This window comes from Streptomyces lincolnensis, assembly GCF_021173675.1.
Lineage (GTDB): Bacteria > Actinomycetota > Actinomycetes > Streptomycetales > Streptomycetaceae > Streptomyces > Streptomyces lincolnensis_B.
This window is the reverse complement of the sequence record NZ_JAIHON010000018.1, coordinates 1-113,877: the sequence shown is the minus strand read 5'-3', so window position 1 is coordinate 113,877 and position 113,877 is coordinate 1. Positions and strand designations below refer to the sequence as shown.

Annotated in this window: 102 protein-coding genes, 1 tRNA gene and 2 pseudogenes (1 of these 105 only partly in view); 62 read left to right on the top strand and 43 right to left on the bottom strand. The window is 70.6% G+C overall.

The features are described 5' to 3' along the window. Positions 1-603 carry the 3' portion of a TetR/AcrR family transcriptional regulator gene (locus K4B79_RS40495; protein WP_232032431.1) on the top strand. Its footprint begins 72 nt before the window's first position, so the window shows 603 of its 675 coding nt (coding positions 73-675); the start codon falls outside the window, past its left edge; the stop codon is at positions 601-603. Here the strand turns inward: K4B79_RS40495 and K4B79_RS40490 are convergent. Beyond that, positions 585-1,508: a MaoC family dehydratase gene (locus K4B79_RS40490; protein ID WP_374208576.1), complete on the bottom strand. Its 924-nt coding sequence runs from the start codon at positions 1,506-1,508 to the stop codon at positions 585-587. The genes K4B79_RS40495 and K4B79_RS40490 overlap by 19 nt on opposite strands. Positions 1,509-2,074: 566 nt before the next feature. Then, on the bottom strand, positions 2,075-3,370 hold the full coding sequence (locus K4B79_RS40485) for a 3-oxoacyl-ACP reductase (protein WP_232032429.1): 1,296 nt from the start codon (positions 3,368-3,370) through the stop codon (positions 2,075-2,077). Positions 3,371-3,642: 272 nt separating this feature from the next. Between K4B79_RS40485 and K4B79_RS40480 the strand changes: the two genes are divergently transcribed. The 3 genes from K4B79_RS40480 (at position 3,643) to K4B79_RS40470 (ending at position 10,173) form a co-directional block, all read left to right on the top strand. After that, positions 3,643-5,553 carry an AMP-dependent synthetase/ligase gene (locus tag K4B79_RS40480; RefSeq protein WP_232032428.1) on the top strand — a complete coding sequence of 637 codons (1,911 nt, stop codon included), beginning with the start codon at positions 3,643-3,645 and terminating at the stop codon, positions 5,551-5,553. A 245-nt stretch (positions 5,554-5,798) separates the two neighbouring features. Next, entirely contained in the window at positions 5,799-7,715 is a 1,917-nt protein-coding gene (locus K4B79_RS40475; RefSeq protein ID WP_232032427.1) for an AMP-dependent synthetase/ligase, read from the top strand. Positions 7,716-7,839: 124 nt separating this feature from the next. Next, positions 7,840-10,173, top strand: coding sequence for an MFS transporter (locus tag K4B79_RS40470; RefSeq protein ID WP_374208575.1), 2,334 nt, complete (start codon positions 7,840-7,842; stop codon positions 10,171-10,173). Between the two features lie 40 nt (positions 10,174-10,213). On the opposite strand, the pseudogene K4B79_RS48865 reads toward K4B79_RS40470, so the two are convergent. The 3 genes and pseudogenes from K4B79_RS48865 to K4B79_RS40455 all read right to left on the bottom strand — a co-directional run. Next, positions 10,214-10,411: pseudogene (locus K4B79_RS48865) on the bottom strand (peptide-N4-asparagine amidase); the annotation flags it as partial. Positions 10,412-10,604: 193 nt separating this feature from the next. Beyond that, complete coding sequence (locus tag K4B79_RS40460; protein WP_232032426.1) at positions 10,605-10,799, bottom strand: DUF397 domain-containing protein; 195 nt, start codon at positions 10,797-10,799, stop codon at positions 10,605-10,607. Further along, positions 10,796-11,650 (bottom strand): helix-turn-helix domain-containing protein, encoded by an 855-nt coding sequence (locus K4B79_RS40455; protein WP_232032425.1) that lies wholly within the window; start codon positions 11,648-11,650, stop codon positions 10,796-10,798. Before K4B79_RS40455 ends, K4B79_RS40460 begins: the two co-directional genes overlap by 4 nt. A gap of 117 nt (positions 11,651-11,767) precedes the next feature. On the opposite strand from K4B79_RS40455, the gene K4B79_RS40450 reads away from it, so the two are divergent. Together K4B79_RS40450 and K4B79_RS40445 are read left to right on the top strand one after the other, a co-directional pair. Then, complete coding sequence (locus tag K4B79_RS40450; RefSeq protein WP_232032424.1) at positions 11,768-12,187, top strand: ATP-binding protein; 420 nt, start codon at positions 11,768-11,770, stop codon at positions 12,185-12,187. Positions 12,188-12,316: 129 nt separating this feature from the next. Next, positions 12,317-15,598, top strand: coding sequence for a S8 family peptidase (locus K4B79_RS40445; protein ID WP_232032423.1), 3,282 nt, complete (start codon positions 12,317-12,319; stop codon positions 15,596-15,598). Here the strand turns inward: K4B79_RS40445 and K4B79_RS40440 are convergent. Then, complete coding sequence (locus K4B79_RS40440; protein ID WP_232032422.1) at positions 15,583-16,497, bottom strand: LysR family transcriptional regulator; 915 nt, start codon at positions 16,495-16,497, stop codon at positions 15,583-15,585. The genes K4B79_RS40445 and K4B79_RS40440 overlap by 16 nt on opposite strands. A gap of 224 nt (positions 16,498-16,721) precedes the next feature. Here K4B79_RS40440 and kstD point away from each other — a divergent pair, with 224 nt between their 5' ends. Next, positions 16,722-18,455, top strand: a complete 1,734-nt coding sequence (gene kstD, locus K4B79_RS40435; protein ID WP_232032421.1) for a 3-oxosteroid 1-dehydrogenase — start codon at positions 16,722-16,724, stop codon at positions 18,453-18,455. Here the strand turns inward: kstD and K4B79_RS40430 are convergent. The 3 genes from K4B79_RS40430 to K4B79_RS40420 all read right to left on the bottom strand — a co-directional run bounded on the left by K4B79_RS40430 (position 18,452) and on the right by K4B79_RS40420 (position 20,181). Further along, positions 18,452-19,102, bottom strand: coding sequence for a class I SAM-dependent methyltransferase (locus K4B79_RS40430; RefSeq protein ID WP_232032420.1), 651 nt, complete (start codon positions 19,100-19,102; stop codon positions 18,452-18,454). The genes kstD and K4B79_RS40430 overlap by 4 nt on opposite strands. 72 nt (positions 19,103-19,174) lie before the next feature. Then, positions 19,175-19,489 carry an AzlD domain-containing protein gene (locus K4B79_RS40425; protein WP_232032419.1) on the bottom strand — a complete coding sequence of 105 codons (315 nt, stop codon included), beginning with the start codon at positions 19,487-19,489 and terminating at the stop codon, positions 19,175-19,177. Continuing rightward, positions 19,486-20,181, bottom strand: a complete 696-nt coding sequence (locus K4B79_RS40420; protein WP_232032418.1) for an AzlC family ABC transporter permease — start codon at positions 20,179-20,181, stop codon at positions 19,486-19,488. The genes K4B79_RS40425 and K4B79_RS40420 overlap by 4 nt, the downstream gene beginning before the upstream one ends. A 68-nt stretch (positions 20,182-20,249) precedes the next feature. On the opposite strand from K4B79_RS40420, the gene K4B79_RS40415 reads away from it, so the two are divergent. Further along, entirely contained in the window at positions 20,250-20,813 is a 564-nt protein-coding gene (locus tag K4B79_RS40415) for a helix-turn-helix domain-containing protein (RefSeq protein ID WP_232032417.1), read from the top strand. Between the two features lie 122 nt (positions 20,814-20,935). On the opposite strand, the gene K4B79_RS40410 is transcribed toward K4B79_RS40415, so the two are convergent. Further along, positions 20,936-21,139, bottom strand: coding sequence for a cold-shock protein (locus K4B79_RS40410; RefSeq protein ID WP_016645643.1), 204 nt, complete (start codon positions 21,137-21,139; stop codon positions 20,936-20,938). A 287-nt stretch (positions 21,140-21,426) separates the two neighbouring features. Between K4B79_RS40410 and K4B79_RS40405 the strand changes: the two genes are divergently transcribed. From K4B79_RS40405 to K4B79_RS40380, 6 genes are all read left to right on the top strand, one after another. Continuing rightward, the gene (locus K4B79_RS40405; RefSeq protein WP_232032416.1) at positions 21,427-22,275 is read left to right on the top strand and encodes a menaquinone biosynthetic enzyme MqnA/MqnD family protein; all 849 of its coding nucleotides are present in this window, start codon (positions 21,427-21,429) and stop codon (positions 22,273-22,275) included. Between the two features lie 91 nt (positions 22,276-22,366). Further along, positions 22,367-24,181: a serine/threonine-protein kinase gene (locus K4B79_RS40400; protein ID WP_232032415.1), complete on the top strand. Its 1,815-nt coding sequence runs from the start codon at positions 22,367-22,369 to the stop codon at positions 24,179-24,181. Next, positions 24,178-24,948, top strand: coding sequence for a prepilin peptidase (locus K4B79_RS40395; protein WP_232032414.1), 771 nt, complete (start codon positions 24,178-24,180; stop codon positions 24,946-24,948). The genes K4B79_RS40400 and K4B79_RS40395 overlap by 4 nt, the downstream gene beginning before the upstream one ends. A 73-nt stretch (positions 24,949-25,021) precedes the next feature. After that, positions 25,022-26,221 (top strand): cyclic dehypoxanthinyl futalosine synthase, encoded by a 1,200-nt coding sequence (mqnC, locus tag K4B79_RS40390; RefSeq protein WP_232032413.1) that lies wholly within the window; start codon positions 25,022-25,024, stop codon positions 26,219-26,221. A gap of 7 nt (positions 26,222-26,228) precedes the next feature. Beyond that, positions 26,229-26,882 (top strand): imidazolonepropionase-like domain-containing protein, encoded by a 654-nt coding sequence (locus tag K4B79_RS40385; protein ID WP_232032412.1) that lies wholly within the window; start codon positions 26,229-26,231, stop codon positions 26,880-26,882. Positions 26,883-26,998: 116 nt separating this feature from the next. Beyond that, positions 26,999-27,694, top strand: coding sequence for a demethylmenaquinone methyltransferase (locus tag K4B79_RS40380; protein ID WP_232032411.1), 696 nt, complete (start codon positions 26,999-27,001; stop codon positions 27,692-27,694). On the opposite strand, the gene K4B79_RS40375 is transcribed toward K4B79_RS40380, so the two are convergent. Continuing rightward, positions 27,681-28,037, bottom strand: coding sequence for a PASTA domain-containing protein (locus K4B79_RS40375; RefSeq protein WP_308280598.1), 357 nt, complete (start codon positions 28,035-28,037; stop codon positions 27,681-27,683). The genes K4B79_RS40380 and K4B79_RS40375 overlap by 14 nt on opposite strands. Before the next feature lie 114 nt (positions 28,038-28,151). After that, positions 28,152-28,709 carry a GNAT family N-acetyltransferase gene (locus K4B79_RS40370; RefSeq protein ID WP_232032409.1) on the bottom strand — a complete coding sequence of 186 codons (558 nt, stop codon included), beginning with the start codon at positions 28,707-28,709 and terminating at the stop codon, positions 28,152-28,154. Positions 28,710-28,779: 70 nt separating this feature from the next. Here K4B79_RS40370 and K4B79_RS40365 point away from each other — a divergent pair, with 70 nt between their 5' ends. Continuing rightward, positions 28,780-30,093 carry a geranylgeranyl reductase family protein gene (locus tag K4B79_RS40365; RefSeq protein ID WP_232032408.1) on the top strand — a complete coding sequence of 438 codons (1,314 nt, stop codon included), beginning with the start codon at positions 28,780-28,782 and terminating at the stop codon, positions 30,091-30,093. Positions 30,094-30,159: 66 nt separating this feature from the next. Here the strand turns inward: K4B79_RS40365 and def are convergent, their stop codons facing one another. Beyond that, positions 30,160-30,786, bottom strand: a complete 627-nt coding sequence (gene def / locus K4B79_RS40360; protein WP_232032407.1) for a peptide deformylase — start codon at positions 30,784-30,786, stop codon at positions 30,160-30,162. A 148-nt stretch (positions 30,787-30,934) separates the two neighbouring features. Then, positions 30,935-31,744 carry a C40 family peptidase gene (locus K4B79_RS40355; protein WP_232032406.1) on the bottom strand — a complete coding sequence of 270 codons (810 nt, stop codon included), beginning with the start codon at positions 31,742-31,744 and terminating at the stop codon, positions 30,935-30,937. A gap of 745 nt (positions 31,745-32,489) precedes the next feature. On the opposite strand from K4B79_RS40355, the gene K4B79_RS40350 reads away from it, so the two are divergent. The 14 genes from K4B79_RS40350 to nuoN are packed head-to-tail and all read left to right on the top strand — an operon-like array spanning position 32,490 to position 48,572. Continuing rightward, entirely contained in the window at positions 32,490-32,849 is a 360-nt protein-coding gene (locus K4B79_RS40350) for an NADH-quinone oxidoreductase subunit A (RefSeq protein WP_033319564.1), read from the top strand. Positions 32,850-32,863: 14 nt separating this feature from the next. Beyond that, the gene (locus K4B79_RS40345; protein ID WP_018528252.1) at positions 32,864-33,418 is read left to right on the top strand and encodes a NuoB/complex I 20 kDa subunit family protein; all 555 of its coding nucleotides are present in this window, start codon (positions 32,864-32,866) and stop codon (positions 33,416-33,418) included. Continuing rightward, positions 33,415-34,173: an NADH-quinone oxidoreductase subunit C gene (locus K4B79_RS40340; RefSeq protein ID WP_232032405.1), complete on the top strand. Its 759-nt coding sequence runs from the start codon at positions 33,415-33,417 to the stop codon at positions 34,171-34,173. Before K4B79_RS40345 ends, K4B79_RS40340 begins: the two co-directional genes overlap by 4 nt. Before the next feature lie 55 nt (positions 34,174-34,228). Then, a complete protein-coding gene (locus K4B79_RS40335; protein WP_232032404.1) occupies positions 34,229-35,551 on the top strand; it encodes an NADH-quinone oxidoreductase subunit D in 1,323 nt (440 codons plus the stop codon). Beyond that, positions 35,548-36,420: an NADH-quinone oxidoreductase subunit NuoE gene (gene nuoE, locus K4B79_RS40330; RefSeq protein WP_232032403.1), complete on the top strand. Its 873-nt coding sequence runs from the start codon at positions 35,548-35,550 to the stop codon at positions 36,418-36,420. The genes K4B79_RS40335 and nuoE overlap by 4 nt, the downstream gene beginning before the upstream one ends. Then, positions 36,420-37,769 (top strand): NADH-quinone oxidoreductase subunit NuoF, encoded by a 1,350-nt coding sequence (gene nuoF / locus K4B79_RS40325; protein ID WP_232032402.1) that lies wholly within the window; start codon positions 36,420-36,422, stop codon positions 37,767-37,769. Before nuoE ends, nuoF begins: the two co-directional genes overlap by 1 nt. Next, positions 37,766-40,270 carry an NADH-quinone oxidoreductase subunit G gene (locus K4B79_RS40320; RefSeq protein ID WP_232032401.1) on the top strand — a complete coding sequence of 835 codons (2,505 nt, stop codon included), beginning with the start codon at positions 37,766-37,768 and terminating at the stop codon, positions 40,268-40,270. Before nuoF ends, K4B79_RS40320 begins: the two co-directional genes overlap by 4 nt. Beyond that, entirely contained in the window at positions 40,267-41,631 is a 1,365-nt protein-coding gene (gene nuoH, locus K4B79_RS40315) for an NADH-quinone oxidoreductase subunit NuoH (protein WP_232032400.1), read from the top strand. The genes K4B79_RS40320 and nuoH overlap by 4 nt, the downstream gene beginning before the upstream one ends. Further along, the gene (gene nuoI, locus K4B79_RS40310) at positions 41,624-42,265 is read left to right on the top strand and encodes an NADH-quinone oxidoreductase subunit NuoI (RefSeq protein ID WP_232032399.1); all 642 of its coding nucleotides are present in this window, start codon (positions 41,624-41,626) and stop codon (positions 42,263-42,265) included. Before nuoH ends, nuoI begins: the two co-directional genes overlap by 8 nt. Continuing rightward, positions 42,262-43,125 (top strand): NADH-quinone oxidoreductase subunit J, encoded by an 864-nt coding sequence (locus K4B79_RS40305; RefSeq protein WP_232032398.1) that lies wholly within the window; start codon positions 42,262-42,264, stop codon positions 43,123-43,125. Before nuoI ends, K4B79_RS40305 begins: the two co-directional genes overlap by 4 nt. Further along, a complete protein-coding gene (gene nuoK, locus K4B79_RS40300) occupies positions 43,122-43,421 on the top strand; it encodes an NADH-quinone oxidoreductase subunit NuoK (RefSeq protein WP_004927567.1) in 300 nt (99 codons plus the stop codon). Before K4B79_RS40305 ends, nuoK (K4B79_RS40300) begins: the two co-directional genes overlap by 4 nt. A 14-nt stretch (positions 43,422-43,435) precedes the next feature. After that, positions 43,436-45,349 (top strand): NADH-quinone oxidoreductase subunit L, encoded by a 1,914-nt coding sequence (gene nuoL / locus K4B79_RS40295; protein ID WP_232032397.1) that lies wholly within the window; start codon positions 43,436-43,438, stop codon positions 45,347-45,349. Between the two features lie 5 nt (positions 45,350-45,354). Further along, the gene (locus tag K4B79_RS40290) at positions 45,355-46,926 is read left to right on the top strand and encodes an NADH-quinone oxidoreductase subunit M (RefSeq protein WP_232032396.1); all 1,572 of its coding nucleotides are present in this window, start codon (positions 45,355-45,357) and stop codon (positions 46,924-46,926) included. Continuing rightward, positions 46,923-48,572 carry an NADH-quinone oxidoreductase subunit NuoN gene (gene nuoN, locus K4B79_RS40285; protein ID WP_232032395.1) on the top strand — a complete coding sequence of 550 codons (1,650 nt, stop codon included), beginning with the start codon at positions 46,923-46,925 and terminating at the stop codon, positions 48,570-48,572. The genes K4B79_RS40290 and nuoN overlap by 4 nt, the downstream gene beginning before the upstream one ends. A 64-nt stretch (positions 48,573-48,636) precedes the next feature. On the opposite strand, the gene K4B79_RS40280 is transcribed toward nuoN, so the two are convergent. After that, a complete protein-coding gene (locus K4B79_RS40280) occupies positions 48,637-49,113 on the bottom strand; it encodes a hypothetical protein (protein WP_232032394.1) in 477 nt (158 codons plus the stop codon). Between the two features lie 270 nt (positions 49,114-49,383). On the opposite strand from K4B79_RS40280, the gene recQ reads away from it, so the two are divergent. Further along, the gene (recQ, locus tag K4B79_RS40275) at positions 49,384-51,420 is read left to right on the top strand and encodes a DNA helicase RecQ (RefSeq protein WP_232032393.1); all 2,037 of its coding nucleotides are present in this window, start codon (positions 49,384-49,386) and stop codon (positions 51,418-51,420) included. Positions 51,421-51,551: 131 nt separating this feature from the next. Here recQ and K4B79_RS40270 read toward each other — a convergent pair whose 3' ends face one another. Beyond that, a complete protein-coding gene (locus K4B79_RS40270) occupies positions 51,552-52,490 on the bottom strand; it encodes a M56 family metallopeptidase (RefSeq protein ID WP_232032519.1) in 939 nt (312 codons plus the stop codon). A gap of 325 nt (positions 52,491-52,815) precedes the next feature. Beyond that, positions 52,816-54,033 carry a fumarylacetoacetase gene (fahA, locus tag K4B79_RS40265; RefSeq protein WP_232032392.1) on the bottom strand — a complete coding sequence of 406 codons (1,218 nt, stop codon included), beginning with the start codon at positions 54,031-54,033 and terminating at the stop codon, positions 52,816-52,818. A 225-nt stretch (positions 54,034-54,258) separates the two neighbouring features. Between fahA and K4B79_RS40260 the strand changes: the two genes are divergently transcribed. Together K4B79_RS40260 and K4B79_RS40255 are read left to right on the top strand one after the other, a co-directional pair. Next, positions 54,259-55,497, top strand: coding sequence for a carboxylate--amine ligase (locus K4B79_RS40260; protein ID WP_232032391.1), 1,239 nt, complete (start codon positions 54,259-54,261; stop codon positions 55,495-55,497). Positions 55,498-55,532: 35 nt separating this feature from the next. Continuing rightward, on the top strand, positions 55,533-56,804 hold the full coding sequence (locus K4B79_RS40255; protein WP_232032390.1) for an FAD-dependent oxidoreductase: 1,272 nt from the start codon (positions 55,533-55,535) through the stop codon (positions 56,802-56,804). 21 nt (positions 56,805-56,825) lie between these two features. Here the strand turns inward: K4B79_RS40255 and K4B79_RS40250 are convergent, their stop codons facing one another. Both K4B79_RS40250 and K4B79_RS40245 read right to left on the bottom strand, forming a co-directional pair. After that, positions 56,826-57,041: a hypothetical protein gene (locus K4B79_RS40250; RefSeq protein ID WP_232032389.1), complete on the bottom strand. Its 216-nt coding sequence runs from the start codon at positions 57,039-57,041 to the stop codon at positions 56,826-56,828. Positions 57,042-57,346: 305 nt separating this feature from the next. Next, the gene (locus tag K4B79_RS40245; RefSeq protein WP_232032388.1) at positions 57,347-58,516 is read right to left on the bottom strand and encodes a glycoside hydrolase family 53 protein; all 1,170 of its coding nucleotides are present in this window, start codon (positions 58,514-58,516) and stop codon (positions 57,347-57,349) included. A 402-nt stretch (positions 58,517-58,918) separates the two neighbouring features. On the opposite strand from K4B79_RS40245, the gene K4B79_RS40240 reads away from it, so the two are divergent. The 5 genes from K4B79_RS40240 to K4B79_RS40220 all read left to right on the top strand — a co-directional run bounded on the left by K4B79_RS40240 (position 58,919) and on the right by K4B79_RS40220 (position 64,139). Next, positions 58,919-60,256, top strand: a complete 1,338-nt coding sequence (locus K4B79_RS40240; RefSeq protein WP_232032387.1) for an ABC transporter substrate-binding protein — start codon at positions 58,919-58,921, stop codon at positions 60,254-60,256. Beyond that, a complete protein-coding gene (locus K4B79_RS40235) occupies positions 60,253-61,248 on the top strand; it encodes a carbohydrate ABC transporter permease (RefSeq protein ID WP_232032386.1) in 996 nt (331 codons plus the stop codon). The genes K4B79_RS40240 and K4B79_RS40235 overlap by 4 nt, the downstream gene beginning before the upstream one ends. Continuing rightward, positions 61,245-62,120 (top strand): carbohydrate ABC transporter permease, encoded by an 876-nt coding sequence (locus tag K4B79_RS40230; RefSeq protein WP_232032385.1) that lies wholly within the window; start codon positions 61,245-61,247, stop codon positions 62,118-62,120. Before K4B79_RS40235 ends, K4B79_RS40230 begins: the two co-directional genes overlap by 4 nt. A gap of 78 nt (positions 62,121-62,198) precedes the next feature. Continuing rightward, a complete protein-coding gene (locus K4B79_RS40225; RefSeq protein WP_232032384.1) occupies positions 62,199-63,227 on the top strand; it encodes a LacI family DNA-binding transcriptional regulator in 1,029 nt (342 codons plus the stop codon). 93 nt (positions 63,228-63,320) lie between these two features. Further along, positions 63,321-64,139, top strand: coding sequence for an HAD family hydrolase (locus K4B79_RS40220; protein WP_232032383.1), 819 nt, complete (start codon positions 63,321-63,323; stop codon positions 64,137-64,139). Positions 64,140-64,155: 16 nt separating this feature from the next. Here the strand turns inward: K4B79_RS40220 and K4B79_RS40215 are convergent, their stop codons facing one another. The 3 genes from K4B79_RS40215 to K4B79_RS40205 form a co-directional block, all read right to left on the bottom strand. Continuing rightward, positions 64,156-64,635, bottom strand: a complete 480-nt coding sequence (locus K4B79_RS40215) for a transglycosylase SLT domain-containing protein (RefSeq protein ID WP_232032382.1) — start codon at positions 64,633-64,635, stop codon at positions 64,156-64,158. 473 nt (positions 64,636-65,108) lie between these two features. Next, a complete protein-coding gene (locus K4B79_RS40210; protein WP_232032518.1) occupies positions 65,109-67,103 on the bottom strand; it encodes a CocE/NonD family hydrolase in 1,995 nt (664 codons plus the stop codon). Positions 67,104-67,118: 15 nt separating this feature from the next. Beyond that, positions 67,119-68,621, bottom strand: coding sequence for a peptide MFS transporter (locus tag K4B79_RS40205; RefSeq protein ID WP_232032381.1), 1,503 nt, complete (start codon positions 68,619-68,621; stop codon positions 67,119-67,121). Positions 68,622-68,829: 208 nt separating this feature from the next. Here K4B79_RS40205 and K4B79_RS40200 point away from each other — a divergent pair, with 208 nt between their 5' ends. The 5 genes from K4B79_RS40200 to K4B79_RS40180 all read left to right on the top strand — a co-directional run bounded on the left by K4B79_RS40200 (position 68,830) and on the right by K4B79_RS40180 (position 74,321). Beyond that, complete coding sequence (locus K4B79_RS40200) at positions 68,830-69,840, top strand: polyprenyl synthetase family protein (RefSeq protein WP_232032380.1); 1,011 nt, start codon at positions 68,830-68,832, stop codon at positions 69,838-69,840. 106 nt (positions 69,841-69,946) lie between these two features. After that, positions 69,947-70,891 (top strand): CHRD domain-containing protein, encoded by a 945-nt coding sequence (locus tag K4B79_RS40195; RefSeq protein WP_232032379.1) that lies wholly within the window; start codon positions 69,947-69,949, stop codon positions 70,889-70,891. 245 nt (positions 70,892-71,136) lie between these two features. Continuing rightward, a complete protein-coding gene (locus K4B79_RS40190) occupies positions 71,137-72,372 on the top strand; it encodes a LolA family protein (RefSeq protein WP_232032378.1) in 1,236 nt (411 codons plus the stop codon). A 46-nt stretch (positions 72,373-72,418) separates the two neighbouring features. After that, entirely contained in the window at positions 72,419-73,420 is a 1,002-nt protein-coding gene (locus tag K4B79_RS40185) for an ABC transporter ATP-binding protein (RefSeq protein ID WP_232032377.1), read from the top strand. Further along, positions 73,407-74,321, top strand: a complete 915-nt coding sequence (locus K4B79_RS40180) for an ABC transporter permease (protein ID WP_232032376.1) — start codon at positions 73,407-73,409, stop codon at positions 74,319-74,321. The genes K4B79_RS40185 and K4B79_RS40180 overlap by 14 nt, the downstream gene beginning before the upstream one ends. Before the next feature lie 9 nt (positions 74,322-74,330). Here the strand turns inward: K4B79_RS40180 and K4B79_RS40175 are convergent, their stop codons facing one another. Together K4B79_RS40175 and K4B79_RS40170 are read right to left on the bottom strand one after the other, a co-directional pair. Further along, on the bottom strand, positions 74,331-74,933 hold the full coding sequence (locus tag K4B79_RS40175; RefSeq protein ID WP_232032375.1) for a flavodoxin family protein: 603 nt from the start codon (positions 74,931-74,933) through the stop codon (positions 74,331-74,333). Between the two features lie 74 nt (positions 74,934-75,007). Then, positions 75,008-75,535, bottom strand: coding sequence for a DUF6668 family protein (locus K4B79_RS40170; RefSeq protein ID WP_232032374.1), 528 nt, complete (start codon positions 75,533-75,535; stop codon positions 75,008-75,010). 271 nt (positions 75,536-75,806) lie between these two features. Here K4B79_RS40170 and K4B79_RS40165 point away from each other — a divergent pair, with 271 nt between their 5' ends. Continuing rightward, positions 75,807-77,240 carry a tetratricopeptide repeat protein gene (locus K4B79_RS40165; protein WP_232032373.1) on the top strand — a complete coding sequence of 478 codons (1,434 nt, stop codon included), beginning with the start codon at positions 75,807-75,809 and terminating at the stop codon, positions 77,238-77,240. A 125-nt stretch (positions 77,241-77,365) separates the two neighbouring features. Here the strand turns inward: K4B79_RS40165 and K4B79_RS40160 are convergent, their stop codons facing one another. From K4B79_RS40160 to K4B79_RS40150, 3 genes are all read right to left on the bottom strand, one after another. Further along, positions 77,366-78,322, bottom strand: a complete 957-nt coding sequence (locus K4B79_RS40160; RefSeq protein ID WP_232032372.1) for a M28 family metallopeptidase — start codon at positions 78,320-78,322, stop codon at positions 77,366-77,368. Between the two features lie 111 nt (positions 78,323-78,433). Continuing rightward, complete coding sequence (locus tag K4B79_RS40155; RefSeq protein WP_232032371.1) at positions 78,434-78,901, bottom strand: VOC family protein; 468 nt, start codon at positions 78,899-78,901, stop codon at positions 78,434-78,436. Between the two features lie 37 nt (positions 78,902-78,938). After that, positions 78,939-79,370 carry a winged helix-turn-helix transcriptional regulator gene (locus tag K4B79_RS40150; protein WP_232032370.1) on the bottom strand — a complete coding sequence of 144 codons (432 nt, stop codon included), beginning with the start codon at positions 79,368-79,370 and terminating at the stop codon, positions 78,939-78,941. A 90-nt stretch (positions 79,371-79,460) separates the two neighbouring features. Between K4B79_RS40150 and K4B79_RS40145 the strand changes: the two are divergent. After that, a pseudogene (locus K4B79_RS40145) lies at positions 79,461-80,627 on the top strand (MFS transporter); the annotation flags it as partial. 80 nt (positions 80,628-80,707) lie between these two features. On the opposite strand, the gene rarD reads toward K4B79_RS40145, so the two are convergent. Both rarD and K4B79_RS40135 read right to left on the bottom strand, forming a co-directional pair. Continuing rightward, on the bottom strand, positions 80,708-81,730 hold the full coding sequence (gene rarD, locus K4B79_RS40140; protein WP_232032517.1) for an EamA family transporter RarD: 1,023 nt from the start codon (positions 81,728-81,730) through the stop codon (positions 80,708-80,710). Positions 81,731-81,955: 225 nt separating this feature from the next. Then, positions 81,956-82,810: an SDR family oxidoreductase gene (locus K4B79_RS40135; RefSeq protein WP_232032369.1), complete on the bottom strand. Its 855-nt coding sequence runs from the start codon at positions 82,808-82,810 to the stop codon at positions 81,956-81,958. Between the two features lie 316 nt (positions 82,811-83,126). Between K4B79_RS40135 and K4B79_RS40130 the strand changes: the two genes are divergently transcribed. After that, complete coding sequence (locus tag K4B79_RS40130; protein WP_269464536.1) at positions 83,127-83,705, top strand: DUF6082 family protein; 579 nt, start codon at positions 83,127-83,129, stop codon at positions 83,703-83,705. Positions 83,706-83,863: 158 nt separating this feature from the next. Beyond that, the gene (locus K4B79_RS40125; protein ID WP_232032367.1) at positions 83,864-84,121 is read left to right on the top strand and encodes a hypothetical protein; all 258 of its coding nucleotides are present in this window, start codon (positions 83,864-83,866) and stop codon (positions 84,119-84,121) included. Positions 84,122-84,186: 65 nt separating this feature from the next. On the opposite strand, the gene K4B79_RS40120 is transcribed toward K4B79_RS40125, so the two are convergent. From K4B79_RS40120 to K4B79_RS40100, 5 genes are all read right to left on the bottom strand, one after another. Further along, positions 84,187-85,302 (bottom strand): 2-oxoacid:ferredoxin oxidoreductase subunit beta, encoded by a 1,116-nt coding sequence (locus K4B79_RS40120; RefSeq protein ID WP_232032366.1) that lies wholly within the window; start codon positions 85,300-85,302, stop codon positions 84,187-84,189. Next, positions 85,295-87,223 (bottom strand): 2-oxoacid:acceptor oxidoreductase subunit alpha, encoded by a 1,929-nt coding sequence (locus K4B79_RS40115; protein WP_232032365.1) that lies wholly within the window; start codon positions 87,221-87,223, stop codon positions 85,295-85,297. The genes K4B79_RS40120 and K4B79_RS40115 overlap by 8 nt, the downstream gene beginning before the upstream one ends. A 347-nt stretch (positions 87,224-87,570) precedes the next feature. Beyond that, the gene (locus tag K4B79_RS40110; protein WP_306504574.1) at positions 87,571-88,230 is read right to left on the bottom strand and encodes a response regulator transcription factor; all 660 of its coding nucleotides are present in this window, start codon (positions 88,228-88,230) and stop codon (positions 87,571-87,573) included. Between the two features lie 358 nt (positions 88,231-88,588). After that, complete coding sequence (locus K4B79_RS40105) at positions 88,589-89,950, bottom strand: sensor histidine kinase (protein ID WP_232032364.1); 1,362 nt, start codon at positions 89,948-89,950, stop codon at positions 88,589-88,591. 200 nt (positions 89,951-90,150) lie between these two features. Continuing rightward, complete coding sequence (locus K4B79_RS40100) at positions 90,151-91,347, bottom strand: sensor histidine kinase (RefSeq protein ID WP_232032363.1); 1,197 nt, start codon at positions 91,345-91,347, stop codon at positions 90,151-90,153. A gap of 196 nt (positions 91,348-91,543) precedes the next feature. Here K4B79_RS40100 and K4B79_RS40095 point away from each other — a divergent pair, with 196 nt between their 5' ends. The 14 genes from K4B79_RS40095 to K4B79_RS40030 all read left to right on the top strand — a co-directional run bounded on the left by K4B79_RS40095 (position 91,544) and on the right by K4B79_RS40030 (position 105,629). Next, entirely contained in the window at positions 91,544-91,996 is a 453-nt protein-coding gene (locus K4B79_RS40095; RefSeq protein ID WP_232032362.1) for an NADH-quinone oxidoreductase subunit A, read from the top strand. 125 nt (positions 91,997-92,121) lie between these two features. Then, positions 92,122-92,814: an NADH-quinone oxidoreductase subunit B gene (locus tag K4B79_RS40090; RefSeq protein WP_374208574.1), complete on the top strand. Its 693-nt coding sequence runs from the start codon at positions 92,122-92,124 to the stop codon at positions 92,812-92,814. Next, complete coding sequence (locus tag K4B79_RS40085; RefSeq protein ID WP_232032361.1) at positions 92,811-94,223, top strand: NADH-quinone oxidoreductase subunit C; 1,413 nt, start codon at positions 92,811-92,813, stop codon at positions 94,221-94,223. Before K4B79_RS40090 ends, K4B79_RS40085 begins: the two co-directional genes overlap by 4 nt. After that, positions 94,220-95,188: a complex I subunit 1/NuoH family protein gene (locus K4B79_RS40080; protein ID WP_232032360.1), complete on the top strand. Its 969-nt coding sequence runs from the start codon at positions 94,220-94,222 to the stop codon at positions 95,186-95,188. The genes K4B79_RS40085 and K4B79_RS40080 overlap by 4 nt, the downstream gene beginning before the upstream one ends. Positions 95,189-95,190: 2 nt before the next feature. Continuing rightward, positions 95,191-95,994: a NuoI/complex I 23 kDa subunit family protein gene (locus tag K4B79_RS40075; RefSeq protein WP_232032359.1), complete on the top strand. Its 804-nt coding sequence runs from the start codon at positions 95,191-95,193 to the stop codon at positions 95,992-95,994. Next, positions 95,991-96,791, top strand: a complete 801-nt coding sequence (locus tag K4B79_RS40070; protein WP_232032358.1) for an NADH-quinone oxidoreductase subunit J family protein — start codon at positions 95,991-95,993, stop codon at positions 96,789-96,791. The genes K4B79_RS40075 and K4B79_RS40070 overlap by 4 nt, the downstream gene beginning before the upstream one ends. Further along, complete coding sequence (gene nuoK / locus K4B79_RS40065) at positions 96,791-97,198, top strand: NADH-quinone oxidoreductase subunit NuoK (protein WP_232032357.1); 408 nt, start codon at positions 96,791-96,793, stop codon at positions 97,196-97,198. The genes K4B79_RS40070 and nuoK (K4B79_RS40065) overlap by 1 nt, the downstream gene beginning before the upstream one ends. Beyond that, positions 97,195-99,189 carry an NADH-quinone oxidoreductase subunit 5 family protein gene (locus K4B79_RS40060; RefSeq protein ID WP_232032356.1) on the top strand — a complete coding sequence of 665 codons (1,995 nt, stop codon included), beginning with the start codon at positions 97,195-97,197 and terminating at the stop codon, positions 99,187-99,189. The genes nuoK (K4B79_RS40065) and K4B79_RS40060 overlap by 4 nt, the downstream gene beginning before the upstream one ends. Before the next feature lie 6 nt (positions 99,190-99,195). Continuing rightward, positions 99,196-100,770 (top strand): NADH-quinone oxidoreductase subunit M, encoded by a 1,575-nt coding sequence (locus K4B79_RS40055; RefSeq protein ID WP_232032355.1) that lies wholly within the window; start codon positions 99,196-99,198, stop codon positions 100,768-100,770. Beyond that, positions 100,767-102,299: an NADH-quinone oxidoreductase subunit N gene (locus tag K4B79_RS40050; RefSeq protein ID WP_232032354.1), complete on the top strand. Its 1,533-nt coding sequence runs from the start codon at positions 100,767-100,769 to the stop codon at positions 102,297-102,299. Before K4B79_RS40055 ends, K4B79_RS40050 begins: the two co-directional genes overlap by 4 nt. 195 nt (positions 102,300-102,494) lie before the next feature. Next, the gene (gene htpX / locus K4B79_RS40045; protein WP_232032353.1) at positions 102,495-103,358 is read left to right on the top strand and encodes a zinc metalloprotease HtpX; all 864 of its coding nucleotides are present in this window, start codon (positions 102,495-102,497) and stop codon (positions 103,356-103,358) included. Next, the gene (locus tag K4B79_RS40040) at positions 103,355-103,747 is read left to right on the top strand and encodes a YccF domain-containing protein (RefSeq protein ID WP_232032352.1); all 393 of its coding nucleotides are present in this window, start codon (positions 103,355-103,357) and stop codon (positions 103,745-103,747) included. The genes htpX and K4B79_RS40040 overlap by 4 nt, the downstream gene beginning before the upstream one ends. A 16-nt stretch (positions 103,748-103,763) precedes the next feature. Next, positions 103,764-104,960: a barstar family protein gene (locus tag K4B79_RS40035; protein ID WP_232032351.1), complete on the top strand. Its 1,197-nt coding sequence runs from the start codon at positions 103,764-103,766 to the stop codon at positions 104,958-104,960. A 102-nt stretch (positions 104,961-105,062) separates the two neighbouring features. Continuing rightward, positions 105,063-105,629: an SMI1/KNR4 family protein gene (locus K4B79_RS40030; RefSeq protein WP_232032350.1), complete on the top strand. Its 567-nt coding sequence runs from the start codon at positions 105,063-105,065 to the stop codon at positions 105,627-105,629. Positions 105,630-105,706: 77 nt separating this feature from the next. Here the strand turns inward: K4B79_RS40030 and K4B79_RS40025 are convergent, their stop codons facing one another. Beyond that, on the bottom strand, positions 105,707-106,951 hold the full coding sequence (locus K4B79_RS40025) for an APC family permease (protein WP_232032349.1): 1,245 nt from the start codon (positions 106,949-106,951) through the stop codon (positions 105,707-105,709). Between the two features lie 168 nt (positions 106,952-107,119). Here K4B79_RS40025 and K4B79_RS40020 point away from each other — a divergent pair, with 168 nt between their 5' ends. Beyond that, positions 107,120-107,386 carry a GlsB/YeaQ/YmgE family stress response membrane protein gene (locus K4B79_RS40020; RefSeq protein ID WP_232032348.1) on the top strand — a complete coding sequence of 89 codons (267 nt, stop codon included), beginning with the start codon at positions 107,120-107,122 and terminating at the stop codon, positions 107,384-107,386. A 110-nt stretch (positions 107,387-107,496) separates the two neighbouring features. Here the strand turns inward: K4B79_RS40020 and K4B79_RS40015 are convergent, their stop codons facing one another. Continuing rightward, the gene (locus tag K4B79_RS40015; protein ID WP_067437880.1) at positions 107,497-107,985 is read right to left on the bottom strand and encodes a YajQ family cyclic di-GMP-binding protein; all 489 of its coding nucleotides are present in this window, start codon (positions 107,983-107,985) and stop codon (positions 107,497-107,499) included. Between the two features lie 235 nt (positions 107,986-108,220). Here K4B79_RS40015 and K4B79_RS40010 point away from each other — a divergent pair. Then, positions 108,221-108,302, top strand: a tRNA-Tyr gene (locus K4B79_RS40010). A 174-nt stretch (positions 108,303-108,476) separates the two neighbouring features. Here the strand turns inward: K4B79_RS40010 and K4B79_RS40005 are convergent. The 7 genes from K4B79_RS40005 to K4B79_RS39975 all read right to left on the bottom strand — a co-directional run bounded on the left by K4B79_RS40005 (position 108,477) and on the right by K4B79_RS39975 (position 113,712). Beyond that, positions 108,477-109,856 (bottom strand): tyrosine-type recombinase/integrase, encoded by a 1,380-nt coding sequence (locus K4B79_RS40005; protein WP_232032347.1) that lies wholly within the window; start codon positions 109,854-109,856, stop codon positions 108,477-108,479. A 64-nt stretch (positions 109,857-109,920) separates the two neighbouring features. Then, positions 109,921-110,106, bottom strand: coding sequence for a helix-turn-helix transcriptional regulator (locus tag K4B79_RS40000; protein ID WP_062232941.1), 186 nt, complete (start codon positions 110,104-110,106; stop codon positions 109,921-109,923). A 191-nt stretch (positions 110,107-110,297) separates the two neighbouring features. Then, positions 110,298-111,446: a DUF3631 domain-containing protein gene (locus K4B79_RS39995; RefSeq protein WP_232032346.1), complete on the bottom strand. Its 1,149-nt coding sequence runs from the start codon at positions 111,444-111,446 to the stop codon at positions 110,298-110,300. After that, the gene (locus K4B79_RS39990) at positions 111,443-111,799 is read right to left on the bottom strand and encodes a hypothetical protein (protein ID WP_232032345.1); all 357 of its coding nucleotides are present in this window, start codon (positions 111,797-111,799) and stop codon (positions 111,443-111,445) included. Before K4B79_RS39990 ends, K4B79_RS39995 begins: the two co-directional genes overlap by 4 nt. Further along, on the bottom strand, positions 111,796-112,704 hold the full coding sequence (locus K4B79_RS39985) for a bifunctional DNA primase/polymerase (RefSeq protein WP_232032344.1): 909 nt from the start codon (positions 112,702-112,704) through the stop codon (positions 111,796-111,798). Before K4B79_RS39985 ends, K4B79_RS39990 begins: the two co-directional genes overlap by 4 nt. 89 nt (positions 112,705-112,793) lie before the next feature. Then, positions 112,794-113,219: an NUDIX domain-containing protein gene (locus K4B79_RS39980; RefSeq protein WP_232032343.1), complete on the bottom strand. Its 426-nt coding sequence runs from the start codon at positions 113,217-113,219 to the stop codon at positions 112,794-112,796. Between the two features lie 28 nt (positions 113,220-113,247). Beyond that, a complete protein-coding gene (locus K4B79_RS39975; RefSeq protein WP_232032342.1) occupies positions 113,248-113,712 on the bottom strand; it encodes a hypothetical protein in 465 nt (154 codons plus the stop codon). Positions 113,713-113,877 lie beyond the last annotated feature (165 nt).

Genomic DNA, 113,877 nt, shown 5'->3' with positions numbered 1-113,877 from the left:
ACGTTCGGGCAGCGTGGGTACATGGCCGCGTCGATGGACGAGATCGCCGAACTCGCGGGTGTGTCCAAGCCGTTGGTGTACCTGTACCTGAACTCGAAGGAAGACCTTTTCACCGCCTGCATCCGCCGTGAGGCGCGGGCCCTGACCGAGGCGGTCCGGGCCGGGGTGCGTCCCGGGCTGCCGGCCGACCGCCAACTCTGGGACGGGCTGGGGGCGTTCTTCACGCACACCGCGCGGAACCCGGACGCCTGGTCGGTGCTGTACCTCCAGGCGCGGACGCACGGCGAGCGCTTCGCGGCCGAGGTCGCCGCGATGCGGGAGGAGATCGTCGCGTTCGTGACCGAGCTGATCGTCGTCGCGGCCCGCGAGGCCCACCGCGACCCCGATCTCGCCGAGGGCGAGGTCGCCGGTCTCGCCGTCGCCCTGGTCGGCGCCGCCGAGTCCCTGGCCACCTGGGCGAACACCACGCCCGGCGTCACCGCCCGGCAGGCGGCGGCCACCCTGATGAACTTCGCGTGGGCGGGCCTGGGCAACCTCATGGAGGGGCGGTCCTGGTCACCGCCGCCCGAGACGGTCGAACCCCTTCAGAGCACCAGCGGGTAGACACCCCCGCTCACATGCACCCGCCCGTCCCCGCCGCGCAGTTCGAAGAGCCCGGTGCCGTCCGCCGCGTAGGTGACCGTGCCCGGCAGCAGGACCGGGGCGCGGAAGTCGGCGCGGACCAGGACGGCGGTCGGGGTGCCGTGGGCGGCCAGGCCCCGGGCGAGGGTCCACATGCCGTGCGCGATGGCGCGGGGGAAGCCGAAGAGGCGGGCGGTGAGCGGGTGCAGGTGGATCGGGTTGCGGTCGCCGGAGGCTGCCGCGTACCTCCGGCCCACGTCCCCCGCGAGCCGCCACTCCGCCTCGGCCGGCAGCGTCTCCCGTTCCTCCCGTTCCCCCAGCCGCTCCGACGAGGGCGCGGGGCGTGAGCGAGCCCGGTGCCGGTGCCGGGCCAGGTACGTGCTCCGCGACTCCCACACCACCTCCCCGCCCGCCCGCATCTCGGTGACGACGGCGGCCTCGGTGCCCCGCCGGTGCGGCACCAACTCCTCGACGTACACCATGAGTTCGTACTCCCCGGTGGCCGCCAGCGGTGCGCGCCGGGTGATCTCCACCGACGTGTGGACGAGCCCGAGCAACGGCAACGGGAAGCGCAGCCCGCTCATCAGCCGCATGGCCAGCGGGAAGCCGAGCACGTGCGGATAGGTCGGGGGCAGCGCGTCGTCCCCGGTGGCGAACCCGCACACCCGTTCGTAGGCCGCGAGCCGCGCCAGATCGACCCGCAGGCCGGGCAGCACGAGCCGGGTACGGGGGAAGTACGCGTCCGGACGCGGCCGTTTGAACGGGGACAGCAGGGCGCCCCGGGCGAGCAGGGGAGCGAGACCGGGGGTGGCGGTCAGGGTGGTGGTCGGTGGGGGAGTCACCTGGTCCTGCCTTTCGTGTACGGGTGCGGCGGAGCGAGAGAACATCCGGGCCGAGCCGAGCCGGACCGAGCCGAGCTGGTCCGGGCCGGACCGAGCCGAGCCGGACCGAGTCGAGCCGAGTTGGTCCGGACCGAGCCGAGCCGAGCCGAGCCGGACCGAGTCGAGCCGAGTTGGTCCGGGCCGGACCGAGCCGAGCCGGACCGAGCCGAGCCGAGCTGGGCCGGTCCGAGTTGGCCCGGGCGGGGGCACGGGGCGACCGCACGGACGCCACGGTGGCCCGCCCCGGCAGCTGTCCCTCGCCGCGCGCGTGAACGCGACCAGATCCACAGGCTCGCCAGGGGCGCGGCAGCGGACCGTGCGGGGGCGGAGGCGGGGGTGCGTGGTCGCCGGCGGCGGCCGGCCTCCGGGTGGGGGCAGTCCCGACGGACCCCGCCGGGGCACAGGTGCCGACCGCGCAGCGGCGCGGGCTCGTCCCGGCGTGCGGTTCCAACTCGGGCGGGGCCAGTACCCCAACCCCGGGCGCGGCCAGTACCCCAGCCCCAGGCGGAGCCACCTCGACCTCGCCGGCCCGCACACGCACCTCGCCCCCGCCGCCCCCCTCAGCGGAGCGCTCACGCCCCCAGCAGGCTCTGCCCGCAGACCCGTACGACCTGTCCGTTGACCGCGCCGGAGGCGGGATGGGCGAGCCAGGCGGTGGTTTCGGCGACGTCGACGGGGAGGCCGCCCTGGGAGAGGGAGTTCATGCGGCGGCCCGCCTCGCGGATGAAGAGGGGGATCGAGGCCGTCATCCGGGTCTCGATGAACCCGGGGGCGACCGCGTTGACGGTCACCCCGTGTTCGGCGAGGGCGCGCGGCGCGAGGGAGCGGACCAGGCCGACCACGCCCGCCTTGCTCGCGCCGTAGTTCGTCTGCCCGGCGTTGCCCGCGAGCCCCGCGATGGAGGCGGTCGCCACGACCCGGCCCCCGGAGCGCAGCGTCCCGCTCGCCAGCAGCGCGTCCGTGGTGCGCAGCACGCTCGCCAGGTTCACCTGGAGCACCGAACTCCAGCGCTCGGCAGGCATGTTGACGAGCCGTCGGTCCCGTGTGATGCCCGCGTTGTGGACCAGGACGTCCAGACCGTCGGGCAGGGCGCGGGCGATCCGCTCGCCGGCGTCGTCGGCGGTGATGTCGAGCGCGAGGGCGGTCCCGCCGAGGCGTTCGGCGACCCGCTCGGCGTCGGCGAGAGCGGCGGGGACGTCCAGGACGACGACCCGCGCCCCGTCCCGCGCCAGCGTCTCGGCGACCGCCTCCCCGATCCCGCGCGCACCCCCGGTGACCAGCGCGGTACGGCCGGACAGGGGCCGGTCCCGGTCGAAGGAGGCGGTGACCGGGCCACCCCCCACCTCCACCACCTGCCCGCTGACATAAGCCGACTTCGGAGACAGCAGGAACCGCAGCGTCGACTCCGCCGCGACCGCGTCCGTCAGCCGGACCAGGTTCACCGTCCGCCCGCCCGCGATCTCCTTGCCGAGCGAGCGCGCGAAGCCCTCCAACGCCTGCTGGGCGGCGGCCTGGTGATGGTCGTCCGGGTCGAGCGGGGCGCCCAGCACCACCACCCGCCCGCTCGCCGCCACCGACCGCACGACCGGGTGCAGGGCCGCGTGCGCCTCCCCGAGCCCCTCGACGTCCCGGACACCGGTGGCGTCGAGGAGGACGCCGGCGGGGCGCTCCGAGGAGAGGCTGAGCGGGAGCCCCGTAGCGGCGAGATCCAGCTTCGACTTACCCGCCGTCAGATGGAGCGAGTCGCCGTCGAAAGAAGGCCTTTCGGGGGACCAGCGGACCAGTGGGGCGGGCCGCGGCAGCCCCAGGCGCCGAGTGAGGAAGCGGCCGGGCGCGGTGCCGGTGAAGCTCAGATAGCGGTCGGCCATGTCCAACTCCCCACACGGATACTCGGCTTACTCCGGAGTCAGGTTACCCGAGGTAAGTGGGGGCCAGAAGATGAAAAATGTTCACCATACCGTCGAGTAGGGCGCTTTCGGCAAGAAAAGCGGCGAGGATCCACATCTCCGACCCCGGACGACCTCGGAATCCTCACCGACCCCTCACGGGTGAGCCGTACGATCTCCTGCCTGACCTGCGGCTCTCCCCCACCCGCGGGCCAACGTTCCTGGAGACGCCCGTGTCCCTCTCGCCTGTTTCCATGGCGGTCCACTCCACCGAGTACGACGGCACACCGATCCTGGTGGAGCCCGAGATCCGGCATCTGGACGGGGCGGTGCGGGAGGTCTCCGTCCCCCCGTTCGTCCCGCCCTCCACCCACGGCTCGCTCGCCGACCTGCCCTTCGACAACGCGCGCCTCGCCCCCGACGACAAGGTCCTCAGCCGCAAGACCGAGGACGGCGGCTGGACGGACGTGACGGCGGAGCAGTTCGCCCGCGAGGTCCTGGCGGTGGCCAAAGGGCTGATCTCCGAAGGGCTCAGGCCCGGCGACCGGCTCGCCATCATGGCGCCCACCCGCTACGAGTGGACGCTGCTGGACTTCGCCGCCTGGGCCGCCGGCCTGGTCACCGTGCCGATCTACCCGACCTCCTCGGTCTTCCAGGCCCGGTGGATCCTGCAGAACTCCGGCGCGGTCGCCCTCGTCACCGAGACCGCCGCGCAGGCCGCCGCGCTGGGCCCGGAACTCTGCCGGATCCTGGACCTGCGGCACCTGTGGGTCATCGAGAAGCGGCACGTGGAGCGTCTGGCCGAGTGCGGCGCGCGGGTGCCGGACCAGGAGGTCGCCGTACGACGCGCGATGCTCGGCCCCGACACCCTGGCCACCGTCGTCTACACCTCGGGCACCACCGGCCGGCCCAAGGGCTGCGCGCTGACCCACGGCAACTTCTTCGCCGAGGTCGACAACGCCGTCGAGCTGCTCTACCCGGTCTTCCGGGCGCGGACCAGCGAGGAGGCGGCGGTCCTGCACTTCCTGCCGATGTCGCACGTCTTCGGCCGGATGGTCGCCATCGCCTGCATCCGCGCGCGGGTGCGCCTCGGGCACGCGGCGAGCCTGAAGGCGGACGAACTGCTGCCCGACCTGGCGAGTTTCCGCCCGACCTGTCTCATAGCCATCCCGTACATGCTGGAGAAGGTCTTCAACGTGGCCCGCGCCAAGGCCGAGACCGGCGGCCGGGTCTCCTCCTTCGACCGCGCCGCCCGCGTGGCCCGCCGCTACGGCGAGGCGATGGAGGCCCGCCACTCCGGCACCGGCGCGGGACCGACCACGGCCCTCAAGGCGGCCCGCGCCTTCTACGACCCGCTCGTCTACCGCCGGATCCGCAACGCCATGGGCGGCAGGGTCCGTTACATGATCAGCGGCGGCTCACCGCTGGGCCGCCGGCTGGCCGCGTTCTACGCGGGCGCCGGTATCGAGATCTACGAGGGCTACGGCCTGACCGAGACGACCGGCGCCGCCACGGTCACGCCCCCGCTCAAACCCCGGATGGGCTCGGTCGGCTGGCCCCTGCCCGGCACCAAGGTCCGCCTCGCCGCCGACGGCGAGATCCTGCTCTCCGGCGGCCATGTCCTGCGCGGCTACTGGGATCCGGACGCGGGCGGTGTCACCCCGGCCGCCCCCGACGAGTGGCTGCCCACCGGTGACCTCGGGTACCTGGACGAGGAGGGCTACCTCTACATCACCGGCCGCAAGAAGGAGATGCTGATCACGGCGGGCGGCAAGAGCGTCGCCCCGGCCCCGCTGGAGAACTGGCTGCGCGCCCACCCCCTGATCTCCCAGGTGATGGTCGTCGGCGACGCCCGTCCCTACATCTCGGCGCTGATCACCCTCGACCTCCAGGGCGTCGGCCACTGGCTGCGGATGAACGGCAGGCAGCCGGCCGACGCGGAACTCCTGGTCGACGACGAGGAGTTGAGGCAGGTCCTGCAGCGCGCGGTGGACGAGGCGAACAAGCTGGTCTCCCGGCCGGAGTCCATCCGCCGCTTCACCGTGCTCCCCGTCGACTTCACGGAGGAGGACGGGCATCTGACCCCGTCGATGAAACTGCGCCGGGAGGCGATCGCCGAGCGATTCGCTTCGCAGATCGAGGAGTTGTACGACCGTCAGCGGTGACCGGGACCGGTCCCGAGGCTGCACCGGCCTGGTCCCGAGGCGCCGTTGGCCCGGTTCCGAGGTTGCACACGCCCGACTCCGGAACCTCCCGAAATCCGCACATGCTCCCCACCCGGGCCCCTTAGGATCGCCATCCTAACCGCCGGTAACATCCGATTCGCGCACCGGCGGTGAACGCCCGAGCACGCATCGCGCGTACCACATGCAGCAGAGCTGTCTTCAGCTGCACGCCCGAGGAGCCGACCATGTCCCTCTCCCATACGTCCGGATCCGACTACGACGGCATGCCCGTACTCGTGGAGCCCGAGATCCGGCGGCTTGACGGAGAGGTGCGGGAGGTGGCCGTACCGCCGCTGGTCCCGCCGAGGGCCCACGGCTCGCTCGCCGACCTGCCCTTCGACAACGCCGAGACCGCCCCCGAGGCACGGGTCCTCAGCCGCCGTACCGAGGACGGCGGTTGGCGGGACGTGACGGCGGCCGAGTTCGCCGCCGAGGTGCTCGCGCTGGCGAAGGGCATGATCGCGGAGGGGCTCCAGCCGGGCGACCGGATCGCCGTCATGGCGCGGACGATCTACGAGTGGACGCTGCTGGACTTCGCGGCCTGGGCGGCCGGTCTGGTCACCGTGCCGATCTATCCCACCTCCTCGGTCTTCCAGACCCGGTGGATCCTGGAGGACTCCGGCGCGGTGGCCCTGGTGACCGAGCATGTGAGCCAGGCGGCCGCACTGGGTCCGGAACTGGGCCGGCTGCCCGATCTGCGGCACATGTGGATCATCGAGAAGGACCATCTGCCCCGCCTGGCGGAGCTCGGCGTCCAGGTCCCCGACCAGGAGGTCGCCGTACGGCGCGGGATGCTCGTCCCGGACACCCTGGCCACCGTCGTCTACACCTCGGGCACCACCGGCCGCCCCAAGGGCTGTGTGCTCTCGCACGGCAACTTCTTCGCCGAGGTCGACAACGCCATCGAACTCCTCCACCCCGTCTTCAAGTCCAAGACGGCCGCCGAGGACCTCGCCACGCTCCTCTTCCTCCCCATGTCCCACGTCTTCGGCCGGATGGTCGCCGTCGCCTGCATCCGCGCGCGGGTGCGGCTGGGGCACGCGCCGAGCCTGAAGGCGGAGGACCTGATGGCGGACCTCGGCACCTTCAGGCCGACCTTCCTGCTGGTCATCCCGTACATGCTGGAGAAGGTCTTCAACAACGCGCGCGCCAAGGCCGAGAGCGGCGGCCGGGCCGCCGCCTTCGACCGCGCGGTGGGCGTGGCCTGCCGCTACGCCGAGGCGGCCGAGGCCCGCCAGTCCGGCACCGGCTCCGGCCCGAACGCCGCGCTGAAGACCGCCCGCACCTTCTACGACTCCCTGGTCTACCGCCGGATCCGCAACGCGATGGGCGGCAGGGTCCGGCACATCATCTGCGGCGGCTCCCCGCTGGGCCGCCGGCTCGCCGCGTTCTACGCGGGCGCGGGCATGGAGGTCTACGAGGGCTACGGCCTGACCGAGTCCACCGGCGCGGCCACGGTCACACCCCCGCTCAAGCCCCGCCTGGGCACGGTCGGCTGGCCGCTGCCCGGGACCCGGGTGCGGATCGCGGCGGACGGCGAGATCCTGCTCGGCGGCGACCAGGTCTTCCGCGGCTACTGGGACCCGCACGGCGGTGGGGTGATCCCGGCCTCCACCGACGGCTGGTTCCCCACCGGTGACATCGGGCAGCTGGACGACGAGGGCTACCTCACGATCACCGGGCGCAAGAAGGAGATCCTCATCACCGCCGGCGGCAAGAACGTCGCCCCCGCGCCCCTGGAGAACTGGCTCCGCTCCCACCCCCTGATCTCCCAGGTGATGGTCCTGGGCGACCGCCGGCCGTTCATATCGGCGCTGATCACCCTCGACATGGACGGCGTATCCCACTGGCGCCGGATGAACGGCAAACACCCGGTGCCCGCGGAACTCCTGGTCGACGACGAGGAGTTGAGGCAGGTCCTGCAGCGGGCGGTGGACGACGCCAACAAGATGGTCTCCCGGCCGGAGTCCATCCGCCGCTTCACGGTCCTGACGAGGGACTTCTCCGAGGAGGCCGGCCATGTGACGCCGTCGATGAAGCTGCGGCGCGAGGTCGTGCTGCGGGACTTCGCGGAGCAGATCGAGGGCATGTACGAGCGGTGAACCAGATGCGAAACGTTTGAGTTTCGCTGCGGATTTGACCTACGTTAGGTGTACGAAACAGTTTCGGACTGATTGGGTGGTCCGAGTACTGCGAGTCCCATCACCCCCTGAGGGGAGCACCATCGTGGAAGCCATCCCGGCCGCCACCGCCCACGCCGTGCCGTCCGGCCACACCCATGCCGCGTCGAAACACCGATGGTGGGCACTCGCCGTGATCGGCCTCGCCCAGCTCATGGTCGTGCTCGACGCGACGATCGTGAATATCGCGTTGCCGTCCGCCCAGCAGGACCTGGGCTTCGACAACAACGGGCGGCAGTGGATCGTCACCGCCTACTCCCTGGCCTTCGGCAGCCTGCTGCTGCTCGGCGGCCGGCTCGCCGACCTCTTCGGCCGCAAGACGACCTTCATCGTCGGCCTCGTCGGCTTCGCCGTCGCCTCCGCGGTCGGCGGCGCGGCCAACGGATTCACCATGCTGGTCGTCGCCCGCGCGGTACAGGGCCTGTTCGGCGCGCTGCTCGCCCCGGCGGCCCTCTCCCTGCTGACCACGACGTTCACCGAGCCGAAGGAACGCGCCCGGGCCTTCGGCATCTTCGGCGCCATCGCCGGCTCCGGCGCCGCCGTCGGCCTGGTCCTCGGCGGTCTTCTCACCGAGTACCTCGACTGGCGCTGGACGCTGTACGTCAACGACGTCATCGCGGTCTTCGCGCTGATCGGCGCGATCGTCTTCCTCGGCCGCTCCGTCCCGACCGAGCGGCCGAAGCTGGACATCCCGGGCGTGGTCCTGGTCTCCGGCGGCCTGTTCGGCATCGTCTACGGCTTCGCCAACGCGGAGACCCACGACTGGGACAACTGGATGACCTGGGGCTTCCTGGCCGCGGGCGGTGTCCTGCTGGTGGCGTTCTTCCTCTGGCAGACCCGGGCCAAGCACCCCGTGCTCCCGCTGCGCGTCCTCGCCGACCGCGACCGCGCCGCCGCCCTGTCGACCGTCCTCATCTCCTCCGCCGGCATGTTCGGCGTCTTCCTCTTCCTCACCTACTACCTCCAGTCGACGCTGGGCTACTCGCCGGTCAAGAACGGCGTGGCCTTCCTGCCGATGGTGGCCGCCCTGATGGTGATGGCACAGCTGTCCACCAACCTCCTGGTGCCGAGGATCGGCCCCAAGATCGTCGTCCCCACCGGTCTGCTGGTGGCCGCGGGCGGCATGGTCTGGCTGACCCGCCTCGGCCTGGACAGCAGCTACGCCTCCCACGTGCTGCCGCCGCTCCTGCTGCTGGGCGCGGGCCTGGGCACCTCGATGCCCGCGGCGATGAGCTACGCCACGCTGGGCGTCCAGGCGCAGGACCAGGGCGTGGCCTCGGCCGCCCTCAACACCACCCAGCAGGTGGGCGGTTCGATCAGTACGGCCCTGCTGAACACCCTGGCCGCCACCGCCGCCACCAACTACGCCGCGGACCACCTGTCCGACCCCATGGTCAAGGCGAACGCGGCCCTGCACAGCTACGAGGTCGCCTACTGGTGGTCGGCCGCCTTCTTCGCCGTGGGCATGATCATCACGCTGCTGCTGTTCCGCGGGAAGAAGCAGCGGGTGGCGGCGTCGGAGGTGGCGACGGAGCCGGAGACGGCGACGGAGACCGGGGCACGGGCGGAGGCACCGGCGACCCTGCCTGCCGTCTCCGCCACGTCGGGAAGCGTGACCGTCGACAAGGCCGTCATCCGGGGCCAGGTCCGTGACGGCACGGGCGCCCCCGTACCCCGCACCGCGATCACCCTGCTCGACGGTTCGGGCCGCCAGCTGGCCCGCGCCACCTCCCGCGAGGACGGCACGTACGGCGTGGACACGGCCGAGCGCGGCAGCATGGTTCTCATCGGCTCGGCACCCGGCTACCAGCCCCAGGTCGCCACGCTGACCGTGAACGGTACGCAGGTCTCCCACGACCTGGTGTTCCTCCCGAGCCCGGGCGGCCTCGCCGGTACGGTGCGCGGCGGGGACGACGAGACCCTGCCCGGCGCGCTGGTCGTCGCCACCGACCAGAACGGCGACGTCACGGCCTCCACCACCACCGGCACGGACGGCGGCTACCGCATCGGCGACCTGCTGCCCGGCGACTACACACTCAGCGTCAGCGCCCCCGGCCACCGCCCCACCGCCGTCCCGGCCACCGTCTCCGCCGAGACCACCCGCTGCGACATCCACCTGACCGTCGCCGCGACCCTGCGGGGCACCGTCCACACCCCGGACGGCCGCGCCCTGGACGACGCCCGCGTCACCCTCGTCGACGCCGCCGGCAACGTCGTCGGCACCCGCACCACCAGCGTCGACGGCAGCTACGCCTTCACCGACCTCTCCAGCGACCAGTACACCGTGATCGCCAGCGGCTACCCTCCGGTGGCCACGCAGATCACCGTGAACGGCACGCAGGAGGGCGTCGACATCCTGCTGACGCACAAGGAGGTGTAGGAAGGCGTCCCAGGGGGGCGGGGCCTGCCGCCGGCCCGCCTCAGCGGAGGACGTCCTCCGTCAGCACCCCCTGCTCGGTCGCGAGCGTGTGGTCGTAGTGCTCGCCGGGCGCGTTCAGGCGGTACCGCTCGCTCGTCGTGGCCACCGCGTGCCGGTCCTCGCGGGCCACGTCGAGGTGGGCGGTGCGGGTCATGTGCCCGTTGCTGACGACGGTCTGGCGATCGGTCCACCTGCCGGTCACCTTCACGTCCATGGTGTGCGCCTTGCCGTCGTTGAGGAGTCCGGCGAAGGGGGTCAGGTCGAAGGTGAGCGTCACCTTGACGTCGAGGAGGCCCGTGCAGGTGTCGTTGGCAACGTTGGCGATGAGCATGTCCGACGGGCTGCGTGCCGCTCTTGGTGTGCGGGGTGCTCATCGGCGGGGCGGCGAGGCGCTAGCGCCGCTCGCCGACCGGCTCCCCTGAGAGGAAGGCCGACCAGGCGGTGGGGGAGAGGGTGAGGTGAGGGCCGGTGGGGTTCTTGGAGTCGCGGAGGTGGATGGTGGTGGGGGTGGCGGCGACTTCGAGGCACTGGCCGCCCTCCCCGTCGCTGTAGCTCGACTTGAACCAGGTCAGCTGCTCTATGTTCATAGCTCTTCCAGCGTCTTCTCGATCAGGTCCAGGGACTCGTACGGGTTGAGCGCCTGCGCTCGGATGATTCCATAGCGGGCGTTGAGAATGCGGACCTCTTCTCGGTCAGTGACCAGCCGTGGGTACCCCTGGGTCTCCATGTAGGCGACCTGCTCCTGCCTTTCGAGCGCGAGCAAGGTGAACGAGCCGCCCAAGCAGGGGTGTTCGTCGCGCCGCGTAGGCATGATCTGAAGGTGCACGTTCCGCATGCGCCCGATGTGCAGCAGGTGCTCCAGCTGCTTCGCGTGCACGGACGGTCCGCCGATGTGCCGTTCGACAACGGCCTGCTCCATGACGAAGCTGCACTCCGGAGGCGGCCACCGGTCGAACAGCTCCTGCCGTGAGAGGCGGTCCGCCACCCGCTTCTCGATCGTCTCCTCGGCAAGTCGCGGGAACCGCTGAGTGAACACGGCCCGTGCGTGGTCCTCGGTCTGGAGCAGCCCAAGAACGCCCGTTGCGCTGTAGTCGAGCAACGTGACTGCCTGCGCCTCCAGCTCCGCATACCCCCGGTACCACTCCGGATGCCTGGTCCGAGCCCTCGCCATCGCCTCCTTGACCTGGGGGATCACCGCCTTCAACAGCCCTCCGGCGTCCAGCAGTTCATCGCCCTTCTCCAGCACTTCCGGCCGAGGGATCCGCACCCCGCGCTCCATGGACGACACCGCGTCGGGGCCGTACCCGACCAGGTCTCCGAACTCCTTCTGCGTGATGCCCTTCCGCTCGCGCAGCACCTTGAGCTGCTTCCCCAGGGCGATGAAGAAGCCCGTCGTCCCGTCCACCTCCGCCGGCGTCTCCGGCCTCCGCTCACTCACGTGCCTCACCCCTCCCACTCGACAACCCGTACACGAAACCCACCGCACCCGTACGGCTACCCAGCGTCGCCAAGTCGCCCCTGGTCAGCGTAGAGACAACCGACCACGCTCGGTCACGTGAACGCCGAAATCTCCACCCCCACCGACGAACTGACCCAGCGTCTGAGCGCCACCCCACGCGGCGCCCGCCTCGCCCGCAGACTCACCGCCACGCAGCTCGCGGCCTGGGGGCATCCCCAAGACAGCGAGGTGAACGACACCGCCCAGCACCTCGTCGCCGAGCTCGCCGCCAACGCCGTAACGCATGGGCGCGTGCCGGGAAGGGACTTCGAGCTGAGGCTCCTCCTCCTGCTCCCCGAGAACACGCTCCGTATCGAGGTGAGTGATCCGCGCGGGGACAGGCAACTCCGGTTCCGCACAGGGGAGGACGACGAACACGGGCGCGGCCTGATCCTCGTCACCCTGCTCGCCCGTACCTGGGGCGTCGCGGAGAGGGACGTCGGCAAGACCGTCTGGGCGGAGATCGACCTCGTTTGAAACCTCGTTTGAAACTTTGAGGATCCTTTGACGGGAAGTACCTGGCGAAGTTCACGAGTCGGGGCGAATGATCACGGACGACGGCCGATCGTTCCGGCCGTCCCGCACCCCCCACCAGCGGAGAACTCGATGAACAACAACAGAAGAAGAGCCGCGCTCGCATGCACGCTCCTGCTGAGCGCCTTCTCGCTCGGCAGCGCACCCGCATTCGCAGCCGCCCCCGCATCCGCAGCCGCACAGACCGCCGACACCGGCGCGAGCGGCGGCCCCGCGCAGCGCGTCATCGTCGTGATGCGTGACCAGCTCACCGACCTCCCGATGCGCACGCAGGCCGCGCGACGCAGCAAGGCCGCCGCCGAGGCACAGGCGCCGGTCATGGCGCGGCTCAAGGAGAGCGGGGCCACCCACGTCAGCGGGATGAGCCTCATCAACGCCGTCTCCGCCACGCTGAAGCCGGACGCGATAGCGCGGATACGCGGCGACCGGGACGTCGCCGCTGTCGTGCCGGACCTTCCGATACGACAGCCCGCCACGGCCCGCGCCACAGAGGCCCCCACCACCCCCGCTGCCAATAACAACGGCATCGGCTGCCCCAAAGACCCCGCCAAACCCCTCGCCGAGCCCGAGGCGCTCAGCCTCACCCACACCGACGCCGCGCACCGCACCGCCACCGGCAAGGGCGTGAAGGTCGCCTTCTTCGCCGAGGGCATGGACGCGGACAACCCGGAGTTCATCCGCCCCGACGGCAGCCATGTGGTCACCGACACCGAGGACTTCGGCGGGGACGGCGTGAACGCGCCGACGGGCGGCGGCGAGGCGTTCGGCGACGCCAGTGCCATCGCGGCGCAGGGCAGCCGTACGTACGACCTGGCCACGCAGCTGCCGCACGCCAAGCTGCCGAAGGGCTGCACGTTCCGGGTCCGCGGCTTCGCGCCCGGCGCGGAGCTGATGGACCTGAAGGTGTACGGGGCGCACGCCTACACCTCCGGGTTCGTACGGGCCATCCAGTACGCGGTGGAGCACCACGCGGACGTCCTCAGCCAGTCCTTCGGCGGCAACAACTACCCCGACGCCGCCACCGACCCCGTCCGGCTGGCCGACGACGCCGCGATCGCCGCGGGGGTGACGGTGGTCGCCTCCAGCGGTGACTCCGGCACGTCCGGCACGGTGGGCTCACCGGCCAGTGACCCGGACGTGATCGGCGTCGGCGCGACCACGTCCTTCCGGCTGGCGGCGCAGGCCTACGGCTACCGGAAGTGGACGAACGACAACATCGCCGCGCTGTCCTCCGGCGGGACGACCCCGGACAACAAGGTGGTCGACCTGGTGGCTCCCGGCATGGTCGGCATGGCCGCCTGCACCGTCGACAAGCGCTGGAGCGACTGCACCCTGCCCACCCAGGTGTTCGGCGGCACCAGCCAGTCCGCGCCCTTCGTGGCCGGCGCGGCGGCCGACGTCATCCAGGCGTACAAGGACACGCACGGTGGCGTCAGGCCCTCCCCGGACCTGGTCAAGCGGCTCCTGACCGGCACGGCGACCGACCTGCGCACGCCCGCCGACGAGCAGGGCGCGGGGCTGCTGAACACTCACGCGGCCGTCCAGGCGGCCCGGGCCATCGACACCGTCGACCGGCACGCCGACCAACTGGTGCCGTCCGTCGGCCAGTTGAGTGTCACCGGGCAGCCCGGCAGCGCCCGGCAGACCTCCGTCTCCCTCACCAACACCGCCGATCGGCCGCAGCGGGTCACCATGACCTCCCGCACGGTCGGCACCCAGACCTTCCGCACCCAGCGCAAGGTCACCGTCGGCGCCCCGCTCACCGGGGACGACCGCGAGGGCAGGCTCGCCGCCAAGCCGTTCACCGTGAAGGTGCCGAAGGGCACCCCGCTGCTGGACGCCGAGATGGTGTGGCCCGGCACCGACAAGTCGGGCAAGCTCGCGCTGATCCTGGTCGACCCGGCCGGAGCGCTGACGCAGGTCAGCTACGACTACGACGGCTACGGCCTGCACAGCAACTACCAGCACGTCGACGTCCACGACCCGCGCCCCGGCACCTGGACCGTCAAGGTGGTCTGGAACAACGGCCGGATGCACCTCCAGGACAAGCCGCTGGAGCCGGGTAGCTACCGCGGCCCCGTCGACGTCCGGATCACCGGCCACCGCTACACCACGGCCGGGGTGCCCGCGCAGACCCGTACCGTCCCGGCGGGCGGCACCGCGACCTTCCCGGTCCGGATCCCGTTCGCGCGGACGGCCGGTGACACGCCCTTCTCGCTCCAGTTCGCCTCGGACACCGGCACCCGGCTCTCCCTCCCGGTGGCCCGCCGCACGCTGATCCCCGTCGACCCGGCCGCCGGGCACAGCACCTCCTTCGCGGCGACCATCACCGGCGGCGTCGGCCGCGATGTCGGCCAGACCAACGGCTACTTCATCGACGTACCCCCCGGACGGCGCGGCCTGACGATCGACCTCACGGCCGAGGACCCCGCACCGACCCTGGTGTACTACCTGATCAGCCCCGACGGGCAGGTCCTGGCCCGGGACACGGACCGGACGGCCGGCGAGAACGGCGCCCCGACCAAGTACGCGAGCCTGAGCGCCAACCGTCCGGCCGGCGGGCGGTGGACGCTGATCATCGGGCTGCCCGACGCCGTCAGCGGCAAGGCCTTCAGCCAACAGGTCACCGGCAAGGTCCGTCTCGACGCCGCGACGGCCACGGCACCCGGCCTGCCGGACAGTCCGTCCCGGGTCCTCAAGCGCGGCAGCACGCTCACCGTCCCGGTCCGGGTGCCCAACTCCGGCCCGGCCGAGCGGCACTACTACCTCGACCCCAGGCTCGACACCACGGGCGAGATCAAGGTCCCCGTGTGGGGCGACGACAAGTCGGGGACGGTGCAGATCAACCAGGGCGGTCCGGCGTGGGTGGTGCCCTCGCACACCACCGAGGTGATCGCCACGGCCACCGCCGACCGCCCGGTCGACCTGAACATCTACCCCTGGACCGGTGCTCCCGCGGTGTTCGCGCCGGCCGGCCCGACCGGCACCACGGTCGCCACCGCCCACGCCGGGCAGCTGGCCTCCGGGACGTGGTCCACCGATGTGACCGACCCGGGCCCCTTCGGGGACAAGCCCGCGGGCAAGGGCACCGCGAAGGTCTCCGTCACCGCCACCACCCAGTCCTTCGACCCGGCGGCCAAGGCCTCCACCGGTGAGTTCTGGAACCCCGACGCCGACTGGAACCCCGTCACCGCCGCGGCCGGGAAGACCGCCACGATGACCCTCACCCTGACCCCGACCGCCCCCGTCGGCACGGTCGTCCACGGCACGGTCTACGTCGACACCGACACGTCCTTCGGGGGCCTGCTGGGCTCGGAGCTGATCGGCATCCCGTACACCTACACCGTCGGCTGAGCCCCCGGAGCCCGACCGCCCCTCTCCGCCACCGTGTCCGCGAAGGCCCGTGCCAGAGGCGACAGCGCGTCCCAGCGCCGTACCGCCCACCCCACGGACAGCGGACGCAGGGCGGGGAGGGGCACCAACCGCAAGTCCCCCCGGTCGCCGGGCACGTCCAGCCCCGGCAACGACGGCACCACCGCCCGCCCCAGGCCCAGTTCGGCCAGCAGCAACGCCGTGTCCCAGTCGGCGACGCTCGTGTCGAACGCGAACCGGGCGCCCAACTCGGCGCAGGCCGCGTCGAGATGGGCGGCGGAGGTGGAGTTCGGGGGCAGCCGGATCAGGCGCGTCGAGCCCAGGTCGGCGGGATCGACGTACGGGCGCGCGGCGAGGGGATCCTCCGCGTGCACCGCCAGCACCCACGGCAGCTCCATCACAGGCCGCTGTTCGATGCCCCGCACCGGCGGGCCCAGGGTGATCCAGGCCAGGTCGAGACTGCTGTCGGCCAGCGCGTCGAAGCAGCCCCGGCTGGAGCTCTCGGTCCTGAACTCCAGGCTGACACGCGGGTGTTGCCGCCGGAACGCGACGACCGCCTCCGCCATGAAGTGCCGTACGGTCGTCGCGCCGGTCGCCACCCGCACGGCCCCGCTCTCGCCGTCGACCAGTTCGCGCAGCCGGCGCAGGGCGAGGTCGAGCCCGGAGATCCCCTCGGCCGCGGCGGCCTCCAGCACCAGTCCCGCCTGTGTCGGCACGACTCCCCGCGGCTGCCGCTCCAGCAGGCTGACCCCGGTCTCCCGCTCCAGCCGCTTCACGTGCTGGCTCACCGCGGACTGCGTGCAGTCCAGCTCCCGGGCCACCGCGCTGAGGCTGCCCGCCCGGCACACGGCGACGAAGACACGCAGGTCGTCGAGGGTCATGAACCCCAAGCTAGCACTTGGGGCATCTGACAAATACTTAGGATTGACTGGGGCTTCGAGCCGTACGACGATCTCCTCAGGGCCCGGGCGGCAACCCGCTCCCGAGCCCCGCCGGGATCCGGACCGGGCGGGGAAGGAGCGGGTGCCGACCCAAGCCACGGCGCGGTACGTCCCCGGGGATGTCCTCTTGACTTCACAAGACCCCCGCGCGACATTCCGGACCCATGACCGTCACCCGAAGACGCGTACTCACCGCCGGCGCCGCACTGCCCGTCGCCGCGACCGTCCACCAACACACCGCCTCAGCGGCCGACTTACCCACCCTCGGCACCTACGACGTCGTCGTCATCGGCTCCGGCGCCGCCGGCATGACCGCCGCGCTCACCGCGGCCAAGCAGGGCCTGACCACCGTGGTCCTGGAAAAGGCGCCCACCTTCGGCGGATCCGCGGCCCGCTCCGGCGCCGGGATCTGGATCCCCAACAACTCCGTCCTGCGGGCCGCGGGTGTCCCGGACACCCCCGCGAAGGCGGCCGCCTATCTCGCCGCCGTCGTCGGCCCGGAGGTCCCCGCCGACCGGCAGCGGGCCTTCCTCGGCCACGGCCCCGCGATGCTCTCCTTCGTCATGGCGAACAGCCCGCTCCGCTTCCGCTGGATGGAGGGCTACAGCGACTACTACCCCGAGCTGCCGGGCGGACTGCCAGGCGGCCGCTCCATCGAGCCCGATCAGCTCGACGGCACCATCCTCGGCGCCGAACTCGCCCGGCTGAACCCGCCGTACATGGAGGTCCCCGCCGGTCTCGTCGTCTTCAGCGCCGACTACAAGTGGCTCGCGCTCGCCGCCGTGAGCGTCAGGGGTGCCGCCGTCGCCGCCGAGTGCCTGGCGCGCGGCACGCGGGCCGCCCTGCTCGGGCAGAAGCCGCTGACCATGGGACAGTCGCTCGCCGCCGGACTGCGCAAGGGGCTCCTGGACGCGGGCGTGCCGGTGCGGCTCAACACCCCGCTCACCGAGCTGTACGTCGAGAACGGCACCGTCGCCGGCGCGGTCACCCCCGCCGGTCTCTTCCGCGCCCGCCGGGGAGTGATCGTCGGCTCCGGCGGCTTCGAGCACAACGCGGCCATGCGGGCGCAGTACCAGCGGCAGCCCATCGGCACGGAGTGGACCGTCGGCGCGAAGGAGAACACCGGCGACGGCATCCGGGCCGGACAGCGGCTCGGCGCCGACCTCGCGCTGATGGACGACGCCTGGTGGGGACCGGCGATCCCGCTGCCCGGCGAGCCGTACTTCTGCCTCGCCGAACGCACCCTGCCCGGCGGGCTGATCGTCAACCAGGCGGGCCGGCGGTACGTGAACGAGGCCGCGCCCTACGGCGACGTCGTGCACACCATGTACGAGCGCCACCCGACCGATCCCGACATCCCGTCCTGGCTGATCGTCGACCAGAACTACCGCAACCGGTACCTCTTCAAGGACATCGCGCCGACCTTCGTCCTGCCCGACGCCTGGTACAGCTCCGGCGCCGCCCACAAGCAGTGGACGCTCGACGCCCTCGCCTCCTCGATCGGCGTTCCGGCCGGTGCGCTGCGCACCACCGTCGACCGCTTCAACTCCCTTGCCCGGCAAGGCGAGGACCCCGACTTCGGGCGCGGCGACAGCGCCTACGACCACTACTACACGGACCCCTCCGTCCAGCCCAACTCCTGCCTCGCCCCACTGTGGCTGCCCCCGTACTACGCCTTCCGGCTCGTCCCCGGCGACCTCGGCACGAAGGGCGGCCTGTTGACCGATGCCCGCGCGCGGGTGCTCAGGCCCGACGGCTCGGTCATCCCCGGCCTGTACGCCGCCGGGAACGCCAGCGCCGCCGTCATGGGCCACAGTTACGCGGGCGCGGGCTCGACGATCGGTCCGGCGATGACGTTCGGGTACATCGCGGCGCGGGACATTGCCGGGTGGCTCTAGCTCTGGTTCTGACTCTGGCTCTTGCGGACGATCAGGGCCGCCTGCGGGGTCGGGTCGGTGCCCTGGGGTTCGCGTACCGTCCGCGCGACGGGCGCGAACCCGGCCGCCCGGAGCAGCTCCAGCATGTGCTCCGGCCGCCGGCGCTGGAAGTCCAGCGTCACCGGGTGACCCCAGGGCTGTTCGTGGCGGCGGGGCACGTCACCGACCTGGAAGCCGAGCAGGAGATGGCCGCCGGGTGCCAGCACCCGGTGGAACTCGGCGAAGACGGAGGGGAGTTCGTCCACAGGGGTGTGGATGGTGGAGTACCAGGACACCACCCCGGCGAGCGCCCCGTCCGCGAGGTCCAGGTCCAGCATCGACCCCTGCTCGAACCGCAGCGCGGGGTGTTCCCGGCGGGCGATCGCCAGCATCGACTCCGACAGATCGAGCCCGAAGACGTCCAGACCGAGGGAGGCGAGGTAGGCGGTGACCCGCCCCGGACCGCATCCCAGGTCCGCCACGGGCTGCTTCTCGCCCACGAGCTCGGCGAATCCCCTGAGCGTGGCCCTGTCCAGGGGGGATTCGGCGAGGGGGTCGAGGAAGAGCTCGGCGTAGTCCTCGGCGATGGCGTCGTAGAAGGTGCGGGTCGCGGTCACGAAATCTGTCATGGGTGGGGACGGTAGTGGGTTGGCTGCGGGTCGTGGGGGCTGGTCGCGCAGTTCCCCGCGCCCCTTAGGGGGTCACGCCAGCCCCATTACGCGCAGGACCGCCGTTGTCGCCGCCGCACCCAGCACCACCACGGCGAACGGCGCCCGCCGCCACGCCAGAACCCCCGCCACCAGCACCCCCGCCGGCCGCGCCCACCCCGCGAAGCCACCGCCCTCGGTCAGCGCGCCCGTCGTCAGCAGTGCCACCAGCAGGACGATCGCGCCCGCAGACAGCAACTCCTGGACCCGGGCGGAGAGTTCGACCCGCCCGTGCAGCACCGGCCCGACCAGCCGGAAGGCGTACGTCCCGACCGCCAGGGCCAGCATCATCGCCACCGTCGCGCTCATGCCGTACGCCTTCCTCGGCCGCGCCCGTACACGGCGAGCCCCGCGAGGGCGACGAGCACCGGCACCCCCGCCGGGACCGCCGGTGTCACCGCCAGGGCGAGCGCGGCGCCGAGCAGCGCGGACCGCCGTACGGCAGGCCCTTCGCGCAGGGCGGGCAGTACCAGGGCGACGAGGACGGCCGGGAAGGCCGCGTCCAGGCCGTACGTGGCGGTGTCGCCCAGCGCGCCGCCGGCCAGTGCCCCGGCGAGGACGCCGATGTTCCACACGGCGAACAGGCCGAGCCCGGAGATCCAGAAGGCCGCCCGCCGCCGTGCCGGATCGGGCTGGGCGAGGGCGAAGGCCACCGTCTCGTCGGTGACGAGGTGCGCGCCGAGGAGGCGGGTCAGGCGCCCCGGACCGAGGAGGTCCGCGACGGCGAGGCTGAAGGCCGCCGTGCGGGTGTTGAGGAGCAGGCCGGTGGCCGCCGCGGCGGCCGGCCCGCCCCCGGCCAGCAGGACGCCGACCGCGCTGAACTGGGCGGAGCCCGCGTACACGACGAGAGACATCACCACAGGCGCCCACACCGGCAGGCCGTCGGCGACGGCGATCGCGCCGAAGGAGACACCGACGATGCCACTGGCGAACCAGACGAGCGCGCTGTCACGGACCAGGGATGTTCGCTCTGTTCGTGCTGTTCGTTCTGCCGTACGCATGTTCACTACACTGGACGGCAGTGGCCCTGTTCGTCAAGGCGAACGATCGTACCGATGGAGCGAACGACATGTCCGACAGCCCGCCCCGGCGCCCCCTCGACTGGATCGCCGCCTCCCTCAAGCGCGAACGCGCCCGCACCGGACTGTCCCTCTCCGAGCTGGCCAAGCGGGCCGGCATCGCGAAGTCCACGCTGTCCCAGCTGGAGTCGGCGAGCGGGAACCCGAGCGTGGAGACGCTGTGGGCGCTGGGCGTCGCGCTCGGGGTGCCGTTCAGCGCGCTGGTGGAGCCGCCGGTGCCCGCCGTGCAGGTCATCCGGGCGGGGCAGGGACCGTCGGTGACCTCGGAGAAGGCCGAATTCACGGCCACGCTGCTGTCGGCCGGGCTGCCCGGGGCGCGGCGGGACCTCTACCACATGCGGGTCGAACCGGGTGCCGTACGGGAATCGGAGCCGCACATTCCGGGAACCGTGGAGCACCTGATCGTGAGCACGGGGAGGGTGAAGGCCGGTCCGACGGGGGAGGAGGCCGAGCTCGACCCCGGGGACTACATGACCTACCGCGGGGACGTGCCGCACTCCTACGAGGCGCTCGTGCCCGGGACGACGTTCGTGCTGGTGATGCAGCACGCGTGAGCGGCCGCGCGGGGCCGCGGCGCGGGTGAAAGGCAGGAGCCCCGTCGCCTTGCGGCACGGGGCTCCTTGGGTACTGCTATCTGTTCCGGATCAAAGCACCAGGCTCCGAAAACCGAAGAGACTTAGGCGGGGGTGACGTTCTCCGCCTGCGGGCCCTTCGGGCCCTGGGTCACGTCGAACGTGACCGCCTGGTTCTCCTCGAGCGAGCGGAAGCCGCTCGCGTTGATCGCGGAGTAGTGGACGAAGACGTCGGGGCCGCCGCCTTCTTGGGCGATGAAGCCAAAGCCCTTTTCGGCGTTGAACCACTTCACGGTTCCGGTAGCCATAAGCCCTCCTTGGGCCCAAAGGGTTGCCCTGCTCCAGAACCCTGCAAGTGTGAAAACAAGATGCCGCACAACTGCATACGTCTGAAAACGACTAGAGCCCGCGGTTACATGCTCCGCAGGCTCTGTACTGCAAGGGAAACCAAACTGCAACTTGCGGCGAGCCTAGCATGTGGGCAGCCGAAAGCAACAGAGGCCAAGATCACGTCACCCGGATGTTTGAAGATCGGGTGGAGGTTGACCCCAGGGTCGGAGTCCGGAGCGTACCCCACGGGGTCTAGTCTCGCGATGTGGACATTTCTCGCACCCGGCCGCGCGTCGGCCACATCCAGTTCCTCAACTGCCTGCCCCTGTACTGGGGGCTCGCGAGAACCGGCACGCTGCTCGACTTCGAGCTGACCAAGGACACCCCCGAGAAGCTCAGCGAGCGGCTGGTGCGGGGGGACCTCGACATCGGGCCCATCACCCTCGTCGAGTTCCTCAAGAACGCCGACGACCTGGTCGCCTTCCCCGACATCGCCGTCGGCTGCGACGGCCCGGTCATGTCCTGCGTGATCGTCTCGCAGGTCCCGCTGGACGAGCTGGACGGCGCCCGGGTGGCCCTCGGCTCCACCTCGCGCACCTCCGTACGCCTGGCCCAGCTCCTGCTGTCCGACCGCTTCGGCGTCCGGCCCGACTACTACACGTGCCCGCCCGATCTCAGCCTGATGATGCAGGAGGCCGAGGCGGCGGTCCTGATCGGGGACGCCGCCCTGCGGGCCAACCTCCTGGACGGGCCGAAGTACGGCCTCCAGGTCCACGACCTCGGCGCGCTCTGGAAGGAGTGGACCGGCCTGCCCTTCGTCTTCGCGGTCTGGGCGGCCCGCCGGGACTACCTGGAGCGCGAGCCGTTCATCACCCGCAAGGTCCACGAGGCATTCCTCGCCTCCCGCAACCTCTCCCTGGAGGAGGTCGGCAAGGTCGCCGAGCAGGCCGCCCGCTGGGAGGCCTTCGACGAGGAGACCCTGGAGCGGTACTTCACCACCCTCGACTTCCGCCTCGGCGGTCCCCAGCTGGAGGCGGTCGCGGAGTTCGCGCGGCGCGTCGGCCCCACGACGGGTTTCCCGGCGGACGTGAAGGTGGAACTGCTTCAGCCGTAGTCTGCCTCTCAGTTCCCACAGGGCGGGTACGGGAGTTCCCAGAGGGCGGGGACGTGAGTGCCCACAGGGCGGGAACGGGGGAGGGGGCGTCATGCAGCCGCTCGGAGTCGACGAGCCCACCGTCGTGGGGCCCTACCGGCTGCTCGGCCGGCTCGGCTCCGGCGGGATGGGCCGGGTCTACCTCGGCCGCAGCACCGGCGGCCGCACGGTCGCCGTGAAGATCGTCCACCCGCACTTCGCGCTGGACGAGGAGTTCCGCGCCCGCTTCCGGCGCGAGGTCGAGGCCGCCCGGCGGGTCGGCGGCGCCTGGACCGCACCGGTCCTGGACGCGGACCCGGAGGCCCCGGTGCCGTGGGTCGCCACCGGGTACGCGGCGGGCCCTTCGCTGTCGGCCGCGGTCGCCGAGCACGGGCCGCTGCCCATCCCCACGGTGCGGGTATTGGCCGCGGGACTCGCGGAGGCGCTGGCCGCCGTGCACGACCTGGGCCTCGTCCACCGGGACGTGAAGCCCTCCAACGTGCTCCTCACCCTCGACGGCCCTCTCCTCATCGACTTCGGCATCGCCCGCGCCACCGACGGCACCGCGTCCCTGACCTCCACCGGCGTCTCCATCGGCTCGCCCGGCTACATGTCCCCCGAGCAGATCCTCGGCAAGGGCGTCACCGGCGCGGCGGACCTCTTCTCCTACGGCGCGGTCCTGGCGTATGCCGCCACCGGCGACCCCCCCTTCCGCGGTGACTCCTCCGCCGCGCTCCTCTACAAGGTCGTCCACGAGCAGCCCGAGCTCGGCGCTCTGGAGGGCGAGCTGCGCGAGGTGGTCGAGCAGTGCCTCTCCAAGGACCCGGCCGCTCGACCGACCCCCTCGGCCGTGGCCGACCGCCTGGCCCCCGAGGGCGCGGCCCGGTTGGTCGCGGGCGGCTGGCTGCCGGGGGCGCTGGTGGAGCAGGTCAGCCGGAGCGCGGTGCGGTTGCTGAACCTGGAGGCGACGGGGGAGGCGGAGGGTACGGCGGGCGCGGTGAGCGTGGCCGGCGTGGACGGTACGGCGGGCGCGGAGGGCGGGTCGGCGGGGCCGGGCCTGCGGGAGGCACCGTCCGGCCCGGTGGGCTTCAGCACGCCGTCCGTTGCCGCCGCCGTGGGTGAGTTCGGGCCACCGCCGGTCATGGGGGCGGTCGCCGCACCGACGCCGTCGGCTCCGTACACCCCGATCCCCGAGCCCCGTGAGCCGTACGCCCAGGACACGGCCCCCTCCCCGGAACCCTCCGACCGTCGTCCCGGGCGGGTGTCCGTCTCCGTGTCGGCGGCGTCGGAGACCAAGGCCGGGGGCGGGCGCGGGCGTCGGCTGAGCTGCACGGTGGCGCTGGCCGTCGCCGGGGCGATGGCGGCGGTGACGGTCGGTTCGGTGTTCCTGTTCGACCTGCTGCCCGGCGGGGACCAGGACGGCCCGGCCGGGTCCGACACGAGTGCCCAGTCCCCCGCGCCGAGCGCGAGCGCGGACAGCAGCGCCGCCCCGAGCCCGAGCACCGGCGACAGCGCTCCCGCCGGACCGAGCGCCCTGCCCGCCGCCTACCTCGGCACCTGGGAGGGCCAGGCCGTCGCCCTCGGCGGCACGCTGCCCATGGGGACCTTCCGGCTGACCGCGCACCGGGCCGACGTGGGCGAGGAGTTGGGCACCCTCCGGCACACGGACGCGCTCGGCGGCGTCTGCGACGACGTACTGACCCTGAAGCAGGTGACGAAGAAGCAGGTCGTCGCGACGGCCGTGGGCGCCGAGTCCAACCGGGGCGTGTGCAGCCAGAAGGCCCACACCGTGCGGATCACCCCGGTCGGCGACGACCTCTCCTACCAGTCGGACAGCGAGGACTCCGGCCGCCCCGAGGCACGGCTGTCGAAAGTCGGCTCGGGATGACGGGTCTGCTGGTCGTCCTCGCCGCGCTGTGGGGCGCGACGGCGGGGGCACTGGTCCCGCGCGCCGCCTACCGCTTCTCGGTTCCGCCGGAGGAGCCCTGGCGCGAGCGCTGCCCGGACGGGCACCTGATCCGGGGGTGGCTCGGCCGCCCCAGATGCGCGGAGTGCGCCGGGGTCGGCACCGCCGCGGGCGGCGCCGTAGCCGTCCGCGGGGCGGCAGGCGCGTACGGCCCGCGCACGCTCGTCCTCTCGCCCCTCACCGCACTCCTCTGCGCCGGGATCGCCGTGGCCACCGACACCCGCCCCGAGGTCGCCGTCTGGCTGCTGCTCGCCCCCGTCGGAGTGCTGCTGACGGTCGTCGACCTCCGGGTGAGACGGCTGCCCGACGTCCTGACCCTGCCCTCGGCCGCCGCCACGCTCGCCCTGCTCGGCCTGGTCTCCCTGGTCCCCGAACACACCGGCCACTGGCCCTCCGCCGCCCTCGGCACCCTCGCCCTCGGCGCCGGCTACTACCTGCTCTGGCGCATCAACCCCGGCGGCATGGGCTTCGGCGACGTGAAACTCGCCCTCCTCGCCGGCGCCGTCCTCGGCTGGTACGGCTGGGGCACGGTCCTGCTCGGCACCCTCACCGGCTTCGTCCTCGGCGCGCTCTACGGCTGGACCCTCGTCCTCCTGCGCCGCGCCGACCGCAAGGCGGCGATCCCGTTCGGCCCGTTCCTGATCGCGGGGGTCTGCACCGGCCTGCTGATCGGCGCCTACGCGGCCTGACCTCGGCGGTGTCGGAGGGCTGGCGTAGGCTGGTCGAGTCCGTCCAACCCCTTGACGAAAGGGACGCCCCCCGGTGACCGAGAAGGCCGACCTCCAGTCTGTGCTCGACCGTGCCGCGGACGGCGGGCGGATCACCCCGGAAGAGGCGCTCGACCTCTACCGCGACGCCCCGCTGCACGCGCTCGGCGCCGCCGCCGACGCCGTACGCCGCCGCCGGTACGCCGGTACCGAGCACATCGCGACGTACATCATCGAGCGGAACATCAACTACACGAACGTCTGCGTGACGGCGTGCAAGTTCTGCGCCTTCTACGCCCCGCCCAAGGCCACCGACAAGGGCTGGACCCGCGATCTGGACGACATCCTGCGCCGCTGCGCGGAGACCGTCGAGCTCGGCGGGACGCAGATCATGTTCCAGGGCGGCCACCACCCGGACTACGGCGTGGAGTACTACGAGAAGCACTTCGCCGCCATCAAGAAGGAGTTCCCCCAGCTGGTGATCCACTCGCTGGGCGCGTCCGAGGTCGAGCACATGGCCCGGATCTCCAAGGTGAGCGTCGAGGAGGCGATCCAGCGGATCCACACCGCGGGCCTCGACTCCTTCGCGGGCGCGGGCGCCGAACTGCTCCCGGAGCGGCCCCGCAAGGCCATCGCGCCGCTCAAGGAGTCCGGCGAGCGCTGGCTGGAGATCATGGAGGCCGCGCACAACCTGGGCGTGGAGTCCACGTCCACCATGCTCATGGGCACCGGCGAGACCAACGCCGAGCGCATCGAGCACCTGCGGATGATCCGTGACGTACAGGACAGGACGGGCGGCTTCCGGGCCTTCATTCCGTACACCTACCAGCCCGAGAACAACCACCTGAAGGGCCGCACGCAGGCCACGCTCTTCGAGTACCTGCGGATGATCGCCATCGCGCGTCTGTTCATGGACAACATCGCCCACATCCAGGGCTCCTGGCTGACCACCGGCAAGGAGGTCGGCCAGCTGTCCCTGCACTACGGCGCCGACGACCTCGGCTCGATCATGCTGGAGGAGAACGTCGTCTCCTCGGCCGGTGCCAAGCACCGCTCCAACCGCATGGAGATCATCGACCTCATCCGCAAGGCGGGCCGCGTCCCGGCCCAGCGGACCACGACGTACGAGCACATCGTCGTCCACGACGACCCGGCGGACGACCCCGTCGACGAACGCGTGATGTCCCACATCTCCTCCACGGCGATCGAGGGCGGCACGGCCCACCCCGAGCTGAAGCTCCTCGCCTCCAACTAGCCCCGCCATGCTCACGATCCACGCCGCCGACCTCCTGATCACGGGGGATCGGCGGCCGCCCGTGCCCGGCGGCGCGATCCTCGTCGAGGGCCGGCAGATCGCCGCCACCGGCCCCTACGACCACCTGGCCACCACCCACCCCACGGCCCGCGTCCGCCGCTGGCCCGGCCTCCTCACTCCCGGCCTGGTCAACCCCCACGGCCCCGAACTCCTCGAACAGGCCTACCACCCGGACCCCCGCGAGGCCGACGAACTCGGCACCGAACCCCTCACCGGGGACGACCTCTCTCGCATGGAGATGACCGACTCCCGCTGGGGCGCGAGCGCCCGCCGCGGAGTCCAACGCCTGCTCTCCCACGGCACGGTGGCCGTCGCGGGCACGCTGTGGCGCCCCGCGGTCGTGGACGCCGTGTACCGGGCGGGGCTGAGCGTCGAGCAGCGCTTCGAGGATCCGACGGGCCCACCGTCCCTGGACCCCCTGGCCGGCCGAAGCCTGGCCCAGGCAATCCTCCTCCCGCTGCCGCCGATCGGCGTGGACGCGGAAATCGACGCCACGTTCGCGGTCTTCGACGCCACGGATGAGGCGGCACTGGAGAAAACGGGCGCGTCGAGCTGCGTGGCGACGGTGATCAAGGGCCGCTTGCTGTACCGGAAGCGCTAGGGAGACTCCGGGGGGGGCGGCGAACCGGCGTGACGGGGAACCCGTGTGGCGGGCAAGAAGCGGCCCGGGCTCCTCCCCTGAGCGGCTGCCGGGGGCCGTACTGCAAGAATGGCGAGGTGACCCGCGCCTCCCTGAACAAGCAGCCGCACGAAGTCGCCTCGATGTTCGACGACGTGGCGGAACGGTACGACCTCACGAACGACGTGCTCTCGCTCGGCCAGGACCGGGTGTGGCGCAAGGAGGTCGCCAAGGCCGTCGACGCCCGTCCCGCGCAGAAGATCCTGGACCTGGCGGCGGGCACCGCCACCTCGTCGCTGCCCTTCGCCCGCACGGGCGCGTACGTCGTCCCGTGCGACTTCTCGATCGGCATGCTCCAGGTCGGCAAGCGCAAGCACACCTGGCTGCCGTTCACCGCGGGCGATGCCACCCGGCTGCCCTTCCAGGACGACGTCTTCGACGCCGTCACGATCTCCTTCGGGCTGCGCAACGTCCAGGACACGGACGCCGCGCTGCGCGAGATGTACCGGGTGACCAGGCCCGGCGGGCGCGTGGTGATCTGCGAGTTCTCGCACCCGACCTGGGCGCCCTTCCGGACCGTCTACACCGAGTACCTGATGCGCGCCCTGCCGCCCGTCGCGCGGGCGGTGTCCTCGAACCCCGACGCGTACGTCTACCTCGCCGAGTCCATCCGCGCCTGGCCCGACCAGCCCGCCCTGGCCGAGCGCCTCCAGAAGGCCGGCTGGTCGAAGGTGGCCTGGCGGAACCTGTCCGGCGGGATCGTGGCCCTGCACCGGGGCGTCAAGGAGAGCTGAACCCCGTGGCGCAGCAGCGGACGGGATACGGGTCGTTCGGCTCGTCCAGTTCCCGCTGGAGCCCGCCTCTCGGCGGTTTCGGCAGCCGCGGCTCGCGGATCCCACCGCCGCCGTCCCCCGGACCGAAGTCGAACCACACGTAGACCACCGAGTCCCGCGGCACCTCCGCGCCGGGCTGCGGGTACTGGCGTACGACGTAGTCGACCACGGTGCGGTGGAAGTCCTGCCGGTCCGGCGCGTTGACGAGCAGGCCCTGCGCCTGGGCTGTCTCGCGGGCGTCCACGGCCATGAGTCCGACCAGACGCGGCACGCGTACTTCGGGTGTCTTGGGCGTTATGTGCACAGATGTCACCCCCAGCGGTACTGGCAGGGTAACCCCGGGGTCGCGGCGGCCGGAAGCGCTGCGTTTCTTTCTGTGGCAGATGGTGACAGTGCGTGAGGAAAGCGGAGGACGGTCTCACAGATCCAGGCGGTAGCAGTGGCCCTCCCGGGGCGCGGCCGACTGAGAGTCCGGTCGGGCGGCCGGGGTCCTGAAGACCTCCGCGAGCCGCATGCCGAGGCGGCGGGTCACCGCGATGGAGCGGGTGTTGCGGGCGTCGACCATCGCCACCACGCGCGGCACGCCCGCCCCGCGCACCCGCTCCAGCGCCATCCGCGCCGCCGCCGTGACGTACCCCCGGCCCCAGTACTCCCGCCCCAGCCGCCAGCCGATCTCGATCTCACCCGCGGGTCCCCAGCTCCGCTCCCACGGCTGGGCACCGGTGAACCCGATGACCTGCTCGGACCCGTCGAGCACGGACCACAGACAGAAGCCCCGCTCGGCGTCGTGCCGACGCTGGCGGGCGGTGAGCTCCTCGTAGGCGGACAGCTCCGCGTTCCTGCCGCCCTGGAACTCCATCACGTCCGGGTGGGCGAAGACCCGGTGCCAGGCCAGGGCGTCCTCGTCGGTGGGGACGCGCAACCGTACTGCGGGGAGAGCTCGGTTCACTGGGCAGCCCTTCAGCCGGGTGATCAATCCTGCTGAATAGACTGCCCATGTCCAGTGCCGGTCGGCACGCAGATTCCGAACTTGGGGAGATCCCGCCGTGACCGTCGTGACCGAGCCCCACTCCGACCCCTTTTCCGAGAACACCGCCGACGTGATCGTCGTCGGCGCGGGGCCGGCCGGCTCCACGACCGCCTACTACCTCGCCAAGGCCGGACTCGACGTACTCCTGCTGGAGAAGACCGAGTTCCCGCGCGAGAAGGTCTGCGGTGACGGCCTCACCCCGCGCGCCACCAAACAGCTCGTGGCCATGGGCATCGACATCTCGGAGGAGGCCGGCTGGCTGCGCAACAAGGGCCTGAGGATCATCGGCGGAGGTGTCCGGCTCCAGCTGGACTGGCCGGATCTCGCCTCCTACCCCGACTACGGACTCGTCCGCAAACGCGACGACTTCGACGAGCAGCTCGCCCGCCAGGCCCAGAAGGCGGGCGCCCGCCTGTACGAGCGCTGCAACGTCGGCGCCCCGATCGTCGACGACCGCACCGGCCGCATCACCGGCGTGCACGCCAAGCTCGGCGACGCCGGTGAGAAGCGCGAGGTGACCTTCCACGCCCCGCTGGTCGTGGCGGCGGACGGCAACTCCACCCGGCTCTCCCTCGCGATGGGCCTGCACCGCCGCGAGGACCGCCCGATGGGTGTGGCCGTACGGACGTACTTCGAGTCACCGCGGCACGAGGACGACTACCTGGAGTCCTGGCTGGAGCTGTGGGACCGCCGCGGTCCCGGCGAGGACCGGCTGCTCCCCGGCTACGGCTGGATCTTCGGCATGGGCGACGGCACGTCCAACGTCGGCCTGGGCGTCCTCAACACCTCCAACTCCTTCAAGGAACTGGACTGGCGCGAGGTCCTGAAGGCCTGGTGCGCGTCCATGCCGGAGGACTGGGGCTACACCCCGGAGAACATGACCGGCCCGATCCGCGGCGCCGCCCTCCCGATGGCCTTCAACCGCCAGCCCCACTACACCAAGGGCTTGCTGCTGGTCGGCGACGCCGGCGGCCTGGTCAACCCCTTCAACGGCGAGGGCATCGCCTACGCCATGGAATCCGGCCAGATCGCCGCCGACGTCATCGTCCAGGCCCACGCCCGGTCCACTCCCGCTGGACGCGAGATGGCGCTCCAGCGCTACCCGCGCGTCCTGAAGGACACCTACGGCGGCTACTACACCCTCGGCCGCGCCTTCGTGAAGCTCATCGGCAACCCGAAGGTCATGAAGATCGCCACCCAGCGCGGCCTCACCCACCCGCTCCTGATGAAGTTCACCCTGAAGATGCTCGCCAACCTCACCGACCCGACGGGCGGCGACGCGATGGACCGCATCATCAACGGCCTGAGCAAGGCGGCCCCGAAGGCGTGACCCGTACGGGGCGAGCGTCTCGGGCGCCGGTCCGGCGCGCTTCCGACGGACCGGTGCCCGGGGCGGCTACCCCCTGAGCGCCTCGACGTTGGCCGCCCGGCGGGCGAAGACCTCGTCCCGTCGGGCCGCCACCTGGCGCAGGGCCTCCGCGCGGTCCCGCCGGGAGAGCCGGTCGAGGTAGATCCGGCCGTTCACGTGGTCGGTCTCGTGGGCGAGGCAGCGGGCGAAGTACCCGGTGCCCTCGACGACGAGCGGCCGGCCGTCCTGGTCGAGGCCGCGCACGACGGCCCGGTCCGGCCGCGGTACGTCCATCACGGCGCCGGGGACGGACAGGCAGCCCTCCGAGTCGTCGAGGAGCCGCCTGTGGGAGACGTCGAGCGGCTCCAGGACCGGGTTGACGACATGCCCGACATGCCGGACACCGTCGTCGTCCGGGCAGTCGTAGACGAACAACCGCAGATCGACACCCACTTGGTTCGCCGCGAGCCCGGCCCCGTCCGCGATGTACATCGTCAGGAACATGTCGCCGGTGAGAGCGGCGAGATCGGGCCCGAACTCGGTCACGTCCCGGCACGGCTTGTGCAGGACCTCCTCACCGACCTCGGTGATCCGCCGCACCCTCCCGCGCCGGGCCTGAGGCGCGAGCCGGGGATACGAGTCGACGGGCCTGCCCTGGACGAACACGCTCGGCATGCTGTTCTCCTGTCTCGGTGTCTGCTGTGCCGCGTCCGTGCGGACGCCGGTGACAACAGATCACACAGGAGTGGTGCGCCGAAAGGGCCGCTGCCCCCGAGCGGCTGCGGCCCTTGCGACGTGTGTCGTCGGTGTGTGGTCGATGCTTCTAGAGCACCCGCACCGCGCCGGTCGGCGGGTCGTAGGACAGCGGCTTCTCGGCGACACCCGTGGACGGGTTCTGCGCGCCGACGAACATGCCGTCGCCGACGTACACCGCCACGTGGTACGCGCTGCCCGCGCTGCCCCAGTACAGGATGTCGCCCGGCTGGAGGTTGCTCAGCGAGACCTGGGTGCCGGCGGTCGACTGGTCCTGCGAGACGCGCGGCAGGTCGACACCGATCTGGCTGAAGGCCGCCTGCACGAGACCGGAGCAGTCCCAGGAGTTGGGGCCGGTGCCGCCGGAGACGTAGCTGTCGCCGACCTGCGCCTTGACGAAGTTGACGATCGCGGCGGCCGAACCGGTGGCCGTGGACGTGCTCGTGGACGCGCTGACGCTCGCGGAGGCGGACAGGGAGGTCCGCTCCGCGTCGCGGGTCGCGCGCTCGGCAGCGGCCTTGCGAGCGGCCTCCTCGGCGGCCTTCTTGCGGGCCTCGGCCTTCTTCTTCGCCTCAGCGAGGTCCGCCTTGGCCTGCTTCGCGGCCTTTGCGGCGGCCGCGTCACGCTCGGCCTGCAGCTGGTAGTTCGCCGCGGCCTGCTGTGTGGCGTCGGCGGACTCGGCGACCTGCGCGGCCATGTCGGCCGTCAGGGTGGGCAGTTCGAGGGTCTGCGTCACGGGCTCGGCAGCGTTCGCCGAGGCCGAGGCGCCCGCCGCTGCCATGCTGAGGACGCCACCGGCAACTCCGGCACGCACGGCGAGACTCGACGTCGCGCTGCGGCGGGGTTTCCGGTGGCTGCGTATGTGAGCGGTGTGGGACATGAGAACAACCGGTATCAGGGGCTCCTCCATACCTTCAAGAAACGTGTGCTGCGCCACAGTTGTTCAATCGAACCCCTGAACGCCGGGCGTGTCGCTCTTTATTGACGCCGTAACGGACATTGCGGACGCAGGTGATCAAGCCTGTGATCATGGGCTTTCGTCGTTACGCCCGAATTGCCCTCCGCCTACCACTGGTTGCCATGAGTGGCCAAGCCTCCTTCTCGGGGGGCTCTCGCCAATGTGGCGGAGGTCACGCAACGATTACGAGAACGTGCGCGTCCTGTGTCCGGATCTCCTCCGGCCGCGCTCGTGAACGCGTGCACGCGTCCACATCGGGGTCCATGACTCCCTCTGATGTGTGAACGGCGTCCCTTATCAAGTGGGTGCGTCCAGCACCAATTTGCATGCAAGGGAACCATCTTGATATGGAGACTCCCCGCTCAGGGCGGTGTGACGAGCGGAAATGTCACCTCTCGTGACCACTCGGACGCTTCTCGTACGAAGATCGACACTCTTCCGGCTTCATGATCCCTCGTCAGGTGGTGGAGATCACAAAGCTTGTGCAATACCCCGTGTCGCAGATCACAGACCGGCAGGCATAAGATGCGGGTCAGTTGGGCTTGTGACCTGCTTCACATGTTCTCGATCTTCGCCGGGACGAGCGGGGCTCGTGGGACCGGTGGGGCGGGGCGGGAGTCCGATGCCATCGCCAGCAGTCAGTGCCGACTGAGAGGAGCGAGGAGCGGTGAACGCGTATGCGCCCATCCTCGTACTGGGAGCCCTCGGGGCAGGCTTTGCGATCTTCTCCGTGGTCATGGCCACGCTGATCGGTCCGAAGCGGTACAACCGGGCCAAGCTCGAGGCCTACGAGTGCGGTATCGAGCCGACCCCCACGCCGGCAGGGGGCGGGCGTTTCCCCATCAAGTACTACCTGACGGCGATGCTCTTCATCATCTTCGATATCGAGATCGTCTTCCTCTACCCCTGGGCCGTCACCTTCGACGCCCTGGGTGTTTTCGGGCTCGTGGAGATGCTGCTCTTCGTGCTCACCGTCTTCGTCGCGTACGCGTACGTCTGGCGGCGCGGCGGCCTGGAATGGGACTGAGGGGCCTTTAACTCATGGGACTCGAAGAAAAACTGCCGAGCGGCTTCCTGCTGACCACCGTCGAGCAGGCCGCGGGCTGGGTGCGCAAGTCGTCCGTCTTCCCGGCCACCTTCGGCCTCGCGTGCTGCGCCATCGAGATGATGACCACCGGCGCCGGCCGCTACGACCTGGCGCGCTTCGGCATGGAGGTCTTCCGCGGCTCGCCGCGCCAGGCCGACCTGATGATCGTCGCCGGCCGGGTCAGCCAGAAGATGGCGCCGGTGCTCCGGCAGGTCTACGACCAGATGCCGAACCCGAAATGGGTGATCTCCATGGGGGTCTGCGCCTCCTCGGGCGGCATGTTCAACAACTACGCCATCGTCCAGGGCGTCGACCACATCGTCCCGGTCGACATCTATCTCCCGGGCTGCCCGCCACGGCCGGAGATGCTGATGGACGCCATTCTCAAGCTCCACCAGAAGATCCAGTCCTCCAAGCTCGGCGTGAACGCCGAGGAGGCGGCCCGCGAGGCGGAGGAAGCGGCGCTCAAGGCCCTGCCGACGATCGAGATGAAGGGGCTGCTGCGGTGAGCGACGCGAACGGCACCACGGGCGCCGGGTCGAACGGGGTCAACCCCGAGAAGGACCTCGGCGCCTCCAACCTCCCCGGCCAGCGCGGCGAGGGCGGCGAGGAGATCCGCGTCCAGCGCGGCATGTTCGGCGCCGCCAACGGCGGCGACACCTCCGGCTACGGCGGCCTGGTCCGCTCGATCCGCCTCCCGGGAGCGGCGAGCCGGCCCTACGGCGGCTGGTTCGACGAGGTCGCCGACGAACTCGAGGGCGCCCTGGAGGAACAAGGACTCCTCCCGGACAACGCCATCGAGAAGACGGTCGTCGACCGCGGCGAGCTCACCTTCCACATCGAGCGCGAGCACCTGCTCCGCGTCGCCCGCACCCTGCGCGACGACCCGGCCCTGCGCTTCGAGCTGTGCACCGGCGTCAGCGGCGTGCACTACCCGCACGACAAGGGCCGCGAGCTGCACGCCGTCTACCACCTGCGCTCGATCACCCACAACCGGCTGATCCGCCTGGAGGTCAGCGCTCCGGACACCGACCGGCACATCCCCTCGCTGGTCCCCGTGTACCCGACCAACGACTGGCACGAGCGCGAGACCTACGACTTCTTCGGCATCGTCTTCGACGGCCACCCGGCCCTGACGCGGATCATGATGCCGGACGACTGGCAGGGCCATCCGCAGCGCAAGGACTATCCCCTCGGCGGCATCCCCGTCGAGTACAAGGGCGCCCAGATCCCGGCTCCGGACCAGCGGAGGTCGTACTCATGAGCGCCCACCCGTCGCCCGACCACCGCCCCTCAACGACTCCCTTCGGGAGGCTGTGATGACTGCATCCGCCGCTTCGGCGCGCGAGACCACCGAGGGCACCGTGTACACGGTCACCGGCGGCGACTGGGACGAGATCGTCCAGGCCGCGGCCCGTGCCGACGACGAGCGCATCGTCCTCAACATGGGACCGCAACACCCCTCCACCCACGGTGTGCTCCGCCTGATCCTGGAGATCGACGGCGAGACGGTCACCGAGGCCCGCTGCGGCATCGGCTACCTGCACACCGGTATCGAGAAGAACCTCGAGTACCGCACGTGGACGCAGGGCACCACGTTCGTGACGCGCATGGACTACCTGACGTCCTTCTTCAACGAGACCGCCTACTGTCTCGCCGTCGAGAAGCTCCTCGGCATCGAGGACCAGATCCCCGACCGCGCCACCCTCATCCGCGTGCTCCTGATGGAGCTCAACCGGCTCTCCTCGCACCTGGTGTGCATCGCCACCGGCGGCATGGAACTCGGCGCCACCACGATCATGATCTACGGATTCCGTGATCGTGAAATGATTCTCGACATCTACGAGCTCATCACGGGGCTCAGGATGAACCACGCGTACATCCGCCCCGGCGGACTCGCCCAGGACCTGCCGCCCGGCGCGGTGGACCACATCCGCGAGTTCGTCAAGAAGATGAAGAAGAACCTCCCGGAGTACGACAAGCTCGCCACCGGGAACCCCATCTTCAAGGCCCGCATGCAGGACGTCGGCTATCTGGACCTGGCCGGCTGCATGGCCCTCGGCGCCACCGGCCCGATCCTGCGCTCCACCGGCCTGCCGCACGACCTGCGCAAGTCGCAGCCCTACTGCGGCTACGAGACGTTCGACTTCGACGTCCCCACCGCCGACTCCTGCGACTCCTACGGCCGCTTCCTGATCCGGCTGGAGGAGATGCGCCAGTCCCTGCGGATCGTCGAGCAGTGCCTGGACCGGCTCCAGCCCGGCCCGGTCATGGTCACCGACAAGAAGATCGCCTGGCCCGCCCAGCTCGCCCTGGGACCGGACGGGCTCGGCAACTCCCTCGACCACATCAAGAAGATCATGGGCACCTCCATGGAGGCCCTGATCCACCACTTCAAGCTGGTCACCGAGGGCTTCCGCGTCCCGCCGGGACAGGCGTACGCGGCCGTCGAGTCGCCCAAGGGCGAACTCGGGGTGCACGCCGTGTCCGACGGCGGCACCCGCCCCTTCCGGGTCCACTTCCGGGATCCGTCCTTCACCAACCTTCAGGCCATGGCGGCGATGTGCGAGGGCGGCCAGGTCGCCGACGTCATCGTCGCTGTCGCGTCCATCGACCCCGTGATGGGAGGCGTCGACCGGTGACCACCTCTTCTTCGGAGCGGGGCGTCAGCCTGGGCATGCCCGAACTGCCCGCACCCGCGTACCCGGACGACGTCCGCACCAGGCTGGAGACGGACGCGCGGGAGATCATCGCCCGCTACCCGGACTCCCGCTCGGCCCTGCTGCCGTTGCTGCACCTGGTGCAGTCGGAGGAGGGCCACGTCACGCGCACCGGGATGCGGTTCTGCGCGGACGTGCTCGGTCTGACCACGGCCGAGGTCACCGCGGTCGCCACCTTCTACACCATGTACCGGCGCAGGCCGAGCGGTGACTACCAGGTCGGCGTCTGCACCAACACCCTCTGCGCGGTGATGGGCGGCGACGCGATCTTCGAGGAGCTCCAGGAGCACCTCGGCGTCGGCAACGGCGAGACCACCGACGACGGCAAGATCACCCTGGAGCACATCGAGTGCAACGCGGCCTGCGACTTCGCGCCGGTCGTGATGGTCAACTGGGAGTTCTTCGACAACCAGGACCCCGCCAGCGCCAAGCGCCTGGTCGACGACCTGCGCGCGGGACGTCCGGTCGAGCCCACGCGCGGGGCGCCGCTGTGCACCTTCAAGGAGACCGCCCGGATCCTCGCCGGCTTCCCCGACGAGCGGCCCGGGGCCGTCGAGGCGAGCGGCGGGGCGGGACCCGCTTCGCTGGTGGGCCTCCGCCTGGCAAGGGGAGAGGCCGCACCCGCGCGCGTGGTCCATCCGCGCGAGGGCGGTCCGCACGACGAGCCGCACGACACGGCGGTGCACAAGCCGTCACCCACCGAGCACTTGAGCTCGCACGACGCGCCACAGGACACGTCGGCCTCCGACCCGGCCCACCCGGCCGGGCCCACCGCCGAGGAGGGGGAGTGATGACCTTGGCACCCGAACTCAAAGACACCAGCCCCGAGAAGCTGCTCGCACCCGTGCTGTCGGCCTTCTGGGACGAGGACAGGTCCTGGACGCTGGACGTCTACCGAAGGCACGAGGGGTACGAGGGACTCCGCAAGGCGCTCGCCATGTCGCCGGACGACCTGATCGCCTACGTCAAGGAATCCGGTCTGCGCGGTCGCGGCGGTGCGGGATTCCCCACGGGAATGAAATGGCAGTTCATTCCCCAGGGAGATGGAAAGCCGCACTATCTAGTTGTCAACGCCGACGAGTCGGAACCCGGAACGTGCAAGGACATTCCGCTCCTCTTCGCGAACCCGCATAGCCTCATCGAGGGCATGATCATCGCGTGTTATGCCATCAGGTCGTCGCATGCCTTCATCTATCTGCGCGGTGAAGTCGTCCCTGTGCTGCGGCGGTTGCAGTCGGCCGTGAGCGAGGCCTATGCGGCCGGCTACCTCGGACAGAACGTCCTGGGCAGCGGCCTCGATCTCGACATCACCGTGCACGCGGGCGCGGGCGCGTACATCTGCGGTGAGGAGACCGCACTGCTCGACTCGCTCGAAGGCCGCCGTGGTCAACCGCGGCTCCGTCCCCCTTTCCCTGCTGTCGCTGGGCTCTATGCCTGCCCGACTGTGGTGAACAACGTGGAATCGATCGCGTCGGTTCCCGCGATCCTGCACAAAGGAAAAGACTGGTTCAGGTCGATGGGCAGCGAGAAGTCCCCGGGCTTCACGCTCTACTCGCTCAGCGGCCATGTCGCCAGCCCCGGCCAGTACGAGGCCCCGCTCGGCATCACGCTGCGCCAACTCCTGGAGATGAGCGGCGGAATGCGGCCGGGCCACCGGCTCAAGTTCTGGACGCCGGGCGGCTCCTCGACGCCGATGTTCACCGACGAGCACCTCGACGTCCCCCTCGACTACGAGGGAGTGGGCGCCGCGGGTTCCATGCTCGGCACCAAAGCGCTCCAGTGCTTCGACGAGACCACCTGCGTGGTGCGTGCCGTGACCCGTTGGACGGAGTTCTACGCCCACGAGTCCTGCGGCAAGTGCACACCGTGCCGCGAAGGGACGTACTGGCTCGTGCAGTTGCTGCGGGACATCGAGGCCGGCAAGGGCGTCATGTCCGACCTCGACAAGCTGAACGACATCGCCGACAACATCAACGGCAAGTCCTTCTGCGCCCTCGGCGACGGCGCCGCCTCGCCGATCTTCTCCTCGCTCAAGTACTTCCGCGAGGAGTACGAGCAGCACATCACGGGCCGTGGCTGCCCCTTCGACCCGGCCAAGTCGACGGCCTGGGCCGACTCCCGCACGGAGGTGAACGCATGACCGTGACCACCAACGCTCCCTCGGGCGGGGGAGAGGCGGCGGTCCCGCCGGAGGATCTCGTCTCGCTGACCATCGACGGCGCCGAGATCAGCGTGCCCAAGGGCACCCTGGTCATCCGGGCCGCCGAGCAGCTCGGCATCGAGATCCCCCGGTTCTGCGACCACCCCCTCCTCGACCCGGCCGGCGCCTGCCGCCAGTGCATCGTCGAGGTCGAGGGCCAGCGCAAGCCGATGGCGTCCTGCACGATCACCTGCACGGACGGCATGGTCGTGAAGACCCACCTCACCTCGCCGGTCGCCGAGAAGGCCCAGCACGGTGTGATGGAGCTGCTCCTCATCAACCACCCGCTGGACTGCCCGGTCTGCGACAAGGGCGGCGAGTGCCCCCTGCAGAACCAGGCCATGTCGCACGGCCAGGCCGACTCCCGCTTCGAGGGCAAGAAGCGGACGTACGAGAAGCCCGTCCCGATCTCCACGCAGGTGCTGCTCGACCGCGAGCGGTGCGTGCTGTGCGCCCGGTGCACCCGGTTCTCCAACCAGGTGGCGGGCGACCCGATGATCGAGCTGGTCGAACGCGGCGCGCTCCAGCAGGTCGGCACCGGTGAGGGCGACCCCTTCGAGTCGTACTTCTCCGGCAACACCATCCAGATCTGCCCGGTCGGTGCGCTGACCTCGGCGGCGTACCGATTCCGCTCCCGCCCCTTCGACCTGGTCTCCTCCCCGTCGGTGTGCGAGCACTGCTCCGGCGGCTGTGCGACCCGCACCGACCACCGGCGCGGCAAGGTCATGCGGCGGCTCGCGGCCAACGACCCCGAGGTCAACGAGGAGTGGATCTGCGACAAGGGGCGGTTCGCGTTCCGCTACGCGCAGCAGCGGGACCGTCTCCAGACGCCGCTGGTGCGCAACGCCGAGGGCGAGCTCGTCCCGGCGTCCTGGCCGGAGGCGCTCCAGATCGCGGCTCAGGGGCTGTTGGCCTCGCGGAGCCGCACCGGTGTCCTGACCGGCGGTCGCCTCACGATCGAGGACGCCTACGCCTACAGCAAGTTCGCGCGGGTGGCGCTCGACACCAACGACATCGACTTCCGCGCGCGCGTGCACAGCAGCGAGGAGGCCGACTTCCTGGCCGCCCGGGTCGCCGGACGCGGCCGTGACCTCGACGGTACGGGCGTCACGTACACCGCCCTGGAGAAGGCGCCCGCCGTCCTGCTGGTCGGCTTCGAGGCCGAGGAGGAGGCCGCCGGTGTCTTCCTGCGGCTGCGCAAGGCCTGGCGCAAGCACGGGCAGAAGGTGTTCTCGCTCGCCACGTACGCCACCCGTGGCCTGGAGAAGGCCGGCGGCACCCTGCTGCCCGCCGCCCCCGGCACCGAGACCGAGTGGCTGGACGCGCTCGCGGGCGGGGTCGGCCTGGAGACGGACGGTGCCAGGGCCGCGGAGGCGTTGCGCTCCGAGGGCGCGGTGATCGTCGTGGGTGAGCGGCTGGCCGCCGTCGAGGGCGGGCTGACCGCCGCCGTACGGGCCGCGTCCGCCACCGGCGCCCAACTGGTGTGGATCCCGCGTCGGGCGGGGGAGCGCGGTGCCGTCGAGGCGGGCGCGCTGCCGTCGCTGCTGCCGGGCGGCCGCCCGGCCACCGACCCGCGCGCGCGGGACGAGGTCGCCGCGGTCTGGGGCCTGGCCGAACTGCCGCACCGCTACGGGCGGGACACCGACCAGATCGTCGAGGCCGCCGCCAGGGGTGAGCTCCAGGCGCTGGTGGTCGCGGGCGTGGAGGTCGCCGACCTGCCCGACCCGGCACGCGCGCGTGCGGCTCTGAAGGAAGTGGGCTTCCTGGTGTCGCTGGAACTGCGCCCCAGCGAGGTCACCGCACTCGCGGACGTCGTCCTGCCGGTGGCCGCGGTCGCCGAGAAGGCCGGCACCTTCCTCAACTGGGAGGGCAGGGTGCGCTTCTTCGAGTCCGCGCTCAAGCCCGACCAGATGACCCGCAGTCTCGCGCCCACCGACGGCCGAGTGCTCCAGATGCTGGCCGACGCCATGGACGTCCACCTGGGTCTGCCGGATCTGCGCACCACGCGCGCGGAGCTGGACCGGCTCGGCGCCTGGGACGGACCGCGGGCCACCGAACCCCTGGAGACCGGTGCCCAGGTGCCGCGCCCGGCCGCCGGTGAGGCGGTCCTGGCCGGACACCGGCTGCTGCTCGACCAGGGCGTCCTCCAGGAGGGCGACGAGGCGCTGGCCGGGACCCGGCACGCGGCCCACGCGCGCGTGTCGGCCGCCACGGCGGCGGAGGCGGGCGTCAAGGACGGCGAACTGCTCGCCGTGACCGGTACCGCCGGAGTGGTCGAACTGCCGTTGCGGATCACCGAGATGCCCGACCGCGTGGTCTGGCTCCCGCTGAACTCCACCGGTGGCGGCGTCGCCTCCGACACCGGGGCGCGGCCCGGCTCACTCGTCCGCATCGGCCCGGCGACGCTCGCCGCCGAAGCCCCCAAGGAGGTGGAGGCATGAGCCCGTCCCTCGCCGCAGAAGACCTCTCGATGTTCGGCACCGACCCGTGGTGGCTGGTCGTCATCAAGGCGGTGTTCTGCTTCGCCTTCCTGATGGTGACCGTGCTGTTCTCCATCGTCTGGGAGCGCAAGGTCGTCGCCTGGATGCAGCTGCGCATCGGCCCGAACCGGCACGGCCCCTGGGGCATGCTCCAGTCGCTCGCCGACGGCATCAAGCTGATGCTCAAGGAAGACGTCATCGTCAAACGCGCGGACAAGGTCGTCTACGTCCTCGCGCCGATCGTCGCGGCCATCCCGGCCTTCATGGCGATCGCGGTGATCCCCTTCGGCCCGGCCGGCAACGAGATCTCGATCTTCGGCCACCGCACCGCGATGCAGCTCACCGACCTGCCGATCGCGATGCTGTACATCCTCGCGGTCGCCTCGGTCGGCATCTACGGCATCGTGCTGGCGGGCTGGAGTTCCGGATCCACCTATCCGCTGCTCGGCGGTCTGCGCTCCTGCGCCCAGATGATCTCCTACGAGATCGCGATGGGCGCCGCGTTCGCCTCGGTGTTCCTCTACTCGGGATCGATGTCGACCTCGACGATCGTCGAGGCGCAGCAGGACCGGTGGTACGTCATCCTGCTGCCGGTCTCCTTCATCATCTACATCATCACGATGGTCGGCGAGACCAACCGCGCCCCCTTCGACATGCCGGAGTCCGAGGGCGACCTGGTCGGCGGCTTCAACACCGAGTACTCCTCGATCAAGTTCGCGATGTTCATGCTCGCCGAGTACGTGAACATGGTGACGGTCTCGGCCGTGTCGGTGACGCTCTTCCTGGGCGGCTGGCGGGCCCCGTGGCCCGTCAGCACCTTCTGGGAGGGCGCGAACCACGGCTGGTGGCCGCTGCTCTGGTTCGTGATCAAGGTGCAGTTGCTGCTGTTCTTCTTCATCTGGCTGCGCGGCACGCTTCCCCGCGTCCGCTACGACCAGCTGATGAAGCTCGGCTGGAAGGTCCTCATCCCGGTCTCGCTGGTCTGGCTGATGCTCGTCGCCACCGTGCGGACGCTGCGCAACGAGAACTACGACTTCGCCGACATCGCCCTGTACATCGGCGGCGGTGTCCTCGCCCTGCTCCTGCTGTCCTTCGTCGCGGACATGTTCCGCGAGAAGGCGAAGGCGGCCGAGCCGCCCGTCGAGGAACCGGCCGGATTCGACCCGATGGCGGGCGGGTTCCCCGTGCCGCCGCTGCCCGGGCAGGAGCTTGCCCCGGTGCCCAGGCGCCGCTCGCACCGTGAGCGGGAGCTGATTGTCAGTGGTGGGCCCGATACTCAGAGTGACGGATCTCTGGATGGAAAGGAGGCGTCCGATGGCTGAGGAGCCCAAGGAGACCAAACCCGGTTTCCAGAACCCGGTAGCCGGCTTCGGCGTGACCTTCAAGGCCATGTTCAAGAAGCGGCTGACCGAGCAGTACCCGGAGCAGCAGAAGACCACCGCTCCGCGTTTCCACGGACGGCACCAGCTCAACCGCCATCCGGACGGCCTGGAGAAGTGCGTCGGCTGCGAGCTGTGCGCCTGGGCCTGCCCCGCCGACGCCATCTATGTGGAGGGCGCCGACAACACGGACGAGGAGCGCTACTCGCCCGGCGAGCGCTACGGCCGCGTCTACCAGATCAACTACGCCCGCTGCATCCTGTGCGGCCTGTGCATCGAGGCGTGCCCCACGCGCGCGCTGACGATGACCAACGAGTTCGAGCTGGCCGACTCCAGCCGCGCCAACCTGATCTACACCAAGGAGCAGCTGCTCGCCGGTCTCGAGGACGGCATGGTCGACTCGCCGCACGCCATCTACCCGGGGATGGACGAGCAGGACTACTACCGGGGCCTGGTGACGGAGGCCGCGCCGGGCACCGAGCCCCAAGTGGCCACCTCCAAGGGCGAGGTCGTGCAGGAGGCCGCCTCCACCTTCGGTGAGGACGAACCGGCGTCGGAGAAGGTGATCGGCCGATGACCTCGCAGCTCGCCGCCCACTCCACCTCCCTCGCCGCCTACTCCACCTCCACCGGAGAGGCCTTCCAGTTCTGGGTGCTGGGCACCGTCGCCGTGATCGGCGCCCTGTGCACCGTCTTCATGAAGAAGGCCGTGCACAGCGCGCTCTGTCTCGCCGGAACCATGATCATCCTGGCGGTGTTCTACCTCGCCAACGGCGCCTACTTCCTGGGCGTCGTCCAGATCGTCGTCTACACCGGCGCGATCATGATGCTGTTCCTCTTCGTGGTGATGCTCGTCGGCGTCACGGCCGCGGACTCCCTGAAGGAGACCATCAAGGGCCAGCGCTGGCTGGCCCTTCTCTGCGGGCTCGGCTTCGGCATCCTGCTGGTCGCGGGCATCGGCAACGCCTCCCTCACGGAGTTCAACGGTCTCGCGCAGGCGAACGCGAACGGCAACGTGGAGGGCCTGGCGGCCCTCATCTTCACCAAGTACGTCTTCGCCTTCGAGATCACCGGCGCCCTACTCATCACGGCGGCCGTCGGCGCCATGGTGCTCACCCACCGCGAGCGCACCGAACGGGCCAAGACCCAGCGCGAGATGGCCGAGGAGCGGGTGCGCGCGGGCACGCACGTACCGCCGCTGCCGGCACCCGGCGTGTACGCCCGGCACAACGCCGTGGACATCGCGGGCCTGCTGCCCGACGGCACCCCGTCCGAGCTCACCGTCAGCAAGACGCTGCGCGAGCGCGGCCAGATCCGTGACGTGTCCCAGGAGGCGCTCAACGACCTGAAGGCGCTGGAGCAGCGGGCCGAGGAGCGTCTGGAGCGGACCGCGATCGAACCGTCGACCTTCAAGCGGGCCGAGGAGGCGTCGAAGTGAACCCGGTCAACTACCTCTACCTCGCCGCCCTGTTGTTCACGATCGGCGCGACCGGCGTGCTGATCAGGCGCAACGCGATCGTCGTGTTCATGTGCGTCGAGCTCATGCTCAACGCCTGCAACCTCGCGTTCGTCGCCTTCTCCCGGATGCACGGCAACCTCGACGGACAGATCATCGCCTTCTTCACGATGGTCGTCGCCGCCGCGGAGGTCGTGGTCGGGCTCGCGATCATCGTGTCGCTGTTCCGTTCCCGCCACTCGGCCTCGGTCGACGACGCCAGCCTGATGAAGCTGTAAGGGGTCGCTGAATCGTGGAGAACCTCATCGCGCTGCTCATCGCGGCGCCCCTGCTCGGAGCGGCGGTCCTGCTGTGCGGCGGCCGGAGGCTGGACGCCGTCGGCCACTGGATCGGTACGGCCCTCGCCGGCGCCTCCTTCGTGTTCGGTGCCGTCCTCTTCGTCGACCTGCTCGGCAAGGACGCCGAACACCGCACGCTCACCCAGCACCTCTTCAGCTGGATCCCGGTCGAGGGCTTCCAGGCGGACATCGCCTTCCACCTCGACCAGTTGTCGATGACGTTCGTGCTGCTCATCACCGGCGTCGGCTCGCTGATCCACCTGTACTCGATCGGGTACATGGAGCACGACGAGCGGCGCCGCCGCTTCTTCGGCTATCTGAACCTGTTCCTCGCGGCGATGCTGCTGCTCGTCCTCGCCGACAACTACCTGCTGCTGTACGTCGGCTGGGAGGGCGTCGGTCTCGCCTCCTACCTGCTGATCGGCTTCTGGCAGCACAAGCCCAGTGCCGCCACCGCCGCGAAGAAGGCCTTCCTGGTCAACCGCGTCGGCGACATGGGCCTGTCGATCGCGATCATGCTGATGTTCACCACCTTCGGCACCTTCGCCTTCACCCCGGTGCTCGGCACCCATGAGGCAGAGGGGCTCGTCGGAGGCACCAGCGAAGCCACGCTCACCGGCATCGCCCTGATGCTGCTGCTCGCCGCCTGCGGCAAGTCCGCCCAGGTGCCGCTGCAGTCCTGGCTCGGGGACGCGATGGAGGGCCCGACCCCGGTCTCGGCCCTCATCCACGCCGCGACGATGGTGACCGCGGGCGTCTACCTGATCGTCCGCTCCGGCGCCATCTTCAACGCGGCGCCCGACGCGCAGCTGGTCGTCACCATCGTCGGCGCGGTCACGCTCCTGTTCGGTGCGATCGTCGGTTGCGCGAAGGACGACATCAAGAAGGCGCTGGCCGGATCGACCATGTCGCAGATCGGCTACATGGTCCTCGCCGCCGGCCTCGGCCCCATCGGCTACGTCTTCGCGATCATGCACCTGGTGACGCACGGCTTCTTCAAGGCCGGGCTGTTCCTCGGCGCCGGCTCGGTCATGCACGGCATGAACGACGAGGTCGACATGAGGAAGTACGGCGGCCTCAGGAAGTACATGCCGGTCACCTTCGTGACCTTCGGCCTCGGCTACCTGGCCATCATCGGCTTCCCCGGCCTGTCCGGCTTCTTCTCCAAGGACAAGATCATCGAGGCGGCCTTCGCCAAGGGCGGCACCGAGGGCTGGATCCTCGGCGGATGCGCCCTGCTGGGCGCGGCAATCACGGCGTACTACATGACACGCGTGATGCTGATGACGTTCTTCGGGGAGAAGCGCTGGCAGCCCGATGAGAACGGCCATGAGCCGCACCCGCACGAGTCGCCCAAGTCCATGACGATCCCGATGATCGTGCTGGCCTTCGGATCGGTCTTCGCGGGCGGCGTGTTCGGCGTCGGCGACCGCTTCCTGCACTGGCTGGAGCCCATCACCGGGCACGACCACGGCCACCCGCCGATCAGCGCGACGACGGTCACGGCGGCCACGGTGGCCGTGATGGTCATCGGTGTCACCGCGGCCTACCTCCAGTACGGGCGCCGGCCGGTCCCGGTCGTCGCCCCGCGCGGGTCGCTGCTCACCCGGGCCGCCCGGCGCGACCTGCTCCAGGACGACTTCAACCACGTCGTCCTGGTCCGCGGCGGAGAGCACCTCACGCGGTCCCTGGTCTACGTCGACCACACCCTGGTCGACGGAGTCGTCAACGGCACGGCGGCCTCGGTCGGCGGCCTCTCCGGACGGATGCGCAGGCTCCAGAACGGCTTCGCGCGGTCGTACGCGGTCTCGATGTTCGGCGGTGCGGCGGTCCTCGTCGCCGCGACCCTGCTGATGAGGGCGGTCTGATACCGATGTCCTTTCCTCTGCTGACAGCGACGGCGGTGCTCCCGGCCGTGGGGGCGATCGTCACGGCCGCCGTACCGGCCGCCCGGCGCACCGCCGCCAAGTGGCTGGCACTGCTCGTCTCGCTCGCCACCCTCGCCCTCGCGATCACCGTCATGGTCCGCTTCGACCCGGACGGCGACCGCTACCAGCTCACCGAGTCCCACGCCTGGATCGCGGACTTCGGGGTCAGGTACGAACTGGGCGTGGACGGCATCGCGGTCGCGCTCATCGCGCTGACGGCGCTGCTGATCCCGTTCATCATCCTGGCGGGCTGGCACGACGCCGACCCGCTGGAGACCGGCAACCGGCGCTGGCGGCCGACGCAGGGCTTCTTCGCCCTGATCCTGGCCGTCGAGGCGATGGTGATCATCTCCTTCGAGGCCACCGACGTCTTCCTCTTCTACATCTTCTTCGAAGCCATGCTGATCCCGATGTACTTCCTCATCGGCGGCTTCGGGGACCGGGCCCACGCGGGCACGGACGAGAACGCTGCGGCCCAACGCTCCTACGCGGCCGTGAAGTTCCTCCTCTACAACCTGGTCGGCGGCCTGATCATGCTGGCCGCGGTGATCGGCCTCTACGTGGTCGCGGGGAACTTCAGCCTCCAGGAGATCGCCGAGGCGCGGGCCAACGGCTCGCTGGACATGGCGACGAACACCGAACGCTGGCTGTTCCTCGGCTTCTTCTTCGCCTTCGCGGTGAAGGCGCCGCTGTGGCCGCTGCACACCTGGCTGCCGAACGCGATGGGGGAGGCCACCGCCCCGGTCGCCGTCCTCATCACGGCGGTCGTCGACAAGGTGGGCACCTTCGCGATGCTCCGCTTCTGCCTCCAGCTGTTCCCGGAGGCGAGCAAGTGGGCGACACCCGCCATCCTGGTCCTGGCGCTCATCAGCATCATCTACGGCGCGCTGCTCGCGGTCGGGCAGCGGGACATCAAGCGGCTGGTGGCGTACGCGTCGATCTCGCACTTCGGGTTCATCATCCTGGGCATCTTCGCGATGACCAGCCAGGGCCAGTCGGGCGCGACGCTGTACATGGTCAACCACGGCATCTCGACCGCCGCGCTGATGCTGGTGGCCGGGTTCCTGATCTCGCGGCGCGGGTCGCGGCTCATCGCCGACTACGGCGGAGTGCAGAAGGTCGCCCCGGTGCTCGCCGGCACCTTCCTGATCGGCGGCCTCGCGACCCTGTCGCTGCCGGGGCTCGCGCCGTTCGTGAGTGAGTTCCTCGTCCTGGTCGGCACGTTCGCGCGCTACCCGGTGATCGGGATCATCGCCACCTTCGGCATCGTGCTGGCCGCGCTCTACGTCCTCGTCCTCTACCAGCGGACGATGACCGGCCCGGTGAAGCCCGAGGTGGCTTCGATGCCGGACCTCAGGGTGCGGGAGCTCGTGGTCGTCGCCCCGCTGGTCGTCCTGCTGATCTTCCTGGGCGTCTACCCGAAGCCCGTCACGGACATCGTGGACCCGGCGGTCAAGCAGACCATGTCCGACGTACAGAAGAAGGACCCCCAGCCCGAGGTGGAGGCGGCCAAGTGAGCGCATCAGCCGTCCACAGCCTGTGGACAAACGCGGCCGACCCGATCTCGAAGATCGACGCGCCGAAGATCGAATACGGACAATTGTCGCCCACGCTGATCATCGTCGGTGCGGCGATCGTCGGGGTGCTGGTCGAGGCGTTCGTCCCGCGCAAGTCGCGGTACTACGTCCAGCTGTTCGTGTCCGTCGTGGCGCTGTGTTCCGCCTTCGCGGCGGTCGTGGCGCTCTCCGTCGACGGGTACGCCACCACCAAGGCGGGCATCGCGGCGATGGGCGCGATCGCCGTCGACGGACCGGCCCTGTTCCTCCAGGGCACGATTCTGCTGGCGGGCCTGGTCGGCCTGTTCACCTTCGCCGAGCGGCGCCTCGACCCCGAGGCGCACGGCAACCGCGTCGACTCCTTCGCCGCGCAGGCCGCCTCCGTGCCGGGCAGCGACAGTGAGAAGGCCGCGGTGAAGGCCGGGTTCACCACCACCGAGGTGTTCCCGCTGCTGCTGTTCGCGATCGCCGGCATGCTGATCTTCCCGGCGGCCAACGACCTGCTGACGCTGTTCGTGGCCCTGGAGGTCTTCTCCCTGCCGCTGTACCTGCTGTGCGCGCTGGCCCGCCGCAAGCGGCTGCTGTCGCAGGAGGCCGCGGTCAAGTACTTCCTGCTCGGCGCGTTCGCCTCCGCGTTCACGCTGTTCGGCATCGCCCTGCTGTACGGCTACGCGGGCTCGATGTCGTACGCCACGATCGCGCGGGTCGTCGACGGCACGGTCACCACCGTCAACCCGGCCCTCGCGGACACCATGGGCAACGACGCGCTGCTGCTCGTCGGCGCCGCGATGATCATCATGGGTCTGCTGTTCAAGGTCGGCGCGGTGCCGTTCCACATGTGGACGCCCGATGTCTACCAGGGCGCCCCGACCCCGGTGACCGGCTTCATGGCGGCGGCGACCAAGGTGGCGGCCTTCGGCGCGCTGCTGAGGATCCTGTACGTGGTGCTGCCGGGCCTGCGCTGGGACTGGCGGCCGGTCATGTGGGGCGTCGCGGTCGTCACCATGCTCGGCGGCGCGATCGTCGCGATCACGCAGACCGACATCAAGCGGCTGCTGGCGTACTCGTCGATCGCGCACGCGGGCTTCATCCTCGCGGGTGTCATCGCGACCACGCCGGACGGGGTGTCGTCCGTCCTCTTCTACCTCGCCGCGTACTCGTTCGTGACGATCGGCGCCTTCGCGGTGGTCACGCTCGTGCGCGACGCGGGCGGTGAGGCGACGCACCTGTCCAAGTGGGCGGGGCTCGGACGCAGGTCTCCGCTGGTCGCCGCCGTGTTCGCGGTGTTCCTGCTGGCCTTCGCGGGCATTCCGCTGACGTCCGGTTTCGCGGGCAAGTTCGCCGTGTTCAAGGCGGCGGCGGAGGGCGGCGCGGCCCCGCTGGTCGTGGTCGGTGTGATCTCGTCGGCGATCGCCGCGTTCTTCTACATCCGCGTCATCGTGCTGATGTTCTTCAGCGAGCCGCGGCCCGACGGACCGACCGTGGCCGTTCCCTCGCCGCTGACGATGACGGCGATCGGGGTCGGCGTGGCGGTCACGCTGGTGCTCGGTGTGGCGCCGCAGTACTTCCTGGACCTGGCGAACCAGGCGGGAGTGTTCGTGCGCTGACCTGCGGGTTCCGTACGACGGGCCCCGGCTCCCCCTGGGGGAGCCGGGGCCCGCGCGCGTCCGGTCAGGCCGGGCACTTCACCGTGGGGTTGAAGCCCTCGAAGAGGCCGTCGGGGTTGGTCTTGTAGATCCAGGCGTGCAGCGTGAAGTGGCCGGGCAGCTGGCCCTCGTCGAACTCCTCGCCGAACAGCTCCGGCGTGTCCTGGCCCTTGTCCTCGACGACCCACTCCACCGCGATCAGCTTGCGCCCGCGCGGCCCGTTCTCGTACAGCAGGGCCGCAGGCGTCGCCGGGTCCAGGCTGTTGACGTACTGCGGATTGACGTAGTGGTAGCCCATCTTGGCGACGCAGTCATTGGTGCGCTGGTAGCCGCCGCTCTTGGCGAGCGGCTCGTAGCCGTACTTCCCGGTGGCCGTGTACGTCTTCGTCAGCTCCGTCCAGGCGAACGGGTCCGGCTCGGCCGCCTGCGCGGGTGCGGCGGTCAGTGAGAGGGCCGCGGCCGCCGTGACGGTGAGGACTGCTGTGAGAGGCCGAAGGGCCATGGTGGTTCTCCTTGGGGCGGGAGAGGCGCACCTGTGCGGCGCACCGTCCGTCGAGAGGGGGGCGGGCCTCCCCGACCCGCCCGAGCAGCATGTCCTCGCCCCGGAAGGGGGCGCCATACGGCATGGGCCGATCGCATGAGCACGGAACGTCACCGGACCGGCCTGTGGATAACTCCGGCGCTGTCGGTCCGGACCCCTATCGTGGAGGCAGTGGTCGAGGGACGACGTACGGGGGACAAAACGATGGGCGGGACGGGCGGAATCATCGAGATGCCAGGGATCACCGGGACACCGGACACGAGCGAGAGCGAGGCGCTGGCCACGCTGCACCGGGTCTTCGGATACGACGCCTTCCGTGGCGAGCAGGAAGCGGTCATCGAGCATGTGGTGGCCGGCGGGGACGCCGTGGTCCTCATGCCCACCGGCGGCGGCAAGTCGCTGTGCTACCAGATCCCGTCCCTGGTCAGACCGGGTACCGGCATCGTGGTCTCGCCGCTCATCGCGCTGATGCAGGACCAGGTGGACGCGCTCAGGGCCCTCGGTGTGCGGGCCGGGTTCATGAACTCCACGCAGGACTTCGACGAGCGGCGCGTGGTGGAGGCCGAGTTCCTGGCGGGCGAGCTCGACCTGCTGTATCTCGCGCCGGAGCGGCTGCGGCTCGACTCCACGCTGGATCTTCTCTCGCGCGGCAAGATCGCGGTCTTCGCCATCGACGAGGCGCACTGTGTGTCCCAGTGGGGGCATGACTTCCGCCCCGACTACCTGTCGCTGTCGCTGCTGGGCGAGCGCTGGCCGGACGTGCCCCGGATCGCGCTCACGGCGACGGCCACGCACGCCACGCACCAGGAGATCACCCAGCGGCTGAAGATGCCGACGGCCCGCCATTTCGTGGCGAGCTTCGACCGGCCCAACATCCAGTACCGGATCGTCCCCAAGGCCGACCCCAAGAAGCAGCTGCTGAGCTTCCTGCGCGAGGAGCACGCGGGCGACGCGGGCATCGTGTACTGCCTCTCGCGCCGGTCGGTGGAGACGACGGCGGAGTTCCTCTCCCGCAACGGCATCGAGGCGGTGCCGTACCACGCCGGTCTGGACGCGGGCACCCGCGCGGCCCACCAGTCCCGCTTCCTCCGGGAGGACGGCCTGGTCGTGGTCGCGACGATCGCCTTCGGTATGGGCATCGACAAGCCGGACGTCCGCTTCGTCGCCCACCTCGACCTGCCCAAGTCGGTCGAGGGCTACTACCAGGAGACCGGCCGCGCCGGCCGCGACGGGCTGGCGTCCACGGCATGGATGGCGTACGGCCTCAACGACGTCATACAACAGCGCAAGATGATCCAGTCCAGCGAGGGCGACGAGGCGTTCCGGCGCCGGGCCGCGGCCCACCTGGACTCGATGCTGGCGCTGTGCGAGACCGTCCAGTGCCGACGCGGACAGCTTCTCAACTACTTCGGCCAGGACCCGGATCCGACCGGATGCGGCAACTGCGACACCTGCCTGACGACGCCGGAGACCTGGGACGGCACTGTCGCCGCGCAGAAGGTGCTGTCGACGGTGGTGCGGTTGCAGCGGGAGCGCGGGCAGAAGTTCGGCGCCGTGCAGATCGTCGACATCCTGCTGGGGAAGCGCTCGGCCAAGGTGATCCAGTTCGACCACGACCAGCTGTCGGTGTTCGGGATCGGCGAGGAGCTCTCCGAGGGCGAATGGCGCGGTGTCGTACGGCAGTTGCTGGCGCAGGGGCTGCTCGCGGTCGAGGGGGAGTACGGCACGCTGGTGCTGACCGAGGCCAGCGGGGCGGTACTGCGGCGGGAGCGGGAGGTGCCGCTGCGCAAGGAGCCGAAGAAGGCGGTCACCTCGAGATCGGCCTCGGGCTCCTCGGGCTCGTCCGGCTCCGGTCGGGGCGAGCGCAAGGCCAAGGCCGCCGTTGCCGAGCTGCCCGAGCAACTGGTCCCCGCCTTCGAGGCGCTGCGTGCCTGGCGCGCCGAGCAGGCCCGCGAACAGGGCGTTCCGGCCTACGTGATCTTCCATGACGCCACACTCCGGGAGATCGTCACCGTCTGGCCCACGTCCGTCGAGCAGCTCGGCGGTGTCAGCGGGGTGGGCGAGAAGAAACTGGTGACGTACGGGGAGGGCGTGGTCGGAGTCCTGGCCGGGCTCGGCGAGGCTCCTGGGGCACCGGCATCTGCTCCGGCGGCACCTGCTCCGGCCGCACCCGCCCCGACAGTGCCGCGTCCGGCGCGCGAGACGGATCCCGGGGCGGACTACTGGCCGGAGATGGACGCGGAGCCCGAGCCGGAGGACTGGATGTAGGGGACGGACCGGATGTAGGGGCCTGGCGTACGGGGACGGCGTGACGGCGGCGGGATCCACCTGAGGGGCGCAGCCGGAACACTGCCCCCTGGGCCACCGCCCCTACGTCACCGTCTCTGCGCCCTCTCCTCCTACGCCAGCGCCGTCAGTCCAGGGCCGAAAACGATCAGCAGGGGCAGCAGCGGGACCAACGCGGCCACCGCGGTCGTCATGGCCCGGTGCCGCCGCCGGGGCCGTGGCTGCGGCTCCAGCAGCCGGTCCACTCGCTCGCCCAGCAGCCGGTGGCTGCTCGCGCAGGAGAGGACACCGCGGTGCTGGTTCAGCTCGATCAAGGCCAAGGCGGTGGTCAGGTGGCCGCAGCGGCGGGACGCCGTGTCGTCCGCGGCGAGTTCGACCAGGCGGTGGGTCTGGTCGCAGAAATGGGAGAAGAGCGGGATACGGGGGAAACCGGTGGCCAGTGCGGTGGAGAGGTGGAGGAGCCAGTCGTGGCGGGCCCTGGCGTGGCCGCGCTCATGGGTGAGGACCGCGTCGAGCTGGTGGTCGGTGAGGCGGTGCAGGGCGCCGGTGGTGACGATCAGCTGGGGCGGGTTGCCGGGCATCCACCAGGCGTCCGGGTACTCGTCCTCCAGCACGAGCAGCGGGCCGCGTGTCTCGCCGAGGCCGGCCGGCAGGTCCGGGGCGCGCTCGCGCAGGTGCTGGCGGGCCTGGCCGCGCCGCCTGCGTGCCTCGACCAGCTCACGGGCGAGCATCGCGGTCGTCCAGGCGGCCCCGCCGGCCAGCAGCACGGTGACGGTGACGGCCCACAGCGGCGCGGCGGAGAGGTCGTACGCCGCGGTCACGGCGGGCGGTGCCGGGGCGAAGACGTGGTCGCGGACGGTGTGGAAGACGGCCGCGGTGCCCAGGACCAGGGCGGTCAGGCAGCACAGCAGGACGGTGGCGACCAGGCACTGCCAGACCCACAGTCCGACCACCGGGTCCCGTTCGGGCCAGGCGGCCCGGGTCAGCGCGCGCGGGACCGGCACGGCGGCCGTCAGGCCGACGGCGCTCAGCAGGAGCAGGCAGACGGTCATGCCACTGGTCATGCCACGGGCTCCGGATCCTGGTCGGGGGCAGGGGCGGCCACGGGTGCGGTGCGAGGGGCGTACGGATGCACAGCGTTCCGGGTGCGCATGTCCGAGCCTCCGAGAGGAATCCGAGCCTCCGAGAGGGAAGGAGCACGACACACCGGCCGGGTTGTGCGGGGTGGTGAGCATCCGTCGTCGTCCCCACGACGCAGCCCGCCACCCCCAGTATGACGGCGACGGGCGGCTCACGGCAGGTGTCGGGAGACGTCCGGTGGGACAAGTGCTACGTCCTGGGACGTGAGCAGGCCTTTCTCAGCCCCGCAGGCCTTTCTCAGCCCGCCACCACCCGCCCCGTCACCTCGCCCAGCCCCACCCGGACCCCGTCCGGTCCCGGTGCCCAGGCCGACAGGGTCACCACGTCGCCGTCCTCCAGGAACGTCCGCTTGCCGTCGGGCAGTTCGAGCGGGTCCCGGCCGTTCCAGGTCAGTTCCAGCAGGGAGCCCCGCTCCCGCTCGGAGGGTCCGCTCACCGTTCCCGAGCCGTACAGGTCGCCGGTCCGCAGTGACGCGCCGTTCACCGTCATGTGGGCCAGCTGCTGGGCGGCCGTCCAGTACATGGTCGAGAAGGGGGGCTCCGAGACCACATGTCCGTTGACGGCGACGGAGATCCGCAGGTCGTATCCGCCGGGCTCGGCCTCGGAGCCGGTGTCGTCCAGGTACGGCAGCAGCGGGTGCGTGCGCTCCGGGGGAGTCACCTGCGCCTCCTCCAGCGCGTCCAGCGGGGTGATCCACGCCGAGACGGAGGTGGCGAAGGACTTGCCGAGGAACGGGCCGAGGGGGACGTACTCCCAGGCCTGGATGTCGCGTGCCGACCAGTCGTTCAGCAGGCAGAGACCGAAGACGTGCTCCCGGAAGTCGCCGAGGGGGACCGGCCGGCCCATCTCTGAGGGCGCGCCGACCACGAAGCCGACCTCCGCCTCGATGTCCAGACGGACGGAGGGGCCGAAGACGGGAGCCGCGTCCGCCGGAGCCTTCCGCTGGCCGGACGGTCGTACGACATCCGTCCCCGACACCACCACCGTGCCGGACCGGCCGTGGTAACCGATCGGCAGGTGCTTCCAGTTGGGCGTGAGGGAGTCCGCGGCGTCGGGGCGGAAGATCTGTCCGACGTTCCGGGCGTGGTTCTCGGAGGCGTAGAAGTCGACGTAGTCGGCGACCTCGAAGGGGAGGTGCAGGGTGACCGACGACAGGGGGTGGAAGAGCTCCGCGATCGCCGCCTGGTGCGCCGGCACCGTGACCCAGGCGGTCAGCGCGCGGCGTACGTCGGACCAGGCGGTGCGGCCGGCGGCGAGGAGCGGGCCGAGGGACGGGCGGGCGAGGAGGGAGACGTACGGCGAACCGAGGGCGGCGGCTGCCGCGCCCGCGTCGAGGACCTGGTCGCCCAGGCGGACGCCGACCCGCCGGTCGACGGATCCGGGGAGCGAGAACACGCCGTACGGAAGGTTGTGCGTACCGAAGGGGTCGCCCTCGGGGACATCGAAGGGGGGCATGGGGTGCTGCCTCACTCTCGTGCATGCCGTGCGGTCGATCTGGACGAGCCACACGTTACGGCTGAGTTGCCCGCTGTGGGCAGTGTCTAAAGAGTTTGCAATGTCCGGAAAATCCTTGTCGGAGGTGTCAATTCCGGCTTAGCGTCCTTTGGGGGGACACGGACGGGGTGGGTCCGGTCCGTAGGGGGACACGTGGGGGGACCCGTGGCCAGGAGCGACAGCAGTGTGCCGTTTTCCGTCGCCCGTGACGTGCCGGGCCTGATCGTGAAGTTCGGCGACTACCCGTTGCACCACGGCGGCGTCGGCGCCATCCGGAGTCTGGGGCGTCTCGGCGTCCCGATGTATGCAATCACCGAGGACAGATACACGCCCGCGGCCGCCTCCCGGTATCTGGAGCGCGCGTTCGTGTGGCCGACGACGGGGACGGAGGATCCCGACCGTCTGGTGGAGGGACTGCTGCGCGTCGGGCGCCGGATCGGCCGCCCCGCGGTCCTCATCCCCACCGACGAGGAGGCCGCGGTCCTGATCGCCGAGCATCAGCTCGAACTCTCCGGCCGCTTCCTCTTCCCGCACGTCGAGGCCGCCCTGCCGCGCCGCCTCGCCAGCAAGCAGGGTCTGCACGAACTCTGCGTGGAACACGGCATCCCGAGCCCGACGGCCGCCTTCCCGCGGTCCTACGACGACATCGTGACCTTCGCCGGGGAAGCCCGCTTCCCGGTGGTGGCCAAGAACCGCGAGGCGTTCGTGCGGCGGACCCGGCCGGCCGTGAACGGCACCACCCGCATCGCCACCCGGGAGGGGCTGCTCACGCTGGCCCGCGACTGGGGCGAGCGGCCCGGGGTGATCCTCCAGGAGTACCTGCCGCGGGAGGCGGCCGAGGACTGGATCGTGCACGCCTACTTCGACCGGGACTCCACTCCGCTGGCCCTGTTCACCGGAGTCAAGGTCCGCTCGTGGCCGCCGCACGCGGGGATGACGGCCAACGCGTACGTAGTGGACAATCCGGAACTCGCGGACCTCGCCGCGCGTTTCATCAAACAGATCGGCTTCACCGGAATCATCGACCTCGACCTGCGCTTCGACCGGCGCGACGGACAGTACAAACTGCTCGACTTCAATCCACGGATGGGCGCCCAGTTCCGGCTCTTCGAGAGCGAGTCGGGGGTGGACGTCGTCCGGGCCATGCATCTGGATCTGACCGGACGCCCCGTTCCGGAGGGGGAACAGCGGGCCGGCCACCGGTACATCGTGGAGAACATCGACCTGCCCGCCCTGCTCGCCTACCGCCGCAGCGGCTACACGACACCGCACGCACCACCGCGGGCGAGCGGTACGGAGCTGGCCTGGCTCGCGGGTGACGACCCGCTGCCGTTCCTCACGATGCTCGCGCGCTTCGTGCGGCCGGGCGCGAAGCACCTGTACCAGCTGTGGCGCACCAACCGCCTCGGCAACACCAGCAGTTGACACGAAGTAGGCAAGTCGTCCTGGGGAGGGACTTCGTGATCCAACCGGTAGCAGTCATCGGTGCCGGACCCTTCGGTCTGTCGACCGCCGCACACCTGCGGGCGCACGGCATTCCCGTACGCGTCTTCGGCGAACCCATGGTGAGCTGGCGCGACCACATGCCCGCCGGGATGTTCCTGAAGTCGACCCCCGTCGCCTCCAGCCTCGACGCCCCGCAGCGCGGCCACACCCTCGCCGACTACTGCGACGCGGCGGGCATACCGCGGCTCGTGACGGACGAGGACATCATCCCGGTCGAGACCTTCGTCGCGTACGGCGAGTGGTTCCAGCAGAAGCTGGTGCCCGAGCTGGAGCGGGTGCGGGTGGTCTCCGTGGACCGCCGCACCACCGCAGACGGGAACGGTGGCGGGACCGGCGACGGGGCCGGAGACAGGACCGGCGACGGGACCGGAGGCGCGGGTGGGTTCGAACTGAAGCTGGACTCGGGCGAGTTGATCACCGCGCGGGCGGTCGTCGTCGCGACCGGCCTGTCCGGCCTCGCCCACCTGCCGCCCGAACTGGCCGCGGCCGCGCCGGACGGGCCCGCGCCCACCGGCCCGTTCTCGCACAGCTCCCAGCACCACGACCTCGGCCGCTACTCGGGCAAGGACCTGATCGTCGTCGGCGCGGGCCAGTCCGCGCTGGAGACGGCGGCGCTGGCGGCGGAGGCGGGCGCGCGGGTGCGCGTGGTGGCGCGCGGGCGCGGCAGTGTCGCGTTCGGCGCGCCCCCATGGAAGCAGCCCAGGCTGCGCCCGGAGTCCCCGTTCGGCCGGGCCTGGTCGCTGTGGGCGCTCAGCTACTACCCGCACCCCTACCGCCACCTGCCGGCCCAGGTCCGTCACCACCTGGTCCGCCGGGTCCTCGGCCCGCTCGGCGCCTGGTGGCTGCGGGAGCGCTTCGAGAACAGCGTGCGGGTCAGCGAGGTCGACCGCGTCCTGCGCGCCGACACGACGGACGGCCACCCCGGCCTCACCGTCCTCAGCCACACGGGCCGTACCGAACGTCTCTCCGCCGACCACGTCATAGCGGCCACCGGCTACCGCGTCGACGTCGCCGCCATGGACTTCCTCGGCCCCGAACTCCGCACCCGCCTCGCGGTCAGCCGCGGCACGCCCAAGCTGGGCGCGGGATACGTGTCGTCGATACCGGGCCTGTACTTCACGGGTCTGCCGGCGGCGGGGTCGTACGGGCCGGTGATGCGGTTCGTGTGCGGGACGGAGTTCGCGTCACCGAGGCTGGTGAGGCACCTGGCCGCGGCACACGCCTGACAGCCGACCCCCCCCCGTGACTCACGACGCACACACGTCCTTCAGCCGCGCCGTCGCCGCGTCGATCGCGCTGGAGTCCGGGTCGGAGTCGCCGTTCAGGACGGCCTTGTTGTAGTCCTCGATCGCCTGGTCGAGCTGTCGGACGGCCTTGTCGACCTCGCTGCCCGAGGCGCCGGACACACAGCCCCGTGAGTGGTCGACGTCGTCGGCGTCGGGATCGCAGCCGGTGGCGAGCACGGCGGTCAGGGTGACGGCGGTGAGGACGGCGGCGATCGTGAGGCCACGGCCACGGCCACGGCTAGGACTTTGGCTACGGCTACGGCTACGGCTACGGCTACGGCTACGGCTACGGCTTTGGCGACGGCGCATGGACGGTCCCTTTCTCGGAATCTCGTACCGCCCACGATTCCGCAGCCGACCCGCCGCCACGAGGGAGCCCGCTTCCGTGTGCGAGGTGTAGCCCGGTACACCCCGCACACGCCAAGGCACGCCACGCCACGGCACGCCAAGGCACGGCACTGCACGGCGCGCCGCCGGAGCCCCTACGACCGGTACCGGCCCAGCGTCCGCAGCCCCGGCAGGGCCCTGTCCTCGAAGTCGAACAGGGCGAGGTTCTCCCAGGCGTTGCCCGAGGCCGGGTTCGTCGGGTCCCAGCCGCTGCCCTCGCGGTAGGTCCAGGCGCCCTCCCAGTAGCAGTAGCCGAGGCCCTGGCCGTCGGGGACGGCGGCGGCGAGGTCGGCGACCGCGCGGAGCCAGGCGGACTGGCCGTCGGGGGTGGCGGGGAAGCCGGGGGTGAGCTGCGAGGGGTCGTTCATGATGTCGTTGACGTCGTCCTCGCTCTCCAGCGTGAACGGGTAGGCCGTCTCGGCGATCACGCACGGCTTGCCGTAACGGGCCGTGATGTCCGCCATGTTGGCGGCGGCCTGCTCCACCGGCCCGTGCCAGAACGGGTAGTAGGAGAGGCCGATGATGTCGAAGTCGACGCCGTACGAGGTGACGTTGTCGAACCACCAGCGGTACAGGCCGTTGTCGCCGCCGTTGGCCAGGTGGAGGATGGTGCGGATGCGCGGGGTGGTGTCGCGGGCGGCGCGCAGGCCGGCCTTGAGGAAGGCGCTGAGGTTGTCGAAGTGCTCCCAGTTGCCCTCGGGCCAGAGCATGCCGCCGTTGAGCTCGTTGCCGATCTGGACCAGCTGGGCCGGGGTGCCCTGACGGCGCAACGCCGCCAGAACGTCCGCCGTGTGGTCGTAGACCGCCCTGCTCAGCCCCGCCACGTCCAGGTCGGCCCACGCGGCCGGCTTGGTCTGGTGCGCCGGGTCGGCCCAGGTGTCGGAGTAGTGGAAGTCGACCCAGATGCCGATGCCGGCCCGCTTCAGGCGACGGGCCAGCGGGAGGATGCGCGCCTTGGTGTTGTAGCCGTCGACCGGGTTCACCCACACCTTCAGGCGCGCATGCGTGACGCCCGCCCACGCGAGCAGCCGGACCGGGTCCACGCGGTGGCCGTCGGCGGTGCGGTACACGGCGCCGTGGTCCTCGTTCTTCGGCAGCGAGGAGATGTCCACGCCCCGGATCGCCAGGCGGCCCCGGCCACCCGCCGTAGAACCGACGGCCGGTGCCGAGCCGACGGCCGGTGCCGCCACCGCCGGTGCCGCGCCCAGCACGGGCACGGCCAGCGCCGCGGCTCCCGCGGCGGTGAGCACACTGCGTCTGCGCATCTCAAAGTCCCTTCACAGCGAAACGAACGAAAGAGCGGAACGAACGAAAAACCGAACGAGGAAAGGTGCCTCGGCGGAGCCGCCCCCGGCAGGCCGTGGCCCGGGCGGGCCGCCCCACCCCACTCCCACCCGCGCCCCTCCACCCTCGCCCCGAAGCCGATCGACAGGGCGCGTTTCTGTGATCGTGCACAGCCCCAAAACCACCATCCATCGCCGGGCAACAAGTAGGTAACCCCACGGCCCCGCCATTGACAAGGGGCCGAAACAATTCTCTACTGTGCACGATCACAGAGCCGCGCAGTCCTCGCGCACAGCCCCTCGGTCACGTGTCCGCAGCCCTCCCCCCACGGCGGTTGCCGCGAACGCGGGACGTTCCGAAGGCGCTCGTCCATATCAGGGGAGATGAAGATGTCGATCCACCGCCGCCAGATCAGCAGGCGTTCCATGCTCGCCGGGGCCGCAGCCCTCGGCCTGACCAGCACCCTCGCCGCCTGCGGCGGTTCCGACGACAAGGACTCCGGTGACAGCAGTGGCCCGGTCAAGCTGACCTACTGGTCGTGGGCGCCGAACATGGAGAAGGTCGCCGCGATCTGGAACAAGAAGAACCCGGACATCACGGTCACGGTCTCCAAGCAGGCCAGCGGCGCCGAGATCGTCTCCAAGCTGATCACCGCGAAGAAGGCCGGCAACGCGCCCGACCTCATCCAGGCCGAGTACCAGTCGCTGCCGACCCTGGTCTCCAACGACGTCCTCGCCGACATCTCCCAGTACGTCAAGGACGCCAAGTCCGAGTTTGCTGAGGGCGCGTGGAAGATGGTCACCCTCGGCACCGACGCCGTCTACGGCGTGCCGCAGGACTCCGCGCCGCTGATGTTCTACTACCGCGAGGACCTGTTCAAGCAGCACGGACTCAGCGTCCCGAAGACCTGGACGGAGTTCGCCGAGGTCGCCCGCGCCGCGAAGAAGGCGGCCCCGGACGCGTATCTGACCACCTTCTCCTCCAACGACCCGGGTCTCTTCGCCGGTCTCGCCCAGCAGGCCGGCGGCCAGTGGTGGACCGTCGACGGCGGCGGCAAGTGGACCGTCGGCATCGACGACGCCGGCACCCAGCAGGTGGCCGAGTTCTGGGGCGGCCTGGTGCAGGAGGGCGTCATCGACAACCAGCCGATGTACACCCCGGCCTGGAACCAGGCCCTGAACAAGGGCACCCACCTGGCCTGGATCTCCGCCGTCTGGGCGCCGGGCGTGCTGGTCTCCTCCGCGCCCGACACCAAGGGCAAGTGGCGCATGGCCCCGCTGCCGCAGTGGAAGTCCGGCGACAACGTCACCGGCAGCTGGGGCGGTTCCTCCACCGGTGTCTCCAGCGACTCCAAGCACGCCGAGGCCGCGGCGAAGTTCGCCCGCTGGATCAACACCGACCCCGAGGCGCTGGCCGCCCTGGTCAAGTACCCGGCCGTCTACCCGGCCGCCACCAAGGGCCAGTCCGGCGACATCCTCACCACGCCCGAGTTCTTCTCGAACCAGGCCGACTTCTACACCACGGCCGCCGAGATCGCCGCGACCGCGGCACCCTCCGCCTGGGGCCCGAACGTGCAGACCGCCTACACCGCCTTCCAGGACGGGTTCGGCAGTGCCACCAAGGCGAAGAAGGAGGCCCAGTTCCTCTCCGCCCTGTCCACGATGCAGTCGAAGACCTTCGACGACATGAAGAAGCAGGGCTTCGAGGTGACCGAGGCATGACCAGCGCGCCGCTCAAGGGCTCCGACCGTGTCGAGGTCGGGCCCTTGGCGGACGGCACCGGCACCGCCCCGTCCGTCCGCCCCAGCAGCCCCCGCCGTCGTGGCCGCAGCGCGCCGTACTGGTTCCTGGCGCCCACGCTGACGCTCTTCGCCGCCTTCACCGTGATCCCGATCGGCTACGCGGTCTGGCTCAGCCTGCACAAGGTCCAGGTCAAGGGCATCGGCCTCGGCAAGGGGGCCCGCGCGGAGGTCTGGAACGGCTTCGGCAACTACGCCGACGTACTGAACAACTCCGAGTTCGGCCACAGCGTCCTGCGCGCCTTCGGCTACGGTCTCATCGTCATCCCGACCATGCTGGGCCTGGCGCTGGTCTTCGCGCTGATGCTGGACACCCCCAAGGCCCGCAGCGCCTCCTTCGCCCGGCTGATGATCTTCCTGCCGTACGCGGTCCCCGGCATCATCGCCGCCCTGATGTGGGGCTTCCTCTACCTGCCGGCCGTCAGCCCGTTCTACTACCTGCTGGACAAGTTCGGCCTGCCGGAACCGGATCTGTTCAACGGCGGCAACCTCTACCTGTCCTTCGCGAACATCGCGGTCTGGGGCGGCACCGGCTTCAACATGATCGTCATCTACACCGCGCTCCGGGCGATCCCGCAGGAGATCTACGAGGCGGCCCGTATCGACGGCGCGTCCGACCTCAGGATCGCGCTCAGCATCAAGATCCCGATCGTGATGCCCTCGTTGGTCCTCACCTTCTTCTTCTCGGTGATCGCCACCCTCCAGGTCTTCACCGAGCCGATGGCCCTCAAGCCCCTGACGAACAACCTCCAGTCCACCTGGAGCCCGCTGATGGCCATCTACGACAGCGCCTTCCTGAAGTCCGACATCTACGGCGCCTCGGCCACCGCGGTCGTCCTGGCCCTGGCCACGTTCGTCCTCTCCTTCACCCTGCTGCGCATCTCCGACCGCTACACCCGGGAGGACCGGGCATGACCCCCCTCACCCTCACCGCCGACGCCACCGGCCCGTCCCGTGCCCGGCGCACCGCCTGGGTCCCCACCCTCGTCCTGATCCTCGGCGCCCTGTACTGCCTGGTCCCCATCGCCTGGGTGATCATCGCGGCGACCAAGGACCGGTCGGAGCTCTTCTCCACCTTCAGCTTCGCCCCCGGCACCGGCCTCCTCCAGAACCTCAGCGACCTGACGGCCTACCGGGACGGCATCTACTGGCAGTGGATGGCCAACTCCGCCTTCTACGCCGGTTTCGGCGCCCTGCTGTCCGCCGCGGTCTCCGCCGCCGGCGGCTACGCGCTCGGCCGCTACAGCTTCCGGGGCCGTGAGGCCGTCTTCAAGCTGATCCTGGCCGGCGTGCTGGTGCCGGGCATCGTGCTCGCCGTACCGCAGTATCTGCTGCTGTCGAAGATGGGCCTGGCGGACTCGTACTGGTCGATGCTGCTGCCGTCGATCCTGTCGCCCTACGGCGTCTACCTGGTCCGTATCTACGCGGCCGCCTCGGTGCCCACCGAGCTCATGGAGGCCGCTCGCATGGACGGCGCGAGCGAGTGGCGGATCTTCTCCCGGATCGCGGTGCCGATGATGATGCCGGGCCTGATCACGGTGTTCCTCTTCCAGTTCGTCGGCATCTGGAACAACTTCCTGCTGCCGTACGTGATGCTGGCCGACGACACCAAGTTCCCGATCACGCTCGGGCTCTACACGCTGCTCGCCCAGGGGGCCTCGCAGCCCGCGCTCTACACCCTGGTGATCACCGGCTGTCTGCTCGCGATCCTCCCGCTGATCGCGCTCTTCCTGGTGATCCAGCGGTTCTGGTCCCTGGACCTGCTGAGCGGCTCGATCAAGTCCTGAACCCCCTTTCCCGAACCGCCTGAACCACCTGAACTACCCGAACTGCCCGAACGTTCCCGAACCGCCTGAACGAGGGACATGACCACCAGTCCGAACGGCCGCCGCCGCCCGCCCACCATCCACGACGTGGCGCGGGAGGCGGGCGTGTCGCGGGGCACCGTCTCCCGCTTCCTGAACGGCGGCCACTACGTCTCACCGGCCGCCGGCCGGTCCGTGGAGGCGGCCATCAGGAAGACCGGCTACGTGGTCAACCGGCACGCCCGCAGCCTGAGCACGGGCCGCTCGGACTCGGTCGCCTTCCTCCTCACCGAGCCGCAGGAGAAGTTCTTCGAGGATCCCAACTTCAACATCCTGCTGCGCGGCTGCACCGAGCATCTGGCCCGCCACGACATCCCGCTCCTGCTGATGCTGGCGGCCAGCGACGACGACCGGCGGCGGCTGACCCGGTACATCACCACCGGCCATGTCGACGGGGTCCTGCTGGTCTCCAGCCACAGCGGGGACCCGGTCGCCGCCGAGCTGAGGGACGCGGGCATCCCGCTGGTGGCCTGCGGCAAGCCCATGGGCCTCGGTACCAAGGTGAGTTACGTCGCGGCCGACGACCGCGAGGGCGCCCGGGACATGGTCCGCCATCTCCTGGGCACCGGCCGCCGCCGCATCGGCATGATCACCGGTCCGCTCGACCTCCCGGGCGGCACCGACCGCCTCGCCGGCTACCGCGAGGTGCTCGCCGAGGCCGGCGTGCCCCACGCCCCGGAACTGGTGGCCGAGGGCGACTACACCCGCAGCGGTGGCGAACGGGCGGCCCGCCGGCTGCTGGACCGCGCGCCCGACATGGAGGCGGTGTTCGTCGCCTCCGACCTCATGGCCCAGGGAGTCGTCAACGCCCTGCAGCAGTCCGGCCGTTCGGTCCCCGATGACATCGCTGTCGGCGGCTTCGACGACTCCCCGGCGGCCACCTCCGTCAGCCCCGCCCTCACCACCGTCCGCCAGCCCTTCGACCGCATCAGCGCCGAGATGGTCCGCATGCTCCTCGCCCAGATCGCCGGCGAGGACACCGCCGGGGTGATCCTGCCGACGGAACTGGTGGTGCGGGACTCCGCCTGAGCGCCCAACCGGAGCGCGGGTCGACGCATGTGAAGGCTGCGGCCGTCCGGTTCGCGTCGAGTCGGTGGGGCTTTCCATCCGTATTCTCTGATCATGGCCGCACCCACCGCATATTCACTCGTCGCCACCGACCTGGACGGCACCCTCCTCCGCGCCGACGACACGCTCTCCGACCGGTCGCTCGCCGCGCTCGCGCGGGTGGCGGCGGCCGGCGCCCGGCACCTCGTCGTGACCGGCCGGCCGGCTCCCAGAGTGCGGCCGCTCCTGGACGACCTGGGCAGTACCGGGCTCGCGGTGTGCGGGCAGGGCGCGCAGGTCTACGACGCCCGCGCGGACCGTCTGCTGTGGTCGGTGACCCTGGACCGGGAGCTGGCCGAGACGGCGCTCGGCAAGATCGAGGCCGAGGTGGGCCAGGTGTACGCGGCGGTCGACCAGGACGGCGTCGACGGGCTCACCCTCATCGAGCCCGGGTACCTCATGCCACACCCCACGCTGCCCGCCGTCCGCGTCGGGCGGCGCGACGACCTGTGGTCCGCGCCCATCAGCAAGGTGCTGCTGCGCCACCCCTACCTGTCCGACGACGAGTTGGCGTCGACGGCGCGCGGAGTGGTCGGTTCCCTCGCGACGGTCACCATGTCGGGCCCCGGGACCGTCGAACTCCAGCCACGCGGCATCACCAAGGCGACGGGGCTGGCCCTGGCCGCCGACCACCTGGGCCTGGGCCCCGAGCGGACCATCGCCTTCGGGGACATGCCCAACGACATCCCCATGTTCGACTGGGCCGCCCACGGCGTCGCCATGGCCAACGCCCACCCCGAACTCAAGGCCGTGGCCGACGAGGTGACCCTGTCGAACGAGGACGACGGCATCGCCGTCGTCCTCGAAAGACTCTTCCCGCAGGGTGACTTCTAGTACGCGCCCCACACGCTCAGTACGCGCCCCACACGTTGTCGATCGAGCCGTACCGGTGGGCCGCGTAGTTGCAGGCGGCGACGATGTTGGCGACCGGGTCGTACGGGTCGAAGGCCGTGCCGGCCACGTGGTACGCCCGGAAGGTCGGGTCGATCACCTGGAGCAGCCCCTTGGACGGGGTGCCCGCGGCCGCGTTGGAGTCCCAGTTGTTGATCGCGTACGGGTTGCCGGAGGACTCCCGGATGACGTTGCGGTAGATGCCGTTGTACGACCCCGGGATGCCGTTCTGCGCCATGATCTGAAGGGACTGGCGGATCCAGCCGTCCAGGTTGCTGGTGTACGTCACGGCCGTGGGGGCGGCCGTCGGCGTGGCGGCGGACGCGCTGGTCGCGCCGACGAGGGGGAGCGCGACCACGGCGGCGCCGAGGCCGGCGAGCGCGACGGTGCGCTTGAGCCGCGTGGAGCGGGTACGACGGTGCTGAGCGGCAGCAGACATGGGGGTGTCCTCTCCGTCGCCTGCGAGGTGAGCTGTCGGGTTCGGGCGGGAGCTGCCCGGCCGCGCCGCCGGGGTCTCGGCGCGACTTCACCCCAAGCCGTTCCGATGTCCGCAGACGTGTCCGCAGACGTGTCCGAGGACGTCCGGCCCGGCGGCCTACCTGGTTCCCCCGCTCCTGCCGTGGTGCTGGTCGGTGGGTGTGCGGGCGGCGGCAGGATTAGGCGTCCGCCCGACAGGCCGGGAACGTATGCGAGAGCACATGTCCGGAACAAGTAGCGGAGTCACACACCGCACCTATTGACCTGGATGCGAGGCGTATGGGGCGCTTGATCCTTTGCGGCCGCCAAGGATCAACTGGCGCGAGGGGCAAGGCGTGACGCGCCTCGCGGGCGGACCGGCCGGTCCGCCCGCGAGTGACTCAAATCACCGGCGTTCGCGAGACCGGTGAATCGGACATTCAGCTCCATATCTCCTCAACCCGCCGTCCGCGGGATCCGCTTCTCCCAGGTCCGGTGGAAGACGATCTCGCCGTCCGCCGTGCAGATCACCTCGTTCGAGGTGAGGAAGTCCTCGCCGTCACAGGTGGTCTCCGAACGGGTGCGCACGGTGGTGTCCCAGGCCAGGTCCGGCCGGTGCAGCCGGATCGACCACTCCGAGCGGGCCCGGGCCGACAGGGGGTCCGCCTCGTTGATGGTGTACGTCTCCAGCGCGTCCTCGGTGAACTCCAGCCCGTCGGGATACAGCCGGGTCCCGCCGTACCGGGGGTCGACCTCCAGGCGCCACTCGCCCTTGGCCACGTCCCGCACGACCAGCCGCTCGGGGCGCGGTTCGTCCAGCGTGGCGGGCTGGTTGACGCCCAGGGGCTCGGACTGCTCGGGCTCCTCGAAGCCGATCCCCGTATCCGACTCCCGCTCGCGCACCGGGAGTTCGAGCGCGCTGCTCGCCGGATCCAGCGTGAACCCCGCCGCCGAGTCGGCCTGCGGCCAGATCCACGGCCAGTACGCGGAGGACACCGCGAGGCGGACGCGGTGGCCGGCCGGAAAGGCGTGCCCGATGCCGTTCAGCTCGAACTCGACGTCCTCCGTGGCTCCCGGCACCCACGGCACGACCTTGTCCCGCCCCTGCCGGGCCGTCAGGTTCAGCACGCCCCGGGTGACCAGGGTGGAGGAGCCGTCCGGGGCCACATCGCAGAGGCGCGCGATCACCTGGCCGCGCGGCACCCCGGAGGTCAGCCTCAGCCGCACCCTCGGCCGCCCCAGCACCCAGGTCTCCTCGTCCACCGGGAACTCGAAGCACATCGACCGCGCGTCCTCCTCCCGCTGGTCCGGCGGCAGGTCGGCGTCGTTGCCGAAGGGGAAGAAACGGCCGGCGTCAACGCCCGTGTGCTGCGGCGAGCGGACCGGGCGAGGGCCGCCCTGGAGGTCGTACGACACCGTCCTGACGTGGGGCGAGGGCCAGGCCGGCTCGCCGACCCAGCGGCCGGGGAGGGTGTCGTGGACCGTGGCCGGGGGGTGGGAGTCGCTGATGTAGGCGCGCAGGAGTGGTTCCCGCATGACGCCGGTGTCGACGCCCTTGAGGTGCTGGTCCCACCAGCGCAGGGTCTCCTGGAGGAAGCCGATCGCCGGTCCTGGCGGCAGGCCGCGGTCGGGGTACTGGTGGGACCAGGGCCCGATGAGGCCCCGCACGCGCGCGTGGGGGAGATGTTCCACCAGACGCAGCACGGTGTCGCGGTACGGGTCGTGCCAGCCGCCGACGGCCAGGACGGCGGCGTCGATCGCGTCGTAGTCCTCGCAGACGCTGCCGTGCCGCCAGTAGCGGTCGCGGGTCTGGTGGTCGAGCCAGGTGTGGAGGAAGGGCTCGACCTCCTCCAGGCGCTCCAGCCACATCTCCCGCCACGCCTCGCCGACGTACCGCGGGTCCGGCGGGCGGGAGACGAAGGCGAGCATGGTCGCCGCCCAGGCGTGCATGTCCACCGCGAGGACGGAACCTCCCATGTAGTGCACGTCGTTGTCATAGCGGTCGTCGGTGGAGCAGACGGTGACGACCGCCTTGAGCGGCTCGGGTGCGAGGGCCGCGATCTGGAGGGAGTTGAAGCCGCCCCAGGAGATACCGAACATGCCGACCTTGCCGTCGCACCAGGGCTGTTCCGCCAGCCAGTTGACCACTTCGACCCCGTCGGCCAGTTCGGTCGCCGAGTACTCGTCGCCCGGCATGCCCCCGCTGTTGCCGTGCCCGCGCACGTCGACGCGGACGGAGGCGTAGCCGTGGCCCGCGTACCAGGGGTGGCGCTGCCAGTCGCGGGGCGCGGTCCAGTCGGTCAGCCGGTAGGGCAGGTATTCGAGGATCGCGGGTACCGGTTCGTTGGTGCGGGGCCGCCACACGCGCGCGTAGAGGAGCGTGCCGTCCGACAGCGGGATGCGGCAGTCCTCGTGGGTCGTCTCGTAGGGGAAGGACGTACGGATGTGCAGGCTCATCGGGTGACCTCAGTGGACGGGGTGCATGGTGCGACGCAGCCAGGGCGCGGCCGCCATCACGGCCAGGCCCGCGGCCACCGCGACCGCGCCGTTGACGCCGAAGTAGGCCGGCTGGGAGACGTCGTCGTAGAGCTTCACCGTCTGGGCCTGGATGCCGTTGGCCAGGGCGAGCGACAGGAACCACAGGGACATGGTCTGGCTGGAGAAGGCGACCGGGGCGAGCTTGGTGGTGGCCGACATGCCGGAGGTCTCCAGCAGGATGTCGCCGAGCCCGAGCAGCAGATAGGAGCCGACGATCCACCAGGCGGACATCAGGTACGTGCCGCCGCCGTGCCCGCTCGTCGGCAGGGCCATCAGCAGGAACGACAGACCGCCGAGCACGACCCCGATCGCGATCTTGTTGGAGGCGTGCGGCTGGCTGCGCCCCATCCGCACCCACAGGGCTGCGACGACCGGCGCGAGAGCCACCTCGAAGGCGCCCAGCGCGGAGGCGTACCAGCTCGCCGGGAAGTCGAAGCCGAGGAGGGTGGTCTCGGCGTTCGTCGAGGCCAGCAGCATCATCGTCGAGTAGGCCTGGAACAGGATGAAGTTGAAGACCGTCGAGGCCAGGAAGAGCACGATGTACGGCTTGAGCCGCCCGCGCTCCTCCCGCGTGACCCGGGGGCTCGCGAACATCACCGCGAAGTAGACGACCGGGGCGATCACCGAGATGAGCGTGAGCAGGTCGACGAACCGGCCCATGGTGAGCCATCCGGCGAGCGCCAGCGCCGTGGCGATCACCGCCACGACGATCGTCCCTACGACGATCAGGCGGACCGCGCGGCGCATCGCGTCCGGGGCGAGGGCGGACTCGGCCGCGTTCTCGCGCCCCGCCAGGTGCCGGCGGCCCAGGACGTACTGGACGAGCCCGAGGGTCATGCCGACCGCGGCCGCCGAGAACCCCCAGTGCCAGCCCCGGTGGTCGCCGAGCCAGCCGGTGATCAGCGGGCCCGCGAAGGCGCCGATGTTGATCGCCATGTAGTACAGGGCGAACCCGGCGTCACGCCGGTCGTCGTCGGTGCGGTAGAGCTTGCCGACCATGGTGGCCACGTTGGGCTTGAGGAGCCCGGTGCCGGCGCTGATCAGCCCCAGGCCCACCCAGGTCATGGTGGCGGTGGGCACGGCCATGGAGTAGTGGCCGCAGGCGATCAGGACGCCACCCCACAGCACCGCGCGGTAGGAGCCGAGGACGCGGTCGGCGAGCCAGCCGCCGGCGACGGAGACCAGGTAGACGAGCGTGCCGTAGGCCGCCGAGACGGACGCGGCGGTTCCGGCCGACATGCCCAGACCGCCGGAGGCGACCGCGTCGGCGAAGTAGAGGACGAGGATGGCCTGCATGCCGAGGAACGAGAAACGCTCCCAGACCTCCAGACCGGAGAGGGTCAGCAGGCCTCTGGGCTGGCCGAAGAACGCGTGATTGTCCTGGGGAGGCGGCTGGTTGCCGGGGGCGGTGTCGACGTCGGTTCGGGACACGCTCTGCTACTTCCGTCCAATCCATTGCATATCCGCACATATCGGGTGATCAAAAAACATACCCGCGATGATCCGATACCGCCCGGCCTGGACGGGTGGGCGCTATCGGTGATCGAAACGTGACCGGATACGCTGACTTGAGTGATGGCAGCGACCTATCGACAAACCGTGTAATCGCCAGTAGACACCAGCAGACAGGAGATCCCTCGTGACCGTCGTCGGGCCGTTCGGGCTGAGCGTGCGGGACCAGGCTCTGGAAGCCGATGTCCAGGCCGGATTGGCGGCCGTCGAGGAGGGACTGCTCGAAGCCACCAAGAGTGAAGTCCCCTTCATCACCGAGGCCGCCCAGCATCTGGTGCGAGCCGGGGGCAAGCGTTTTCGGCCACTGCTCGTGATGCTTGCTGCCCAGTTCGGGGACCCTTATGCGCCCGGTGTCGTGCCGTCCGCCGTGGTGGTGGAGCTGACCCATCTGGCGACGCTGTACCACGACGACGTCATGGACGAGGCCGCCGTCCGCCGCGGGGTGGACAGCGCCAACGCCCGCTGGGGCAACTCGGTCGCCGTCCTCACGGGTGACTTCCTGTTCGCCCGCGCCTCGCACATCCTGGCCGACCTCGGTCCCGAGGCGGTCCGGGTGCAGGCCGAGGCGTTCGAGCGGTTGGTCACCGGCCAGATCCTGGAGACGGCGGGGCCGATCGACGGACGCGACCCGGTCGAGCACTACCTCGACGTGCTCGGCGGCAAGACGGGCTCGCTGGTCGCGGTCTCCTGCCGCTTCGGCGCGATGATGTCGGGCGCCGACGAGACGGTGGTCGACGTGCTGACCCAGTACGGCGAGCGGCTGGGCGTCGCCTTCCAGCTGGCCGACGACGTGCTCGACATCGCCTCCGACTCCCACGAGTCCGGCAAGACCCCGGGCACGGACCTGCGGGAGGGCATCCCCACCCTGCCGGTGCTGCGACTGCGGGAGCGGGCCGAGCGGCTGGGCCTCGCCGAGGACATCGCCCTGTGCGAGCTGCTCGACTCCGACCTGACCGACGACGCCCGGCACGCGGAGGCGCTGGCCGCGCTGCGGGCGCACCCCGCGCTGGAGCAGGCGCGCCGGGACACCGTCCGGTACGCGGAGGAGGCGCGGTCCGCGCTGGCGCCGCTGCGGGAGTGCGACGCGAAGGCGGCGCTCATGGAGCTCTGCGACGCGGTGGTGCATCGCGCGGGCTAGTGACGTACGTCACTTTCTTGGACCAAGTCCAAACTGGGATCCCTTCCGTATTCATGCCCAGAGGCCGCCGCAGCAGACGTCGGCCGCGATACGGGGAGAAAACACCATGGGCATGAACACGTTCTCGATGCGCCGGCAGAGCCTGCTCGTCACCGCGGTCGCCGTGGCAGCCGTCGGAGGTGTCGCCACCGCGACGGTCCCCGCCGCCGCGACCGACACCCCGGGCGGCAAGGAAGCCACCGTCCTCGCCGCCAGCCTGCGCGGCGCCAACGAGGTCCCGGTGGCGGGCGGCCCGGCCGTCGGGGACCGGGACGGTGCCGCGCTCCAGTTCGTGAAGGTCGGGGGGGACAAGGTCTCGGTCGCCGTGAAGTGGGCGGGGACGGGCCGGCCCACCGCGCTGCACATCCACGAGGGCGTGCGGGGCGCCAACGGCGGCATCAAGGTGGACTTCACCGACCTGCTGGGCAAGAGCAAACGGAAGTCGGTCACCGGCACGGTCAAGGTGGCGGACGCCGCGCTGCTGGACCGCCTGAAGGCGAACCCCACCTCCTTCTACGCCAACCTCCACACGGCCGAGTTCCCCGGCGGAGCCGTCCGCGGCCAGCTCCACAAGGTCACCGTCGCCGCCTTCGACTTCCGCGACGCGCTCCACAACTTCCAGGCATCCGTCCTCAAGGGCAAGCAGATCTACGAGTGCAAGCCGGCCACCGGCGGCGGCTTCGCCTTCGCGCAGCGGGACGTCAGCGCCGTACTGGCCGGGCGCATCGCCCACTCCTTCGTCGCGCCCAACTCCGGTACCCCGCAGTGGATCGCCCGGGACGGCAGCGCGGTCACCGGAGCCGTCATCTCCCGCACCCCGAACGGCGAGAAGAACATCCCCGAACTGGACCTCAGGGCCACCCAGTCCGGCAAGCACCACGGTCTGCTCGCCGACACCACCGAGATCCTGCGGCTGAACACCGTCGGCGGCGTCGCCCCGGCCGGCTCCTGCGCGTCGGGCACGATCGTCGGCGTGCCCTACCAGGCCGACTACGTGTTCCTGCGCGGCTGATCCCCTGCTCGAAGAGGCGGCGTCTCCACCCTTACCCCTACGGGTCGGGGGAGGCGCCGCCTCCATGTGTCATACCGCAGGTGTACATGGAGTTGAGCCCGCGGGTTGACGAATGCTCCTGGCCGATTTGGTGAGATGGACACAACGGAAAACACCACTCCTCACCGATTCGGGTGAGAATGGCGGCTACGGGGTGGACGTAAGGGAGTTCGACAGCCGCCGCCGACGACGGAGGTAAGGCACACATGGCACCGTTCGCATCAGACGACAGCGCGACCGCCGCGGAGGTCGACGACCTGCGCGCGGCCCGGCGGCGCAAAGCCGCGCGGTACGTCGTCCCGGTCGCGGTGGTGGGGGTGGCGGCGGCGACCATCGGGCTCGTCCCGGCGCTCGCCGACTCCGGCGACCCCGATCTGCCGAAGATCAGCGCGCAGGAACTCATCGAGAGGATCGCCGCCTCGGACGTGGAGCAGCTGTCCGGCACGGTGAAGATCACCACGGATCTCGGACTGCCCGACCTCGGCGGTCTGGAGAGCAGCCTGGCCTCCGGCGCCATGGAGTCGGGCGACGGCGGCTCCTCCGCCGACCCGTCGAGCAAGCTCACCGAGCTCGCCACCGGCACGCACACCCTGCGCGTCGCCGCCGACGGCCCCGACAAGCAGAAACTCTCGCTGCTGGAGAGCGCCTCCGAGTACAGCGTGATCCACAACGGCAAGGACGTCTGGGGCTACGACAGCAAGTCCAACGAGGTCTACCACTCGACCACCTCCGGCAGCGCGGAGGACGGCAAGGACCAGGCCGCCCCGGCCACGCCGCAGGAGATGGCCGAGGAGGCCCTGAAGGCGGTCGACGACACCACCTCGGTGACCGTCGACGGCACCGCGCAGGTCGCGGGCCGCGACGCCTACCGGCTCGTCATCAAGCCCAAGGACTCCGGGTCCACCGTCGGCCAGATCACCGTGGCCGTGGACTCGAAGACCGGGCTGCCGCTGAAGTTCACGCTCACCCCGTCCAGCGGCGGCGCCGCCGTGGTCGACGCGGGCTTCACCCAGGTCAGCTTCGCCAAGCCGGCCGCGTCCACCTTCGACTTCACCCCGCCCAAGGGCGCGAAGGTCACGGAGGGCGAGGACATCAAGGGTGAGGACATCCAGGGCGGCGAAGGCCACGAGGGCGCCGAGCGGCACGCCAGGCCCGAGGAGGACTTCGGCAAGGGCCTCGACGGTCTGAAGGTCATCGGCGAGGGCTGGAACTCCGTCGCCGTCTTCGACACCGGCGGCGAGGGCATGCCCTCCGGCTCCGAGGCCGGCGGTCAGTTCGGCGGCTTCCTGGACTCGCTCGGCGACAAGGTCACCGGCAAGTTCGGCTCGGGCACGGTCTTCTCGACCCGCCTGGTCAACGCCCTGATGACCGACGACGGCAAGGTCTACGTCGGCGCCGTCGACAAGGCCGCCCTGGTCAAGGCGGCCGACGCCGGCAAGTAGGCGCACCCGGCAACCGCCGTACGAGCACGACGAATCGAGGGAGCCGATGGGCGATACGCCCGCCACGGAACCGGAGTCCGAGCCGGATTCCCCGGGTGTGGACGACGACGTCATCCACGACAGCGTCATCCACACCCGCGCGCTCACCAAGCGCTACCGCGGCGGACAGCTCGCCGTGGACGGTCTCGACCTGACCGTCCCGGCGGGCAGCGTCTTCGGCTTCCTCGGCCCGAACGGCTCCGGCAAGACCACCACGATCCGCATGCTGATGGGCCTCATCGAGCCCACCTCCGGCGCGGCCCGCGTCCTGGGCCGCCCCATGCCCCGCTCCGCCCGCACCGTCCTGCCCCACGTCGGCGCCCTCATCGAGGGTCCCGCCCTCTACGGTTTCCTCTCCGGCCGCGACAACCTCGTCCGCTACGACGCCGCCGACCCGACCGCCGACCCGCGTACCCGGCGAGCTCGCGTCGCGGCGGCCCTGGACCGGGTCGGCCTCACCGCCGCCGCGGGCAAGAAGGCCAAGGCCTACTCCCTGGGCATGAAGCAGCGCCTGGGCCTCGCGGCCGCCCTGCTCCAGCCCCGCCGCCTCCTCGTCCTCGACGAGCCCACCAACGGCCTCGACCCCCAGGGCATGCGCGAGATCCGCTCCCTGATCCGCGAACTCGCCTCCGACGGCACCACCGTCTTCCTCTCCTCCCACCTCCTCGACGAGATCGAACAGGTCTGCACCCACGCCGCCGTCATGGCCCAGGGCCGCCTGATCACCCAGGGCGCGGTGACGGACCTGGCGGCGGGGACGAGGGGAAGGCTGGTCGTGACGACACCGGACGCGGGGGAGGCGGCACGGGTGCTGAAGGAACAGGGCGCGTCGGACGTGGTCATCACGGAGGACCGGGTGACGGCGGAGCCGCCGGACCGCGAACTGGCCGACCTCAACACCGCCTTGGTGACAGCGGGCGTCCGCGTCCGAGGGTTCGTGGTCGAACGGGCTTCACTGGAGGACGCGTTCGTGGCGCTGACGGGGGAGGGCTTCGATGTCGCGGGTTGAGGTAGACGCCCCTCAGGGGCGCGGGGAACTGCGCGACCAGCCCCCACAAAGGGAAAGCCGCCGTACAACCTTCTACGGCACCCTCTTCCGCAACGAACTGCACACCACCTTCCGCCGCTGGCGCACCCTCGCCCTACTCGGCGTACTCGCGGCCGTCCCCATCCTCGTAGGCATAGCAGTCAAGATCGAGACAGGCGACGGCTCCTCCGCCGGAGGCGCGGGTGGTGGCGGTCCGGCCTTCATCTCCCAGATCACCAACAACGGCCTGTTCCTCGTCTTCACCGCCCTCGCCGCCACCCTCCCCTTCTTCCTGCCGATGGCCATCGGCGTCATCGCGGGCGACGCGATAGCCGGCGAGGCGAACGCGGGCACCCTCCGCTACCTCCTGGTCGCCCCGGCCGGCCGCACCCGCCTGCTCCTCACCAAGTACGCGACGGTGATGACGTTCTGCCTGGTGGCGACCCTGGTCGTGGGGGTCTCGGCGCTGACGGTCGGCGCCCTGCTGTTCCCCCTGGGCGACCTGACGACGATCTCCGGCACCACGATCAGCTTCACGGACGGTCTGCTCCGGGCCCTCCTGATCGCCCTGGTGGTCGCCGCGTCACTGATCGGCGTGGCCGCCCTCGGCCTGTTCGTCTCGACCCTGACCACCAGCGGCATCGCGGCGATGGCGACCACGGTGGGCCTGCTCATCACCGTCCAGATCCTCGACCAGATCCCCCAACTGGACGCGCTCCACCCGTACTTCTTCTCCCACTACTGGCTGTCCTTCGCCGACCTCATGCGCGAGCCGATTTACTGGGACGACCTGACGAAGAACCTCGGCCTCCAGGCCCTGTACGCGGTGGTGTTCGGCTCGGCGGCCTGGGCGCGGTTCACGACGAAGGACATCGGATCCTGAAGGTCGGGCTCAGTCGGTCTCGCGGGTCTCGTCGGTCTCGTAGGGAAAACGGGCGAGCGGTGCCTCCCGCGCGAAGAACGTCTTCGCGCGGGCCAGCGCCTCGGTGTCCTTGAGGACGTCACCGGGCTTGCTGCCGTTGCCCAGCAGCACCCCGCCGAAGCGCATCCCCATGTACGCGGCCGAGTTGTTGAGCGTGCCGACCAGCGGATCGGCGACCTCGAACTCCTCGTGCGCGAGCGCGGTGACACCCCAGAGCGTGCGGCCCGCGAGCGTCGCCTTGAACTCGACGCCGGGGATGCGCAGCCAGCCCGACCAGTAGTCGAGGTAGCGCTTGACGGGGGCGGAGAGCGAGTACCAGTACAGCGGGGACGCGATCACGATGTCCGTCGCCGCGATCGTGGCGTCGAACAGCAGCCCGGGATTCCCCTCCGTGGGCCGGACGTGGTCGCTGTCGTGCCGCAGGTCCACGAACTCCGGCAACGGATGCTCGGCGAGGTTGATCCACTGCTGCTCGACGTCGGCGGGGAGCTGCTCGGCCGCCCGGCGGGCCAGCATCTCGGTGTTGCTCTCGGCACGGCTGCTGCCCAGCACGAACAGGAAGCGGCGGGTCATGAGGTCCCCCAGATGATGAGCGTACGACGACTCATTGCGTACGCATTTTATGCATACGCATCAAGTCGCCGCAATCATCGGCCGGGGGAGGCGGACCCGGTGAGACGGGCCAGGTCCCGTGTCTCGCGGGGCGGAGGGCCGGTGAGGTCGCCCAGACGCCAGGCGGAGACCCAGGGGACGCGGTGGACGTCGACGGCCGACTCGATCGTCCTGATCCGTTGGGCGAGGGGGCGGGGCAGCCGGCCGGGGGCGTCCGCGACCAGCACGACCGCGTCGAGATCGAGGCCGGGCGGGGCCTCGCCGCGCCGGAACACCTCCAGGGCGTGCAGGGCCGCCTGCAGACCGGCCGCGTGCGTACGGGCGACCAGCAGGACCGAGCGGGGGTCGGCCGGGCCCGGCCAGTCACGTCCGCAGTCGTGACCGCCGTAGACCGTGGCGAGGGTGGAGGTGCCGGCGCCGCCGTGGGTGCCGACGAAGGAGTGCCGCCGGGGGACGGCGGAGGCGTGGGCGGGCTCCGGGAGGCCGGAGTGCGGCCCCGGGTGCGGGGTGGCCACCGGGCCGCGGATCCAGATCTCCGGTCCGAGCTGTCCGTCCGTTCGCATGACCGTCCCCATGTCGGCGTTCCTCCCTGGTCAGCCGCTCCTACCCGGCGGTGCGCGCGGCATCCGGAAGACGTTTCTGACGAGGCGTGAGTTCCTGGAACGAGGCTGTGACGGCATGGTGACGTGAGAACCGGCCAGGGGCGGAGAGACTCGACAGTACGTATACGACCGGATCTTGACGCTGGGACTCGGGCCCGTCGGCGGGAGGGAGCACCATGGAACCCGATCGCGATGTCCGGCGACCTACCGACGCATCCGAGTGAGGGAACCGATGTCTCGTCTCAGCCGCGACAAGAAGCGCGCCCAGCACCCCATCCCGCGGCCCGCCGTGGGGGCGGCGCCGATCGAGGTCCACGTCCCCGGGGACGCCGCGCCCGGCACCGGTTCCGCCTGGGTCGGTGGCGTCCAGGTCACCGCCGCCCCCGGCCAGGAGGTCCAGCAGGCCGTCCTCGACCACCTCCACCACCTGGCCCTCACCACCGGCCACCCCGTCCTCGCCACCATCCACGACGAACGCATCGGCTACGTCGTCCCCCTCCACATCGCCCCCGACGGCTCCAGCGATTTCACGACGGAACCGGTACGGATGGCTCCGCCGGTGGGAGCACGGGACGTGAGGGAAGCGCGGGACGTGCCGGGCGCGGAGGGTGTGGGGGGTCTTCCGGAGGGTTCCGCTTCCTTCAGGGGTCGGGCGGCCGACGTACGGCCTCAGTGGGCGCACTACGACGTGGAGCCGGTGAGCGACGCCGAAGCCCCTCGGGAGCAGGACGCCGCGCCCGCCCAGGGTGGTGAGCCCGTGCGGGACGAGGTGCCGACGTTCCGGATGCGGGTCGTGGGTGACGAGGTCGCGCCGACGTTCGCGTTGCGGGCTCTGTCCGACGCGCCCCAGGCTCCCGCCCCGGGGACGGTCGTACCGCCCACCGGGGAGTTCGGGCCCCCGCCGGTGATGGACACCCCTCCCGCGTCCCCCGCCCCCCTGCCTTCGCCCGGACCGATGTCCCCGCCCGGACCGATGCCGACGCCCCCTCCCGCCCCCGCCCCCGTCTCCTTCCCCGACCCGGCCCCTCTCCCCACGACCGACTCCACTCCCACTCCGACCTCCACCCGCACCCCCGCTCCCCTCCCCACCCCCCTCCCCGACGACCTCGACGCCGCCCCCAAAGCCCCCACGCCGCCCCGGGGTTTCGACGCCGTGGCCGAGGCCGTGCTCGGGGACGAGCTGTTGACGTCCCCGGGGGACAGCAGCGTGCCCGCGGTGCTGGCGGAACCGATGGGGAGGATCAGCGAGGCGGTGAAGGCGGGGCGGACGGACGCGGCGGCGGAGTTGGCGGAGCGCACCGTGGCGGAGGCGTCGGAGGCGTTGGGCCCGGAGCACCCGGAAGTGCTGCGGCTGCGCGAACTGGCCGCGTACATCGCCTACTTGGCCGGAGATCCGGCCCACGCCTTCCGGGTCTCGCTCGACCTCGCCCACATCCACCACCGCACCCGCGAGGCGGAGTCCGCGTACGGCAACATCCAGAGCGCGGCCACCGCCTGGCGCGCCGTACGGGATCCGCGGCAGGGCCTGGACCTGGGCCGAGCGCTGATCGAACTGTGGGACGAACTCGCCGCGGAGGACGGCCCGGCCGCGGACGACAGGGAACGGCTGGAGGCGGCCCACGCCCGCATGAACCGCCTCACCGAACGAGCCCGCACCGACAGCTGACAGCCGGCCACAGCTCCGAACGCTGACGGCCGACCGCAGCCCCGGCCGGAGCTGCGGTCGGTGCCGAGACCGGTGCCGGTGCTGAGACCGGTGCCGAGACCGGCGCCGGGACGAGTCGGCCGTGCCTACTCCGACAGCTCCCACACCGCGTACGCGACCGCGTCGCTGTTCCGGTCGAGGGCCGTGTCGTTGATGTTGGCCGTCGTGTCGCACGACGAGTGGTAGCAGCGGTCGAAGGCCACCCCCGCGGTCCCGCCCCACTTGGTCACCTGGGCGGCGGTCTTCGCGCGGCTCGCCCCGGTGAAGAGGCCGCCGACCGGCACGCCCGCACTCTTGAACGGCGCGTGGTCGGAACGGCCGTCGCCCTCGGTCTCGATCTCCGTCGGCACACCGAGCCCGGTGAAGTACGCCTGGAAGGTCTTCTCGATGGCCGGGTCGTCGTCGTAGACGAAGTAACCGGGGTTCGGCGAGCCGATCATGTCGAAGTTGAGATAGCCGCTGATGCGCGAACGGTCCCCGGTGGACAGGCTGTTGACGTAGTAGCGGGAGCCGACCAGGCCCAGCTCCTCCGCGCCCCACCAGGCGAACCGCAGATGCTTGGTGGGCTGGAGGTTCGCCCGGGAGACGGCGAGCGCGGTCTCCAGGACGGCCGCGGAACCGGACGCGTTGTCGTTGATGCCCGGACCGGAGGAGACGCTGTCGAGGTGCGAGCCGGCCATGACGACCTGGCCGGTGTCCCCGCCGGGCCAGTCGGCGATCAGGTTGTAGCCGACGCGTCCGGAGGCCGTGAACTGCTGGATCCTCGTGGTGAACCCGGCGGCGTCCAGCTTGCCCTTCACATAGTCGAGCGAGGCTCTGTAGCCGGGGCGGCCGTGCGCCCGGTTGCCGCCGTTGGCGGTGGCTATGGACTGGAACTGGGCGAGGTGCGCCTTGACACTCGCCACCGGTATGTCGGGTGCGGCGGCGAGGGCGGGACCGGCGGAGCCGGCGGGGGTGGCGCCCGCCATGGATCCGCCGACCAGGAGCGAGACGGCCGCGACGACGGCGGTGGCCGCGGCGCGTCCGGGAACCGAGAGCTTCATGTGGGGGGCTCCGAATTCCTCAGGGAATGGGTGCCCGATGGTGAAGCTGAGGCTGACGCTCCGTCAAGAGCGCAATCCGGTCAAGGCAGTTCGCATAGCGGACCGCTCACCTCATTGCACGCAGAACTCGTTCCCCTCCGGATCCGCCATCACCACCCAGTGCCCCGACGGCTCCTTCACCTCCCGCAGCGCGCTCGCCCCCAGCTCCGTCAGCCGTGCGACCTCGCTCTCCATCCGTCCCTCGCCGGAGTGCAGGTCCAGGTGGAGCCGGTTCTTGACGGTCTTCGCCTCCGGCACCCGCTGGAACAGCAGCCGCCGCCCGAGACCGGTGCCGCTGCGTTCGTCGTACGGGTCGTCCGGATGCCGTACGGCGATCAGGTCCCGGAAGGCGAGGCGGCCGCGGAACTCGACGGTGGCCTCGCGGGGCAGGGCGCCGTGTTCCAGCAGCCCCTGGATGAGCGAGTCGTTGTCCTCGACCTCGTAGTGCAGCGCCGCCGCCCAGAACTCGGCCTGGGCGTGCGGGTCACCGGCGTCGACGACGAGCTTCCAGTGGAGAGGCGTGGGTGCTGTGTCAGTCATGCCTCCCTTATAGCCAGGCTTCAGGTCAGCGGCTGTCCTAAACGGCTTCGGCCTCGCGATGGTCGTACGTCTCCCGGGCCGCCGCGATCTCCTCCTGGTGCGCCTCGGTCCAGGTCACCAGGGACTGGATCGTGGCGTGCAGGGTCGCGCCCAGGGGGGTGAGCTCGTACTCCACGCGCGGCGGCACCACCGGATGCACGGTCCGCTTCACCAGGCCGTCCCGCTCCAGCGAGCGCAGCGTCACCGTCAGCATCCGCTGGCTGACGCCGTCGATCTCCCGGCGCAGTTCGGTGAAGCGCAGCCGCCGGTTGTCCAGCAGCGCGATGACGAGAAGCGACCACTTGTCGGCGATCCGGTCGAGGATCTGCCGTACCTGGCAGTCCTCGCGGGTGTCCCATTGGAAGGGGTCGGCGTCGCCGTAGTCGGTACTCACGCAGTTACTCGGTGACTTAGAAGTGCCTTCTTCCATGTCTGTCGATGCTGCCGGAGGCTGGGGGTGGTTACAAGAGGGAACCGACCCTCACTTGCGTAACTCCCCCTATTTCTCTGGAGCGTTGCCATGGGCGACCGTATGGACAGACGTGCCTGGGCACTGCTGCTCGTCCTGTGCGGAACGATCTTTTTGGAAGGCGCCGACATCGCGATGATGGCGGTAGCGATCCCGTCGATCAGATCCGAACTGGGACTGACGACCGGCACCGCGGCCTGGGTGATGAGCGGCTACGTCCTCGGGTACGCCGGCTTCACCCTCCTCGGCGGACGCGCCGCCGACCTGCTCGGCCGCCGCCGGATGTTCCTGACCTGGCTGACCGTCTTCCTGGTCTTCTCCGGCCTCGGCGGCTTCGCGACCGAGGGCTGGATGCTGGTCGTCGCCCGCTTCGTCACCGGCGTCGCCGCCGCGTTCATGACGCCGGCCGCGCTGTCCCTGATCACGACGTCGTACGAGCAGGGCCCGCAGCGCGAGAAGGCGCTGCTGGTGTTCGCCGGCACCGGGGCAGGCGGCTTCTCGCTCGGCCTCGTCATCGGCGGGCTGCTCACCGAGCTCGACTGGCGCTGGGTGTTCTTCGCCCCGGTGCTGCTGGCCGGTGCCCTGCTGCTCGCGGCCGTGCGGGTGGTGCCGCGGCAGGAGGCGCCGCCCTTCACCCGGCGCGGCTTCGACCTGCCCGGCGCGGTCACCGCCGCCGGCGCCATGCTGCTGGCCGCCTACACCGTCGTACGCCTGGAACACGGCCTGCACGACTGGCCGTCGACCGTGGGCACGGGGCTCGTGGCGCTCGTACTGCTGGCCGTCTTCGTCGGTGTCGAGCGCCGCTCGGCCGCGCCGCTGGTCCGGCTGGGGATCCTGCGGACGCCCTCGGTCGTGCGCGCGGACCTGGCGGCCCTGCTCTTCCTCGGGGCCTTCTTCGGCTTCCAGTTCGTGGTGACCCTCTACCTCCAGGAACTGCGCGGCTGGTCGGCCGTGCAGACGGCCGTCGCGCTCGTGATCATGGGCTGCGACGCGGTGCTGGCACCGACGCTCACCCCGAGGCTCGTCACCCGGTTCGGCAACGCCCGGGTGATCGTCGGCGGCTTCGTGCTGGCGGTCGTGGCGTACGGGCTGTTCCTGCCGGTGGGCATGGACTGGCCGTACCTGGCGATGCTGCCCACGCTGTTCGTCGCCGGCCTGGCCTTCGCCCTGGCCTACGGGCCGCTGACGATCATGGCGACCGAAGGGGTCGTCGACGCCGAACAGGGACTCGCGGGCGGGCTGCTGCACACCGCCACCCAGTTCGGCTCGGCGATCGGGATCTCGGCGGTGACGGCCGTCTACGGCTTGGCGGTCGGCGAGGCCGGCGGCTCCGACCCAGACACCACGCTCTCCGCCTTCCGTACGGCGCTGACGGTGCCCGTCGGCATGGTGCTGCTGGGCCTGGCGGTCTCGCTCCTGAGCGTGCGGGCGGCCCGGCGGGCGGTACGCAGCGCGTCCCAGGTCAGCAGCGTCAGCGCCAGCCAGACCAGCGCGAAACCGGCCCAGCGCTCGGGCGGCATGGCCTCGCGGTAGTAGAAGACGCCGAGCAGGAACTGGAAGACCGGCGCCAGGTACTGCAGGAGCCCCAGCGTGGACAGGGGCACGCGGATCGCGGCGGCGCCGAAGCAGACCAGGGGGAGCGCGGTGACGATGCCGGTGGAGGCCAGCAGGGCCGCGTGCGCGGGGCCCTCGGCGGTGAGGCTGAGGTCGCCCTGCGAGCCGAGCCACAGCAGGTAGCCGAGCGCGGGCAGGAACTGGATCGCGGTCTCTGCGGCCAGCGACTCCACTCCGCCGAGGTTCACCTTCTTCTTCACCAGGCCGTAGGTGGCGAAGGAGAAGGCGAGGGTCAGGGAGATCCACGGCAGCCGCCCGTACCCGACGGTCAGCACCAGGACCGCGGCGAAACCGACCCCGACCGCCGCCCACTGCACGGCCCGCATCCGCTCCTTCAGGAGCAGCACGCCCATCGCTATCGTGACGAGCGGATTGATGAAGTACCCGAGCGAGGCCTCGACCACCCGCCCGGTGTTCACGGACCAGATGTACAGGCCCCAGTTCACGGTGATGACCGCCGCGGCCACCGCGACGAGCCCGAGCTTGCGCGGCTGCCGCAGCAGCTCGCGGGCCCACGCCCAACGGCGTACGACGAGCAGCGCTACGGCGACGAAGACGAGGGACCAGACCATCCGGTGGGCGAGGATCTCGACCGCTCCGGCGGGCTTCATCAGCGGCCAGTAGAGCGGGACGAGCCCCCACATGCCGTACGCCGCGAAGCCGTTCAGCAGACCTGTCCGCTGCTCACCCCTCGGCCCCTTCGGCATCCCGCTCACGGGTCCTCCCTCGCACGTCCTGCTCACCTGCCGGCCCGCACGACGGTAACGCCGAGCGCCCCCGCCTGTCATACCCGTATCGCCATACGGTCGTGACAGCCGGGGGTGCCGGTGGTGCGAACCCCAGGACCTTGGGGGGAGTGTGGCCCTGGGGCGCTCGGGGGGTGTGCGTGCCGACCGGTCGGCCCTTGAGCGCGGGATCGGCCTTGAACCCGGTCAGCCCTTGAGCGCGGCCGCGATCGACTCGGAGATCGGGGTGGCCGGGCGGCCGGTCAGACGGGCCAGGTCGCCGGAGGTGACGACCAGCTCGCCCTTCTCGATGGAGGCGTCGACGCCGGCGAGGATCGCGGCGAGCGGCTCGGGCAGGCCGACGCCCGTCAGGATGCCGGTGTAGACCTCGACGGGGACGGCGTTGTAGGGGATCTCCCGGCCGGTCTGCCTGCTGACCTCCGCCGCGTACTCGGCGAAGCTCCACGCGTCGTCGCCGCCCAGCTCGTACGTCTGGTTCTCGTGGCCCTCGCCCGTCAGTACGGCGACGGCGGCGGCGGCGAAGTCGGCGCGCGAGGCGCTGGAGATCCGGCCGTCACCGGCGGCCTGGACGACGGCGCCGTGCTCCAGGACGGGGGCGAGGTTCTCGGTGAAGTTCTCGTTGTACCAGCCGTTGCGCAGCAGCGTGTAGGGCAGGCCGGAGGCCAGCAGCGCCTTCTCGGTGCCGCGGTGGTCGTCGGCGAGCGCGGCGGTGAGGGTGCCGGGGGCGCTGGTGTACGCGAGCAGGGCGACACCGGCCGCCTTGGCGGCGTCGATCACGGCCGTGTGCTGGCCGACGCGGTCGTTCCCGACCTCGCTGCCGGATATCAGCAGCACCTTGTCCCCGGCGCTGAACAGCCCGTCGAGGGAGGCGGGGGCGCTGTAGTCGGCCAGCGCGATCTTCACCCCGCGGTCGGCGAGGTCCGCCGCCCTCTCCGCGTTCCGCACGACCGCGGTGATCTGCTCCGCCGGAACCTTCTCCAGCAACTGCTCCACGACGTGACGGCCGAGGTGTCCGGTGGCTCCGGTGACAACGATGCTCATGGTCTGCGATCTCCTTGCGGGGGTGTGTTTCTGTCACTAACCCTAGGAGGTGCGCTAACTCTTGGAAAGTACCCACTTTGACGTAAGGCACTTACTTCAAGGTAAGGGTGCGGGTGGGAACGGCTGCGCAGGAGGGTGGGCGGGGGCTGTGCAGGAGGGTGGACGGGGACGGCGCCAGGGGGCACACGCCCGTCAGGGCGTCGCGCCACGGGGGCGGCATGTCCACCCGTGCGCCCCCTCCACGCCTCCCGCGCCCGTGAGCTTTGCCGGGCAGGCTGGAGGGGGAGTGGACACTGCACCCGGGGGTTTCCGTGACATGACCACACTGACGCCAGCCGCTAGGCGGATCGGTTCTGCAATGGTGGCGGGGTTGGGGCTGGTCTGGTCGCCCCTCGGCCGGGACGCCCGCCGCCGGCGCCGCGAGGCGCAGCGGGAACTGGTCCGCCGGATCGCTCAGCTGGGCGAGGAGCTCCACGGCATCGGACAGGAACTCCGCCGGGCCAACGAGATCCAGATGCACCGCCTCCTCACGGAACAGCTCGACCGGGCCATCGACGACCCCACGCTCGCCGCCGCCATGAGCACCCTGCGCGGCATCTCCGACCACAAGCGCCGCCAGATGCTCTTCGCCAACCGGGAGTACGCCACGATCGTGCTCTCGCACCGCACCGGCAACATCGACTGGAGCGAACTCCTCGGCCACCTCCGCGTCCTGTGCCGCAACGAGATCTTCGCGGAGTACTGGGAGCACACGGTCGAGCACCGGCGCAGTCTCGCCGACGGCTCGCTGGAACGGCTGGTGGGGGAGGCCGTCGACGCCCTGCTCGACGAACTCGCCGACGATCCGGAGGAGTGGTGGATCGTCGGTCCCGCGCCGGAGCCGCCCGGCGACTGAGCGGGCACTTGTGCGGCGCACGGGGGTGCAAATGTGTGAGCGGCGGCACGGTGAGCATGCTTTGGCAGGGTCACGGTGACTCCCGGAGTGAGGGGTGCGAGTGCCCCTCACTCTCGATGTGCGGGGCCCACGCAGGGCTCCGAAAGGGGGCTGCTCAGTTGCGCCATGAGCTCTCGTCCGTCCGCATCTCCCGCCGCATCGGCGCCTCCCCGCAGCAACGCGGAAGCCATACCGGCGAGACCTGCCCGGACCTCTTTGAGCTGTCTGACGGTAACTACGCCATCATCGGAACCGAAGCCACCGCCGCTCTCGACCCCCACCTTCCTCCGGACGCCGCAAGAGCCGACTACGAGCGCATCGTCGTGATCACCCGCGAGACCCTCATCCGAGCCAAGAAGGACATCCCCGACGCGTGAGAGACGTGTGAGAGACGCGTGAGACCAAGGGCCCGGGTGCGATGTGCATCCGGGCCCTGCGGACGTCAGCCCACCACCGTCCAGGTGTCCCCGCCCGCCAGCAGTGCCCCCAGATCCCCCTTGCCGTTCTGCTCGATCGCCGCGTCCAGCTGGTCCGACATCTGGGTGTCGTACACCGGCCGGTCCACGGAGCGCAGGACGCCGATCGGGGTGTGGTGGAGGGTGTCGGGGTCGGCGAGGCGGGAGAGGGCGAAGGCGGTGGTCGGGGACGCGGCGTGGGCGTCGTGGACCAGTACCTGGGCCTCGTTGTCCGGCGTCACCGCCACCACCTTGAGATCGCCCGTCACCGGGTCCCGGACGACCCCCTTGGACAGTCCCCCACTCTCGGCTTCGCTCGAGCGGGCGGTGCCCCCACCGCCGAAGCGGATCGGCTGCCCGTGCTCCAGGCGGATCACCGCCTCCTCGGCCTGCTGTCGGTCCTTGAGGGCCTCGAAGGCGCCGTCGTTGAAGATGTTGCAGTTCTGGTAGATCTCGATCAGCGCGGTCCCCGGATGGGCGGCCGCCTGGCGCAGCACGTCGGTGAGGTGCTTGCGGTCGGAGTCCACCGTCCGCGCCACGAAGGACGCCTCCGCGCCGAGGGCGAGCGAGACCGGGTTGAAGGGCGCGTCCAGCGAGCCCATCGGGGTCGACTTGGTGATCTTGCCGACCTCGGAGGTGGGCGAGTACTGGCCCTTGGTGAGGCCGTAGATCCGGTTGTTGAAGAGCAGGATCTTGAGGTTCACGTTCCGGCGCAGGGCGTGGATGAGGTGGTTGCCGCCGATCGACAGCGCGTCGCCGTCACCCGTGACCACCCACACCGACAGATCGCGCCTGCTGGCGGCCAGGCCGGTGGCGATCGCCGGCGCCCGGCCGTGGATGGAGTGCATGCCGTAGGTGTTCATGTAGTACGGGAAGCGGGACGAGCAGCCGATGCCCGAGACGAAGACGATGTTCTCCTTGGCCAGGCCCAGCTCCGGCATGAAGCCCTGGACCGCGGCGAGGATGGCGTAGTCACCGCAGCCGGGGCACCAGCGGACCTCTTGATCGCTCTTGAAGTCCTTCATCGACTGGCGGGCCTCGGCCTTGGGAACGAGCGAGAGCGCCTCGATCGTGCCCGTGCCTTCCGTGGACGTCTCAGCCATCGATGGCCTCCTTGAGAGCCGTGGCGAGCTGTTCGGCCTTGAACGGCATTCCGTTGACCTGGTTGTACGAGTGGGCGTCGACCAGGTATTTCGCCCGGATCAGCGTGGCGAGCTGCCCGAGGTTCATCTCGGGGATCACGACCTTGTCGTAGCGCGCGAGGACGGTGCCGAGGTTGGCCGGGAAGGGGTTGAGGTGGCGCAGATGGGCCTGCGCGATCGACTCACCGGCCGTGCGCAGCCGCCGGACGGCCGCGGTGATCGGCCCGTACGTCGATCCCCAGCCCAGCACCAGCGTCCGCGCCCCGTGCGGGTCGTCGACCTCCAGCTCGGGCACGTCGATGCCGTCGATCTTGGCCTGGCGGGTGCGGACCATGAAGTCGTGGTTGGCGGGGTCGTAGGAGATGTTGCCGGAGCCGTCCTGCTTCTCGATGCCGCCGATGCGGTGTTCGAGACCTGGCGTGCCGGGGATCGCCCACGGCCGGGCGAGCGTCTGCGGGTCCCGCTTGTACGGCCAGAAGACCTCGGTGCCGTCCTCCAGGGTGTGGTTGGGCCCCTGGGTGAACTGCACACGCAGGTCCGGGAGTTCGTCGACCTCCGGGATCCGCCAGGGCTCCGAACCGTTGGCCAGGTAGCCGTCGCTCAGCAGCATCACCGGCGTGCGGTACGTCAGCGCGATCCGGGCCGCCTCCAGGGCGGCGTCGAAGCAGTCGGCCGGGGTGCGGGGCGCGACGACGGGGACCGGGGCCTCGCCGTTGCGGCCGTACATCGCCTGGAGCAGGTCCGCCTGCTCGGTCTTGGTGGGCAGACCGGTGGACGGCCCACCGCGCTGGATGTCGATGACGAGGAGCGGCAGTTCGAGCGAGACGGCGAGACCGATGGTCTCGGACTTCAGCGCCACGCCCGGACCGGAGGTGGTGGTCACCGCCAGCGAGCCGCCGAAGGCCGCGCCCAGCGCCGCGCCGATGCCGGCGATCTCGTCCTCGGCCTGGAAGGTCCGTACGCCGAAGTTCTTGTGCTTGGACAGCTCGTGCAGGATGTCGCTGGCCGGGGTGATCGGGTACGACCCGAGGAACAGCGGGAGGTCCGCCTGGCGGGACGCGGCGACCAGTCCGTAGGACAGCGCGAGGTTGCCGGAGATGTTTCTGTAGGTGCCGATCGGGAACGCCGTCGCGGCCGGTGCGACCTCGTAGGAGACCGCGAAGTCCTCCGTCGTCTCGCCGAAGTTCCAGCCCGCGCGGAAGGCGGCGATGTTCGCGGCCGCGATGTCGGGCTTCTTGGCGAACTTGGTCTTCAGGAACTTCTCGGTGCCCTCGGTGGGCCGGTGGTACATCCACGACAAGAGGCCGAGCGCGAACATGTTCTTGCTGCGCTCGGCCTCTTTGCGACTGAGGTCGAAATCCTTCAGGGCCTCGACGGTCAGAGTGGTCAGCGGCACCGGATGGAGGCTGTAACCGTCGAGCGAGCCATCCTCCAGCGGCGAGGCCGCGTACCCCACTTTCTGCATCGCCCGTTTGGTGAACTCGTCCGTGTTGACGATGATCTCCGCCCCGCGCGGCAGATCGCCCACGTTGGCCTTCAGGGCGGCCGGGTTCATCGCCACCAGGACGTTCGGGGCGTCACCGGGCGTGAGGATGTCGTGGTCGGCGAAGTGCAGCTGGAAGGACGAGACACCCGGCAGGGTGCCGGCGGGGGCCCGGATCTCGGCCGGGAAGTTCGGCAACGTCGACAGGTCGTTGCCGAAGGACGCCGTCTCCGAGGTGAAACGGTCACCGGTGAGCTGCATGCCGTCACCCGAGTCCCCCGCGAAACGGATGATCACCCGGTCCAGGCGGCGGACGTCCTTCGCCCCTGCCGCTTTGCGCTGCTCTCCCACGACGGTTCCGTCGGCCTGCTCCGCTGGGCTACTGACCTGGCTGGTCACTGAACTGGACCTCCCTAGAGGCGGCTGTCCGGGAGCGGCCGTCCCATGGGCCCTCCCAGGATCAACCCTACGACCGTGAGGGTCGCCTTCCCCGGGTCATTCGCATGATGGACACGCTTTTGAGACGGTACGGCGCCCTGACTTGTCACGATTTACTCGCCCCCCGGCGCTGCTCTGGAAGACGCGGGTTGTCGCTGCGCGGTTCTTGTCCGGCACGGTTCTCCGGCACGGTGTCGACGTATCTGACGTGGCGTCAGATGTCCAGTGGTTGAGGTAGGTCGGTGGTTCGGGTGGGTCAGGTAGATCTGGAGTTGAGGTGGGTCAGATGGATCAGGAGTTCAGGTGGGTCAGGAGTTCAGGTAGGTGAGGACCGCCAGGACGCGGCGGTGGTCGCCGTCGCTCGGGGAGAGCCCGAGCTTGAGGAAGATGTTGCTGACGTGCTTCTCCACGGCCCCGTCGCTCACCACCAGCTGCCGGGCGATCGCCGAATTGGTCCGGCCCTCGGCCATCAGCCCCAGCACCTCCCGCTCCCGCGGGGTGAGCCCCGCGAGCACGTCCTGCTTGCGGGAGCGCCCGAGCAGCTGCGCGACGACCTCCGGGTCCAGGGCCGTACCGCCCTCGGCCACCCGTACCACCGCGTCCACGAACTCTCGCACCTCCGCCACGCGGTCCTTCAGCAGATAGCCGACGCCGCGACTGGAACCGGCCAGCAGTTCGGTGGCGTACCGCTCCTCCACGTACTGCGACAGAACGAGTACCCCGAGTCCGGGATGTGACTTCCGCAGCTGCACGGCCGCCCGGACGCCTTCGTCCGTGTGCGTCGGCGGCATCCGCACGTCCGCCACCACCACATCGGGCAGCTCACCCTGCGCGTCCAGCTCGGTGATCGTCTTGACCAGAGCCTCCCCGTCCCCGACCCCGGCGACGACGTCGTGCCCACGGTCGGTCAGCAACCGGGTCAGGCCCTCCCTCAGCAGCACTGAATCCTCGGCGATGACCACCCGCACCCTGTCCTCCACGATCTTCGGCCCCCCACGCCCGTCCACCCCTACGACAAGGCCCAGCATTCCAGCATTCAACCCCGCCCGTGCCCACCCGGACCGAATCACCGCCAACGGGACCACGAGGAGACCGAATCCAACCTTGCGCGAGGCTGGTTGTCGGGGGTTGGGGGAGAGAAGACGGGAGAACGCCGGCCCGGGCACTGTCAGCCCGTCCGGCGTTTGAGGACGAGGCCCCTTAAGGGCCGATAGGGGGTCCAGGGGGCGCAGCCCCCTGGGGGCGGCAGCCCCAGGGATGGGACGGGTAGGGGCGGCGGGGGCGAAACCCCCGGACGCGCACCCCCACCCACCCCGAACCGACGACTCAGAGCACCCCCCGCTCCCCCCGCCAAGGCAACTCCGCCGTCACCCGAGTAGGCCCACCCACAGGAGAATCCACCACCAGAATCCCGTCCACCGCATCCAACCGCTCGGCAAGCCCCGCCAACCCCGACCCCCCGGAGGTATCCGCACCCCCCACCCCGTCATCCACCACCTGAAGCATCAGCCGATCCTCCACCCGCCACACATCCACCCCCGCCCACGAAGCCCGAGCATGCTTGCTGACGTTCTGCAGCAGCTCGGACACCGTGAAGTACGCGATCCCCTCGATCGCCGGCGCCGGCCGAGCCGGCAGATCCACCTCCACCTGCACCGGCACCGCGCACCGAGAGGCCACCGCGGACAACGCCGCATCCAGCCCCCGATCCGTCAGCACCGCCGGATGAATCCCACGCGCCAGATCCCGCAACTCCTGAAGCGCCGTCTTCACCTCGCCGTGCGCGTCGTCCACCATCCGCGCCGCCGCCCGCGGATCCTCCGCCAGCTTCTCCTTCGCCAGCCCCAGATCCATCGCCAGCGCCACCAGCCGCGCCTGCGCCCCGTCGTGCAGATCCCGCTCGATCCGCCGCAGATCGGCCGCCGCGGTGTCGACCACGACCCCCCGGTCGGACTCCAGCTCCACCACCCGCGCCGACAGCCGCGTGGGCCCGAGCAGCCCGTGCACCATCAACCGGTCCACCATCGTCAGCGCCCGCACGATCCACGGCGTGGCCAGCGTGAACAACAGCCCCACCAACGCCGTCACGGTGATCTCGAACGGGTTGTCCAGGTAGACGTGGTGCCCCTGATCACCGTAGATCTGAAGCCCGTCCTGCCCGGCGTACATCGGGAAGACCCAGAACCACAGCGGATACGTCAGCAGCGCCCAGCCGTACGTCCAGAAACTCAGGGCGACCACGAAGGAGAACATCGACCACGGCAGGTACAGCAGCGCGTACAGCAGCGTCCGCCAGGACGTGCCGCTCTTGAGGACGGCCCCCATCCAGGCCGGCGCGCCCCGCTTCTTGGGCCGCAGCGGCTCCGGGTCGCCCACGTCGAGGCGCAGCAGCCCCCGCGCCCGGGCCCGCTCCATCGCACCGAAGCCCCTGAGGCCGGCCAGCCCCGCCGCCAGCACGGGGATCCCGAGGAACGTCACGAGCAGGCCCGCGCCCAGCGAGACCGTCGTGACGGCGTACGTGAACAGCAGAACGCCGATCGGCAGCCCCAGCAGCACATACCCCAGCTCGCGCCAGCTGCGCGCCTCGAACGGCGCCCGCAGCCCGGCGGGCAGCCGGTGCCGCCGCGCACTCGGGGACAGCCCGAGTTCGCTGTCGTACCCGTAGCCCTGTCCGTAGTCCGTGGCCATCGGCGTCGTCCTTCTCCTCGTCCCTGCGGCGGTGTCGGCATGTCCTCGTCGCGAGCCCCGGTCCCGGTCCTCGCCCCGCGGCTGTGCCGTCGTACCTCCACCCTCCTGGGCCACGGCCTCCCGGACCATGGAGTCCGTCGGCCTCTCGGAAGGGGGGTTTTCCCTACCTCACCTCTTCCGCCCGGCGTACGGCCGTCCGCTCACGGCGTGCCCTCCCGGTCCCGCCAGGGCAGCTCCGCCGTGACGACCGTCGGGCCGCCCGGCGGGGAGTCGATGACGAACAGCCCGTCCACGGCGTCCAGCCGCTCGGCCAGCCCCCGCATCCCCGTACCGCCGTCCAGACTCGCGCCACCGCGCCCGTCGTCCCACACCTGGATCAGCAGCCGGTCGTCCGCCCGCCAGACGTCCACCGCCGCGGACCGCGCCCCGCTGTGCTTGCTGACGTTCTGCAGCAGCTCCGAGACGGTGAAGTAGGCGATTCCCTCGATCGCCGCGACCGGCCGGGCGTCCAGATCGGCCGTCACCTTCACCGGCACCGTGCAGCGCGAGGCGACCGAGGACAGGGCGGCGTCCAAGCCGCGGTCCGTCAGCACGGCCGGATGGATGCCCCGGGCCAGATCCCGCAGCTCCTGGAGCGCGAGTTTGACCTCGCCGTGCGCCTCGTCGACCATCGCCGCCGCGTACTCCGGGTCCTCCAGCAGCTTCTCCTTGGCCAGACCCAGCCCCATGGCCAGGTTCACCAGCCGGGCCTGCGCGCCGTCGTGCAGATCGCGCTCGATGCGCCGCATGTCGGCCGCGGCGGTGTCCACCACGACCCCCCGGTCCGACTCCAGCTCCGCGATACGCCGCTCCAGCTCGTCGGAGGGCGACAGCAGCCCGCGCACCATCGCCCGGTCGACGTTGGTCAGCCCCCGCGCGAGGAACGGCAGCACCGGCCACAGCACGAACAGCGAGACCAGCGTGATGGCGAAGGTGAGGACGCCCCAGGGCAGACGGATGAAGTTGTACAACACCGTCCGCCAGCCCACCGGGTCCTTGATCCCCGACCACAGCTGCGCGAAGAAACCGTTCCTGCCGCCCAGCAACGGCAACGGGCTCGGCTCGTCGATCCGCATCCCGAGCAGCGCCCGGGCCCGCGCCCGCTCCAGCTTGCCCAGCTGCCGGGCGCCCAGCAGCCCCGCCGCGAGCACCGGGAAGCCGATCACCGTGACGGTCAGCCCCAGGCCGAGGAACAGCGTCGTCACGACGTAGACGAATCCGAGCAGGGCCGTCGGGAAATTCGCCAGGAGGTGGGCGATCTCCTTCCAGGTGTGCCGGTCGAAGGCGAACCGGACGGGCGGCAGGCGGTCGCCGGCCGCCTCCCCGGAGGGGCTCGAGGACGGAAGGCGCTCAGTCATATGGGTTAGCGTGCCGCGCCCGGCCCCGTCGCGCCATGAGGCGGGCCGCCGCGCTCCACTGGGGAAAACCCCACCATCGCGACCTGTGCCTTCTGCCGATGCGTGACGGGCTGCTTACGGTCTCTTTAGCAGGGCCTAGACTCCCGTGCGTACAGATCGTCGAACACAGTCCAGGCCAGGGAGCGAGGGGGCGGACGTGCCGGAACCGACCTTCGTCGAATCGACCGTCGTCCATCCGACCGTCTCCGATTCGACCGCCGCCCATGCGACCGTCGTGGCGGCGGACTACTTCCAGTCGTACTCGGTCGTCGGGCTGCTCGCCGTCGTCGGCGTGCTGTTCGTGGCCGTGGCCTTCGGCGCCGCACGCCTGCTGCGACCCGTGGTCCCCACCCCCGAGAAGCTCCTGACGTACGAATGCGGCGTCGACCCCGTCGGCGAGGGCTGGGCTCACACCCAGGTCCGCTACTACGTCTACGCCTTCCTCTACGTCATCTTCGCCGTCGACTCGATCTTCCTGTTCCCCTGGGCCACGGTCTTCGCCGCCCCCGGCTACGGCGCGACCACCCTCGTCGAGATGTTCATCTTCCTCGGCTTCCTGGCCGTGGGCCTGCTGTACGCATACAAGAAGGGCGTCCTGGCATGGACGTGACGCCAGAAGTGAACTCGCCGGACCGGAACGCGTCGGAGAGGGCTGTGTCGGAGGGGGCTGTGTCGGACGGAGCTGTGTCGGAGAGGGACGCGTCGGTAGGGAATGCGTCGGTGGGGAATGCGTCGGTGGGGAATGCGTCCGTAGGGAATGAGTCGGGGCGTGTTGCCGCGCAGCCCGCGCTGCTGCCGGAGCCGAAGCGCCTGGGCGCCCTCGCCCGCCTCGCCCCCGAGCCGATGAAGGTGGTCCTGAACTGGGGCCGCCGCTACTCCCTCTGGGTCTTCAACTTCGGTCTGGCCTGCTGCGCCATCGAGTTCATCGCCGCGTCGATGGCCCGCCACGACTTCATCCGCCTCGGCGTCATCCCCTTCGCGCCCGGCCCCCGCCAGGCCGACCTGATGGTCGTCTCCGGCACGGTCACCGACAAGATGGCGCCCGCCGTGAAACGCCTGTACGAGCAGATGCCCGAGCCGAAGTACGTCATCTCCTTCGGCGCCTGCTCCAACTGCGGCGGCCCGTACTGGGACTCCTACTCGGTCACCAAGGGCGTCGACCAGATCATCCCCGTCGACGTGTACGTCCCCGGCTGCCCGCCCCGCCCGGAGGCCCTGCTCCAGGGCATCCTCAAACTCCAGGAGAAGATCGCCCGGGAGTCGCTGGGGGAGCGGTACGGCGTGACACGCCCCTCCCCGGCCGCGCTCCAGAGCGGCTTGGTGAAGGGCCCGACGGCCGACGGCACGACCGCCGACGGCACGACCGCCGACGGCACGACCGCCGACGGCGCCCATGGCTCCGCCGGCGCCGAGGGGGCCGAGCGATGACCGAGGTCGGCTGGCTGCCCACCCCCGTCGAGGAACTCTTCGGCACCGATGCCACGGCCGAGGAGTCCTACGCCGTCCTCACCGTCGACGTCCCGCCCACCTCCTGGCTCACGGCACTGGAGACGGCCCGCGACCGCCTCGGCTGCACCTACTTCGACTGGCTGAGCGCGGTCGACGAACCGGGCACGGGTTTCCGCGTCGCCGCACACCTGGTCGCCCTCTCCCCGGTACGGCGCCTCCTCCTGCGTACGACGGTCTCCCACGAAGCCCCCTCCCTGCCGAGCGCGGTCGGCGTCTTCGCGGGCGCCGCCTGGCACGAACGCGAGACCCACGAAATGTTCGGCGTCCTCTTCGAGGACCACCCGGCCCTGGATCACCTCCTCCTCCCCGAGGGCTTCGAGGGCCACCCCCTCCGCAAGGACTTCGTCCTCGCCGCCCGCGTCGCCAAGGCCTGGCCGGGCGCCAAGGAACCCGGCGAGTCGGAACACGGCGGCCCCAAACGCCGCCAAATGCTCCCCCCTGGCGTCCCCGACCCCAACGAATGGGGCCCCCAGAAAGGCCAACTCCCCCCGGCCCCGACCCGCGGCCCCGCCCGCCCGGCAGGAGACCGCCCGCCCCGCCGAGCCCGCACCACCTCCGAGGGCTCCGCAACCCAACCGGCACCCCCCACCCAACCCGACACACCCACCCCAACCACCCCACGCCGCACCCGCTCGGCGTCGGAGGGTTCGGCGAGCCAGGCGGGGGCGTCTGCGGGGGCGGGTGCTTCGGGGGTTGGTGCTCCGGTTTCTCCGACGGGTCCGCGGCGTGCGCGTTCGGCGTCGGAGGGTTCGGCGAGTCAGGCGGAGGGGTCAGCCGGGGCTGATGCTCCGGCCGCCCCGACCGGCCCGCGTCGTGCGCGCAGCGCGTCGGCGGGTTCCGCCTCGCAGCGCGCCCAGACACCGTCGCCCAAGGACACCCCCGCCCGCCCCTCCGCCCCCCCGCGCAGCACGGACGCCCCCTGGCACCACGCCCGCCCTGCTTTCGACGAGCCCGGCCCAGAGCCCACCTCCGAACCAGCGGGCGCTGCCGAGCCAACCCCGAAACGGTCGGCCGATGCCGATGCCGATGCCGATGCCGATGCCGACTCAGGGTCCGGCTCGGGCTCCGGTACGGAAACCCGTACAAGCGCCCCCGCTGATTCCGCCGCCCCCGAGGCCCCCGCTGATTCCTCCGCCCCCGAGGCCCCGGCTGTCACCCCACCGGACCCGAACCCTAGGAACCCGGAGAACCTGGACAACCCGGAGAATCCCGAGCGCTCCCAGGAGCCCAAGAACTCCGAGAAGCCCGAGAACTCCGAGAATCCCGCGAACCCTGACAGCCCTGACAGCCCTGACTACCCCGACACCCCCGCAGGAGGCCCGCAGTGAACGACGCTCTCGACGTCGCCCTGCGACTCCTGATCGTCTTCGTCGTCTTCCTCACCTTCCCTCTGATCATCGGTCAGACCGAACACAAGGTCATGGCCCACATGCAGGGCCGCCTCGGCCCGATGTACGCCGGCGGCTTCCACGGCTGGGCCCAACTGGTCGCTGACGGAGTGAAGTTCGCGCAGAAGGAAGACATCGTCCCCGCGGGCGCGGACCGCCGCATCTTCCAACTCGCCCCCGCCGTGGCCCTCCTGCCCTACCTCCTGGTCCTCCTTGCGATCCCCATCGGCCCCGGTGAGGGCGCCGTCGGCGAGGTCGTCGACGCGGGGGTCTTCTTCGTCCTGGCCGTGATGGGCGTGGGCGTCCTCGGCTCGCTCATGGCCGGCTGGGCCTCCGCCAACAAGTTCTCCCTCCTCGGCGGCCTCCGCACCGCCGCCCAACTGCTCGCCTACGAACTCCCGATGCTGCTCACCGCCGCCTCGGTGGCGATGGCGGCCGGGACGGTGTCGATCCCCGGCATCCTCGACGCCTTCGAGTGGTGGTGGCTGCCCTGGCAGATCGTCGGCGCGATCGTCTTCTTCGTGGCGGGCCTCGCCGAACTCCAGCGGCCCCCCTTCGACATGCCGGTCGCCGACTCGGAGATCATCTTCGGCGCCTACACCGAGTACACCGGCCTCCGCTTCGCCCTCTTCCTCCTCGCCGAGTACGCCGGGATCGTCGTCCTGTGCGGCCTGACCACCGTCCTCTTCCTGGGCGGCTGGCACGGCCCCTGGGGTGCCGACGGTCTGGGCTGGGTCTGGACCCTCCTGAAGGCCGCGATCCTCGCCTTCCTCGTGATCTGGCTCCGCGTCACCTACCCCCGCCTGCGCGAGGACCAGCTTCAGAAGCTCTCCTGGACCCTCCTCGTCCCCCTCTCTCTCGCCCAGATCGCCCTCACCGGCATCGTCAAGGTGGTGATCCAGTAACCATGGCCGCGCCTCTCCCGCCCTCCCGGCCCCGCATTCCCGGCTCGGGCCTCGCCAAGGGCCTGGCCGTCACCCTCCGCACGATGACGCGGAAGACCGTCACCGAGCAGTACCCGGACGTCCAGCCCGACCTCCCGCCCCGTACCCGCGGTGTCATCGGCCTGTTCGAGGAGAACTGCACGGTCTGCATGCTGTGCGCCCGGGAGTGCCCGGACTGGTGCATCTACATCGACTCCCACAAGGAGACGATCCCGGCGGCGACCCCCGGCGGCCGCGAACGCAGCCGTAACGTCCTCGACCGCTTCGCCATCGACTTCTCCCTGTGCATGTACTGCGGTATCTGCATCGAGGTCTGTCCTTTCGACGCCCTGTTCTGGTCTCCGGAGTTCGAGTACGCCGAGACCGACATCCGCGAACTCACTCACGAACGCGACAAGCTCCGTGAGTGGATGTGGACCGTCCCGGCCCCGCCCGCCCTCGATCCCGGCGCGGAGGAACCGAAGGAGATCGCGACCGCCCGCAAGACCGCTGAGAAGTTGGCGGCCCAGCAGGCCCAGCAGGCCCAGCAAGCCCTGCAGGTCCAACAGGTCCCGCAGGCTCAGCAAGCCCCGTCGGCCGGCGAGCCCCACGCCGACGAACAGGCCCGAGCAGCCGAGCGACCCACCCGCCCCCAGGGCGACTCCAAGCAGCAGACCGACCAGCCGACGTCGGACCAGCCAGGGCCGGGTCAGTCGAGGCCCGATCAGTCGAGGCCGGATCACCCGAGGCCCGACCAGCCAGGGCCGGATCAGGAGGGCCGGGGATGACCCTCGCAGCGACCGCCGCCCACCTCGCCCCGGACACCACCGCGGCCGCCGGATCCCACGGACTCCTGGTCACCACGGCCGCCGAGTCCCACGGCTTTCTCTCGCCGACCGGTGTCGAGATCGCCTTTCTCCTCGTCGGCCTCGTCACCTTCGGCGCCGCGATCGTTACCGTCACCACCAAGCAGCTGGTGCACGCCGCCCTGTGGCTCGTGGTGACCCTCGGTGGCCTCGCCGTCGAGTACCTCCTGCTCACCGCCGAGTTCATCGCCTGGGTGCAGGTCCTCATCTATGTAGGTTCCGTCGTCGTCCTCCTTCTGTTCGGTCTGATGCTCACCAAGGCACCCATCGGCCGGTCCCCGGACGCCGACTCCGGCAACCGCTGGGCCGCCCTCACCGTGGCCGTCGCCGCGGCCGGCGCCCTGGTCTGGGTCGTCGTGGACGCCTTCCGGACGACCTGGATCGACCTGGACGGCCCGGCCGCAGGCTCCACCGAGGCCACTGGCGCCAGCCTGTTCCAGAACTGGGTGCTGCCCTTCGAGGCCCTCTCCGTCCTCCTCCTCGCCGCCCTGGTGGGAGCGATCGTCCTCTCCCGCAAGACGAAGGCGGAGACAAGCTCTCCCCATGTGAACTCCCGGGCTGCGACCGGTGGTTCCCCATCTGTCCCGGATTCCCGTAATCACCCGATAGGGCGAAACGAGCCGACCGAGGGAACTGCATCGGCCGAGGGAACCGCGTCGGTCCAGGGAACCGCGTCGGCAGAGGGAACCACGTCGGCCGAGCAGGAAGGCGCCCGCTGATGCACCTCGCCTACCCCGCCGTACTCTCCGCCCTCCTCTTCTGCACCGGTCTGTACGGCGTGCTCGCCCGCCGCAACGCGATCCTCGTTCTGATGTCGGTCGAGTTGATGCTCAACGCGGTCAACCTCAACCTCGTCGCCTTCGACGTGTGGCTCAGCAGGACCGCCGAGGAGACCCTGCACTCGGGCCAGGCCCTGACCCTGTTCACCATCGCCATCGCCGCCGCCGAGATCGGCATCGGTCTCGCGATCGTCCTCGCCGTGTACCGCAACCGCGGCACCTCGGACATCGACAGGCTCCGCGACTCCGCCGAGGGCCCCGAGAACCATCCGGACGACGGCTCCGACAGCGACGCCCCCACGGCCGATCCGGCCGTACGGGCCGGGAAGGCTGAGGCCACCGCGTGACCACGACCACCCTCGCCGTCCTCGTCCCCCTCCTTCCCTTCCTGGGCGCCGGGGCCGGCCTGCTCCTGGGACGCACGGCCCCCGGCTTCGTCCGCCCGCTCGCCGTCCTCCCGACGCTCGCCTCCCTCGTGCTCGCCGTGCTGGTCGCCGTGCGTCAGGGCGGTGACCAGGCCGTGGACGCCGCCACCGAACTCACCCCCACCGGCTCGGTCCCGATCGAACTGGCCCTGCACATCGACGGCTTCGCCGCCCTCGTCGCCATCCTGGTCGGCGTAGTCGCCACCTGTGTGCAGATCTACTCCACCGGCTACCTGCGCGACGACCCGCGCTACCCCTCGTACGCCGCTCTCGTCTCCCTCTTCACCGCCGCGATGCTCCTCGTCGTCTACTCCGGCGACCTGATGGTGCTGCTGGTCGGCTGGGAGATCATGGGCATCTGCTCGTACTTCCTGGTCGGCCACTACTGGGAGACCCCGGAGGCCCGCGCCGCCTCCCTCAAGGCCTTCCTGGTGACCAAGCTCGGTGACGTCCCCTTCCTGATCGGCCTGTTCGCGCTGGCCACCGACGCCGGGTCCTTCCGCATCACCCGCGTCCTGGGCGCCGTCGCGAGCGGTGGACTCGACCACCCGACCCTGATCGCCCTGCTGCTCCTGGCCGGAGTGGCGGGCAAGTCGGCACAGTTCCCGCTGCACACGTGGCTCCCCGACGCGATGGCGGGTCCCACCCCCGTCTCCGCGCTCATCCACGCCGCGACGATGGTCGCCGCCGGTGTCTACTTCGTCGCCCGTCTCCTTCCCGTCTTCGAGGCATCCCGAGCCGCGATGGTCACCCTGGCCGTCATGGCCGCCGTCACGATGGCCGGCTCGGCGCTCACCGCGCTCGCCCAGGACGACATCAAGCGCGTCCTGGCCTACTCGACGATCGGCCAGCTCGGCTACATGACCGGCGCCCTCGCCGTCGGCGACCGCGGCGCCGCCGTCTTCCACCTCCTGTCGCACGGCGCCTTCAAGGCGCTGCTGTTCCTCGCGGCGGGCGTGATCATCCACGCCGCCGGCACCAATTCACTGGCCGCCATGTCCCGCATGAAGGACCTGCGCCGACGCGTGCCCGACGCCTATTGGACGATGACCGTGGCGCTCCTCGCGCTCGCCGCGATCCCGCCCTTCAGCGGGTTCTTCTCCAAGGAGTCCGTCCTCGGCGCCGCCGAGCACGTCGCCACCGGCCACACCGAGCACGCCCCCGGCGCCGCCGGCTGGACCGTCCTCGTGGCCGGCCTGCTCACCGCCCTCCTCACCGCCGCGTACGCGACACGCCTGTGGCTGCTGGCATTCCGCGGCCGGGGCACCGAGGCCCCCGACCACGGCAGGCAGCCCCGCACCATGACCCTCGTGCTGTGGGTCCTGGCCGTCCCGTCCCTCGCCGTGGGCGGCCTCGCCTACCGGGTGCTGCCCGACTGGTTCGACGGCCGTGACCTGACCCCGACCCTCACCACCTCCGTCCTCGGCACGGGAGTGGCCCTGGTCGGCGGCCTCGTCACCTACGCGGCCTGGCGGCGCACCACGGCATCGGCGGCCCGTACTCCGCTCGGCGCGGTCGCGGCCCACCCCGAGGGCGACGCGGCACTCGTCGAGGCCGAGGCCATCGCCAGCCACGCGCCCGCGTACGGGAACGTGGCCTCGGCACCCGACCCCGCGGACCCGGGCCGCCTGCTGCTGGGCCCGCTGCACCGCCACGCGGCCGTCGGCTTCCACCTCGACGCCCTGTACGCGGCCCTGTTCGTCCGCCCGGTCCAGGCCGGAGCCACCCTCGTCCGGTTCCTCGACCGCGAGGTCGTCGAGACCTACGTACGCGGTGCGGGCGCGCTGCCCGGCCTGCTGGGGACCGCCGTACGACGTGCCCAGACGGGCAATCTCCAGACCTATGTGAGCGCGCTGCTCGCCGGCACCGTCGTCCTGGTGGTCGCCGCCGTCCTCGTCGCCACGGGAGCGTGAGCAGGCGTGATCGATATCAACGAGTCCGTGATGCAGTTCCTTCTCGCGTTCGTCGTCGTCGGCCCGCTCCTCGGAGCCGCCGCCGCCCTCCTGCCCGCCCCGCCCGGAATGAAGGGGAAGTCGCCCGAGCAGGCCGTGCTGCGGCACGGTGTGACCGTGACCGGCGCGATTCTCGTCGCCGCGATCGTCCTCGCGCTCGGCTTCGACCACGACCATCCGTCGAAGATGCAGGCCACGACCGACATCAGCTGGATCCCCGCACTCGACGTGCGCATTCACCTCGGCATCGACGGCATCTCCCTCCCCCTTCTGGTCCTGACCGCGCTGCTGACCTTCCTCTGCGCGCTCTACTCGTACTTCAAGCTGCCCGCGGGACCGACCCCGAAGGCGTTCGTCGCTCTGCTGCTCGTCCTGGAGGCCGGCACCCTCGCGACCTTCGCCGTCCTCGACCTGCTGCTGTTCTTCCTCGCCTTCGAGATGGTCCTCATCCCGATGTACTTCCTCATCGCCCGCTGGGGCGGAGAGGGGCGGACCCGGGCCGCCTGGCGGTTCATCCTCTACACGTTGCTCGGTTCGGTCGTCATGCTGCTGGGCCTGCTCCTGATCGGGCTCAAGGCGGGCACGTTCGACATGGTGGCACTCGCCACTGACAACGGCCGGTCCCTGACCGCATCCGTGCAGGTCATCGCCGTTCTGGCGATCGGGATCGGGCTCGCGGTGAAGACGCCGATGTGGCCGCTGCACAGCTGGCTGCCCGACGCCCACACCGCGGCGCCGACCGTCGGCTCGGTCCTGCTGGCCGGCGTCATGCTGAAGATGGGAACGTACGGTTTCGTCCGGATTCTCCTGCCGATCGCGCCGGACGGCTTCCGGGACTTCGCGCCCTACCTGGCCGCCTTCGCCGTCGTCGGGATCATCTACGGGTCCCTGGCCTGTCTGGCTCTCGCCAAGCAGGGCGCGAAGGGCGATCTCAAGCGGCTGATCGCCTACTCCTCCGTCGGCCACATGGGCTTCGTCCTGCTCGGTATCGCGACCATGACCCCCACCGGTGTGAACGGCGCCCTGTTCGCCAACATCGCCCACGGCCTCATCACCGGCCTGCTCTTCTTCCTGGTCGGCGCGCTGAAGGACCGTACCGGCACCACCGACCTCGACACCCTCGCGAAGGAGACCGGCGCCGCGCTCTACGGCAAGGCCCCGCGCCTCGGCGGCCTGCTCGCCTTCGGCGCCGTCGCCTCGCTCGGCCTGCCCGGCCTCGCCGGGTTCTGGGGCGAGATGCTGGCGCTGTTCGGAGCGTTCCGGCCCGCCGACGAACTCAGCCGCCCCGCCTTCCTCACCTTCATGGCGATCGGAGCGTTCGGCACGCTGCTCACGGCCGCCTACATGCTGATCGTGGTCCGCCGCGTCTGCATGGGCGCCGTACCGCAGGAAGGCCCGAAGCTCGCCGACGTCCACACGTACGAGTTCGCGGCCTGGGCCCCGCTCGTCGCCCTCACCGTCGCCGCCGGTCTCTGGCCCAAGGCCCTGCTCGGTCTGACCGATCCGGCCGTGCAGCAGCTCCTCGCAGGAGGCACCCGATGAGCTCCCTGGCCGCTTCGGCCCAGCCGCTGGCCGCGAGCCTCGTCCAGTCCGTCGACTGGCTCGCCATCGCCCCGCCCACCATCGCGGCGGTCGTCGGGCTCATCGCCCTCGTCGCCGACCTGTTCGTCGGCGAGAAGAAGAAGGCGCTCCTGGGCTGGCTGTCGGTCGCGGGCCTCGCCGTCTCCACCCTCATGCTGCTGCCCCTCCTGGACGGCGACCGCTCCACCTTCTGCCTGACCGGCACCCCCGACGTGTGCAGCTACACGGCCGACCGCTTCACGCTCGTCCTCCAGCTCCTCGTCCTCGGCGGCGCCCTCCTCACGGCCCTGCTGTCGGTCACCGCCCTCAAGGACGCCGACAAGGGACTCCCCGAAGGGGAGTACTGGTTCCTCCTGCTGTCCTCCGCGGCCGGAGCCGCCCTGCTGCCCGCCTCCCGCGACCTGGCCACCCTGATCGTCGCCCTGGAGGTCGCATCCCTGCCCGCCTTCGCCCTCGTCGGCCTGCGGCACGGCGACAAGAAGTCCTCCGAGGCGGCCCTGAAGTTCTTCCTGTCCTCGGTCACCGCGACCGCGGTCAGCCTCATGGGCGTCAGCTTCGTCTACGCCACCACCGGCACCCTCTACCTCACCCAGATCGCCGACCGCATCCAGAACGTCGACGGCCAGCTGCACACCCTCGCTCAGACCGGCGTCGTTCTCACCCTCATCGGCTTCGCCTTCAAGACGGCCGCCGTCCCGTTCCACTTCTGGGTGCCGGACACCTACGTGGGAGCGCCCCTCCCGATCGCCGCCTACCTGTCGGTCGTCGGCAAGGCGGTCGGCTTCTCCGGCCTGATCCTCGTCACCGTCGTCGCCCTCCCGTCGTACGCCGACGTCTGGGGCCCCGCCCTCGCGGCCCTGGCCGCCCTCACCATGACCGTCGGCAACGTCGGCGCCCTCCGGCAGCAGGCCACGCGCGCGTACAGCGCGGTACGGCTGCTCGCCTGGTCCTCCGTCGGCCAGGCCGGCTACCTCCTGGTCCCGATCGCCGCCGCCGCGTACTCCGACAACGCCGAGCGGTCGATCGGCTCCACGGTCGCGTACGCCCTCATGTACGCCGCCGTGAACCTCGGCGCCTTCGCGGTGGCCGCCCTGGTGGGCCGTACGCAGCTGCTCAACCGCCTTGCCGACTACCGAGGCCTGTACGCCTCGAACCCCCTCACGGCCCTCCTCCTGGCGTTCTTCCTGCTCTGCCTGGCAGGCCTGCCGCCGGGCATCATCGGCCTGTTCGCCAAGGTCACCGTGTTCTCCGCGGCCGTCGACGCGGGCCTGGGCTGGCTCGCCGTCGTCATGGCGGTCAACGTCGTGATCGCGCTCTTCTACTACCTCCAGTGGACGGCCCTGCTGTTCCGGGCTCCAGAGGGCGAGGCCGTGAAGCACCGCGTGCCGGCGCCCCTCACCGCCACGATCGCCCTGACCGGCGTCCTCGGCATCGTCCTGTCCGGAGCACCCCAGCTGGTCCTGCGCTTCGCCGACACCGGCCTGTTCTGAGCGTCCTCGCTGCTCATCACCCGGTCGGCCCACGCAGGCCGCCGTACGCACAAGGGAACTAGTGACCCTCGCCTGGCGTTGAGCAGATCGGGAGGGTCCACTGGACGTGACACCACGACACCAGTGGCACGGCAGATCGACAAGGCAGATCAGCAGGCAAAGGGTTCCCCTGCCGCACGACTTGGAGGGCGTACCGTGCACCGCCGGCACAACGGGCTCAGGACCGCAGTACTCCTCGGGGGACTGTCCGCACTCATCATCGTCATCGGCGGCTTCTTCGGCCGGATGGGGCTCGTAGTAGCAGTCGTGATCGCCCTGGGCACCAACGCGTACGCGTACTGGAACAGCGACAAGCTGGCTCTACGCGCGATGCGCGCCCGCCCGGTCAGCGAGTTCGAGGCGCCCGGCCTCTACCGCATGGTCCGTGAGCTCTCCACCCAGGCGCGCCAGCCCATGCCGCGCCTGTACATCTCCCCGACGGAGGCGCCCAACGCCTTCGCCACCGGCCGCAACCCGCGCAACGCCGCCGTGTGCTGCACCGACGGCATCCTGCGCCTCCTGGACGAGCGCGAACTGCGCGGAGTGATCGGCCACGAGCTCAGTCACGTCTACAACCGCGACATCCTGATCTCCTCGGTCGCCGGAGCTCTCGCCTCCGTGATCATGTTCCTGGTCAACTTCGCCTGGCTGATCCCGATCGGCCGCTCGGACGACGACGACGGCCCCGGCCTCCTCGGCATGCTGCTGATCATGCTCCTGGGGCCGCTCGCGGCCACCCTCATCCAGCTGGCCATCAGCCGCTCCCGAGAGTACGAGGCCGACGCGTCCGGCGCACAGCTCACCGGTGACCCGCTCGCCCTCGCCAGCGCCCTGCGGAAACTCGAAATGGGCACCAAGCAGCTTCCGTTGCCCCCCGAGCCACGCATCGAGACCGCGAGCCACATGATGATCGCGAACCCCTTCCGCCCTGGCCAGGGACTGTCCAAAATGTTCTCGACACACCCGCCGATGGCGGAGCGCATCGCCCGGCTCGAGAAGATGGCAGGTCCCCCACAGTGAAAACCATCCTGAACGTCATTTGGCTCGTCCTGAGCGGCCTCTGGCTGTTCCTCGCCTACCTCGTCGCCGGCGTGCTGCTGTGCATCACGATCATCGGCATCCCCTTCGGCATAGCCGCCTTCCGCATCGGCGTCTACGCCCTGTGGCCCTTCGGGTACACGACGGTCGAGCGCCGCGACGCGGGCGCGCCGTCCTGCGTGGGCAACGTGCTCTGGCTGGTCCTCGCCGGCTGGTGGCTGGCCATCGGCCACATCGTCACCGGCATCGCGCTGTGCGTGACGATCATCGGTATCCCGTTCGGCATCGCCAACTTCAAGCTGATTCCGGTCTCGTTGTTCCCGCTGGGACGCGAGATCGTGCCCACGGACCAGCCGTTCGCCGCGCGCTGACGGGCGGACCGAAGGGGTGGGGAAGCCGAAGTACCTGCTGCTGTCGTACGACCCTCGGGCCGAGTACGAGGGCGAGGACGGCTACGAGGAGACGTGGGCCCTGTGCCAGGACGCCGCCGACCTCTTCGCCGACCCGCCTCCCCCCACACGCGGCACGTACGAACTCCTCGGCTGCGCACCGGAGGGCAGGCTGTCGGCGGCCCTCACCGGTGCGCGAGCCGAGGGTTCGGCACCGCTCGGCATCCTCACCCTGGAGATCCTCGACAAGTCCGGTACGGCGGTCGGCGAGTGGTACCTGGAGGACGTGCGCGTCCTGCGCGACCGCGCCTGTGCCCGTGATCTGACGCTGCGGGACATCACGGTCGAGGCGAGCGAGTCCGACGACAACCCCTGGGGCTACCCGCAGTGTCCTCCACTGTCTCCGGGGTACCGCCTGCTCGACGCCACCGGCGAACAACTCGGCACCTGCCGTGACCTGGCCCGGATTGGTGTGGACGGGGACGAACCCCTGGAACCCCCGCTGCGGCTGCTGGGCTGTGCGCCTCAAGGTGCCCTGCGTACCGCGCTGGACAGCGGTGAGGAGGACCTCGGGCACGCGAAGGTCGTGCGCATCGACTCCTCCGGCCGGCCCGTGCAGTCCGCCGCCGAGGGCGAGGTGCGGGCGTGGATACCCTCCGCCCGCGGCTCGGGCCTGGTCGACCTCACTCTCGATCTGTGGTCGGAGCGACCGCCTCTCGCGGCGCGGGAGGTATGGGAGCTGTGGGAAGAGGGCCGGCCGACCGAACCCAACCGCTGGGCTCGGTGCGACACCGCCGCACGCGACTTCTGGCTGGGCACGGCCAGGGAGAACCACCCGCACGGCCGCCCGGACCGGTCCGCCGGCACGACCTATCACCTCGACGGCCGCCACATCACCGACCGCCCCGGTTTCTTCTGCGCCCTCGGCGAGGCGGTCAACGGCCCCGGCGGCTACTTCGGCTGGGGCCTCGACGCCCTGGCGGACTGCCTCTGCGGCCGCTGGGGTGCCACCCCACCCCTGACCCTCGTCTGGCACGACGCCGATGTGGCCCGCGCCCAGCTGGCAGCCGCGACCGCCACGGCAACGGCCGCTGCAACCGCCGCCGTTGGACCCGCCGACCAGGCTTCCTCGTTGGACTTCGAGGAACTCCTCACGTTCCTGACCGAGAAGAACGTCGCGGTCCGCCTCGCCTGACACCTCGCGTCGGCGACGGGTTATCCACAGGCGGGGGACCTGGCTCGGCGCGGTTGTCCACAGGCCTGAGCGATTGTCAGCGGCGCCTTGCATCATGAATGCATGACCGAGAGCGAGCAGTTGCTGACACAGGTGGCGGCCAAGGCGCACCGCACCCGCCCCTGGGGCTGGACGTCACTTCCCGACCCGGTGGACCCCACCACCGTGGACCGCGCCGAGTCCGCCCTGGGCTTCCGTCTGCCCGCACTCCTCGCCGAGCTCTACCTGCGGATAGGAGACGGCGGATTCGGCCCGGAATACGGGCTGTTGCCCCTGCTGGACAGCCTTCCGTCCGGTGAGCCCGCCGCCGTGGCGCGGTACCTCGCCAACCGCGAGAGCGGCCGCAAGGACCCCGACTGGCCCTGGCCCACAGGGGTGTTGCCGATATCCCACTGGGGCTGCGCCATGTACGCATGCGTCGACTGCCACAACCCGCACCACCCCGTCCTGCTCTTCGAGCCGAACGCCGACGACGCCGACCACGCCTGGTTCGTGGACGCCCCCACCCTCGCGGACTGGCTCCGCACCTGGACCGACGGCACAGGGTGGTACGAGGAGACGAACGAGGACCTGGAAATGGCCCCGTGGACCGACTTCCGCATACGCACGGCGTACATGCGGGCGTCCTGAGATGCGCATGGTGTACATGCGGGCGTCCTGAGATACGCACGACCACCGCTCCGGCTCCCGCCCCGGCCGGATCGTCCCTACCGCCCCGCCAGTCCCCGCCGCACCCCGTACGCCAGCACACCCACCGCCAGAACCCCGGCCCCCACGACCACCGAAACCCCCGGCAGCGCGAACGCCAGGACCACGCAGCCGAGCAGCCCCACAGCCGGCACCACTCGAGCCGCGGGACCTGAACCGAGCGTCCAGGCCGAGGCGTTGGCCACGGCGTAGTACGCCAGCACACCGAAGGAGGAGAAGCCGATCGCACCTCGCACGTCCACCGTGGCCGCCAGCGCCGCGACCACGACACCCACGGCCAGCTCGGCGCGGTGCGGGACCTGGAACCGCGGATGCACGGCGGCCAACACGCCGGGCAGATGCCGGTCCCGGGCCATGGCCAGCGTCGTCCGCGACACGCCCAGGACCAGGGCGAGCAGGGAGCCCAGCGCGGCCACGGCGGCGCCCACCCGCACCACCGGCACCAGCTCCGGCACCCCGGCCGCGCGCACCGCGTCGGCCAGTGGCGCCGTCGCCCGCCCGAGACCATCCGCACCCAGCACGGAAAGGACAGCCACCGCCACACACGCGTACACCGCCAGCGCGATACCCAGAGCGATCGGGATCGCGCGGGGGATGGTGCGCGCGGGATCCCGTACCTCCTCGCCGAGGGTCGCGATGCGCGCGTATCCCGCGAACGCGAAGAACAGCAGACCGGCCGCCTGGAGCACGCCCATCACACCGCCCGAGGCCCCGATGTCCAGCCGCCCGGCATCGAACGTCCCGGACCCCAGGCACACGACCACGACGGAAGCGAGGACAGCCAGGACCACCGCGACGATCGCCCGGGTCAGCCAGGCGGACTTCTGGACACCGCCGTAGTTCACCGCGGTCAGCGCCACCACGGCCGCGACCGCGACCGCGTGCGCCTGGTCCGGCCAGACGTACGCGCCCACGGTGAGCGCCATCGCCGCACAGGAGGCCGTCTTGCCGACGACGAACGACCAGCCCGCGAGATAGCCCCAGAACGGCCCCAGCCGCTCGCGTCCGTACACGTACGTGCCGCCGGAGGCCGGGTACAGGGCGGCCAGCCGCGCCGACGAGGTGGCGTTGCAGTACGCGACCCCGGCGGCCACCGCGAGCCCGAGCAGCAGTCCGGATCCGGCCGCGTGGGCCGCGGGTCCCAGGGCGGCGAAGATACCGGCGCCGATCATCGAGCCCAGCCCGATGACCACGGCATCGCCCACGCCCAAGGTGCGCCGCAGTTCGGCGCCGGAAGCTGTCATGCGGCGCACCTTACTGATCGCTGCAACCGGCGAGTGCTGCCGCGTCGTCCTCTTCATCAACACGGGACGAACACTCTCCCGAAGCACCACGCACCAACACCGCCGGTGGCGATCGAGATCACATTCTCGGGACGGCACGGGCACAGCTCGGAAGGGCAGGTTCAGGGCATGAGCATCATCAGCTGGATCATCCTCGGCCTCTTGGCCGGAGCCATCGCCAAGTTCCTGCTGCCGGGCCGTGACCCGGGCGGCTTCATCGGTACGACCCTCATCGGCGTCGCGGGCGCGTTCATCGGCGGCTGGATATCGGCCCGCTGGCTGGACCACCCGATCGCGAAGAGCTTCTACGACGGTGCCACCTGGGCGGCGGCGATCGGCGGCTCGTTCGTCCTGCTGGTGGCCTACCGCATCCTGTTCGGCAACTCACGCGACTGAGCGCGCCGCCCCCCCCGAACCGCAGCCAGCAGCACGGAGGGCGGGCACCCGGCCAGCTCCGGGTGCCCGCCCCTCCCAACGGCCCAGCGCTTGCCCCGGGCACCACGTGCCTACCGGTAGTTCACGAACTGCAACGCGAAGTCGAAGTCCTTGCCCTTCAGGAGGGCGATGACGGCCTGGAGATCGTCGCGGCTCTTCGAGCTGACCCGCAGCTCGTCACCCTGCACCTGGGCCTTGATGCCCTTGGGACCCTCATCGCGGATGATCTTCGCCACCTTCTTCGCGTTGTCCTGGGAGATGCCCTCCTCGATCGACGCGAAGATCTTGTATTCCTTGCCGGACAGCTGCGGCTCACCGGCGTCCAGCGCCTTCAGCGAGATCCCGCGCTTGATCAGCTTGGACTGGAAGACGTCGAGGACAGCCTTCACCCGGTCCTCGGAGTTCGCCTCCATCAGGATCTTGTCGCCGGACCACGAGATCGAGGCACCCACACCCTTGAAGTCGTAGCGCTGCGAGATCTCCTTGGCGGCCTGGTTGAGGGCGTTGTCGACCTCCTGCCGCTCGACCTTCGAGACGATGTCGAAACTGGAGTCGGCCATGTCCTGTGGCTCCTTGTATCGGGGTGCGTATCGGCGTGCGTACGGGTCCGTATCGGCGTGCGTGGGGGCGGCCGCCGAGCCCGGCACTACCCGGGCCGCATCCGCACAAGCCTAGCCATCCCCTGCCCCCCGAGCGCAGATCAATCGGGTGGCGAAGCACCCCTCCGTATCGGGTATTGTTTACGTCGTTGCCACGGAGCACCGCCGAAAAGCGGTTCGAAGGGCAGCAAACCCCGGCGGTGTGCCCGAGCGGCCAAAGGGAGCAGACTGTAAATCTGCCGGCTCAGCCTTCCCAGGTTCGAATCCTGGCGCCGCCACGCTGAGAGAGACCCCCTCTCACCAGGTTAATCACCTGGTGAGAGGGGGTCTCTGCGTTGCTCGCGCCGTTCGATTCGCTGTGGACGAGACGTGGACGTGTCTCACCCCGTACCGCCCATATCCCACTGTTGATCAGTGCGTGTCCCCCAGGTGTCCCCCGGGGGTGAGCATCGTCACTCGGGCTCGTTCCACTCCCGAAGCGCTGCGTCGATCCGGCTGTTCGCCCGCTCTCGCGTCTGGTCAAGCACCTTGGCGTACACCTTGTGCAGTACCGCGATGCTGTGTCCGGCGCGGCGGGCACACTCCATGGCGTCCACCCCGGAACTGAGCCAGAACGAGACGCCGGCGTGACGGAGGTCGTAGGGCCGGCGGGCCAGCAGCGAGGCTGTTTCCGCCTCGGTCAGCACGTCCTTCCGGGCCTTGGCCCATACCTCCCCGTATCCGGTTTCCTGTAGCAGCCCATCGCGGTTCGTCCGGAAAAGACGCCCATCGGGTGCCGTGCCGTGCGTGGCGATGTGCTCCCGCAGTAGGCGGACGAAGTGGGGCGGAATCGGTACCGGACGGGAGTCCTTCTTGGCGCGGGCCTTGAGATGACGCGTCTCATGTGCCGTTCCGTCGTCGGTCCAGCTCCGTCCCGCCCGGACGATTCCTTGCCGCAGAGTGAGCATGCCCCACCCCGTCTCTGGGAGGTGGCACTGGCTCACACGCAATCCGGAGGCTTCGGCGGGGCGCATTGCCGCGTAGTACAGACACCCGAAGAACGCTTCCAGGTGTCGCCCACGCGGGCCCTGCTCACGCACCCCCGCCAGTAGCGCGCGGACCTGGCGAGGGTTGGCGACGCTCTCGGGGTCGACCGCTTCCACTGATTTCGGGGCAGACCACTTCACTGCCGTGATCGGGTTGACCGGCATGCTGAAGTACTGCTCTTCCACGGCGAGTCCGAGAACATCGCTCAGGCAGGCTCGCTTGCGTTTCGCGGTGCGCGGCGATGCCTCTTTCCCGTCCAGCCGTAGGGACAGTGCGTCCAGGGCCATACGCACGGCCGCGGGGTCCTCCATCGCGGAGACCGGCATCGAGTGCTTGGAGATCCAGGCGAGGGCGCGGGCCACATCGTCCGGCGGGGTCTCGTCCCAGCGGTTCCGGTTGTACGCCCACCCGTACAGCGCGCGCCGCATGAGCGCGGTGTCGGGCATCCCCGTTTTCGTCTTCACGAGCGCTGGGGTGATGGTGGCCAGCGCATCGGCGTAATTCTTCCGCGACTTCGCAGGGGCCAGCGCCCACTTGCGGTCGACGTACGTGCGACTGTGCTCGTACCACGTGATAGAGCCCTGCTTGGCGCGTAGTTCGGATACGGGCAGGCCAGTCTCTTCGTCGAACTGGTCGCCGTGTCGCACGGCAGACATGAGTTCCGAACGGCGGCCTTCCGCCTGCACCTTGAGGGTGTAGCTCTTGGAGTGCTTGCGCTCCCCGACCAGCCAGCGCAGGCGGTAGGGCTTCGGGCGATCCTTGCGGACCTCGATGGAGTAGAGGCGAACGTCGTAGGTCAGTGCCATATGAACTCCAGAGGGGCCCGCTTCCAGCGGGCCCCTCGTGTCTTGAGTGCGTGGGGGAAGGTTGTCAGGCTGCGTCTTCCATGGACGCCCACCAGGCGTCGAGGTCACTTCGACGGCAACGGAGTTGCCCGTTCGACAGCTTGATGAGCTTCGGAGCCCTGCCACGGGCGCGCATGCGGTAGAACGCGGCCCGGCTCATCTTGATCTCACTGAGGACTTCGCAGAGTTTGAGCTTCTCGGTGCCTGCCAAGACGGCAACTCCTTCTCGGGATGAGGAGCGGGGGCCCGTCGACCCCCTCCTGAGGGGCGCTACTTCCGCTACCTCCGCTACCTCGCAGGTCAGGGGCCTGTTGGAGGTAGCGGGAAGGGGTAGCGGTAGCGGATGGGTAGCGGGGCGGTAGCGGCAACCGGGGCGGGTTGCCGCTACCGCATTAGTGCTGGTCAGGCCACGTTTTCGGTGCCGGGTAGCGGAGGTAGCGGACTTTCCGGGGGCGGGGGGCAGTAGCGGGCCCACGCGTCCCACAGATCGGCGACGTAGTAGCCCTTGAGGACGCTCCCGGCGGCCTTGATGTTGCGGGAGGCGATCGGCTCGTTGTCGACCGTCATGTACTCCGCGAGCATCTTGGACAGGCGCCGGTTGTCGAGCGGCTTGCCGTGCAGGTCCGCCCACGGAGCGTCGTCCAGGGCGTTGAGCCGGTCCAGGATCGCGACGGTGGGCAAGCGGTCGATGCCGACCATGACGTGATCGCGCAGGTCGGTCAACAGCCGCACCCCGAGGCTGCCTTTGTCGTTGGCCTTGGACGCGGTGACCAGGGCGACGCAGGCTTCACGGGCCCGGTCGGGCCAGTCCCCGCCGGCGGCGTCCGCGATCGCGAGCAGCGGTTCCCACACGTCGGCGGGCCGGTCCGTGACGCCCTCGGGCATGGCCGGCCACACGTTCATGACTCGCTCGCTGACCTGCTCTGCCCAGGTGGCGAGCCGGTCGCGCAGGGCGAACCCTTCCTTCTCATGGATGCGGGTGCGGTAGGGCTCGATCTTCTCGTTGCGGGCCCTGCGGCGCATGCGGATGTTGACGGAGCGGTCCCGGATGGTGTCGGGCAGGTAGCCGAGCCCGGCCACGGCGACGGCGGCGTAGGAGTGGAAGGCTTGCACGGTCTGGTTGGCGCCGTCTCCCACGCAGCGGAACATCGGCCGGTTGCGGCGGTGTCCTGCGTTGATGAATCCCCGGAGCTGCTCGTTCTCTCCGGCCTTGGGGCCGAAGATGGTGTCGATCTCGTCGAAGAGGATCGTGGGGCGTTTGCCGTCGACCCCTGCCACGGCGCGGAAGAGCGCGGCGGCGGAGGCGTCGACAGCGGCCATGGGGTTGGGCACGAGCGTTTCCACGATCTCCAGCGCACGGGACTTCCCGGACCCCGGTTCGGGCGACAGGAACGCGAGACGCGGGGTGGACTCGAAGCAGTCGAGCAGGTGGGCGTGTGCGTCCCACAGGACCACGGCCACGTAGGCGGCCTCGTGGGGGAAGACGTTGAAGCGGCGGTGGAAGGCTTCCACCTCGTTCAGCAGGGCCGCGCCGTCGATGCGGTCGGTCATGCGGCGATCCTCCGTTCCTGGGGGGTGCGGAGCGGGCAGGCGTCGCGGTGGGCTTCGTGGTCGGCGATCAGGTTGATCACCCGGCGGTGTCCCACGACGCTGCGGTCGCGGCCGCACAGGCACGTCGACGTGGCCGTCGGGATCGCGCCCTTCGGGGCGGTGATGCGCAGCACGGCGACGATGTAGCGGCCGTCGCCGGTCTGCGGGTCAGGGCCAACAGCAGTGCGGACGCCCTTACGGGCGGCGCCTGTCGGCACGCCCACGGCCGCACGGGGCAGCACCGGTCCGGCGGCGCGCAGGCCGTCCGGGGCGGCGGGGATGCTCTTCAGAGGGGGAGGGGAGGGGGCGTTCATGCCGCATCCCGCCTGCTGCTCTGGTTGTGGGTGATGGACCAGTTCAGGGCACTGCGGAGGGTGGAGCGGCACTCGGGCGCGGTGAGTCCGGCGGCCTCGCCCGCCTCCTGAAGAGCCTGCTCGACCACGTGCCGGGGGAGGTCGCCCCACGCGACGAAGCGACCCAGGGCGCGCGCCGCGCGGAACAACGTCCCCTCGCGTTCCCCGAGTTGGGCCGTGGCGACGTTGCGCGTCTCGCTGGCGAGCGCTACATCCGCATATCGCCGTGATTGCCCCGCTACGGCCACTGAAGGCGCCTGAGATGCCCTGGGGGCCGGTTCCAGGATGCATTGCAGCCAGGACGGCAGAGAGGCCGCTACAGAGCCGCTGAGGGCTTCATAAGCTCCGGTGGGGGTGCGGGACCCGACGGCGACGACGTAGCCACCCCACGCGCGAGTGTCGACCAACTCACCGATGGTTCCCGCTGTGTTGGACAGCCGGACACCATGGGGGACGGTGAAGTACAGGTGCTCACCGCCGCTCGCGGTCCGGGTCCGGTAGGTGCCGGGCACCGGGTGGCCGGCGCGCTCGCAGAGCGCTGCAAAGGTCGCCGCGCCGCCAGGCGCGTCCGCACTGCTGTTGTCCTTGGAAACATCGAGGTCGACCACGAGCAGGCCCGAGGGACCGGTGGCGATGCCGACATTGAACGGGATCCGGGACCAGGCGGCCCGGATGCGGTCGGGGTCGATGGTGGCACGCTGTTCCCACTTGCGGTGCCCGCGCACGCAGGGGCCGGTGCGGGGGCAGGCGGCGGTGCCGTGCAGGGCGGGCCGCTTGGTGCCGGGGCGGAGCGGGAAGACGTGCCAGCCGCGCGCGGCGGCGTCCAGGGCCGCGTGTAGCAGCGCGGACCGGGTGTCATGAGTCATGCTGGATGTCTCCAGTTCCTTGAAGGGTGACTGGCTGACAAGGGCGGCCCCGGATCATTGGCGTGAGACGGGGGCCGCCCTTGGCGTAGCTAGAAGGGGCTGTTCTGCCGGTACCGCGCGTTGGTGACGATGTCGGTGTGGTCGAAGGCGAGGCCCCGGGCGTCTTCGAGTGGGGTCCAGCGGACGGCGGCGGCGTCGTCTCCGGCGTGTGCGGTGGTGTCGGCGGGGACGGTCACCAGGTAGGCGGCGGTGACGTACCGGCCGCGCGGGTCGCGGTCGGGGGCGTCATAGACGCCGATCAGGGTCAGGTCCCAGGGGTCGACGCGGACGCCGGTCTCTTCCAGCAGTTCGCGTGCGGCGGCGGTGCGGGAGGTCTCGCCGGGGTCGACGTGCCCGCCCGGCAGGGCGAACTGTCCCTGGTGCGGGGGCCAGCCCCGCTCGATCAGCAGGACGGCGCCGTCCCGGATGCACACCACGTCGGCGGTGTAGCGGATGGTCTCGAAGGTCTCGGTCATGTTCAGCTCTCGATTCCTGGTCGGGAGTTCAGCCGTGGAAGTGGTTGCGCTTGAAGATCGCTTTGCGGATGTGGACCGTGGTCCCGCCGTGGTGGCCGCGCGTGCTGAACACCTGCACGGCGATCCACCCGCCGAAGATCACGGCAGCCAAAGTGATCAGCTGAGTGATCAGGGCGGTCAACGCGGTGATGAAGGTGGTGAGCAGGAGCAGGCCGCCGCACACAGCGAGGAACCCGACGCCCCCGAGGGCGACGTTCACCGCCGCGCGGGAGACCGGCGGCTTGACCGCGACCGGCTCCGGGCGCGCAGGCTCGATCGCGTAACCGGTGACCACGCGGCCGTCGGGCAGGACGACGCTCGCCACCGACGGCACCGTGCCCGGCTGCACCGGGACGACCGGTGCGGGGTGGATGGCGGCGGGGGTGATCGGGGTGGGCCGGTGGATGTCCACGGCCCGTTCGGCGGGCGTGTGGGTGGGGTGTTCGGGGTACATGCGGAATCCCTTCGAAGGGTGGTCCGGGGAGGCAGGGTCACCCCCTTCGAGGGGCGCTGTGGAGGGGGTTTTCGGGGTGCTGACCTGTATGCCTCCCCGCCTCCCCGAAATGATGTTTTCGCTGATCAGTGCGGGGGATGCGTGCCGGGGAGGGGGTTGGGGAGT

Excerpts from the sequence above, each read along its gene's own strand:
- K4B79_RS40440 (WP_232032422.1), bottom strand. The coding sequence starts at position 16,497 with ATGACCCTCGACGACCTGCGTGTCTTCGTCGCCGTGTGCCGGGCGGGC.
- K4B79_RS40290 (WP_232032396.1), top strand. The coding sequence starts at position 45,355 with ATGTCCTTTCCTCTGCTGACAGCGACGGCGGTGCTCCCGGCCGTGGGG.
- K4B79_RS40480 (WP_232032428.1), top strand. The coding sequence starts at position 3,643 with ATGGCGGTCCACTCCACCGAGTACGACGGCACACCGATCCTGGTGGAG.
- K4B79_RS40305 (WP_232032398.1), top strand. The coding sequence starts at position 42,262 with ATGACCTCGCAGCTCGCCGCCCACTCCACCTCCCTCGCCGCCTACTCC.
- K4B79_RS40345 (WP_018528252.1), top strand. The coding sequence starts at position 32,864 with ATGGGACTCGAAGAAAAACTGCCGAGCGGCTTCCTGCTGACCACCGTC.
- K4B79_RS40225 (WP_232032384.1), top strand. The coding sequence starts at position 62,199 with ATGACCACCAGTCCGAACGGCCGCCGCCGCCCGCCCACCATCCACGAC.
- K4B79_RS40050 (WP_232032354.1), top strand. The coding sequence starts at position 100,767 with ATGAGCTCCCTGGCCGCTTCGGCCCAGCCGCTGGCCGCGAGCCTCGTC.
- K4B79_RS40150 (WP_232032370.1), bottom strand. The coding sequence starts at position 79,370 with ATGGAAGAAGGCACTTCTAAGTCACCGAGTAACTGCGTGAGTACCGAC.
- K4B79_RS40475 (WP_232032427.1), top strand. The coding sequence starts at position 5,799 with ATGTCCCTCTCCCATACGTCCGGATCCGACTACGACGGCATGCCCGTA.
- K4B79_RS40155 (WP_232032371.1), bottom strand. The coding sequence starts at position 78,901 with ATGACTGACACAGCACCCACGCCTCTCCACTGGAAGCTCGTCGTCGAC.
- K4B79_RS40175 (WP_232032375.1), bottom strand. The coding sequence starts at position 74,933 with ATGACCCGCCGCTTCCTGTTCGTGCTGGGCAGCAGCCGTGCCGAGAGC.
- K4B79_RS40385 (WP_232032412.1), top strand. The coding sequence starts at position 26,229 with ATGCTCACGATCCACGCCGCCGACCTCCTGATCACGGGGGATCGGCGG.
- K4B79_RS40235 (WP_232032386.1), top strand. The coding sequence starts at position 60,253 with ATGACCAGCGCGCCGCTCAAGGGCTCCGACCGTGTCGAGGTCGGGCCC.
- K4B79_RS40230 (WP_232032385.1), top strand. The coding sequence starts at position 61,245 with ATGACCCCCCTCACCCTCACCGCCGACGCCACCGGCCCGTCCCGTGCC.
- fahA (WP_232032392.1), bottom strand. The coding sequence starts at position 54,033 with ATGCCCCCCTTCGATGTCCCCGAGGGCGACCCCTTCGGTACGCACAAC.
- K4B79_RS40015 (WP_067437880.1), bottom strand. The coding sequence starts at position 107,985 with ATGGCCGACTCCAGTTTCGACATCGTCTCGAAGGTCGAGCGGCAGGAG.
- K4B79_RS40410 (WP_016645643.1), bottom strand. The coding sequence starts at position 21,139 with ATGGCTACCGGAACCGTGAAGTGGTTCAACGCCGAAAAGGGCTTTGGC.
- K4B79_RS40220 (WP_232032383.1), top strand. The coding sequence starts at position 63,321 with ATGGCCGCACCCACCGCATATTCACTCGTCGCCACCGACCTGGACGGC.
- K4B79_RS40445 (WP_232032423.1), top strand. The coding sequence starts at position 12,317 with ATGAACAACAACAGAAGAAGAGCCGCGCTCGCATGCACGCTCCTGCTG.
- K4B79_RS40020 (WP_232032348.1), top strand. The coding sequence starts at position 107,120 with ATGAGCATCATCAGCTGGATCATCCTCGGCCTCTTGGCCGGAGCCATC.
- K4B79_RS39990 (WP_232032345.1), bottom strand. The coding sequence starts at position 111,799 with ATGAACGCCCCCTCCCCTCCCCCTCTGAAGAGCATCCCCGCCGCCCCG.
- K4B79_RS40195 (WP_232032379.1), top strand. The coding sequence starts at position 69,947 with ATGGGCATGAACACGTTCTCGATGCGCCGGCAGAGCCTGCTCGTCACC.
- recQ (WP_232032393.1), top strand. The coding sequence starts at position 49,384 with ATGCCAGGGATCACCGGGACACCGGACACGAGCGAGAGCGAGGCGCTG.
- K4B79_RS40070 (WP_232032358.1), top strand. The coding sequence starts at position 95,991 with ATGACCCTCGCAGCGACCGCCGCCCACCTCGCCCCGGACACCACCGCG.
- K4B79_RS40415 (WP_232032417.1), top strand. The coding sequence starts at position 20,250 with ATGTCCGACAGCCCGCCCCGGCGCCCCCTCGACTGGATCGCCGCCTCC.
- nuoI (WP_232032399.1), top strand. The coding sequence starts at position 41,624 with ATGGCTGAGGAGCCCAAGGAGACCAAACCCGGTTTCCAGAACCCGGTA.
- K4B79_RS40100 (WP_232032363.1), bottom strand. The coding sequence starts at position 91,347 with ATGACTGAGCGCCTTCCGTCCTCGAGCCCCTCCGGGGAGGCGGCCGGC.
- K4B79_RS40135 (WP_232032369.1), bottom strand. The coding sequence starts at position 82,810 with ATGAGCATCGTTGTCACCGGAGCCACCGGACACCTCGGCCGTCACGTC.
- K4B79_RS40355 (WP_232032406.1), bottom strand. The coding sequence starts at position 31,744 with ATGTCCCACACCGCTCACATACGCAGCCACCGGAAACCCCGCCGCAGC.
- K4B79_RS40190 (WP_232032378.1), top strand. The coding sequence starts at position 71,137 with ATGGCACCGTTCGCATCAGACGACAGCGCGACCGCCGCGGAGGTCGAC.
- K4B79_RS40280 (WP_232032394.1), bottom strand. The coding sequence starts at position 49,113 with ATGGCCCTTCGGCCTCTCACAGCAGTCCTCACCGTCACGGCGGCCGCG.
- K4B79_RS40395 (WP_232032414.1), top strand. The coding sequence starts at position 24,178 with ATGACGGGTCTGCTGGTCGTCCTCGCCGCGCTGTGGGGCGCGACGGCG.
- K4B79_RS40180 (WP_232032376.1), top strand. The coding sequence starts at position 73,407 with ATGTCGCGGGTTGAGGTAGACGCCCCTCAGGGGCGCGGGGAACTGCGC.
- K4B79_RS40270 (WP_232032519.1), bottom strand. The coding sequence starts at position 52,490 with ATGACCGTCTGCCTGCTCCTGCTGAGCGCCGTCGGCCTGACGGCCGCC.
- K4B79_RS40005 (WP_232032347.1), bottom strand. The coding sequence starts at position 109,856 with ATGGCACTGACCTACGACGTTCGCCTCTACTCCATCGAGGTCCGCAAG.
- K4B79_RS40320 (WP_232032401.1), top strand. The coding sequence starts at position 37,766 with ATGACCGTGACCACCAACGCTCCCTCGGGCGGGGGAGAGGCGGCGGTC.
- kstD (WP_232032421.1), top strand. The coding sequence starts at position 16,722 with ATGACCGTCACCCGAAGACGCGTACTCACCGCCGGCGCCGCACTGCCC.
- K4B79_RS40400 (WP_232032415.1), top strand. The coding sequence starts at position 22,367 with ATGCAGCCGCTCGGAGTCGACGAGCCCACCGTCGTGGGGCCCTACCGG.
- K4B79_RS40160 (WP_232032372.1), bottom strand. The coding sequence starts at position 78,322 with ATGAAGCTCTCGGTTCCCGGACGCGCCGCGGCCACCGCCGTCGTCGCG.
- K4B79_RS40425 (WP_232032419.1), bottom strand. The coding sequence starts at position 19,489 with ATGAGCGCGACGGTGGCGATGATGCTGGCCCTGGCGGTCGGGACGTAC.
- K4B79_RS40245 (WP_232032388.1), bottom strand. The coding sequence starts at position 58,516 with ATGCGCAGACGCAGTGTGCTCACCGCCGCGGGAGCCGCGGCGCTGGCC.
- K4B79_RS40130 (WP_269464536.1), top strand. The coding sequence starts at position 83,127 with ATGACCACACTGACGCCAGCCGCTAGGCGGATCGGTTCTGCAATGGTG.
- K4B79_RS40170 (WP_232032374.1), bottom strand. The coding sequence starts at position 75,535 with ATGCGAACGGACGGACAGCTCGGACCGGAGATCTGGATCCGCGGCCCG.
- K4B79_RS40420 (WP_232032418.1), bottom strand. The coding sequence starts at position 20,181 with ATGCGTACGGCAGAACGAACAGCACGAACAGAGCGAACATCCCTGGTC.
- K4B79_RS40240 (WP_232032387.1), top strand. The coding sequence starts at position 58,919 with ATGAAGATGTCGATCCACCGCCGCCAGATCAGCAGGCGTTCCATGCTC.
- K4B79_RS40185 (WP_232032377.1), top strand. The coding sequence starts at position 72,419 with ATGGGCGATACGCCCGCCACGGAACCGGAGTCCGAGCCGGATTCCCCG.
- K4B79_RS40460 (WP_232032426.1), bottom strand. The coding sequence starts at position 10,799 with ATGAACATAGAGCAGCTGACCTGGTTCAAGTCGAGCTACAGCGACGGG.
- K4B79_RS40085 (WP_232032361.1), top strand. The coding sequence starts at position 92,811 with ATGACCGAGGTCGGCTGGCTGCCCACCCCCGTCGAGGAACTCTTCGGC.
- K4B79_RS39985 (WP_232032344.1), bottom strand. The coding sequence starts at position 112,704 with ATGACTCATGACACCCGGTCCGCGCTGCTACACGCGGCCCTGGACGCC.
- K4B79_RS39995 (WP_232032346.1), bottom strand. The coding sequence starts at position 111,446 with ATGACCGACCGCATCGACGGCGCGGCCCTGCTGAACGAGGTGGAAGCC.
- K4B79_RS40105 (WP_232032364.1), bottom strand. The coding sequence starts at position 89,950 with ATGGCCACGGACTACGGACAGGGCTACGGGTACGACAGCGAACTCGGG.
- nuoH (WP_232032400.1), top strand. The coding sequence starts at position 40,267 with ATGAGCCCGTCCCTCGCCGCAGAAGACCTCTCGATGTTCGGCACCGAC.
- nuoK (WP_232032357.1), top strand. The coding sequence starts at position 96,791 with ATGCACCTCGCCTACCCCGCCGTACTCTCCGCCCTCCTCTTCTGCACC.
- rarD (WP_232032517.1), bottom strand. The coding sequence starts at position 81,730 with ATGCCGAAGGGGCCGAGGGGTGAGCAGCGGACAGGTCTGCTGAACGGC.
- K4B79_RS40075 (WP_232032359.1), top strand. The coding sequence starts at position 95,191 with ATGGCCGCGCCTCTCCCGCCCTCCCGGCCCCGCATTCCCGGCTCGGGC.
- K4B79_RS40165 (WP_232032373.1), top strand. The coding sequence starts at position 75,807 with ATGTCTCGTCTCAGCCGCGACAAGAAGCGCGCCCAGCACCCCATCCCG.
- K4B79_RS40430 (WP_232032420.1), bottom strand. The coding sequence starts at position 19,102 with ATGACAGATTTCGTGACCGCGACCCGCACCTTCTACGACGCCATCGCC.
- nuoF (WP_232032402.1), top strand. The coding sequence starts at position 36,420 with ATGACCTTGGCACCCGAACTCAAAGACACCAGCCCCGAGAAGCTGCTC.
- K4B79_RS40215 (WP_232032382.1), bottom strand. The coding sequence starts at position 64,635 with ATGTCTGCTGCCGCTCAGCACCGTCGTACCCGCTCCACGCGGCTCAAG.
- K4B79_RS39975 (WP_232032342.1), bottom strand. The coding sequence starts at position 113,712 with ATGTACCCCGAACACCCCACCCACACGCCCGCCGAACGGGCCGTGGAC.
- K4B79_RS40335 (WP_232032404.1), top strand. The coding sequence starts at position 34,229 with ATGACTGCATCCGCCGCTTCGGCGCGCGAGACCACCGAGGGCACCGTG.
- K4B79_RS40485 (WP_232032429.1), bottom strand. The coding sequence starts at position 3,370 with ATGGCCGACCGCTATCTGAGCTTCACCGGCACCGCGCCCGGCCGCTTC.
- K4B79_RS40490 (WP_374208576.1), bottom strand. The coding sequence starts at position 1,508 with ATGTTCTCTCGCTCCGCCGCACCCGTACACGAAAGGCAGGACCAGGTG.
- K4B79_RS40120 (WP_232032366.1), bottom strand. The coding sequence starts at position 85,302 with ATGGCTGAGACGTCCACGGAAGGCACGGGCACGATCGAGGCGCTCTCG.
- K4B79_RS40030 (WP_232032350.1), top strand. The coding sequence starts at position 105,063 with ATGACCGAGAGCGAGCAGTTGCTGACACAGGTGGCGGCCAAGGCGCAC.
- K4B79_RS39980 (WP_232032343.1), bottom strand. The coding sequence starts at position 113,219 with ATGACCGAGACCTTCGAGACCATCCGCTACACCGCCGACGTGGTGTGC.
- K4B79_RS40025 (WP_232032349.1), bottom strand. The coding sequence starts at position 106,951 with ATGACAGCTTCCGGCGCCGAACTGCGGCGCACCTTGGGCGTGGGCGAT.
- def (WP_232032407.1), bottom strand. The coding sequence starts at position 30,786 with ATGCCGAGCGTGTTCGTCCAGGGCAGGCCCGTCGACTCGTATCCCCGG.